The sequence below is a fragment of the Rhizobium cauense genome (genome assembly GCF_019511525.1).
Lineage (GTDB): Bacteria > Pseudomonadota > Alphaproteobacteria > Rhizobiales > Rhizobiaceae > Rhizobium > Rhizobium cauense.
The window spans coordinates 112,476-223,427 of sequence record NZ_JAEUAT010000001.1 but is presented as its reverse complement, the minus strand read 5'-3'; the positions used below and the strand labels follow the sequence as shown (position 1 = coordinate 223,427).

Annotated in this window: 110 protein-coding genes, 3 tRNA genes and 1 riboswitch (2 of these 114 running past the window's edge); of the genes, 53 read left to right on the top strand and 60 right to left on the bottom strand. The window is 60.8% G+C overall.

Going from position 1 to position 110,952, the window contains the following annotated elements:
• Together JNB88_RS01125 and JNB88_RS01120 are read left to right on the top strand one after the other, a co-directional pair.
• A protein-coding gene (locus JNB88_RS01125; RefSeq protein ID WP_220354248.1) for a bifunctional transcriptional activator/DNA repair enzyme AdaA crosses the window boundary here: on the top strand, nt 1-745 show its 3' portion. Its footprint begins 335 nt before the window's first position; only the last 745 of its 1,080 coding nucleotides appear in the window; the start codon falls outside the window, past its left edge; it ends in the stop codon at nt 743-745.
• Nucleotides 742-1,515, top strand: a complete 774-nt coding sequence (locus JNB88_RS01120; protein WP_220353952.1) for an isocitrate lyase/PEP mutase family protein — start codon at nt 742-744, stop codon at nt 1,513-1,515. Before JNB88_RS01125 ends, JNB88_RS01120 begins: the two co-directional genes overlap by 4 nt.
• A gap of 296 nt (nt 1,516-1,811) precedes the next feature.
• Here JNB88_RS01120 and argB read toward each other — a convergent pair whose 3' ends face one another.
• Complete coding sequence (gene argB / locus JNB88_RS01115) at nt 1,812-2,699, bottom strand: acetylglutamate kinase (protein WP_220353951.1); 888 nt, start codon at nt 2,697-2,699, stop codon at nt 1,812-1,814.
• A 132-nt stretch (nt 2,700-2,831) separates the two neighbouring features.
• On the opposite strand from argB, the gene JNB88_RS01110 reads away from it, so the two are divergent.
• The 3 genes from JNB88_RS01110 (at nt 2,832) to JNB88_RS01100 (ending at nt 4,772) form a co-directional block, all read left to right on the top strand.
• A complete protein-coding gene (locus tag JNB88_RS01110) occupies nt 2,832-3,371 on the top strand; it encodes a sigma-70 family RNA polymerase sigma factor (protein ID WP_220353950.1) in 540 nt (179 codons plus the stop codon).
• Complete coding sequence (locus JNB88_RS01105) at nt 3,368-4,090, top strand: anti-sigma factor (RefSeq protein WP_220353949.1); 723 nt, start codon at nt 3,368-3,370, stop codon at nt 4,088-4,090. The genes JNB88_RS01110 and JNB88_RS01105 overlap by 4 nt, the downstream gene beginning before the upstream one ends.
• A gap of 124 nt (nt 4,091-4,214) precedes the next feature.
• Nucleotides 4,215-4,772 (top strand): fasciclin domain-containing protein, encoded by a 558-nt coding sequence (locus tag JNB88_RS01100; protein ID WP_220353948.1) that lies wholly within the window; start codon nt 4,215-4,217, stop codon nt 4,770-4,772.
• A gap of 49 nt (nt 4,773-4,821) precedes the next feature.
• Here the strand turns inward: JNB88_RS01100 and yihA are convergent, their stop codons facing one another.
• From yihA to rpmH, 4 genes are all read right to left on the bottom strand, one after another.
• Nucleotides 4,822-5,481 (bottom strand): ribosome biogenesis GTP-binding protein YihA/YsxC, encoded by a 660-nt coding sequence (yihA, locus tag JNB88_RS01095; RefSeq protein ID WP_220353946.1) that lies wholly within the window; start codon nt 5,479-5,481, stop codon nt 4,822-4,824.
• 139 nt (nt 5,482-5,620) lie between these two features.
• On the bottom strand, nt 5,621-7,414 hold the full coding sequence (yidC, locus tag JNB88_RS01090) for a membrane protein insertase YidC (RefSeq protein WP_220353945.1): 1,794 nt from the start codon (nt 7,412-7,414) through the stop codon (nt 5,621-5,623).
• Nucleotides 7,414-7,815, bottom strand: a complete 402-nt coding sequence (gene rnpA, locus JNB88_RS01085; RefSeq protein WP_037130368.1) for a ribonuclease P protein component — start codon at nt 7,813-7,815, stop codon at nt 7,414-7,416. The genes yidC and rnpA overlap by 1 nt, the downstream gene beginning before the upstream one ends.
• A 21-nt stretch (nt 7,816-7,836) precedes the next feature.
• Complete coding sequence (gene rpmH, locus JNB88_RS01080; protein WP_016552555.1) at nt 7,837-7,971, bottom strand: 50S ribosomal protein L34; 135 nt, start codon at nt 7,969-7,971, stop codon at nt 7,837-7,839.
• A 445-nt stretch (nt 7,972-8,416) separates the two neighbouring features.
• On the opposite strand from rpmH, the gene JNB88_RS01075 reads away from it, so the two are divergent.
• The 3 genes from JNB88_RS01075 (at nt 8,417) to JNB88_RS01065 (ending at nt 12,377) form a co-directional block, all read left to right on the top strand.
• Entirely contained in the window at nt 8,417-10,417 is a 2,001-nt protein-coding gene (locus JNB88_RS01075; protein WP_220353943.1) for a methyl-accepting chemotaxis protein, read from the top strand.
• A 237-nt stretch (nt 10,418-10,654) separates the two neighbouring features.
• Nucleotides 10,655-12,178 (top strand): ATP-binding protein, encoded by a 1,524-nt coding sequence (locus JNB88_RS01070; protein ID WP_220353941.1) that lies wholly within the window; start codon nt 10,655-10,657, stop codon nt 12,176-12,178.
• A 122-nt stretch (nt 12,179-12,300) separates the two neighbouring features.
• A tRNA-Arg gene (locus JNB88_RS01065) sits at nt 12,301-12,377 on the top strand.
• Between the two features lie 96 nt (nt 12,378-12,473).
• Here the strand turns inward: JNB88_RS01065 and JNB88_RS01060 are convergent.
• A complete protein-coding gene (locus tag JNB88_RS01060; protein WP_037130362.1) occupies nt 12,474-12,944 on the bottom strand; it encodes an aminoacyl-tRNA deacylase in 471 nt (156 codons plus the stop codon).
• A gap of 135 nt (nt 12,945-13,079) precedes the next feature.
• Nucleotides 13,080-13,652 carry a cysteine hydrolase family protein gene (locus JNB88_RS01055; RefSeq protein WP_220353940.1) on the bottom strand — a complete coding sequence of 191 codons (573 nt, stop codon included), beginning with the start codon at nt 13,650-13,652 and terminating at the stop codon, nt 13,080-13,082.
• A gap of 115 nt (nt 13,653-13,767) precedes the next feature.
• On the opposite strand from JNB88_RS01055, the gene JNB88_RS01050 reads away from it, so the two are divergent.
• Nucleotides 13,768-14,754 carry a GlxA family transcriptional regulator gene (locus tag JNB88_RS01050; protein WP_220353939.1) on the top strand — a complete coding sequence of 329 codons (987 nt, stop codon included), beginning with the start codon at nt 13,768-13,770 and terminating at the stop codon, nt 14,752-14,754.
• Between the two features lie 119 nt (nt 14,755-14,873).
• On the top strand, nt 14,874-15,215 hold the full coding sequence (locus tag JNB88_RS01045; RefSeq protein WP_220353937.1) for a hypothetical protein: 342 nt from the start codon (nt 14,874-14,876) through the stop codon (nt 15,213-15,215).
• 2 nt (nt 15,216-15,217) lie between these two features.
• On the opposite strand, the gene JNB88_RS01040 is transcribed toward JNB88_RS01045, so the two are convergent.
• Nucleotides 15,218-16,078 (bottom strand): FkbM family methyltransferase, encoded by an 861-nt coding sequence (locus JNB88_RS01040; protein WP_220353936.1) that lies wholly within the window; start codon nt 16,076-16,078, stop codon nt 15,218-15,220.
• A 376-nt stretch (nt 16,079-16,454) separates the two neighbouring features.
• Here JNB88_RS01040 and JNB88_RS01035 point away from each other — a divergent pair, with 376 nt between their 5' ends.
• A complete protein-coding gene (locus JNB88_RS01035; protein ID WP_220353934.1) occupies nt 16,455-16,823 on the top strand; it encodes a surface protein in 369 nt (122 codons plus the stop codon).
• 632 nt (nt 16,824-17,455) lie between these two features.
• Nucleotides 17,456-18,493, top strand: coding sequence for a 4-hydroxyproline epimerase (locus tag JNB88_RS01030; RefSeq protein WP_220353933.1), 1,038 nt, complete (start codon nt 17,456-17,458; stop codon nt 18,491-18,493).
• A gap of 3 nt (nt 18,494-18,496) precedes the next feature.
• Here the strand turns inward: JNB88_RS01030 and JNB88_RS01025 are convergent, their stop codons facing one another.
• On the bottom strand, nt 18,497-18,979 hold the full coding sequence (locus JNB88_RS01025; protein ID WP_037137981.1) for an RbsD/FucU family protein: 483 nt from the start codon (nt 18,977-18,979) through the stop codon (nt 18,497-18,499).
• The gene (locus JNB88_RS01020) at nt 18,963-20,210 is read right to left on the bottom strand and encodes an ROK family transcriptional regulator (protein ID WP_037137984.1); all 1,248 of its coding nucleotides are present in this window, start codon (nt 20,208-20,210) and stop codon (nt 18,963-18,965) included. The genes JNB88_RS01025 and JNB88_RS01020 overlap by 17 nt, the downstream gene beginning before the upstream one ends.
• Before the next feature lie 233 nt (nt 20,211-20,443).
• On the opposite strand from JNB88_RS01020, the gene JNB88_RS01015 reads away from it, so the two are divergent.
• From JNB88_RS01015 to JNB88_RS00980, 8 genes are all read left to right on the top strand, one after another.
• Entirely contained in the window at nt 20,444-21,469 is a 1,026-nt protein-coding gene (locus JNB88_RS01015) for a sugar ABC transporter substrate-binding protein (protein ID WP_220353932.1), read from the top strand.
• A gap of 152 nt (nt 21,470-21,621) precedes the next feature.
• The gene (locus tag JNB88_RS01010) at nt 21,622-22,686 is read left to right on the top strand and encodes an ABC transporter permease (protein WP_037137988.1); all 1,065 of its coding nucleotides are present in this window, start codon (nt 21,622-21,624) and stop codon (nt 22,684-22,686) included.
• Nucleotide 22,687: 1 nt separating this feature from the next.
• Entirely contained in the window at nt 22,688-23,470 is a 783-nt protein-coding gene (locus JNB88_RS01005; protein WP_220353931.1) for an ATP-binding cassette domain-containing protein, read from the top strand.
• A complete protein-coding gene (locus JNB88_RS01000; protein ID WP_037137992.1) occupies nt 23,467-24,093 on the top strand; it encodes a nucleoside triphosphate hydrolase in 627 nt (208 codons plus the stop codon). Before JNB88_RS01005 ends, JNB88_RS01000 begins: the two co-directional genes overlap by 4 nt.
• 117 nt (nt 24,094-24,210) lie before the next feature.
• The gene (locus JNB88_RS00995; RefSeq protein WP_037137994.1) at nt 24,211-24,558 is read left to right on the top strand and encodes a DUF805 domain-containing protein; all 348 of its coding nucleotides are present in this window, start codon (nt 24,211-24,213) and stop codon (nt 24,556-24,558) included.
• Between the two features lie 86 nt (nt 24,559-24,644).
• Nucleotides 24,645-25,685, top strand: a complete 1,041-nt coding sequence (pyrC, locus tag JNB88_RS00990) for a dihydroorotase (RefSeq protein WP_220353930.1) — start codon at nt 24,645-24,647, stop codon at nt 25,683-25,685.
• 185 nt (nt 25,686-25,870) lie between these two features.
• Nucleotides 25,871-27,049, top strand: a complete 1,179-nt coding sequence (locus JNB88_RS00985; RefSeq protein WP_220353929.1) for a GGDEF domain-containing protein — start codon at nt 25,871-25,873, stop codon at nt 27,047-27,049.
• A 189-nt stretch (nt 27,050-27,238) separates the two neighbouring features.
• Nucleotides 27,239-27,775 carry a glyoxalase superfamily protein gene (locus tag JNB88_RS00980; protein WP_220353928.1) on the top strand — a complete coding sequence of 179 codons (537 nt, stop codon included), beginning with the start codon at nt 27,239-27,241 and terminating at the stop codon, nt 27,773-27,775.
• Nucleotides 27,776-27,810: 35 nt separating this feature from the next.
• Here the strand turns inward: JNB88_RS00980 and JNB88_RS00975 are convergent, their stop codons facing one another.
• Nucleotides 27,811-28,299, bottom strand: coding sequence for an anthrone oxygenase family protein (locus tag JNB88_RS00975; protein WP_420832157.1), 489 nt, complete (start codon nt 28,297-28,299; stop codon nt 27,811-27,813).
• Nucleotides 28,296-29,120, bottom strand: coding sequence for an NmrA family NAD(P)-binding protein (locus JNB88_RS00970; protein WP_220353925.1), 825 nt, complete (start codon nt 29,118-29,120; stop codon nt 28,296-28,298). Before JNB88_RS00970 ends, JNB88_RS00975 begins: the two co-directional genes overlap by 4 nt.
• A 97-nt stretch (nt 29,121-29,217) precedes the next feature.
• On the opposite strand from JNB88_RS00970, the gene JNB88_RS00965 reads away from it, so the two are divergent.
• Nucleotides 29,218-29,868, top strand: a complete 651-nt coding sequence (locus tag JNB88_RS00965) for a TetR/AcrR family transcriptional regulator (protein ID WP_220353923.1) — start codon at nt 29,218-29,220, stop codon at nt 29,866-29,868.
• A 3-nt stretch (nt 29,869-29,871) separates the two neighbouring features.
• On the opposite strand, the gene JNB88_RS00960 is transcribed toward JNB88_RS00965, so the two are convergent.
• Both JNB88_RS00960 and JNB88_RS00955 read right to left on the bottom strand, forming a co-directional pair.
• Nucleotides 29,872-30,774 carry a GGDEF domain-containing protein gene (locus JNB88_RS00960; protein ID WP_220353922.1) on the bottom strand — a complete coding sequence of 301 codons (903 nt, stop codon included), beginning with the start codon at nt 30,772-30,774 and terminating at the stop codon, nt 29,872-29,874.
• 273 nt (nt 30,775-31,047) lie between these two features.
• The gene (locus JNB88_RS00955; RefSeq protein ID WP_220354247.1) at nt 31,048-32,319 is read right to left on the bottom strand and encodes an MgtC/SapB family protein; all 1,272 of its coding nucleotides are present in this window, start codon (nt 32,317-32,319) and stop codon (nt 31,048-31,050) included.
• 208 nt (nt 32,320-32,527) lie between these two features.
• Here JNB88_RS00955 and JNB88_RS00950 point away from each other — a divergent pair, with 208 nt between their 5' ends.
• Entirely contained in the window at nt 32,528-33,217 is a 690-nt protein-coding gene (locus JNB88_RS00950; RefSeq protein ID WP_220353921.1) for an orotate phosphoribosyltransferase, read from the top strand.
• Between the two features lie 90 nt (nt 33,218-33,307).
• Nucleotides 33,308-34,234, top strand: coding sequence for a carbohydrate kinase family protein (locus tag JNB88_RS00945; protein WP_220353920.1), 927 nt, complete (start codon nt 33,308-33,310; stop codon nt 34,232-34,234).
• Between the two features lies 1 nt (nt 34,235).
• On the opposite strand, the gene JNB88_RS00940 is transcribed toward JNB88_RS00945, so the two are convergent.
• The 3 genes from JNB88_RS00940 to JNB88_RS00930 form a co-directional block, all read right to left on the bottom strand.
• On the bottom strand, nt 34,236-35,036 hold the full coding sequence (locus tag JNB88_RS00940) for an alpha/beta fold hydrolase (RefSeq protein ID WP_220353919.1): 801 nt from the start codon (nt 35,034-35,036) through the stop codon (nt 34,236-34,238).
• A gap of 123 nt (nt 35,037-35,159) precedes the next feature.
• A complete protein-coding gene (gene pgi / locus JNB88_RS00935) occupies nt 35,160-36,785 on the bottom strand; it encodes a glucose-6-phosphate isomerase (RefSeq protein ID WP_220353918.1) in 1,626 nt (541 codons plus the stop codon).
• Nucleotides 36,786-36,923: 138 nt separating this feature from the next.
• Nucleotides 36,924-38,624 (bottom strand): long-chain fatty acid--CoA ligase, encoded by a 1,701-nt coding sequence (locus JNB88_RS00930; protein ID WP_037138007.1) that lies wholly within the window; start codon nt 38,622-38,624, stop codon nt 36,924-36,926.
• Nucleotides 38,625-38,874: 250 nt separating this feature from the next.
• Between JNB88_RS00930 and JNB88_RS00925 the strand changes: the two genes are divergently transcribed.
• Nucleotides 38,875-39,267: a PRC-barrel domain-containing protein gene (locus JNB88_RS00925; RefSeq protein WP_113571558.1), complete on the top strand. Its 393-nt coding sequence runs from the start codon at nt 38,875-38,877 to the stop codon at nt 39,265-39,267.
• A 119-nt stretch (nt 39,268-39,386) separates the two neighbouring features.
• On the opposite strand, the gene JNB88_RS00920 is transcribed toward JNB88_RS00925, so the two are convergent.
• The 6 genes from JNB88_RS00920 to osmF form a co-directional block, all read right to left on the bottom strand.
• Entirely contained in the window at nt 39,387-41,837 is a 2,451-nt protein-coding gene (locus tag JNB88_RS00920; RefSeq protein ID WP_220353917.1) for a glycoside hydrolase family 2 protein, read from the bottom strand.
• A 9-nt stretch (nt 41,838-41,846) separates the two neighbouring features.
• Nucleotides 41,847-42,242 carry a VOC family protein gene (locus JNB88_RS00915; RefSeq protein WP_220353916.1) on the bottom strand — a complete coding sequence of 132 codons (396 nt, stop codon included), beginning with the start codon at nt 42,240-42,242 and terminating at the stop codon, nt 41,847-41,849.
• Nucleotides 42,243-42,289: 47 nt separating this feature from the next.
• Nucleotides 42,290-43,039, bottom strand: a complete 750-nt coding sequence (locus JNB88_RS00910) for an ABC transporter permease (RefSeq protein WP_220353914.1) — start codon at nt 43,037-43,039, stop codon at nt 42,290-42,292.
• Nucleotides 43,036-43,980: an ABC transporter ATP-binding protein gene (locus tag JNB88_RS00905; protein ID WP_220353913.1), complete on the bottom strand. Its 945-nt coding sequence runs from the start codon at nt 43,978-43,980 to the stop codon at nt 43,036-43,038. The genes JNB88_RS00910 and JNB88_RS00905 overlap by 4 nt, the downstream gene beginning before the upstream one ends.
• The gene (locus JNB88_RS00900) at nt 43,977-45,143 is read right to left on the bottom strand and encodes an ABC transporter permease (protein ID WP_220353912.1); all 1,167 of its coding nucleotides are present in this window, start codon (nt 45,141-45,143) and stop codon (nt 43,977-43,979) included. The genes JNB88_RS00905 and JNB88_RS00900 overlap by 4 nt, the downstream gene beginning before the upstream one ends.
• Before the next feature lie 65 nt (nt 45,144-45,208).
• Nucleotides 45,209-46,117: a glycine betaine ABC transporter substrate-binding protein OsmF gene (osmF, locus tag JNB88_RS00895; RefSeq protein ID WP_220353911.1), complete on the bottom strand. Its 909-nt coding sequence runs from the start codon at nt 46,115-46,117 to the stop codon at nt 45,209-45,211.
• 418 nt (nt 46,118-46,535) lie between these two features.
• Here osmF and JNB88_RS00890 point away from each other — a divergent pair, with 418 nt between their 5' ends.
• Together JNB88_RS00890 and JNB88_RS00885 are read left to right on the top strand one after the other, a co-directional pair.
• Nucleotides 46,536-47,762, top strand: coding sequence for a LysR family transcriptional regulator (locus JNB88_RS00890; RefSeq protein WP_220353910.1), 1,227 nt, complete (start codon nt 46,536-46,538; stop codon nt 47,760-47,762).
• The gene (locus tag JNB88_RS00885; RefSeq protein ID WP_220353909.1) at nt 47,759-48,481 is read left to right on the top strand and encodes a copper homeostasis protein CutC; all 723 of its coding nucleotides are present in this window, start codon (nt 47,759-47,761) and stop codon (nt 48,479-48,481) included. The genes JNB88_RS00890 and JNB88_RS00885 overlap by 4 nt, the downstream gene beginning before the upstream one ends.
• On the opposite strand, the gene JNB88_RS00880 is transcribed toward JNB88_RS00885, so the two are convergent.
• The 7 genes from JNB88_RS00880 to JNB88_RS00850 form a co-directional block, all read right to left on the bottom strand.
• Entirely contained in the window at nt 48,478-49,497 is a 1,020-nt protein-coding gene (locus JNB88_RS00880; RefSeq protein WP_220353908.1) for a zinc-binding alcohol dehydrogenase family protein, read from the bottom strand. The genes JNB88_RS00885 and JNB88_RS00880 overlap by 4 nt on opposite strands.
• A gap of 63 nt (nt 49,498-49,560) precedes the next feature.
• Nucleotides 49,561-50,535, bottom strand: coding sequence for an ABC transporter permease (locus tag JNB88_RS00875; RefSeq protein WP_037138017.1), 975 nt, complete (start codon nt 50,533-50,535; stop codon nt 49,561-49,563).
• 24 nt (nt 50,536-50,559) lie between these two features.
• Complete coding sequence (locus JNB88_RS00870) at nt 50,560-52,110, bottom strand: sugar ABC transporter ATP-binding protein (RefSeq protein WP_037138043.1); 1,551 nt, start codon at nt 52,108-52,110, stop codon at nt 50,560-50,562.
• A 120-nt stretch (nt 52,111-52,230) separates the two neighbouring features.
• Nucleotides 52,231-53,217: an ABC transporter substrate-binding protein gene (locus JNB88_RS00865; RefSeq protein ID WP_220353906.1), complete on the bottom strand. Its 987-nt coding sequence runs from the start codon at nt 53,215-53,217 to the stop codon at nt 52,231-52,233.
• A 243-nt stretch (nt 53,218-53,460) separates the two neighbouring features.
• Nucleotides 53,461-53,907, bottom strand: a complete 447-nt coding sequence (locus JNB88_RS00860) for an RbsD/FucU family protein (RefSeq protein WP_037138019.1) — start codon at nt 53,905-53,907, stop codon at nt 53,461-53,463.
• Between the two features lie 9 nt (nt 53,908-53,916).
• Nucleotides 53,917-54,936, bottom strand: coding sequence for an aldo/keto reductase (locus tag JNB88_RS00855; protein ID WP_220353905.1), 1,020 nt, complete (start codon nt 54,934-54,936; stop codon nt 53,917-53,919).
• Nucleotides 54,937-54,970: 34 nt separating this feature from the next.
• Nucleotides 54,971-56,473, bottom strand: a complete 1,503-nt coding sequence (locus JNB88_RS00850; RefSeq protein WP_220353903.1) for a UxaA family hydrolase — start codon at nt 56,471-56,473, stop codon at nt 54,971-54,973.
• A gap of 236 nt (nt 56,474-56,709) precedes the next feature.
• Between JNB88_RS00850 and JNB88_RS00845 the strand changes: the two genes are divergently transcribed.
• The gene (locus tag JNB88_RS00845; RefSeq protein WP_220353902.1) at nt 56,710-57,621 is read left to right on the top strand and encodes a GntR family transcriptional regulator; all 912 of its coding nucleotides are present in this window, start codon (nt 56,710-56,712) and stop codon (nt 57,619-57,621) included.
• Between the two features lie 121 nt (nt 57,622-57,742).
• Here the strand turns inward: JNB88_RS00845 and JNB88_RS00840 are convergent, their stop codons facing one another.
• The 5 genes from JNB88_RS00840 to JNB88_RS00820 form a co-directional block, all read right to left on the bottom strand.
• Nucleotides 57,743-58,036, bottom strand: coding sequence for a hypothetical protein (locus JNB88_RS00840; RefSeq protein WP_220353901.1), 294 nt, complete (start codon nt 58,034-58,036; stop codon nt 57,743-57,745).
• 127 nt (nt 58,037-58,163) lie between these two features.
• Nucleotides 58,164-59,651 carry an MDR family MFS transporter gene (locus tag JNB88_RS00835; protein WP_220353899.1) on the bottom strand — a complete coding sequence of 496 codons (1,488 nt, stop codon included), beginning with the start codon at nt 59,649-59,651 and terminating at the stop codon, nt 58,164-58,166.
• Nucleotides 59,652-59,766: 115 nt separating this feature from the next.
• Nucleotides 59,767-61,386: a hypothetical protein gene (locus JNB88_RS00830; protein ID WP_220353898.1), complete on the bottom strand. Its 1,620-nt coding sequence runs from the start codon at nt 61,384-61,386 to the stop codon at nt 59,767-59,769.
• Between the two features lie 829 nt (nt 61,387-62,215).
• A tRNA-Thr gene (locus JNB88_RS00825) sits at nt 62,216-62,291 on the bottom strand.
• 128 nt (nt 62,292-62,419) lie between these two features.
• The gene (locus JNB88_RS00820) at nt 62,420-63,379 is read right to left on the bottom strand and encodes an NAD(P)H-dependent flavin oxidoreductase (protein WP_220353897.1); all 960 of its coding nucleotides are present in this window, start codon (nt 63,377-63,379) and stop codon (nt 62,420-62,422) included.
• Between the two features lie 254 nt (nt 63,380-63,633).
• Here JNB88_RS00820 and JNB88_RS00815 point away from each other — a divergent pair, with 254 nt between their 5' ends.
• Entirely contained in the window at nt 63,634-64,815 is a 1,182-nt protein-coding gene (locus JNB88_RS00815) for a hypothetical protein (RefSeq protein ID WP_220353896.1), read from the top strand.
• 1 nt (nt 64,816) lies between these two features.
• On the opposite strand, the gene ppk2 is transcribed toward JNB88_RS00815, so the two are convergent.
• A complete protein-coding gene (gene ppk2, locus JNB88_RS00810; protein WP_037138053.1) occupies nt 64,817-65,698 on the bottom strand; it encodes a polyphosphate kinase 2 in 882 nt (293 codons plus the stop codon).
• A 238-nt stretch (nt 65,699-65,936) separates the two neighbouring features.
• Here ppk2 and phoR point away from each other — a divergent pair, with 238 nt between their 5' ends.
• The 7 genes from phoR (at nt 65,937) to phoB (ending at nt 73,653) form a co-directional block, all read left to right on the top strand.
• Entirely contained in the window at nt 65,937-67,160 is a 1,224-nt protein-coding gene (phoR, locus tag JNB88_RS00805) for a phosphate regulon sensor histidine kinase PhoR (RefSeq protein WP_220354246.1), read from the top strand.
• A 199-nt stretch (nt 67,161-67,359) separates the two neighbouring features.
• Nucleotides 67,360-68,394: a substrate-binding domain-containing protein gene (locus JNB88_RS00800; protein WP_220353895.1), complete on the top strand. Its 1,035-nt coding sequence runs from the start codon at nt 67,360-67,362 to the stop codon at nt 68,392-68,394.
• A 151-nt stretch (nt 68,395-68,545) separates the two neighbouring features.
• Nucleotides 68,546-70,027 carry a phosphate ABC transporter permease subunit PstC gene (gene pstC / locus JNB88_RS00795; protein WP_220353893.1) on the top strand — a complete coding sequence of 494 codons (1,482 nt, stop codon included), beginning with the start codon at nt 68,546-68,548 and terminating at the stop codon, nt 70,025-70,027.
• Nucleotides 70,024-71,346 (top strand): phosphate ABC transporter permease PstA, encoded by a 1,323-nt coding sequence (gene pstA / locus JNB88_RS00790; RefSeq protein WP_220353892.1) that lies wholly within the window; start codon nt 70,024-70,026, stop codon nt 71,344-71,346. The genes pstC and pstA overlap by 4 nt, the downstream gene beginning before the upstream one ends.
• A gap of 14 nt (nt 71,347-71,360) precedes the next feature.
• Nucleotides 71,361-72,176 carry a phosphate ABC transporter ATP-binding protein PstB gene (pstB, locus tag JNB88_RS00785; protein ID WP_037138062.1) on the top strand — a complete coding sequence of 272 codons (816 nt, stop codon included), beginning with the start codon at nt 71,361-71,363 and terminating at the stop codon, nt 72,174-72,176.
• Between the two features lie 43 nt (nt 72,177-72,219).
• Nucleotides 72,220-72,933 (top strand): phosphate signaling complex protein PhoU, encoded by a 714-nt coding sequence (gene phoU, locus JNB88_RS00780; RefSeq protein WP_037138064.1) that lies wholly within the window; start codon nt 72,220-72,222, stop codon nt 72,931-72,933.
• Nucleotides 72,934-72,969: 36 nt separating this feature from the next.
• Nucleotides 72,970-73,653: a phosphate regulon transcriptional regulator PhoB gene (gene phoB, locus JNB88_RS00775; protein WP_007529789.1), complete on the top strand. Its 684-nt coding sequence runs from the start codon at nt 72,970-72,972 to the stop codon at nt 73,651-73,653.
• Nucleotides 73,654-73,736: 83 nt separating this feature from the next.
• Here the strand turns inward: phoB and JNB88_RS00770 are convergent, their stop codons facing one another.
• The gene (locus tag JNB88_RS00770; RefSeq protein WP_037138066.1) at nt 73,737-74,270 is read right to left on the bottom strand and encodes a GcrA family cell cycle regulator; all 534 of its coding nucleotides are present in this window, start codon (nt 74,268-74,270) and stop codon (nt 73,737-73,739) included.
• Between the two features lie 428 nt (nt 74,271-74,698).
• Here JNB88_RS00770 and JNB88_RS00765 point away from each other — a divergent pair, with 428 nt between their 5' ends.
• The 3 genes from JNB88_RS00765 (at nt 74,699) to JNB88_RS00755 (ending at nt 77,943) form a co-directional block, all read left to right on the top strand.
• Nucleotides 74,699-75,895: an aspartate aminotransferase family protein gene (locus tag JNB88_RS00765; protein ID WP_220353891.1), complete on the top strand. Its 1,197-nt coding sequence runs from the start codon at nt 74,699-74,701 to the stop codon at nt 75,893-75,895.
• Nucleotides 75,896-75,937: 42 nt separating this feature from the next.
• Nucleotides 75,938-76,855, top strand: coding sequence for an ornithine carbamoyltransferase (gene argF / locus JNB88_RS00760; protein WP_037138070.1), 918 nt, complete (start codon nt 75,938-75,940; stop codon nt 76,853-76,855).
• 92 nt (nt 76,856-76,947) lie between these two features.
• Nucleotides 76,948-77,943, top strand: coding sequence for an Hsp33 family molecular chaperone (locus JNB88_RS00755; protein WP_220353889.1), 996 nt, complete (start codon nt 76,948-76,950; stop codon nt 77,941-77,943).
• Here the strand turns inward: JNB88_RS00755 and apaG are convergent, their stop codons facing one another.
• Together apaG and JNB88_RS00745 are read right to left on the bottom strand one after the other, a co-directional pair.
• Complete coding sequence (apaG, locus tag JNB88_RS00750) at nt 77,944-78,336, bottom strand: Co2+/Mg2+ efflux protein ApaG (protein ID WP_037138074.1); 393 nt, start codon at nt 78,334-78,336, stop codon at nt 77,944-77,946. It abuts the gene before it with no gap.
• Nucleotides 78,337-78,535: 199 nt separating this feature from the next.
• Entirely contained in the window at nt 78,536-79,720 is a 1,185-nt protein-coding gene (locus tag JNB88_RS00745; RefSeq protein WP_220353888.1) for an O-succinylhomoserine sulfhydrylase, read from the bottom strand.
• A gap of 45 nt (nt 79,721-79,765) precedes the next feature.
• Nucleotides 79,766-79,844, bottom strand: a riboswitch (SAM riboswitch).
• Between the two features lie 72 nt (nt 79,845-79,916).
• Between JNB88_RS00745 and JNB88_RS00740 the strand changes: the two genes are divergently transcribed.
• From JNB88_RS00740 to JNB88_RS00730, 3 genes are all read left to right on the top strand, one after another.
• Nucleotides 79,917-81,011 carry a 2'-deoxycytidine 5'-triphosphate deaminase gene (locus JNB88_RS00740; RefSeq protein ID WP_037138078.1) on the top strand — a complete coding sequence of 365 codons (1,095 nt, stop codon included), beginning with the start codon at nt 79,917-79,919 and terminating at the stop codon, nt 81,009-81,011.
• 139 nt (nt 81,012-81,150) lie between these two features.
• A tRNA-Gly gene (locus tag JNB88_RS00735) sits at nt 81,151-81,224 on the top strand.
• A gap of 139 nt (nt 81,225-81,363) precedes the next feature.
• On the top strand, nt 81,364-81,570 hold the full coding sequence (locus tag JNB88_RS00730; RefSeq protein ID WP_037138080.1) for a CsbD family protein: 207 nt from the start codon (nt 81,364-81,366) through the stop codon (nt 81,568-81,570).
• Nucleotides 81,571-81,618: 48 nt separating this feature from the next.
• Here the strand turns inward: JNB88_RS00730 and JNB88_RS00725 are convergent, their stop codons facing one another.
• On the bottom strand, nt 81,619-82,638 hold the full coding sequence (locus JNB88_RS00725; protein WP_220353887.1) for a glycosyltransferase family 2 protein: 1,020 nt from the start codon (nt 82,636-82,638) through the stop codon (nt 81,619-81,621).
• An 18-nt stretch (nt 82,639-82,656) separates the two neighbouring features.
• Nucleotides 82,657-83,499, bottom strand: coding sequence for a glycosyltransferase family 2 protein (locus JNB88_RS00720; RefSeq protein ID WP_220353886.1), 843 nt, complete (start codon nt 83,497-83,499; stop codon nt 82,657-82,659).
• Nucleotides 83,500-83,790: 291 nt separating this feature from the next.
• On the opposite strand from JNB88_RS00720, the gene JNB88_RS00715 reads away from it, so the two are divergent.
• Entirely contained in the window at nt 83,791-83,976 is a 186-nt protein-coding gene (locus JNB88_RS00715) for a hypothetical protein (RefSeq protein ID WP_037138082.1), read from the top strand.
• A gap of 121 nt (nt 83,977-84,097) precedes the next feature.
• On the opposite strand, the gene JNB88_RS00710 is transcribed toward JNB88_RS00715, so the two are convergent.
• Both JNB88_RS00710 and JNB88_RS00705 read right to left on the bottom strand, forming a co-directional pair.
• Nucleotides 84,098-86,116, bottom strand: coding sequence for a methyl-accepting chemotaxis protein (locus tag JNB88_RS00710; protein WP_220353885.1), 2,019 nt, complete (start codon nt 86,114-86,116; stop codon nt 84,098-84,100).
• Nucleotides 86,117-86,331: 215 nt separating this feature from the next.
• Nucleotides 86,332-88,251, bottom strand: coding sequence for a glycosyltransferase family 2 protein (locus JNB88_RS00705; RefSeq protein WP_220353884.1), 1,920 nt, complete (start codon nt 88,249-88,251; stop codon nt 86,332-86,334).
• 57 nt (nt 88,252-88,308) lie between these two features.
• Here JNB88_RS00705 and JNB88_RS00700 point away from each other — a divergent pair, with 57 nt between their 5' ends.
• A complete protein-coding gene (locus JNB88_RS00700) occupies nt 88,309-89,184 on the top strand; it encodes a transporter substrate-binding domain-containing protein (protein ID WP_220353883.1) in 876 nt (291 codons plus the stop codon).
• Here JNB88_RS00700 and JNB88_RS00695 read toward each other — a convergent pair.
• The 5 genes from JNB88_RS00695 to JNB88_RS00675 all read right to left on the bottom strand — a co-directional run bounded on the left by JNB88_RS00695 (nt 89,181) and on the right by JNB88_RS00675 (nt 92,290).
• Entirely contained in the window at nt 89,181-89,594 is a 414-nt protein-coding gene (locus tag JNB88_RS00695; RefSeq protein WP_037138090.1) for a tellurite resistance TerB family protein, read from the bottom strand. The two genes, JNB88_RS00700 and JNB88_RS00695, sit on opposite strands and share 4 nt — an antisense overlap.
• A gap of 53 nt (nt 89,595-89,647) precedes the next feature.
• Nucleotides 89,648-90,373, bottom strand: a complete 726-nt coding sequence (locus JNB88_RS00690) for a thermonuclease family protein (RefSeq protein WP_220353882.1) — start codon at nt 90,371-90,373, stop codon at nt 89,648-89,650.
• 11 nt (nt 90,374-90,384) lie between these two features.
• Complete coding sequence (locus tag JNB88_RS00685; RefSeq protein ID WP_016552636.1) at nt 90,385-91,050, bottom strand: S24 family peptidase; 666 nt, start codon at nt 91,048-91,050, stop codon at nt 90,385-90,387.
• A gap of 104 nt (nt 91,051-91,154) precedes the next feature.
• Nucleotides 91,155-91,802, bottom strand: coding sequence for a response regulator (locus JNB88_RS00680; RefSeq protein ID WP_037138096.1), 648 nt, complete (start codon nt 91,800-91,802; stop codon nt 91,155-91,157).
• Between the two features lie 89 nt (nt 91,803-91,891).
• Nucleotides 91,892-92,290 carry a hypothetical protein gene (locus tag JNB88_RS00675; RefSeq protein WP_220353881.1) on the bottom strand — a complete coding sequence of 133 codons (399 nt, stop codon included), beginning with the start codon at nt 92,288-92,290 and terminating at the stop codon, nt 91,892-91,894.
• 108 nt (nt 92,291-92,398) lie between these two features.
• Between JNB88_RS00675 and JNB88_RS00670 the strand changes: the two genes are divergently transcribed.
• Complete coding sequence (locus tag JNB88_RS00670; RefSeq protein ID WP_220353880.1) at nt 92,399-92,752, top strand: DUF952 domain-containing protein; 354 nt, start codon at nt 92,399-92,401, stop codon at nt 92,750-92,752.
• Entirely contained in the window at nt 92,749-93,837 is a 1,089-nt protein-coding gene (locus JNB88_RS00665; RefSeq protein WP_220353879.1) for a quinone-dependent dihydroorotate dehydrogenase, read from the top strand. Before JNB88_RS00670 ends, JNB88_RS00665 begins: the two co-directional genes overlap by 4 nt.
• On the opposite strand, the gene JNB88_RS00660 is transcribed toward JNB88_RS00665, so the two are convergent.
• Genes JNB88_RS00660 through JNB88_RS00650 form a run of 3 tightly spaced genes read right to left on the bottom strand, consistent with a single transcriptional unit; the run spans nt 93,813 to nt 95,956 of the window.
• Nucleotides 93,813-95,159, bottom strand: coding sequence for an MATE family efflux transporter (locus JNB88_RS00660; RefSeq protein WP_220353878.1), 1,347 nt, complete (start codon nt 95,157-95,159; stop codon nt 93,813-93,815). The two genes, JNB88_RS00665 and JNB88_RS00660, sit on opposite strands and share 25 nt — an antisense overlap.
• Before the next feature lie 31 nt (nt 95,160-95,190).
• Nucleotides 95,191-95,688 carry a CAP domain-containing protein gene (locus JNB88_RS00655; RefSeq protein WP_037138104.1) on the bottom strand — a complete coding sequence of 166 codons (498 nt, stop codon included), beginning with the start codon at nt 95,686-95,688 and terminating at the stop codon, nt 95,191-95,193.
• A gap of 1 nt (nt 95,689) precedes the next feature.
• Nucleotides 95,690-95,956: a DUF6460 domain-containing protein gene (locus tag JNB88_RS00650; protein ID WP_037138106.1), complete on the bottom strand. Its 267-nt coding sequence runs from the start codon at nt 95,954-95,956 to the stop codon at nt 95,690-95,692.
• A gap of 146 nt (nt 95,957-96,102) precedes the next feature.
• Between JNB88_RS00650 and JNB88_RS00645 the strand changes: the two genes are divergently transcribed.
• Complete coding sequence (locus JNB88_RS00645; RefSeq protein WP_220353876.1) at nt 96,103-97,035, top strand: class I SAM-dependent methyltransferase; 933 nt, start codon at nt 96,103-96,105, stop codon at nt 97,033-97,035.
• A 202-nt stretch (nt 97,036-97,237) separates the two neighbouring features.
• Complete coding sequence (locus JNB88_RS00640; RefSeq protein ID WP_220353875.1) at nt 97,238-97,873, top strand: YitT family protein; 636 nt, start codon at nt 97,238-97,240, stop codon at nt 97,871-97,873.
• Between the two features lie 33 nt (nt 97,874-97,906).
• On the opposite strand, the gene JNB88_RS00635 is transcribed toward JNB88_RS00640, so the two are convergent.
• The 3 genes from JNB88_RS00635 to JNB88_RS00625 all read right to left on the bottom strand — a co-directional run bounded on the left by JNB88_RS00635 (nt 97,907) and on the right by JNB88_RS00625 (nt 99,384).
• Nucleotides 97,907-98,317 (bottom strand): endonuclease domain-containing protein, encoded by a 411-nt coding sequence (locus JNB88_RS00635; RefSeq protein WP_220353874.1) that lies wholly within the window; start codon nt 98,315-98,317, stop codon nt 97,907-97,909.
• A 74-nt stretch (nt 98,318-98,391) separates the two neighbouring features.
• On the bottom strand, nt 98,392-98,853 hold the full coding sequence (locus JNB88_RS00630) for a carboxymuconolactone decarboxylase family protein (protein WP_220353873.1): 462 nt from the start codon (nt 98,851-98,853) through the stop codon (nt 98,392-98,394).
• 30 nt (nt 98,854-98,883) lie between these two features.
• A complete protein-coding gene (locus JNB88_RS00625; protein WP_220353872.1) occupies nt 98,884-99,384 on the bottom strand; it encodes an RrF2 family transcriptional regulator in 501 nt (166 codons plus the stop codon).
• Nucleotides 99,385-99,560: 176 nt separating this feature from the next.
• Between JNB88_RS00625 and JNB88_RS00620 the strand changes: the two genes are divergently transcribed.
• The 4 genes from JNB88_RS00620 (at nt 99,561) to pdeM (ending at nt 105,023) form a co-directional block, all read left to right on the top strand.
• Nucleotides 99,561-100,316 carry an ABC transporter substrate-binding protein gene (locus JNB88_RS00620; protein WP_037138115.1) on the top strand — a complete coding sequence of 252 codons (756 nt, stop codon included), beginning with the start codon at nt 99,561-99,563 and terminating at the stop codon, nt 100,314-100,316.
• A gap of 63 nt (nt 100,317-100,379) precedes the next feature.
• Nucleotides 100,380-101,633, top strand: a complete 1,254-nt coding sequence (locus tag JNB88_RS00615; protein ID WP_220353871.1) for an NAD(P)/FAD-dependent oxidoreductase — start codon at nt 100,380-100,382, stop codon at nt 101,631-101,633.
• A 51-nt stretch (nt 101,634-101,684) separates the two neighbouring features.
• Nucleotides 101,685-104,195, top strand: a complete 2,511-nt coding sequence (locus tag JNB88_RS00610) for a ligase-associated DNA damage response DEXH box helicase (RefSeq protein ID WP_220353870.1) — start codon at nt 101,685-101,687, stop codon at nt 104,193-104,195.
• 102 nt (nt 104,196-104,297) lie between these two features.
• A complete protein-coding gene (gene pdeM / locus JNB88_RS00605; protein ID WP_220354245.1) occupies nt 104,298-105,023 on the top strand; it encodes a ligase-associated DNA damage response endonuclease PdeM in 726 nt (241 codons plus the stop codon).
• A 25-nt stretch (nt 105,024-105,048) separates the two neighbouring features.
• On the opposite strand, the gene JNB88_RS00600 is transcribed toward pdeM, so the two are convergent.
• The 5 genes from JNB88_RS00600 to JNB88_RS00580 all read right to left on the bottom strand — a co-directional run bounded on the left by JNB88_RS00600 (nt 105,049) and on the right by JNB88_RS00580 (nt 108,505).
• Nucleotides 105,049-105,282, bottom strand: coding sequence for a hypothetical protein (locus JNB88_RS00600; protein WP_220353869.1), 234 nt, complete (start codon nt 105,280-105,282; stop codon nt 105,049-105,051).
• 150 nt (nt 105,283-105,432) lie between these two features.
• Nucleotides 105,433-106,014, bottom strand: a complete 582-nt coding sequence (locus tag JNB88_RS00595; RefSeq protein WP_220353868.1) for a transglycosylase SLT domain-containing protein — start codon at nt 106,012-106,014, stop codon at nt 105,433-105,435.
• A gap of 106 nt (nt 106,015-106,120) precedes the next feature.
• Nucleotides 106,121-106,687, bottom strand: coding sequence for a dihydrofolate reductase family protein (locus JNB88_RS00590; protein WP_037138128.1), 567 nt, complete (start codon nt 106,685-106,687; stop codon nt 106,121-106,123).
• Nucleotides 106,688-106,775: 88 nt separating this feature from the next.
• On the bottom strand, nt 106,776-107,585 hold the full coding sequence (locus JNB88_RS00585) for a TIGR02186 family protein (protein WP_220353867.1): 810 nt from the start codon (nt 107,583-107,585) through the stop codon (nt 106,776-106,778).
• Nucleotides 107,585-108,505: a sulfite exporter TauE/SafE family protein gene (locus JNB88_RS00580; RefSeq protein WP_220353866.1), complete on the bottom strand. Its 921-nt coding sequence runs from the start codon at nt 108,503-108,505 to the stop codon at nt 107,585-107,587. The genes JNB88_RS00585 and JNB88_RS00580 overlap by 1 nt, the downstream gene beginning before the upstream one ends.
• Before the next feature lie 278 nt (nt 108,506-108,783).
• On the opposite strand from JNB88_RS00580, the gene JNB88_RS00575 reads away from it, so the two are divergent.
• On the top strand, nt 108,784-109,377 hold the full coding sequence (locus tag JNB88_RS00575) for a DUF922 domain-containing Zn-dependent protease (RefSeq protein WP_338110949.1): 594 nt from the start codon (nt 108,784-108,786) through the stop codon (nt 109,375-109,377).
• Between the two features lie 23 nt (nt 109,378-109,400).
• Here the strand turns inward: JNB88_RS00575 and JNB88_RS00570 are convergent, their stop codons facing one another.
• Entirely contained in the window at nt 109,401-110,033 is a 633-nt protein-coding gene (locus JNB88_RS00570; RefSeq protein ID WP_037138150.1) for a TerC family protein, read from the bottom strand.
• A 280-nt stretch (nt 110,034-110,313) separates the two neighbouring features.
• On the opposite strand from JNB88_RS00570, the gene JNB88_RS00565 reads away from it, so the two are divergent.
• Nucleotides 110,314-110,952 carry the 5' portion of an ABC-F family ATP-binding cassette domain-containing protein gene (locus tag JNB88_RS00565; protein WP_037138134.1) on the top strand. The gene runs 984 nt beyond the window's last position, so 639 of the gene's 1,623 nt are visible here — the first part of the coding sequence; the start codon lies at nt 110,314-110,316; its stop codon lies off the right edge, out of view.

The window sequence follows — 110,952 nt, the reverse complement described above, 5'->3', positions numbered from 1 at the left end:
CGTGCGCAGGGCATTCAAGCGATCAACAGGCATGACCTTTCTCGATATCGCGCGATATCGCAGGCTCGGCGAGGCGGCAAAGCAGCTGGCGAACGGCGCTCGCGTCATCGACGCTCAGATCGAGGCAGGCTATGAATCCGGCAGTGGCTTCCGCGCCGCATTTCAGCGGCTGATCGGCAAGGCGCCTGCGATGTCTCAGAAACGCGAACTCCTGTTTGCGGACTGGTTCGAAACGCCGCTCGGCCCCATGGTTGCGGTGGCCGACCAGACGCATCTGCATCTCCTCGAGTTCCACGACCGCAAAGCGCTGCCTGCCGAATTGGAGAAGCTGCAGCGCAAGACGCGCTCCTCGGTTGCGGCCGGCCGCACGCCGGCGATCGACCAGATCGGTTCCGAACTGAAGGACTATTTCAGTGGCCGGTCTGCCGGCTTCAGGACTCCGCTCGCGCTGGGTTCCGGTACCGCTTTCGAACGCCAGGTGTGGTCGCAGCTGATGAAGATACCGGTTGGCGAAACACGCGCCTACGGCGATATTGCGCGTGACATGCAGAACCCACAGGTGGTGCGCGCAGTCGGTCGCGCCAACGGAGCGAACCAGATTGCGATTGTCGTCCCCTGTCACCGGCTGATCGGCGCAGACGGGTCCCTGACCGGTTATGGCGGCGGGCTCTGGCGCAAGCAATGGCTTTTGCGGCACGAAGATATAATGAAAACCAAGGGATTGTTTACGGAGGAAATTCAATGAATCAGGCTGAAAAGGCAAAGGCTTTCGGGGCGCTGCATCAGAAGGGCAACCCTATCGTGCTGTATAATATATGGGATGCCGGAACGGCGAAGGCCGTGACCGAAGCCGGCGCCAAGGCTCTGGCGACGGGAAGCTGGTCGGTTGCCGCGGCCCAGGGCTATGGGGATGGTGAAAAGATTCCGCTGGAGGCGTTGGTCGCAACGACTCGCCAGATCACGGCGGTCAACGATCTGCCGCTCTCCGTCGATTTCGAAGGGGCGTATTCGACCGAGCCGGCCGGGGCAGCCGCCAACGTCGAGAAACTGATCGACGTTGGCGCCATCGGCATCAATTTCGAAGATCAGGTCGTCGGCGGCGAAGGCTTGCACCCGGTCGAAAAGCAGGCCGCTCGCATCCGCGCCATTCGCGAGATGGCGGATCGCCATGGCATTGCCTTCTTCATCAACGCGCGTACCGATCTGTTCCTGCGCGAGGGTGATCTGTCGAAACACGCAGGCCTGGTCGAGGAAGCAATCGAGCGAGGCAAGGCTTATGCGGCCGCCGGCGCCAACGGCTTCTTCGTGCCGTGGCTGATCGATCCAGCGCTGGTCCAGAAAATCTGCGACGCGGCGCCGCTGCCTGTCAACATCATGATGAGGCCGGGCGCACCTGACGTGAGCACGCTCGCAAGCCTCGGTGTCAGCCGCGTCAGCTACGGGCCGGGACCCTATCGGATCATGATGGAAAAGCTGAAGGAGGCAGCCGCGGCGATCTATGCCGCCGCGGGTTAAAGCAATTCCGGGAAAGTCTAAAAGCGGGCCATGGCCCGCCACGGACTGCTGACAAACTCTTGTTGTTTGACACCCTTGCTTCTCCGTCATTCCGGCCTTGAGCCGGAATCCAGCCTGCCGCGCGTCTGCGCGGCTAAAGAGTCTCTCGCGATCAAGGACTTGATCGCGCTGGATACCGGCACGAGGCCGGTATGACGGCGATGCGTGTCTCGCCCCCCTCCAGAAAATCAATCGAGTCGACGGCTTTGTCAGCGGTCCGAAGCGGCTTTCACCCGCGATCGCGCAAGGGCGAGGGCTTAGGGAACGATCAACGTTCCCGCGCCATGCTCGGTGAATATCTCGAGCAGTACGGAATGGGCGGTCTTGCCGTTCAGGATGACGACACCCTGGACGCCTGCCTTGATCGCATCGATGCAGGTCTCGACCTTCGGGATCATGCCGCCGGAAATCGTCCCGTCGGCGATCAGCGCGTGCGCCTGCGCGACCGACAATTCCTTGATCAGGCTGCCCTGCTTGTCGAGAACGCCGGGAACATCAGTCAGGAAAAGCAGCCGGGTGGCGTTCAGCGCACCGGCTATCGCACCGGCAAAGGTGTCGGCGTTGATGTTGTAGGTCGCGCCGTCACGGCCGGGGGCAACCGGAGCGATGACAGGGATCATCTCGGAGCGGGCGAGCAGGTCGAGCAGGGTACGGTCGACTTCGACGACCTCGCCGACGAAACCGAGGTCGAGCACGCGCTCGATGTTGGAATCCGGATCCTTGACCTTCTTCTGCGCCTTTTCGGCAAAGACCATGTTGCCGTCCTTGCCGCACAGGCCGATCGCCCATTCGCCCGTCTGGTTGATGAGCGCGACGATCTCCTTGTTGATCGAGCCGGCGAGAACCATTTCGACGATCTCGACGGTCTTGGCGTCGGTGACGCGAAGGCCGCCCTCGAATTTCGATTCGATGCCCATCTTGGTCAGCATCGCGCCGATCTGCGGGCCGCCGCCATGGACGACGATCGGGTTGACGCCGGACTGTTTCAAGAGCGCGATGTCACTGGCGAACGCCTTGCCGAGCTCGGGATTGCCCATGGCATGGCCGCCGTACTTCACGACGATCGTCTTGTTTTCGTAACGCTGCATGAAGGGCAGGGCCTGCGCAAGCAGGCGCGCCTGGGTTTCGCTTTCGGACTGGTTCATGGGATACCCCGTGGAATTGATCGCGGCCTTTTATCTCAAGTTTTTGACAGATGGAATAATCCAGAGACCATTAGTTTACCGTATCAGCTGGCAGTGAGTCCGGGGAACCGGGCTAGTTGCAAGGGGCATGGCATGACAAGCGACGAAATCGCGCATCTGATCAGCCTCGTGGCGATCGGCGATCGCAAGGCCTTTGCGGCGCTCTATCGCGAGACCAGCCCGAAACTCTTTTCCATCTGCCTGCGTATCTTGAGGGACAGAACCGAGGCCGAGGAATCGCTTCAGGAGGTCTACGTGAAGATTTGGCAGCGCGCCGGGGTCTTCGCTGCCGGCTCCGGGGCGCCGTCGTCCTGGCTCGCGGCAATTGCGCGCAACCAGGCAATCGACATCATGCGGGCGCGCAAGCCGATTGCCGACGAATTGGACAGTGCCTACGACCTCGCGGATGACGAGCCCTCCCCCGAGATACAGACTGTGATCAAGGATGAAGGAAGGCGCATTGACACCTGCATGGAAGAGTTGGAAGCTGATCGGGCAATGGCAGTGAAGAAAGCTTACGTCGAAGGGCAGAGCTATCAGGAACTGGCCGATCAGTTTGGCGTCCCTTTGAACACGATGCGCACATGGCTGCGTCGCAGCCTCTTGAAACTGAGAGAGTGCATGGAACGATGACATCGCCGGATCAGAGCAAGGGAGGCCGCTCCCGCGACGAGGTACTCGCCGGCGAGTATGTTCTTGGTGTTCTTTCCTTCAAGGATCGGCGGGTCGTGGAAGAGCGGATGCGCAGCGACAGGCAGTTCGCCGCCATCGTCAGTCGCTGGGAAGCCAACCTCTCCGCATTCAACGACGATTACGACGACGCCAGCCCCAACCAGGAGGCGTTCAAGCAGATCGAGGAGCGGCTCTTCGGCCCGCCCGAAGCCGCGCCTGCTCCGGCGTCCGGTGTATGGGGGTCGCTTGTCTTCTGGCGCTGTCTCGCGTTTGTCTCCCTGCTGATTACGGTTGGTGCGCTGACGATCGCAACTGTTGCGGTCTCTCCGCCCCAGACATCGGACCCACTGGTGGCCGACCTGACCGCGGCCTCCAATGGCCAGATCAACCTGCTGGCATCCTACGACAGGCAGAGCGGCAAAATGAGGATCGTGCCGGTTGCAGCCGGCAAGCCTCAGGAAAAGTCGCTAGAGCTTTGGCTTGTGCCCGCAAGCGGCGCGGCAAAGTCGCTCGGCGTGTTTCCTCCGGGCCAAACGGGCGAGCTTGCAATACCCGCGGATATGCGGGGCAGCATAGGCGAGGGGACGACTTTTGCCGTCAGTCTGGAGCCCTTCGGCGGCTCGCCGACCGGGCAGGCCACCGGGCCGATCGTTGCGAGCGGCACGGCACATCGCCGCTGACGTTTTTCTTGTCGAAGTGAAATCGTGCTGAAACTCTTCCCGCAAGCTCTCCGTAGATCCTGATGTCCGCAACGGGATGCCGGTATTCGACCTGTCTCCGTTCGGACGCTAGAGGAGAACAATCATGATGAAGTCTGCACTGCGCCTGAGTGCGCTTGTTGCTGCCGTGTCCGCATTTGCCTTCGTCGCTGAGGCCAAGAACCCGATGGTGGGCGGCGCGGCCATGTATCCGACGAAAAACATCGTCGAAAACGCCGTGAACTCCAAGGACCACACCACCCTCGTTGCGGCCGTCAAGGCAGCTGGCCTGGTCTCGACCCTTGAGGGCAAGGGGCCTTTCACGGTCTTTGCGCCGACAAACGAAGCCTTCGCAGCCCTGCCTGCCGGCACGGTCGACACGCTCTTGAAACCGGAGAACAAGGCGAAGCTGACGAAGATCCTGACCTGCCACGTCGTGGCTGCTGACGCGATGTCGAAAGCTGTCGTCAAGATGATCAAGGATGACGGCGGCGAGCACGACATCAAGACTGTCGGGGGTTGCGTGCTCAAGGCCAGGGAAAGCATGGGCAAGATCACGCTGACCGACGAGAACGGTGACGTCGCTGACGTTACGATTGCCGACGTCAAACAGTCGAACGGCGTGATTCACGTCGTCGACAAGGTCCTGCTGCCGAAGATGTAATTGAGTGAGGCAGTTTGGGGGCGCGCCTGCGTACCGGGCGCGCCCCTTGTCATTTCCAGTTGGCGATGCCGACCGTCTCCGCGATTGCCTGGCGCAGGTCGTCCAGGCCTTCGCTTTTTTCCGAGGACGTAGCGATGATGGCGGGATAGGCGGCCGGACGCTTCTTGATTTTCTCGGCGGTCTCGGCAAGCAGCTTCGTGACCGCTGGCGGCTTGATCTTGTCCGTCTTGGTGAGAACGATCTGGTAGGAGACAGCAGCCTTGTCGAGCAGGTCGAGAACTTCGTCGTCGTTCTTCTTGACCCCGTGACGGCTGTCGATCAGCACATAGACGCGCTTCAGCGTCGCCCGCCCACGCAGATAATCGAAGACGAGCTTCGTCCAGGCATCGACCTGATCCTTCGGGGCCTGCGCGTAGCCGTAGCCTGGCATGTCGACGAGCGCCATCGGCGGCAGATCGCCGCCTTCACCCGAATAGCCTTCGGGCACAAAATAATTGAGCTCCTGCGTGCGGCCGGGTGTGTTGGAGGTGCGCGCCAGCCCCTTGTGGCTGACGAGCGCATTGATCAGCGACGACTTGCCGACATTCGAGCGGCCGGCGAAAGCCACTTCCAACGGCCCTTCCGGCGGCAGGAATTTCAGGGACGGCACGCCGCGGATGAAGGTCCAGGGGCGTCCGAAGAGCGGCTTGTCGTTCTTGTTGTCGGTCATTCGGCCTTTTCCAGTCCAATCCAGTGTGCCTATGGCATTCAGGTTTCGGGCGATTTTGTCAACCGGCAGGCTGACAGTCCCCCTCGATACGGTTGTAACGTCGGCAGAAATGAAAAGCCCCGCCGAAGCGGGGCTTTCGTCATTTCTCGTTGGGGGCCGGCTTTCGTTTGAAGAACCCCTTCAGGTTGTCGAAGAGCTCGATCTTCACGCCGTGGCGCTTCATGATGACAGACTGCTGCAGCACCGAGAGCGTATTGTTCCACGCCCAGTAGATGACCAGACCCGCCGGGAAGCTCGCCAGCATGAAGGTGAAGACCAGCGGCATCCAGTTGAAAATCATCGCCTGCGTCGGATCCGGCGGCGTCGGGTTCATGCGCATTTGCACGAACATCGTGACACCCATGATCAGCGGCCATACGCCGAGATGCAGGAAGGTCGGCGCGGTAAACGGCAGGAGGCCGAAGAGGTTGATGAACGAGGTCGGATCGGGTGCTGACAGATCCTGGATCCAGCCGAAGAACGGCGCGTGGCGCATTTCGATGGTGATGTAGATCACCTTGTAGAGCGCGAAGAACACGGGAATCTGCAGCAGGATCGGCCAGCAACCGGCAATCGGGTTGATCTTTTCGTCCTTGTAGAGCTGCATCGTCGCCTGCTGCAGGCCCATGCGGTCGTCGCCGAACTTGGCCTTGAGCTCTTCCATCTTCGGCTGCATGCGCTTCATGTTTGCCATCGAAGCGTACTGCTTGCTGGCGAGCGGGAAGAACAATGCCTTGACGACGATCGTGGTGAGCAGGATCGCCACGCCGAAGTTGCCGAAGTAGCGGAAGAAGAAGTCCATCAGCTTGAACATCGGCTTGGTGATGAAATAGAACCAGCCCCAATCGATCAGGCGATCGAAGCGCGGGATCTGGTAGGTAGCTTCATAGCCGTCGATGACGGGAACTTCCTTGGCACCGGCGAAGACAAGGTTCTTCAGCTCGATCGACTGGCCGGGCGCGACGGTGACCGCCTCCTGCTTGTAGTCTGCCTGGAAGCGCGGCTGGCCATCGGTGAAGTGACTGAAGCGTGAATCATAAGGCGTCTGCTGCGGCGGAATGATCGTCGCTGCCCAGTATTTATCAGTGATGCCGAGCCAGCCGCCCTTTGCAGCGGTGTGCGTGACGGGTTCTTCTTCGACTGCCGTGTACTTGCTTTCGACCAGGCTGTCGCCGATGACGCCGATAAAGCCTTCATGCAGCACATAGGTGGAGGCGACCGCCGGCTTGTTGTAGCGCGTCACGCGTCCGTAGGATGACAGGGCGGCTGCGGCATCGCCGGCATTGGTGACCTTGTCGGTAACGGTGAACATATAGTGTTCGTCGACCGAGATGGTGCGCTCGAAGGTTAGGCCCTTCTCGTTCTTGTAGGTGAGCGTGACCGGTGTCTTCTCGGTCAGCTTTGCACCTTCCGGCGCTGTCCAGAGCGTCGTCGGACCGGGAACCGTGCCGGTAGCGTCATTGCCGACGTAGCCGATTTCGCTGAAGTAGCCGTCCTTGGTTTCGGAGGGGCTGAAGAGGGTAATGATCGGGCTCGAGTCGTCGACGGTCTCATGGTAGCCCTTGAGCCGGAGGTCGTCGAGACGAGCGCCTGCGAGGTTGATCGAACCTGCGAGCGAGACTGTGTCGATCGCGACGCGTGGGTTCTTGGCAAGCGCATCGGCCAGCGACGTGGTCGCCGGAGCCTGGCCGGAGGGCGCAGCACCACTTGGTTGCGCCGTCGTCGTGCCCCCAGCTGCGGGCGTCTGCACCTGTTCCGTCTGCTGCGCGGCTTTCCGGGCGAGTTCCGCCTTGCGCTGCGCCTCGATGCGCGGATTCATGTAGAGGAATTGCCACCCGAGAACGATCAGCACGGAGAGAGCGATCGCAATGAAGTAGTTGCGGTTGTTTTGCATCATACGTTCCTGGGGCGGCCGTCTCCGGACCGCTTGTGTTTCTGCTTGGTCTCGACGCGAGTTTTGAGCTCTGCGGCTAATTTCTCGAAGGGTGCATTCAGCACGTCTCTTCGCGCGACAACCACATAGTCGTGTCCGGGCTGCATTGCAAACCCTGCATGAAGTCGCACCGCCTCTTTCAGGCGCCGCCTCATGCGGTTTCTTTCGACCGAGTTGCCATGTTTCTTGGTGACGGTGAAGCCGACGCGGGCTTCTGTATCGGGTTCTTTCCTGTCGAGCACTTCAAGCAGGAAGAAGCCGCCCTTGCGTTTTTCGCCATTGCGGACAGCAAGAAACTGCGGGCGGCTTTTCAGCCGCCCGGCAGTCATTTTTTTATTATTGGTCGTCAATTCGCCCGCCATCTCTTATCGGGCAATTCGGCCTTAGGCCGAAAGACGCTTGCGACCGCGTGCGCGGCGAGCAACGATAACCTTACGGCCGCCCTTGGTGGCCATACGTGCACGGAAACCGTGGCGGCGCTTGCGAACAAGCTTGGATGGTTGGTACGTACGCTTCATTTATTTAAACACCGCGGAGTGCGGCCCTTCTTGAATTTGCATATTGCAAGGAGCGTTGTTTTTCGAACGGGCGAGGCTACAAGAGCCTTATATGACCGGACGTGCGGCGGCTTATACGGATGAAGGCCGCCAAAGTCAATTATCGCCCGGAATTTCCGGGTTTCGTACCGGCGATACAAAATTTAGCGAAGCAAATTAATGTTTGTGACAGCGTGCAGACGCTGGGCGTGCGTAATATTTTTCCTCGATCGCAACCGATGCGCGCATTCTCGCGGCAGTCTAGCGTTTCTTGGCGCAAAAAAAGAAACGGTGACGACTAAGTACAGGTAATTTTTTGTAGTGATCCGGCCAAGCATACGAAATCTAACGTTAATTTATTTGAGCCAAATTTAGCTATCGGCCGGAAAGCTTTCCCGGCTTGTCATCAGTCTTTGGGGGGCTTCCTTTGAAAATTCGAGGTAAGATCAATCTGCTTGTTTCCGCGATGTGCGGCGTTGCATTGCTGATCGGGGCGACGGCACTTTGGGCCGTGCATCAATACGATGGAAACTTGTCGGCATATGAGGACGCGTCTGATCGCGCCTACGCCGGCGAGCGCCTTAACCGCTTTGTGACGGCAACGGTCATGGAAGCACGCGGCATTTATGGCGCGCCCTCGACAAAGGAGGCAGGCGCCTTCGCCAAGGGACTGCTTGCGAACCTCGACCAGATCGACAAGGTGATCGCCACCTGGGCTCCGCTTGTTCCGGAAAGCCAGAAAGATACCTTTGTGAAAATGACTGAACGCGCAAAGGAATTCCGGGCATTCCGTTCCGAAACAGCGCGTCTCGGCACTGAAGTGAGCCCGCAGGCCGCGAACGAGCAGGGCAACAACGATGCCAACCGCGCGAACCGGAAAGCCTTCCAGGCCGAGATCGATGCGATCGTCGCTACCGACAAGGCGACGCTGGATGCGGTCAATGCGCAGGTCGAAAGCTCGCGGGCCTCTGTTCTGTGGCTCGTGATCGCTATCACCGGTGTCGGCATCATGGCTGGCGTCGTAATGGGCTTCTACATCGGCACCATTCAGCTTAGCCGCCCGATCAAGAAGGTGACGGATGCGATCAAGGAAGTTGCCGATGGTAACTTTGATGCGGAAGTGCCGTTTGCTGGTCGCCAGGACGAGATCGGTGAAATGGCAGCTGCCGTTGCGGTCTTCAAGGAAAATGGTCTCGCCGTCCGCCGCATGAATGCGCAGGAAGCCGCGATGCGCGCCAAGAGCGATGACCTGCAGTCGAGCATGTCCGTTGTCGTCGCTGCTGCAGCGGCTGGCGATTTTGGCCGCCGTATCGACAAGGACTATGGCGACGAAAGCCTCAATCAGTTCGCCAGCAACATCAACCACCTGCTTTCGAGCGTCGATGCCGGTGTCGGCGAAACCCGCCGCGTGATCGCAAGCCTGGCCGAAGGCGACCTGACGCAGACGATGAGCGGCACTTTCCAGGGCGCCTTCGCCGAACTGCAGAAGAACGTCAACAGCACCTTCGCCACGCTCCAGACGACCATGCGCGAAGTGCGCGAGACCGCAGAAGGCTTCCACGGCAATACCAACGAACTGCGCGCCGCGAGCGACGACCTCTCCAAGCGTACGGAACAGCAGGCGGCTGCTCTCGAGGAAACCTCGGCAGCGCTCGACGAGATCACAGCGGTCGTCAACAATTCGACCGAGCGCGCCCAGGAGGCCAGCGTCATGGTTTCCGAAGCCAAGGACGATGCCGGCAAATCGGGCGTGGTGGTCCGCAATGCCGTCGACGCCATGGGCCGGATCGAGCAGGCCTCGCGCGAGATCAGCCAGATCATCAACGTCATTGACGAGATCGCCTTCCAGACGAACCTGCTGGCCCTCAATGCCGGCGTCGAGGCTGCGCGTGCCGGTGAAGCAGGCAAGGGCTTCGCCGTAGTCGCCCAGGAAGTCCGCGAACTGGCACAGCGCTCGGCAACGGCTGCAAAGGACATCAAGGGCCTGATCACCAAGTCGGGCGACGAAGTTCAGGTCGGCGTGAAGCTGGTGCAGGCAACCGGCGAGGCGCTGTCCCAGATCGAACGCCGCGTCAATGCGATCAACGACCATATTCACTCGATCGCAACGGCCGCGAAGGAGCAGTCGACTGGTCTCAAGGAGGTCAATACTGCCGTCAACCAGATGGATCAGGTGACGCAGCAGAACGCCGCCATGGTCGAGGAAACCTCGGCTGCAACGCACAAGCTCTCCGGCGAAGCGGACGGCCTCGTTCGCCTCATATCCCGCTTCAAGGTCTCGAATGCCCCGTCCGCGGCCCCGGTCGCCGTTGCCCGCTATCAGGAGCATCGTCCGGTGGCATCCCCGGCGCGCCGCGCAATGGGTACCGTCGCACGTGCCTTCAGCGGCAATGCCGCGGTCGCCGAGCAGAATTGGGAAGAGTTCTGATTTTCTCCCTTTGCTGGATCAATGCGAAACGCCGCCTTCGGGCGGCGTTTCCTTTTGTCGCAAATGGCTTTGCTCTCAAAGATTTGTAAGCAGGCTGCCATGGTCTATTATAGAACGCTCAAAAGGCGACTGTCGCCTGAGCATGTCACCACGGAAACGGAACCCGGCGTCGGAGCGATGACATGCTTGAAAGCAAGGAATTGAGCGCGATACGGCGCTTTGGTGGAACGAGAGACGATGCAAGTCCACGATCAAGGTGACGGTCTTTCCCCAGGTGGGGTTGCCTCTGCTGAGGCCGACAAGCCGGCGTATCGCCCATCGGGCAAGTTCGCCGGTCTGTCGGGCAAGCTGCTGTGGCTGACGGTCGTCTGCATCATGCTCGCTGAGGTGCTGATCTTCTTTCCCTCGGTCGCCAGCATGCGCCTGCGCTGGCTGGGCGACAGGCTGAACGCTGCCGCAGCCGCGGCCATCGTCATCGATGGCCTGCAACCGGTGGAGCTGCCGCGCGCTCTCCAGAAGGAAACGCTCGAGGCAACCGGGACCAAGGCAATCGTGCTGCGCAAGGACGGGACCTCGCGCCTGCTTGCGACGACGGACATGCCTGCCTCCGTTGACGAGCAGTATGACCTGACCGACGTGCCGCCGCTGACGGCGATCAGCGATGCGCTCGATACGCTGATCTTCGGCGGCGACCGGATGATCCGCGTCTACGGCCCGGTGCAGGACACCACGACCGGCGTCGAGGTGGTGATGAAGGACAAGCACCTCCGAAATGCCATGCTCGTCTACTCCCGCAACGTCTTCCTGCTATCCATTCTGATTTCGCTGTTTACCGCGACGCTGGTGTTCTTCGCGATCAACCGCATCCTGATACACCCGATTCGCAAGCTGACTGGCAGCATGCAGCAATTCTCGTCCGATCCGGAAAATCCGCGCAACGTGTTTGTCGGCGACGGCGGGCGCGATGAGCTCGCCGTAGCAGGTCGGCACCTGACATCCATGCAGATGGAGCTGCAAAAGACGCTGAAGCAGCAGAAGAACCTGGCCGCACTCGGTCTCGCCGTCTCGAAGATCAATCACGATATGCGCAATATCCTCGCATCGGCGCAGCTGATGTCGGATCGACTCGTGGATGTCGATGACCCGATGGTGAAGGCCTTCGCGCCGAAGCTGTTGCGTACGATCGATCGCGCCGTGGGCTATACGACCGAGGTGCTGTCCTATGGACAGGCGACCGAGGCCGCGCCGCGCAGACGCCGCATCCGGCTTTATGACCTCACCCAGGACGTGAAGGACATGCTGGCGATCGATGCTCAGAGCGGCATCGAATTCATCGACCAGATGGAGGTGGAACTCGAGGTCGATGCGGACAGCGAGCAGATGTTCCGCGTGATTCACAATCTCTGCCGCAACGCCGTGCAGGCGCTGAGCATGCCCGGCGGCGGCCGGGGGACGGACGGCGCCAAGCGCATCACGGTTTCGGCCCTGCGCGTCGGCAGCGTCGTCAGCATCATTATCGACGACACCGGTCCCGGCATGCCGCAGAAGGCCAGACAGAATCTCTTCGCTGCGTTTCGCGGCTCGGCCCGCTCCGGCGGTACCGGGCTCGGCCTCGTGATTGCCCGCGAACTGGTGCTGGCGCATGGCGGCACGATCGCGCTTGTGGAAAAACCCTCGGCCGGAACGCAGTTTCGCATCGAGATTCCGGATCGCCCGGTCTCGCTGGAAGATTACCGCACCCGTACGCTGCGCGAAAAGTGATGCAATTTCCGCATTTCAGCTCTGCACGATCAAAGTCGCGATTTTTTCAGAAAGGCTATTGCAATCCCTCAAAGGACCCTTTAGAGAACCGCCCACGCAAGCGGTTTGACCGCTTCCGGCACGCACCCGTAGCTCAGCTGGATAGAGCACCAGACTACGAATCTGGGGGTCAGGAGTTCGAATCTCTTCGGGTGCGCCATTTCTCTTCAGGCCTCATCAAGAACCGCAGAAAAAGCGCTACGTTCGGTGTAGCGTTCTGACATTCAGTCTCCGCTGCGACCGTGGAATCAAGCTGTCATGGCCGGTGGCTGAAGCGGGCGATTTGCGCGTCCTTCATCAGGCTGCGGAAGTTGGCTCCGCTGACATGCACCAATGTTCGGTGGTCGCCGCCTTCAAAATAGACGTCGCTGGCGTTACCGAGGCTTTCGTCGAGAATCACAGGCATGTCGTAGGCTGGGCCTATCGGCGGGACCGCGCCGATGTCGCAATCGGCGAAAAGCAACGAGACCTCATCCTCTGACGCGAGGCCAAGGCGCTTGTTCATCACCTCTTGCAACGTCGAGAGTTCGATCCGGTGCGTGCTTGGCACAACGGCCAGCACATAGCCCATTTCATGGTGCACGACCACGGATTTGGCCAGTCTGCCGCCCGGAACATGAGCCGCCTGCGCGGCCTGACTTGTTGTTGCGGTTCGATGATGGTCGAGGGTCTCGTAGGCGATACCCTCTCCATCGATATAGGTCTGAAGTTTCCTTGCGATCGTCATCTTGGCGCCCCTCAAGTTGCGTGGTGAGCCATGGAGGGCATTCTCCTCTCATCACCTGCGAAGTCAACGGCGAATGGAGGGAGGCGCAGGCTCCCCCGTGCTCGACGGCGATTGATGACGCGCGGTTCGGTTGGTCTAGGCGGATGCTTCGAGAGCGCCGCGCATGGCCAGGGCCTCGTTCGTCGAGACGACAGACGCGTAGGCGAAGGCGAGGGCAGCCATGAACGCTGCATGCACCTGCGCGGCCGGGACAGTAGTTCCGCGGAAATCGAGGTCGCGTGTTGCGCAGGCATCGTGGATGACCGTCACTTTGTAGCCGAAGTCGCTGGCGGCCCGCGTAACCGCGTCGACGCACATGTGGCTCATGCTGCCGACGACGGTGACATCCTCGATTCCGCTGCCGTCCAGTGCCGCTTTCAGATCTGTTTCACGGAACGCGTTGACATGGTTCTTGACGATGACGGTCTCGCCGGGGCGGCTTCGCACTTTGGCGTGAATCTGCGCCCCTTCTGATCCGGCCACGAAGAAGGCGGCATCCTCCCCAAGCGACTCATGCCTGATATGGACGATGAGGTCGCCTGCTTCCCGGGCCGCGGCGATGACGCGTGCTGCGTTGTCGGCAGCCGTTTCCACACCGCTCAGTGGCCACTTCCCGTTCGGAAAATAGTCGTTCTGAATGTCGACGACGATCAGGGCTCGCTTGGTCATGTCCTTTTATCCTTTTGCTCATTGCGGCTGGCACCGGCCACCGATGGACAAGCTACCTCCGAACCGGCATCGTGTGGACTGGCGAAATTGACATTATCAGGGTCAGAATTGACAAATGAGCGAGACCATCGCGTCCACCGAGATCGGCATCCTGCTTTATCCGAATGTGCAGATGTCGGCGGTCCTCGGGCTCACCGATCTCTTCAACCTGGCGAGCCGTTTTTCCCTCGCGCGGCAGCTACCGGGCGCGACTGGCCTGCGCGTCAGCCATTGGCGATGGGCAGACGCCTCCGCAACGGTGGAGCGTGTCGACGACACGGCGCCGGAGGCGCCCGGATCGCCGACGGCGCTGATCCTGCCGCCAAGCTTCGGCGACCCGATGACATCGGAGGAGGCCGGTCCGCTGGCGCGCTGGCTTCGCGAGCGCCACTTCGAGGGCGCGACGCTGACTTCCGTCTGTGCCGGCGCGTTCCTCCTCGCCGAAACGGGGGTCCTGTCGCACCGGATGGCGACGACCCACTGGGTCTATTCCGGACTGCTGGCGGAGCGGTTTCCGGACGTGCGTGTCGATACCGACAAACTGATCATCGACGATGGCGATGTAATCACCGCTGGCGGATTGATGGCCTGGACCGACCTCGGCCTCAGGCTGGTCGACAGATTGCTGGGATCGGCCATCATGTTTGAGACGGCGCGCTTCCTCCTTGTCGATCCGCCGGGGAGGGAGCAGCGCTACTACACCAGCTTCTCGCCGCGACTGAACCACGGCGACGCGCAGATTCTCAAGGTGCAGCACTGGTTGCAGGCAACCGGCGCCCGCGACGTAACGCTGGCGGCCATGGCAGAGCGCGCCCGCCTGGAAGAACGGACGTTTCTGCGCCGGTTCCGGAAGGCAACGGGCCTTCGACCGACCGAATATTGTCAGCATTTGCGGGTCGGCAAGGCGCGCGAAATGCTCGAGGTCTCGAACAACACCATCGCCCAGATAGCCGTCGCGGCCGGATATGAAGACATCGGCGCGTTCCGCAAGGTGTTTCAGAAGGTCACCGGCCTGTCGCCGGGCGATTATCGAAACCGTTTCGGTCTAGCCGGGCGCGCATGATCCTTGATCTGTTCAAGGTTCGCGGCTCGGTTCGCTAGCCTGGCGCAATATTGCATGGTGAAGGTGGGAATCGGCGCCGTACCCAGAACGGCGATTCATGAGCTATGCCCGGAGGGAACATGCCTGGTACTATGGTGCGAGCGTTTGCGTTGTGCGGAGCCGTTGCGGCGCTTGCCGGCTGCGTCGCCGATGCGCCGATGCTCGTACCCGTCGCAGCCCCGCTCGACCCGCCGCTCAACCCGCCAGCTGTCGCGCACCATATCTGCGTTACGGATGGAAACTTCATGTACCGCGAGGCGAAGCGGCAGTATGAACTGCGTGCCAGAATCGGTCGCTATGCGATCGATCCGGCCCAGCAGGAGGCGAATGCCGGAGCCGCCGCACGCAGGCAGTATGTCACCTGCCTGTCGAGCCAGGGGTACCGAATGATCGATGACCGACAGATTGTGGTTTGGCGATAGGCTCAATGGGCGTTTGCCATCCCGGGTAGGTCAAGCCCTACGGACTTTGCCTCGCGCGGTCCAAGGAGCGCATGGGAGAATGCAAGCGTATTTTCGCCTTCCTGGAAGTAGTCTCGCGGCTCGCGCGTCAGTACGGAAAGGACGGCATGTGCGGTGCCATGCCAGTTTGCCATGAGGTCATGCGACTCGAAGACGATGAGGGGCGTTTCGTTGGCCCAAGCGGTATTGCTTCGGAAGAGGTTCACTTCGCTCCCTTCGATGTCGATCTTCACTATAAGCAGTTTTCCGCGCGGAATGGCGGACAGGAGATCGGGTATGGTTACCGTCTCCACCTCTCCCGTCGCATTTTCGACGGTCTGCCAAGACCAATGGCCGTGGCCGGGGTTATGAAGGGTGATGCGGCCCTTCTGATCGGATATCCCCGCCTGTAGCGGGCGAATGTTTAGCCTATTGCCTGCGTTCCGACACAGTACCGAATAGTTCTCCGGCTCAGGCTCCACGGCGACAACAATGGCTTCCGGAAAGACGTGCGAATACCAGATGGACGCAAGGCCGGAATTCGCCCCACAGTCGATGATGACCGGTGTGTCGCCAGCATCAATGGTCGCTTGGTAATGGCGGAACAATGCCTCCGCATGGGCGGGGCTTCTTATGGCGTATTCTTGTTCGACAAATACCTGATTGAGAACGCCCCAGTCCGTGGATCGGGGCCGCAGGAAAACATCGCCCTCGACTTCCGGGAGCCGGATTCTTTTGACCTCATTGCTGTTCCGCGTACTCTGTCGATGCAGGTAAACAGACAGCGCTGTCCGCAACCCCCAGCGTGACTGGAGTGAGTTGATCGTTTGCAGATGCCACAACATCACACCATGCCGTCCTGCCGTGAGAAATCAGCTGGAGTATTGCGTCAAACAAGCAGTGCGAGAAGATAGCTTATAGCGGTAAAGTCCTAACCCGAATGCAACCGTGCCCGGACGTTCCATCAAACAGGGCGCCCGGATCCCGACTCTGCTGCAGCGATCGCGCAAACCTCAAGGCCGCTGAAGCATCGGCGGTGAGGAAAAAGGACCAGAAAATGCGGAAATTCCACGGCGAAAGGAACCGTTGCAGGTAGGTCCATGCACGCTCTCATCACGCTCAGTCGCAGGCTATCACGAGTGCAGGAAGTCGCGTGTGATTGCGGAACTTTGCTACGTAAGAACGCATTTTTCCGGGGTAAATCCGAAAGGAGGGTTTATCATGAGAACGTCTAGGTTCGCTTCTTCCCTGTCGGCAAGCGCTCTTCTGGTGCTTGCATCCGTCACTTTCGCCGACGCGGCGCCGGTGCCGCGGGAACCTCCTCTCCCGAGTGCCTCGAGTGTCGAGACAGTGCAATACAGGCAGCAGGCCGGTTATCTGAACGGCTATCGGGGTTCACGCACCGAGCGCGCCGGCACCCGCCGTGCCTCGGATGGCTACTGGTATCCGTTGGCGGCGTTTCGTGTCGATCCCGGTACGACCGGTTCGATCGGTGCGCAGCCGCGACCGATGCAGCGGCATCCGTATTGCCAAAACACGTTCGGCGGCACCAATGGCGATGGCAGCATGCCATGCGACAATGGCTATTGATTAATGAGCCGCAGGAAGGCGGGACGGTCACCGTCCTACCTTCCGCTTTCCCGAATCGTGGTTCGAGCTCGGTCGTCGATATACGGCTGATGCGCGAGAGCGCGAACAGCCTCTTCGGAGAGCCGCCACCTGCCCGATCGGCCTGTAATTGCTGAAAAAATTGACCGATCGATTAAAAATGCCGCAAAAAGAGGCTGGGCTAGTGGCGAAGCTATGCGCTCACCGCATTGCTGCGTTGCGGTAATCTCCCTATTCCTGATCGAAACAATAGGCTATCTATTATCTCGAAGGAAGCGCACTCCTCCTCCCAGCGCTCCCTTCATCGGACTGGCAACACTCCTCCTCCCAGTTGTCGGTCAGGATCAAGAGCCCGGTGCACCTCCTCCCGCACCGGGCTCTTTTCTGTTTTAGCCTCCTATTCCAGAACAATCGTCGCTGTCCAAGCTATTGCTGGCCACGATAGAGTGCGTCCAGCGAACGCTGCAGCTCGGCGTCGGAACGCTTCGGCCGTGTGAAATTTGCCGTAGGCAATTCCCGATGATCTGATATATCACGTCGATAGAGGCAGCATTCTTGCTGCCGGGTGGCATTATATCTGCGTGGTTGCGTCACGCGACACAGGGAGTTGACAGATGAGATGGAAGCGCACGATCCAGCTTCTGGATGTTCACGCTGAAGGGGAGATCGGCAAGGTTGCGATCGGCGGTGTGCCGAAGATCCCTGGCAACACGGTGGCTGAACAGCTCAACTGGCTGAACACCGATCCCAAGGGCCAGGAACTCCGCCGCTTCCTCTGCCTGGAGCCACGCGGTGCGCCGATCGGATCCGTCAACCTGCTGCTGCCGCCGAAGCACCCGGACGCCGATGCGGCCTTCATCATCCTGCAGCCCGATCAGGCGCATGCAAGCTCCGGTTCGAACTCGATCTGCGTCACGACGGCTTTGCTGGAATCCGGCATCGTCGAGATGAAGGAGCCAGAAACCATCGTCACGCTGGAAACGGCGGCCGGCCTCGTCAAGGCGACCGCGACCTGCCGCGACGGGCGTTGCGAGGAGGTCAAGCTCACCATGGTGCCTTCCTTCGTGCATGAACTGGACGTGGAGATCGACACGCCAAACTGGGGCAAGATCACGGTCGATCTTTGCTATGGCGGCATCTTCTATGCGCTGGTCGATGTCGGACAGATCAACCTGACGATCGAAAAGGCCAATGCTGCTGCGCTCGTGCAGGCCGGTATGGTGCTGAAGGAACTGATCAACCGCAGCATCGAGGTTGTTCATCCGGAAATTCCGGCGATCTCGGGCGTTGCCTATGTCATGTTCCGCGACCTCGAGGCGGATGGCACGGTTCGCACCTGCACCACCATGTGGCCGGGCCGCGCCGATCGCTCGCCCTGCGGCACAGGCAATTCCGCCAACCTCGCGGCGCGGCACGCGCGCGGCCAGGCGAAGGTCGGCGATGTCTTCAAGTCGCGTTCGATCATCGGTTCGGAATTCGAAGTGGGATTGCTGGCGGAAACCGAAGTTGCCGGCCGCGCCGCCATCATCCCGACCATTGCCGGGCGTGGTTTCACCTTCGGCCTTTCGCAGGTCGCGCTCGACCCCTTCGATCCGCATCCGGGCGGCTTTGCATTGACGGATGTCTGGGGGCCTTTGGCGGGCGAGATCTGACGCTCAGTAAGTGAAGGGGTCGACCTCTGCCTTTTCAACGGCGTGGTCGCCCACCCGCTCGGGGTAGATGACGCCCTTGCGCAGGATGATGTTGGCGTAAAGCCGCGGTTCGCTGGTCTGGATCACGGCATGGGCCGCCCGCACGCGATTGTAGAAATCGGCACCGACGAGTGGCACCACTTGTCGGTGCGGCTCGTGGCGGGCGCAGCAGTCGACCATCTCCTCATGCACAGGGTCAAGTTTGTCGCGTTCGGCCTTGACGGTCGAGCGGAAGATCGCGTCCGGCACGAAATCGTCGATCGGCAGGACGCTCAAGACGGCGTCGAGAACGGGCACGATGCCATGGCCATCGAGGCGGATCAGCCGCCGCGCGTGCTCGACACCGGGATAGTTGCCGTCGACGATCGCGATCTCATCACCATGCCCCATGGCACGCAGCGTCGAAAGCAACTCGGGGCTCAGAAGTGGGTTAAGTCCCTTCAGCATATTCGACCTCCTTGAATAGAACATTCTGGTCCGTGAGGTAACGTGCGAAGATCGGCAGGCTGGCGCCGCCGATGGCGCGCGCATGGGCGCCAACCGCGCCCTCGATGATATCGGGCATGACAACGCCCTGAAGGTCGAGCAGGTCCGCCTCGCGGATCGTCGCCTGCACAATGCGTTCGCGAACCCATCCGGGAAAGCCGCCGTCGATGACAGCCGCACTGAAGTCGATGATCGAGGCGGCGGCGACGATTGCCTGTGCGAGCGCTTTGGCGGTGTCCTCGATCCATGTCTCGAGAGGCTCGCCGAAGTCGATCCAGTCGTCTGCCGAATACCAGAGCGGCTGCGGGTCGATGCCGCGTTCGCGCAGCATGTTCTCAAGAACGAAGATCGAGGCAACTTCCAGCAGCTGCAGTGTTTCGCCGTTCTTGCCGCGGACGGGAAGCGGGCCGATGGCTCCGGCCGTGCCTGTGCGGCCGGAAAAGATCGCCGAATTGAGAACGATGCCGCCGCCGATGAAGGAGCCGATGAAGAAATAGACGAAATCAGGGTAGGACGGTCCGATGCCGAACACGAGTTCGGCGCCGCAGGCGCTTGTGGCGTCATTCTGCAGGTAGACAGGGTAGGGAACGCGGGCGGCAATCTCCGCATGGAGATCGAAATCGCGCCAGACATCCATGGCGCCCTTCGGCGAACCGACTTCTTCTTCCCAGTTCCAGAGTTCGAATGGGGCAGCGATGCCGATGCCGGCAATGCGGCTGCGCTGCTTCTCGTCCAGTCGACTTTCAAGCTCGCGGATGCCCGAAGTGATGAAATCCAGGAAAACCTGCGGTAGCGGATAGGCGTAGGTCTGGTGAAGCTGCAGGCGGATATTGCCCAGGAAATCCATCAGCACCAGGTCAGCACTGCGCCGGCCCATCTTCACGCCAAACGAGTAAACGGCATCGGGGTTGAGCCGCATCGGAATGGACGGCTGGCCGACGCGGCCGCGCACAGGCTCGCCGCGAGAAAGCAGCCCTTCCTTCTCCAGCGCCCGCATGATGACGGAAACCGTCTGCGCCGAAAGACCGGTTCGGCGTGCGATATCAGCCTTCGACTGGGAGCCGTAGAGGCGCACCAGCGACAGCACGAGCCGCTCGTTGTAGGCGCGCACCCTGATCTGGTTCGCGCCTCCGGCCGGACTCAAAATAGGCGGTTGGGCCGGCGTTTGCACCGGACCGTCCAAAGACGACATAGCCACTCCTCCCGTCTCTTGGCCTATGCCCTATTTTTACCAAGCATGCCATATCGAATTAATAATTCAATTGGATTTATTTATTGACAAGGCGATTTCTTTCGCTCTTAATTGCCCTCGTCAAACGGCACGGAACGGCTTGGAGGAGGCCGCCGGCGAGACTGCAGCGGTTCTCGTGCCTGTCAATTCCGATACCGCCATGGGGCGGGTCGGCCAATCTCTGGGAGGAGTAAATGAAGAAATCAGTGCTTTCCGCCGCGCTCGGCGCGCTTGCTCTCGGTGTCGCCTTCTCGGCGCCGGCAATGGCTGCGGATGTTTCCGCGTGCCTCATCACCAAGACCGACACCAACCCATTCTTCGTCAAGATGAAGGAAGGCGCGACCGCCAAGGCCAAGGAACTGGGTGTGACGCTCAAGTCCTACGCAGGCAAGATCGATGGTGACAGCGAAAGCCAGGTTGCCGCGATCGAAAGCTGCATCGCCGACGGCGCGAAGGGCATCCTGATCACGGCATCCGATACGAAGGGCATCGTCCCGTCGGTCAAGAAGGCCCGCGATGCTGGCTTGCTGGTCATTGCGCTCGACACCCCGCTCGATCCGGCTGACGCTGCCGACGCAACCTTCGCAACCGACAACCTGCTCGCCGGCAAGCTTATTGGCCAGTGGGCCAAGGAAACGCTCGGCGACAAGGCAAAGGATGCCAAGGTTGGCTTCCTCGACTTGACGCCATCGCAGCCGACCGTCGACGTTCTGCGTGACCAGGGCTTCATGATGGGCTTCGGCATCGACACCAAGGACCCGAACAAGATCGGCGATGAGGACGATCCGCGCATCGTCGGTCACGACGTGACGAACGGTAACGAGGAAGGCGGCCGCAAGGCCATGGAAAACCTTCTGCAGAAGGATCCGAGCATCAACGTCATTCACACGATCAACGAGCCGGCTGCTGTCGGCGCCTACCAGGCCCTCAAGGCTGTCGGCATGGAAAAGAACGTTCTAATCGTCTCGGTTGACGGCGGTTGCCCGGGCGTTCAGTCCGTGAAGGACGGCGTTATCGGCGCCACCTCCCAGCAGTATCCGCTGCTGATGGCGTCGCTCGGCATCGAGGCAATTAAGAAGTTCGCCGACAGCGGTGAGAAGCCGAAGCCGACCGAAGGCAAGTCCTTCTTCGACACCGGCGTTTCGCTGGTGACCGACAAGCCGGTTTCGGGCCTCGAGTCGATCGACACGAAGGTCGGCACCGACAAGTGCTGGGGCTAATTTCCACGACATAACTTACCGCCGGCCGGGGCTTGATCCTCGGCCGGTTTCGACCGACCATAGCTGCTGTCTCGGAAGCCGGCGAACAAAGACCGGAGTGATATGGGGCAGGGCTTCCGTGCGCGGTTTGGCGCGAAAACGGAGGAGAAACAATGACCGGAGCACAGGAATTCGAACGGGTGCTTGACGGCAGCGACAAGAATGTCGCGTCGTTCGAGCATCAAGCCGTCCCATTTGTGAAGCGTGCGCAGCACTTCCTGCACTCGACACCGGCCGCAGTGCCGCTGATCGTGCTGGTGCTGTCGATCATCATCTTCGGTATAGCGATTGGTGGGCGGTTCTTCTCGTCCTACACGCTGACGCTTATCCTCCAGCAGATCGCCATCGTCGGTATTCTCGGCGCTGCGCAGACACTGGTTATCCTGACGGCGGGCATCGATCTCTCGATCGGCGTGATCATGGTCATTTCGGCCGTCATCATGGGCAACGTTGCCGTCACCTATGGCATTCCCACGCCAATCGCCGTGCTTGCCGGCATGCTCGCTGGCGGCCTTTGTGGTTTGCTGAACGGCTTCCTCGTTGCCTTCATGAAGTTGCCACCGTTCATCGTGACGCTCGGTACCTGGAATATCGTCATGGCGACGAACTTCATCTATTCCGCCAACGAAACGATCCGCGACACCGATGTCGACGCACAGGCACCGCTGCTGCATTTCTTCGCAATCAGCTTCAGGCTTGGCAACGCCGTTCTGACCCTCGGGGTCATTGCCATGGTGCTGCTTGTCCTTGCGCTCTGGTATATCCTCAATCACACGGCCTGGGGCCGTCACGTCTATGCCGTCGGCGATGATCCGGAAGCGGCAAAGCTTTCAGGTATCCAGACCAAGAGCGTCCTGCTCACGGTTTACACTGTTTCGGGCGTCATTGCCGCCTTCGCAGCCTGGGTCTCGATCGGCCGCAACGGCTCGATCTCCCCCTCGTCCGCGGTGACGGACTATAACCTGCAGGCGATCACGGCAACCGTGATCGGCGGGATCTCGCTCTTCGGCGGCCGCGGCTCAATCCTTGGCACCCTGTTCGGCGCGATGATCGTCGGCGTGGTCTCGATGGGCCTCAACATGCTCGGCGCCGATCCGCAATGGAAGGTGTTGCTCACCGGCGTGCTCATCATTGCCGCAGTCGCGATCGACCAGTGGATCAGAAAGGTGTCGGTGTAATATGGCGAACGAACCTCTTCTCTCGGCACGCGGCCTGGTCAAGCGCTACGGACGCGTCACCGCACTCGATCACGCCGATTTCGATCTTTATCCCGGCGAAATCCTCGCCGTGATCGGCGACAACGGCGCCGGCAAATCGTCGCTCATCAAGGCGATCTCAGGCGCGATCAGTCCCGATGAGGGCGAGATCACGCTGGAGGGCAAACCGGTCCACTTCAAGTCGCCGATGGAGGCGCGCGAAGCGGGCATCGAGACGGTGTATCAGAACCTCGCGCTTTCGCCGGCGCTATCGATCGCCGACAACATGTTCCTCGGTCGCGAGATCCGGCGGCCGGGTATTCTCGGCAGCTGGTTCCGCATGCTCGATCGCCCGGAAATGGAAAATCGCGCACGAACCAAGCTGACCGAGCTTGGCCTGATGACCATCCAGAACATCAATCAGGCCGTCGAAACCCTTTCGGGTGGCCAACGCCAGGGCGTGGCGGTGGCGCGGGCGGCTGCCTTCGGATCGAAGGTCGTCATCATGGACGAGCCGACGGCGGCCCTCGGCGTCAAGGAAAGCCGCAAGGTGTTGGAGCTGATCCTCGACGTACGCTCGCGCGGCTTGCCGATCGTTCTGATCTCGCACAATATGCCGCACGTCTTCGAGGTTGCCGACCGCATCCACATTCACAGGCTCGGTCGTCGCCTCACGGTTATCAATCCGAAGGAATACACGATGTCCGATGCCGTCGCCTTCATGACCGGCGCCAAGGCCGCCCCGACGGAGCCGGTCGCTGCATGAGCGCAACGATTGACGAGATCGCCGGCGATGTCATCGGCCGCGCCGGCGATGTGAGACGCTTCCTGATTGCCATCGCCGGCCCGCCCGGCGCTGGCAAGTCCACAATGGCGGACAACCTCGCCGATGCCCTCAAGGCGAGGGGAGAGACGGCCGAGGTCCTGCCGATGGACGGTTTCCATATGGACAATGCCATCCTCATCGAACGTGGCCTGCTTGCCCGCAAGGGCATTCCCGAGACTTTCGATGTCCGTGGCTTCCTCGATATCATCAGGGCCGTTCGTCCGGCGGATCAGGAAGTGCTTATTCCGGTCTTCGATCGTTCCCGCGAGCTAGCCATCGCTTCGGCGCGCGTTGTATCGCCGGAGCATCGCTTCATCATCGTCGAGGGCAACTATCTGCTCTTCAGCCTGGGAAAATGGGCCGAACTCGAGGGCATCTTCGACTACTCGGTCATGCTGGCGCCGCCGATCGAGGTGCTGGAAGAGCGGCTGTGGGAGCGCTGGCGTGGCTACAAGCTCAGTGAAGAGGAAGCCAGCGCGAAGGTCTATGGCAACGATCTGCCCAATGGCCGCTTGATCCTCGGCAATCGCCGCAGGGCGGATGTCACCCTCGAAATAGCCTGAGGCTGTCTCCGCTCGAGGCTGAAGCGCAAGCCTTGCGGCGTCAGAAGAATCGTTGCAGGTTCGTCCTTATGCAACTTCTGCTTTGTTGCGGAACGTTTGGGCATGGAGGGAGAGCGCATGAGCTTCACTGAAGCAGTCTCGTCAGTCTTCTCTAAGTATGCCGTTTTCAGCGGCCGCGCCGGGCGGCCGGAATTCTGGTGGTTTGCACTCTTTAATGTCATTGCTTCGTTGATCCTTGCCTTTCTCGACAAAGCCCTCTTCGGCTACGAGATACTTGGCGCCATCTACGGTCTTGTTGTGCTGCTTCCCGGCCTGGGCGTGGCGGTCCGCCGCCTGCACGATATCGATCGCTCAGGCTGGTGGCTACTTGTCGGCCTTATCCCGCTTGTCGGCTGGATCGTGCTTCTCGTCTGGTATCTCACGCGCGGCACCGCAGGTCCAAACCAGTACGGCATACCGTCCTGAAGCAGGCAAAGTGTTTGCCATGCCCCGCGTTCGGGTGATAATGCGCAGGGCTGAACCTTATAGGCCAGCCCGCGGAGTTTCAGCGCATGCAATCGATCACCATCCGTCGTCCCGATGATTGGCACCTGCACCTGCGTGACGGCGCCATGCTGGAAGGTGTGATCGGCGATACCAGCCGCGACTTCGCCCGCGCGATCATCATGCCGAACCTCGTGCCGCCGGTGGTCACCACAGCCGATGCCGAAGCCTATCGCGGCCGCATCATGGCGGCATTGCCCAAGGGCGATACGTTCCAGCCGCTGATGACGCTCTACCTGACGGAGCACACCAATCCTGACGATGTCGAGGCCGGCAGAAAGAGCGGGCTGATCACGGCGGTGAAGCTTTACCCGGCCGGCGCCACCACCAACTCGCATGGCGGCGTGCGCGATATCGAAAAGGCAATGCCGGTGCTGGAGCGGATGGCGAAGATCGGCCTGCCGCTCTGCGTCCACGGCGAGGTCACAACGCCTGACGTCGACATATTCGATCGCGAGGCAGTGTTTATCGAAACCGTGCTCGACCCGTTGCGCAAGCGTCTGCCCGAGCTGAAGGTGACGATGGAACACGTCACCACCAAGGACGGCATCGATTATATCAAGTCGGCGAAGAGCAACCTCGCAGGCTCGATTACGACGCATCACCTGATCATCAACCGCAACGCCATCCTCGTCGGCGGCATTCGGCCGCATTATTATTGCCTGCCGGTCGCCAAGCGGGAGAACCATCGCCTTGCATTGCGCGCCGCTGCAACGAGCGGCGATCCGCGCTTCTTCCTGGGCACGGATTCCGCACCGCATGTGGATCCCTTGAAGGAATGTGCCTGTGGCTGCGCCGGGATCTACACCTCGATCAACACGATGAGCTGCCTTGCGCACGTCTTTGAACAGGACGAAGCGCTCGACAAGCTTGAAGCTTTCGCGTCGTTGAATGGACCCGCCTGGTATGGTCTTCCTGTCAATGAGGAAAGAATAACGCTCGTCAGACGCAATGAGCCGGTGAGCTTTCCCGCCAAGATCGAAACCGGTGCCGGCCCCGTTACGGTTTTCGATCCAATGTTCCCGCTCCATTGGGATGTCCAGCGGTAAGGATATTCTGGCATCACGCAATTTTTACTGCTGCTTTTCTTAAGGCGCGGCATCGATATGCTATGCCCGCCTCATTGTTGATTTGAATGCATGACTTTTTAACGAAATAGGTAAGACATTCGTCATCGCTGGGCCGTAGGCTTCGCACGAATGAGGGGCGTGGCAGTTGTCGCGATTTTTAGAGCATGACGCTTGATTACAATTCCCTATTGATGGCGCTTGCCGTCTCGGCGACGTGTCTTGCCGTGACGCTGCTGGGCAGCTGGTTTGCACGACGCACCGAGACGTTCCTTCTGACCGGCACGCTCGGGCTTGTTCTCATCGTCAGCGGCATCCTCGCCTACAGCCTCTATGTTGATCATCCGGTGACGGCGTTCGCCGTCGTCTCCTTCGTGCTTTTCCACTCCGGCTTTGCTGCACTCTGGGGAGGCGGCAGCCAGTTTCTTACCGGCAGGCTGCCGCGTCGCGCCACCGTCGCCTGCGCCGCCACGGCAATGATCGTTTCCATACCGCCGTTGCTGATCGGTTATGATGGCCTTGCGTTCATTGCCCAGAACACGGCAATCGCCGCGATGCTCTTCGGCACCGCCTATCAATATTGGCGGGCGCGGGCCGAGGCGCCGGTGCCCTTGACCGGAATTACCGCGCTCTACTGCCTGACAGCGATATCGTTCGTGCTGTGTGCCGGTGTCCTGATCGCGGACGGCAAGATGGTGCTGGGCGTCGCGCCAAGCAACTGGGCGGAGGACCTCAGCATCGCGGTCTGCATCGCCAGCATGACAGGTATCGGCGCACTGTCGCTGGCGCTCCACCAGTGGCGGCTTGCCGCGCGCCACCGGTTGGATGCCATCACGGATCCGCTGACCGGTCTCCTCAATCGACGCGCGCTGTTTGATCGCTACGGGAAGGGCACGATGGGGCCGGGGACCGCAGTGCTGGTCTTCGATCTCGATCATTTTAAATCCATAAACGACACTTTCGGCCACGCTAGCGGCGATCGCGTGCTCAAGGTCTTCGCAGCCGAACTGTCCGCCAACTGCCGGGCCGGAGACACCGCCGCACGCCTTGGTGGCGAAGAGTTTGCTCTTGTGTTGAAGGAGACCGTGCCAGGCCGTGCCGAAAAGGTGGCCGAGCGTATCCGCAAGGCCTTCGCCGGCCGCGAGATCTATCTCGAGGGCGAGAGCCGCAGATGTACTGTCAGCGTCGGCGTTGCGCCGGGACGCTCGACGCCGATGGAACTCGACACCATGCTGAGTTCTGCCGACAAGGCGCTCTATACCGCCAAGCGCGCAGGCCGTAACCGCATCGAGCTCGCAGGCCATCTCCACGCCGTTCCCGTGGGCGCAGCGCGCACGGGCTCTTGATCGAGCCACTCGCTTCTTCTATTGTCACCCTCGGCCGGATGCGGCCAGCCGCCCCGCGGCGCGAAAGCGCGATGGTGAATGCATCCAGATACATCCTTCACATCCCTTGCCGTTTGGCGATTGATGGCGAACGGGTCAGCAGACGCGGGCACTGATCATCCTGTTTGCCGCCAACGGAAGGAATGAACCATGCGCGATTTTCGTGACGCAAAACTCATGGCGAAAGCCCTGCGGCAAGCCTTGGCTGCCCGCGACGTAGACCTCACACACAGCGAAACCCTCGAGATCGTGGCCCGGCAGTTCGGGTTCGATCAGTGGAACATTCTCTCGGCGAAGCTCGATGAGCAGCAGGCGGACGCCCCGGCGATTGCCATTCAGCCGCCGATCCCGATCTTCCGCATCTTCGATGTCGACAAGACGAAAGAATTCTATTGCGGCTTTCTTGGCTTCGCGCTCGACTGGGAGCATCGTTTTGGCGACCATTTTCCGCTCTATTGCCAGGTATCGAGAAGCGGCATGATCCTGCATCTCAGCGAGCATTCCGGTGATGCCAGCCCCGGCGCTCGCGCCTTCATCCCGGTCACCGGCGTGCGTGCCTTCCAGGCGGAGCTTGCGGGTAAGCAGTATCGCTACATGAAGCCCGGCCTGCACGAAGCACCCTGGGGCCTCGAAATGGAGGTCATCGATCCCTTCAACAACCGGCTGACCTTCTGCGAACGGACGTAAGGCTGCGGGCGGGAGGATCACCCTCCCGCCTTTTTTCAGATCAGCATCAGGGCGCGCACGAAGGCTATCGAGGCGAGCAGGGAAGCGATCGTCCTGACATGGTTCCACCACGTCCAGTCCCTGAGATAGCTCGTCCAGAGCGCGGTCGCCTCCGCGCCGTTGCCGCTGACCTTCGCCAGCGCGTCGTTCATAGGCACGTTGAAGACGATGGTGGAAAGGAAGGACGCAAAGAGATAAAGCGCCGCTCCCGCCAGCATCCAGGCGCTAGTGCCACCACGCCAGTAGAAGAACGCGCAGGCAGCGATCACGAGACACAGGACTGCGGTTGGCACGAAAAGCAGCATGAAGGGTGAGCGCACGATCGTGACGTTGACGGAGTTCATCGCCGCTATGCCCTGTTCGGCGGGGATACGGGCGAAGGACGTCATGATAAATGTCGAGAAGGCAAAGAAGATGCCCGCGACAAGGCCGCTGCCGATCGCGGCGGCGGTGAGGGCGACAATGAGAACAAGCGTCACGATCATATCCTCCATGTCCCGTTGATTGCGACATCGCGGGCATACGCGCCGAAGTCCCTGGCGGGGCGACCAAGAATGTCCGCAACACCATTCGTCACTAGTGAATTCCGACCGTCGAGGACTTGTGTGAACAGCTCCCCGAGCAGCTCGATCACGCCTTCGGGCAGGTCGGCGTCGCCGAGCGTCTCCTTGAACTCCGCCATGGAGATCTGCCCATAGGCGATGTCTCTGCCACATGCGGCAGAGATCTCGGCGACCGCTTCACGGAATGTCAGCGCACGGGGGCCGGTCAGTTCGTAGGTCTTTCCCATATGGCGGGGATCGGTCAAAGCGGCAACCGCTGCATCGGCGATATCGGCCGCGTCGATGAATGGTTCCCTCACATCGCCTGCCGGAAGTGCCAGTTCGCCGGCTGCGATTTGCTCGGCAAAGGCGCCCTCGCTGAAGTTCTGGCAGAACCACGATGCCCGCAGGATGGTGAAACCGATACCGGAGGCCTTGAGCGCTTCCTCCGCGCGTTGAGCGCCTTCCTCACCACGGCCCGACAACAACACGATATGCGAAAGGCCGCAGCCGATGGCCGTTCTGGCGAGCGCGTCGATAGCGTCGGCGGCCCACGAGACGGAAAGGTCTGGCTGAAAGCTGACATAGGCGCTGTTTGCACCGGCCAGTGCGGCGGGCCAGTCGTTGCGCTTTTCCCAATCGAAGGGGTGAGCGCTGGAACGTGAAGCAAAGCGGAAGTCTAGGCCTTTCCTCGTCAGGCGGTCTGCGATGCGACTGCCTGTCTTGCCTGCGCCGCCGATGAGAACGATTGCGGAATTCTGCATGTGAACACTCCTCCAATCAAAATAAGAGAAAGTCTCTTATTTGCCAAATGAGATAAACTCTCTTATTTTGTTCGTCAATCGGAAAATGGAGAACGCAATGGCCGAAGAGGTTGCCGTCAGGCGCAGGAGGCAGCAGGAGCCGACCGGACAGCCACGGCGGATTCCTCAGCAGAAGCGGGGCCGGGAGCGCTTCGAGAAGATCCTTTCGGTCGCCCTGGAATTGATCGAGAAGAACGGCAGCGATGCTCTGAAGATGAGCGAAATCGTTGAAAAGGCCGAGTTATCGTTTGGGGCGCTCTACCAATACTTCCCGGACAAGAGCTCGATCATCCGCACACTTGCCGAGCGCTTCAATGAGCAGGGCAGGGCTTGTGTGGCCGCCGAACTTGCAATGGTGACGGATGCCACGACGCTGCGGCAGGCGCTCTGCAACATCGCCGATCAGTATTACGGCTACTTCCGTCAAGAGCCCGTCATGCGGGACATATGGGTTGCAACGCAGGCGGATCGACTGCTGCAGGAGGTCGACGCGGAGGACATGGAGTTTCATGCCCAGGCGCTGTTCGGCCGGCTGGAAAAGCTGGAACCGGAACGGAACAAGGAAGAGCTTCTCGCCATCGCCAGGCTGACAATGCAGATATTGGCTGCTGCCGTCCGCTACGCGATTTCGCTCGATGATGAAAAGGGGCGGACGGCGATCGGGCTCTATCAGCGGATGCTGCCCGGCGATATCGCCCGCCTCGCCTGAGCGCTAGGCCTTGATGCGCCTGTCCCGGATTGAGGGCGCGACGTCGGAGTGGACCCGGTTGCGCCCCGCATTCTTGGCGGTGTAGAGCTTGCGGTCGGCTTCTGTCAGCATCGTCTTCAGCGTTTCGCTGGCTGGATCACCGCGATACACGCCGAAACTTGCCGTGACGCGGCCCTTCGGTAGCGGGCTAACCGTCTTCCCCTCGAGTTGGCCGCGCAGGCGGTCGGCAATTGTGATCGCCGCGTCGAGATCGGTCCGTGGCAGCACGAGGCAGAACTCTTCGCCGCCAATCCGCGCTGCGATGTCGTATGGACGCAGGCAATGCTGGATTGTGGCGCCAGCCATCATCAGCACTTGGTCGCCGACGTCATGGCCGAACTGGTCGTTGATTTGTTTGAAGTGATCGAGATCGAAAACGACGACGGAGATCGGCGTACGCTCGCGCTGCGCCCGGTTGACTTCCAGCGAGGCGATCTCCTTCAGCCAGCGGCGGTTGCCAAGGCCGGTCAGAACATCCGTCGTCGCTTGCCGGCGCAGTTGTGACAGAGTGGCATCGAGTTCGCCGATCAGAACGGAGATGCCGTTGGTGACGATCCCGACTTCATCCCTGCGAGAGCTGTGCACCAGTTTCACGGTCCCGGTGGAACGATAGGCCTCCACGACGTTTGCCACCTGATGAAGCGGCCTGATTAGTTGCCATAGGCAGGCAAGGCAGAAGATTGTGCCGACGAGTGTCGCGGCAAGGACGAGCAACAGGATGGGCAAGGCCTCGCTGCGAAAGCCGGTGACAAGATAGGCGACGAGTGCGAGCAGCGGCACATGTGTGGACAAGAAGCAGATCGAAAAGATCTTGACGGTCAATGACGAGCTGAATTTCTCGCGGACGTCGGACAGGCTCAGGTTCATTCCGGATTTCCTCTGATGTCTCTTGGGCACGGAAAATGGCTTCGGAGGCCCAACCGGATTCTTAAGGAAATCGTTAGGATTTGACCGTTTCTGATCGTCTCCATGCCTGTCGCGGCGGTAAGTACCAGAAACGAAAGAGGAATTGCCAAGTATCTGAAACTCAACGCGTATTGAAGTTCAACTCATAGTAATATTCGTACAAAATCGCAAAAGTTTTGATAGTCGAACCGTACTCGCCTCTGACGCGATTTAGCTGTTCGGCAATCGCTGAATTCAGGCCGGCAAGAAGCTGCGCACCACAAAATATCCGATTGCCCCAAACGCGACCGCCACCGCCGATGCGATGCCAAGCGCCACGCCATATTCTCGCCGGCCCGCGGTAAACGCGAGCGCCACCTTCGTGATCATATTGACCGCGACGGCGATCAGAATGACATCCGCTGCGGTCCTGACGCTGACTGCCGACCCGACGAGACGTGCGGTGGAGAGCGTGATTGCATCGACATCGACGAAGCCTGAAATTGCTCCCACGACGAACAGCGCGGATGGGCCGACATACTCGATCGCGATTTTCGACACCAGGCTGATGAGACCGAGCAGCAACGCGAAAGAGATTACGGTCTGTAGGTCGAACGGGTTCTTCAGCCTGATCTCCGGCGCCTGCGTCGCAGTCTCGGAGCGCCATACCGAAAACAGGGCTGTGGCCAGGAAGCCAATGATCGCCGGGACGAGCGCGGACGCAAGCGGCACAAACATGCTGAAGGAAAGAGCGCTGGCAATGACCAGCACACGCGCGAAGGAGAGGGCGCCGGCAATGGCCGCGCCGGCTGCCAGATGCCGCGCGCCCTGGGGTGCCTCCGTCGAATAGCGAGCGAATGAGAGCGTCAACGCTGTGGACGAGACGAGCCCACCGGCGGCACCCGCAAGCAGCACGCCACGGTTTGTGCCCATCAAACGGATCGCCACATAGCCGGCGAAGGAGAGGGCAGCGATGGTGATGGTCAGAAGCCAGAGCGAATAGGGGTTGAGCGCTCCCCACGGATCGAGCGTCCTGTCGGGCAGCAGCGGCAACGCGATCACAGTCATGGCCAGCAGCATCAGTGCGGAGCGGAGCTCCACCCAGGTGAGCCCCTCCAGAAAGCCGTGCAGGCTCGTTCGTGCAGCAAGCACGACGGTCATCGCAACGGCGCCGGCACTGGCGGTGATGAGATCGCCGACGGCAGCCAGCACGCCCAGCGCGAACACCGCGAGTGCTGCAACGATCGAGGTGATACCGTAGTCCTTGTCCTCGATTGCCTCCTGCCATTTGCCGGCGATATAGACGAAGCCGAGCAGGGCGGCGATCGTTGCCGGCAGGAACGGACCGGTCAGCGGCTGCAAGGTGCCGACGACGCCACCGAGAAAGCCGGTGAGGCCGAAGGTGCGAATGCCGGCGGTCCGCCCACCGGCGCGCACCTCGCGTTCCGTCCAGCCGCGCTCGACGCCGACGAGCAGACCGATGGCAAGCGCAACGCCGAGACGGCGGAAGACTTCGATATGTTCCATATCAGCCACGATATCGATGCCGTGATGCCAAGCAAGCGCAAACATCTGAAACCATTGGCGCATTCCGGCCATGGCAACCGGACGGTCAGCTTTTCCAGGGCCGAGCGGCGTGGGCCCTTGATCTTTCTGCGAATGGAAACGCTGGCTGTTCTGGAAAACTGCCGCGCTTGCTGCTATTGGCCCGTAGATTTGACCAAAGGAGAGAGCGATGATCCAGACGACATTCACCGACCGTGCCGTGATGGCGGAACTCGTGGCGAAGATGCTCTGGGAGATCAAGGCGGTGCACTTCAATGCCGCACAGCCCTACAAGTTCGCCTCCGGCATGGCGAGCCCGGTCTATATCGACTGCCGCAAGCTGCTTTCCTTTCCGCGCGTCCGCTCGACGGTAATGGATTTTGCCGCGAGCGTCGTGCTGCGCGAAGCCGGTTTCGAGCAGTTCGATTGCATCGCCGGCGGTGAGACCGCGGGCATCCCCTTTGCCGCGCTGCTCGCCGATCGCCTCAGCCTGCCGATGATCTATGTCCGCAAGCAGCCGAAGGGTCATGGCCGCAACGCACAGATCGAAGGCAACATGCCTGAAGGTTCGCGCGTCCTCGTCATCGAGGACCTGACGACAGCCGGCGGCAGCATGTTCAAGTTCATCGATGCCGTCCGGGCCGCCGGTGGCTGGGTCGATCACGGTATCGCCCTGTTCTACTACGGCATTTTCGATGAAGGTGCGCTGCGTTTTGCCGATGGCAAGGTGAAGCTGCACTACATTGCCACCTGGCGCGATGTGCTGGCCGTCGCCAAGGCTCAGAAGCTGTTCGACGAGAAGACCCTGAGCGAAGTCGAAGCCTTCCTCGATGCGCCGCTCGCCTGGTCCGGACGCAACGGCGGCATTTCATCACTTTGAATGAAGAATTGCGTCGCGGCGCTTTGCTTTTGCCACGAAATTATCTAATCGATTTGAACATCGATGGATCGTAATGCTTGGGAGGCCGGAATGATTTTGTGCTGTGGCGAAGCGCTGATTGACATGCTGCCGCGGGAGACGACTCTCGGCGAAAAGGGCTTTGCCCCTTACGCCGGCGGTGCGATCTTCAACACGGCGATTGCGCTCGGACGCCTCGGCATCCCGACGGCATTCTTCACCGGCCTTGCCGACGACATGATGGGCGAAATCCTGCGCGATACGCTGAAGGCGAGCAACGTCGACTTCAGCCTCTGCGCCATCACCCCGCGCCCGTCTACGGTGGCCTTCGTCAAGCTGGTCAACGGCCAGGCAACCTATGCTTTCTACGATGAAGGCACCGCCGGCCGCATGATCACCACGTCAGATCTGCCCGCCCTTGGCGACGATTGCGAGGCGCTGCATTTCGGCGCGATCAGCCTGATCCCCAGCCCCTGCGGCGAGACCTATGAAGCGCTGCTCGACCGCGAGTGCGCCAAGCGGGTCATTTCGCTGGATCCGAACATCCGCCCCGGCTTCATCAAGAACAAGGACTTACACATGGCGCGGATCAAGCGCATGGCGTCCAAGTCCGATATCCTGAAGTTCTCGGACGAGGACCTGGAGTGGTTCGGCCTCGAGGGCGGCCATGACGACCTGGCCGCCTACTGGTTGAAGCAGGGCGCCAAGCTCGTCGTCATCACCAAGGGTGCCGAAGGCGCGTCGGGTTATACCAACGAGCGCAAGGTTACCGTCCCGAGCGAGCGCGTCACCGTCGTCGATACCGTCGGCGCGGGCGACACCTTCGATGCCGGCGTTCTTGCCTCGCTGAAGATCGACAACCTGCTGACCAAGGAAAAAGTGGCCTCGCTCAGCGAGAAGGCGCTGCAGAATGCGCTTTCGCTCGGCGCCAAGGCAGCCGCCGTGACGGTCTCGCGCGCAGGCGCCAACCCGCCTTGGGCAAAAGAAATCGGTCTCTGATCTATAGCCGATCGAGAAAGGCGAGCACTTCGCGGTTGAAGTCCGCGGGCCGTTGCAGCGGCGCGAAATGGCTGACCTCAGGCAACAGGATCAGTTCGGCATCGGGGATACTGCGCGCCAGATAATCGACGTGCTCGCGCTTGATGAACTCGTCATTTTCTCCAAGCACGACGGCAACCGGCACCTTGATGCCGGCGAGGTCGGCGGCCGTATAGTTCGGTTCGCTTGCCATCATCTTCGATACGTCGGCCACGAAGTTGTCGAAGGCGTCGGGCGTGGCGGATAGCGTCTGGTAGTCCTTCCGATGCCGGCTGAAGCAACGGTCAATCACGGGCGTCGGCTTGAATTCAAGCGTGCCGCTCGGATCCATGTTGCAGGCAAAGAAGAAGACACCGGAAACGCGCTCGGGGTGCTGGTCGGCAAGGATCAATGCCGTGCAAGCGCCGTCGCTCCAGCCGACGAAGGCGGCCTTGTCGAGTGCCAGCTGATCCATGACTGCAAGCGCATCGTCTGCCATCTGGGTATAGTGATACGGGCGTGTATCACGCGTGCTGCGACCATGGCCGCGGCTGTCGATGACAACCGCTTGCCGGCCGGCGGCGACCAGCGCCGGCACCTGATAGCCCCAGTTTCCGGCATTGCCGAGCCCGCCATGCAGCAGAATGACGGCCGGGCCGGACCCGTAGGTCGCATACCAGATGCTGGCGCCATCGTTCTCCACGAAGCCTTCGCGCCCTGCCTCGGGCAGCGGTGCAGCACCCTTCGCCTCGAATGTCACCAGGTCGTCGTCCGTCTCGTTCATGCCTCTCTCCCTTGGAACTCTGCAATAGAGACGAAGAGATGTAGCCGATTTCGACAGCTTCAAACAAAAAAGCTCGCCCACATGACATGGGCGAGCGTCTGAGCGGCTTTGTTGTGCGTCAGCTTACTTGGCGAGCTTCGCCAGCGCGGCGACCAGGCCCTGCGTCGAGGAATCGTGACCGTCAGCGCTTTCCTTGCCTTCCACGACAGGAAGGAGGCCTGTTGCCAGTTCCTTGCCGAGCTCGACGCCCCACTGGTCGAAGGAGTTGATGCGGAACAGCACGCCCTCGACGAAGACGCGGTGCTCATAGAGCGCGATCAGGCGGCCGAGCGCATAGGGGGTCAGCTTGTCGTAGACGAAGGTGATCGACGGGCGATTGCCGGTGAAGACGCGGTGCGGCGCGATGAAGTCGGCCTTTTTGTCGTCCATGCCCTTGTCGGTCAGCTGCTTCTTCGCCTCTTCGAAGGTGCGGCCCTTCATCAGCGCTTCGGACTGTGCGAGCACGTTCGATACCAGCAGCTCGTGCTGATGGCGCAGTTCCGGCTCGAAGGCGTTGGCGGCGATCATGAACTCCGCCGGGATGACGCTCGTGCCCTGGTGGATCAGCTGGTAGAAGGCGTGCTGGCCGTTGGTGCCGGGCTCGCCCCAGACGACAGGGCCGGAATTGCCTTCGACGGGCGTGCCGTCGATCGTGACACCCTTTCCGTTCGATTCCATGTCGAGCTGCTGCAGGTAGGCCGGGAAGCGCGACAGTCGCTGGTCGTAGGGCAGGACGGCGCGGGTCGGGTAGCCGAGCACATTGCGGTGGTAGAAGCCGATCAGGCCGAGCAGAACAGGCAGGTTCTTGGTAACGGGCGCCGTGCGGAAGTGGTTGTCGACGGCATGGGCGCCTTCGAGGAACTTGATGAAATTGTCAGGCCCGATCGCGATCATGATCGGCAGGCCGATCGCCGACCACAGCGAATAGCGACCGCCCACCCAGTCCCAGAAGCCGAAGACACGTTCGCTCTCGATGCCGAAGGCCGCGACCTTGTCGAGCGCGGTCGAAACGGCAGCGAAATGATGCTGAACGGCTGCCTCGCCGAGCGCATCGGCGATGAACTTGCGTGCGGTCTGCGCATTCGTCATCGTCTCAACGGTCGTGAAGGTTTTCGAGGCGACGATGAACAGCGTCGTCTCGGGCTTAACGAGCTTCAGCGTGTCGGCAATATGGGCGCCGTCGATGTTCGATACGAAATGCGCGCGCGGGCCGTCATGGAAGGGCGCAAGCGCCAGCGTCGCCATGACAGGGCCGAGGTCGGAGCCGCCGATGCCGATGTTGATGACGTCGGTGATCGCCTTGCCGGTCGCGCCCTTGAGGTTGCCGGAGCGGATGCCGTCGGCGAACTTGCCCATGGCTGATAGCACGGCGTTGACATCGGGCATGACGTCCTTGCCGTCGACGATTACCGGTGTGTTGGAACGGTTGCGCAGCGCCGTGTGCAGGACGGCGCGGTTTTCGGTGAAGTTGATCGCCTTGCCTGAAAACATCTCGTCGCGCTTGGCTTCGACGCCGCCCGTTTCCGCGAGCTTGACCAGCAGAGCCAGGATCTCGTCGTTCACGGCAGTCTTGGAATAGTCCATCAGGAGGTCGTCGAGCGACACGCTGAAGCGCGAGAAACGCTGCGGGTCGGCGGCAAAGGCGGCGCGCAGATCGGTCGCCTTGGTGGCGGCCGCAGTGCTCTTCAATTGTTCGACGATGGCATTCATGGGAGGCTCCTTTGCAGGGCGAGAGGGTCGCGGAAACTATTCGCTTTGTGGGGCGCAAATCAAGTTCGGCGACCTGTCGAAACGCAAAAAAGCCATCCGAACAAACGGATGGCTTTGAATTTCACGCAATCGTCAAACTTAACCGCGCAGATCCTTGCGCAGGATTTTTCCGACCGGCGTCTTCGGCAATTCTGTACGGAATTCCACGAAGCGGGGGCGCTTGTAGTTGGTGAGGTTTGCGGCGCAGTGCGCCTTCACATCGGCCTCCGTCAGCGCCGGGTCCTTGCGCACCACGAAGAGCTTCACGGCCTCGCCGGAATGCCCGTCGGGGATGCCGACAGCCGCCGCCTCGAGAATGCCCGGATGCATTGCCGCCACTTCCTCGATTTCGTTCGGATAGACGTTGAAACCGGAGACGAGGATCATGTCCTTCTTGCGGTCGACGATCTTGGTGTAGCCACGCGCATCCATGAAGCCCATATCGCCGGTGCGGAAATAACCGTCCGCCGTCATCACGCGGGCCGTCTCGTCAGGCTTGTTCCAGTAACCGGCCATTACCTGCGGGCCGCGGATGCAGATCTCGCCGATCTCGCCGAGGGGCAGAGAATTGCCGTCTTCATCCCTAATGTCGAGCTCGGTCGAGGGGATCGGCAGCCCGATCGATCCGGTGAACTCCGCCGAATCGAAGCGGTTTGCGGTGGCCACCGGCGAGGTCTCGGAGAGGCCATAGCCTTCGGTGATGTGGGAGCCGGTGATCTTCATCCAGCGCTCGGCGACCGGGCGCTGCACCGCCATACCGCCGCCAAGCGACATCACCATGGACGAGAAGTCGACCTTGGCGAAATCGGCATTGTTCATCAGCGCGTTGAAGAGCGTGTTGAGCCCCGGGAAGATGTGAACCTTCACCTTGCCGAATTCCTTGACGAGCGCCGGAATATCACGCGGGTTGGCGACGAGGATGTTGTGCGCGCCGAGCGACATGCCCATCAGCGAATTCACGGTCAGCGCGAAGATATGGTAGAGCGGCAGGGCGCAGAGGAAGTTCAGAACCTCCGGGCGCGGCTTCTTGTCGAAGGCCGATTGCAGCCAGAGCTCGAGCTGCAGCTTGTTGGACAGCAAATTCCTGTGCGTCAGAACTGCACCCTTGGCGATGCCAGTCGTGCCGCCGGTGTATTGCAGGAAGGCAATGTCATCACCCTTGAGGTGTGCCGGTTTCAGCGTCTTGCCGGCGCCTTCGCCGAGCACCTGCTTGAAAGTCTTGTGCTGCGGTATGGACCACGAGGGAACGAGCTTCTTCACCTTGCGCACGAGCAGATTGACGATCAGCCCCTTGGCGCCCAGCATTTCGCCGAGCGAAGTCACGACCACATGCCGCACGTCGGTTTTCACAAGAACCTGCTCCACGGTGCGTGCGAAATTTTCGAGAACGAAGATGGCCTTGGCGCCGGAGTCCCGCAACTGGTGCTCAAGCTCGCGCGGCGTATAGAGCGGATTGACGTTCACGGCGACCAAACCGGCGCGCAGGATGCCGTAAACGGCGACGGGGTTCTGCAGCACGTTCGGCATCATGACGGCGACGCGGTCGCCCTTCGCGAGGCCGAGACCCTGAAGCCAGGCGGCAATCTTGCGCGTCTGGCTTTCAAGTTCGCCATAGGTCAGCGCCTTCCCCATGCTGGAGAATGCGGTACGATTGGCATAGCGCGCGCAGGACTTTTCGAGCAGTTCCGCCAGCGATTCATATTCCAAAGGCGGAAGCTCGGCCGGCACGCTGTCTGGATAGGTCGCAAGCCAGGGCTTTTGGGGATTCGCACCGCCTGGATGGACGGAAATGCTGTTCATCGTGTCTCTCTCCCTGTCGCTGCCGGCCGGTCCCACCGGCAAAACCGATTGGACGATCCTCCATCTTCCAACACGGCAGCTTATGTCATCGCCTGAACGGTTCAAGCTGAGAATAGAGTTATACTAACCTTGACGTAAACGTCAATAATGCCCACACGGACTGTTGCTGGAACTAAATTGGGAACATCGAGTTCGAGGCAGCGTTTTTAACCCGTGGACCAACCACGAGGAAACAAAAAGGAGGTGCACCATGCTGCATCAGGACGCTGACAAGAACCGCCGTGACCCGAACGTAAAGGATACGCCGACGCTGATTGCCAGCGACCGCGTGGAAGGCACCCGAGTATATGGCGCCGATGGCAAGCACATCGGTTCGATTGAACGACTGATCCTCGGCAAGCAGGATGGTCGCGTTGCCTACGCCGTACTGAGCTTCGGCGGTTTCATGGGTATTGGCCACGACCACTATCCACTGCCGTGGGACAAGCTCACTTACGATACCCAGCTGGACGGCTACCGCATCGACCTGACGAAGGAGCAGATCGAAGGCGCGCCGAGCTATGCGGATGATGACGACACCTGGTACAACGATAATGGCCGCCGCGTTTATGACTACTACGGCGTGCCGCCCTATTGGATGTAACGTCGTCCGCACGCGCGCGGTCCATTGATCGATCGCGCGTATACGCGCTGCGCGGGAGCGCGTCAGGTGCCTCGCGTGGTAAAACGACCTGGATGGGCCCCGTCGCAGACGGGGCCTTTTCAGTTGGTGGCGACGAGGTCGTTGGCCGACCGCAGGACCGTGCCGATCGAAATATCGCTTGCCGAGAGCGCCTTTGCAGTTCGCAGCGCAAATACGTGACTCTCGCCCGGAAGCAGCGTTACCAACATGGAATCGACAACGGCTGCGGGATCGAGCCGGTCGGCCATCAGGCAAAGGTCTTTCAGGAAAGTCTCGGCGGTGACCTTCACCGTATATCCGTCCGTCGTGGTGTTAAGCTCGATTGCTGCTCTCGGCGCCGGAAGCTTCAGGTCGACATCCTCCACGAAGTAATGGAAGGCGCGACGGTCGAGCATCTGCACGACGATGAGCTCATCGTTTGCATTATCTGGCGTGGCGATATCAGCCGGCAGCGGAAACTCTTTCGCCTCGAAACGATCGCAGAGCAGGCGCCAGAACTCGAACTCGGCAAGCACGGTGCCGTCGAGTGCCAAGCGTTTGCCCGATATCTTCGCCCGCCAGAACAGGGTGCGTTCGTTGACGGCAACGGCCGCGAGCCCGCCGTTGCGCGGCTGGATCGTCAGTAACCTCGGATCGAAAGCCTGCTGCATCGCATACCAGAGCGGCTTGCGCCGTCCCGCTGAATCGAGTGCCGCCCAGGACGTCACCGGCCAGCAGTCGTTGAATTGCCAGACGACGGCGCCTTTGCAGATGGCGCGGTGCGAACGCATGTGCTCGATCGCGAAGCGGATGGCGCGCGCCTGGTTGAGCTGCGTGGCGAAATGCCAATCCTCCATCGTCTGCGGTACCGGCAGATGTCCGGCAAGGCCGCGGATCAGCTTGTCGTTGCCCTGCGTTGCCTTCTGATGGTGGAACACCCCGTTTGAAACGGGCGTCAGCGGGGCGTCATGGACGCTTTCCTCGATGGTCGCCCAGTTCGGCGGCGCCTGCCAGCCGAATTCCGAGCAGAAGCGCGGAATGTAGTTGCGATAGACCTCGTAGCCGACGTCGTTCCAGACGTCCCAGATATGCTTGCAGCCATGCTCATCGGCGTTGGGCTCGATCTCCATCGTCCCGGAGTAGGGGCTGCCCGGATAATAGGGCCGCTCGGGGTCAAGCTCGGCGCAGAGTTTTGGCAGGATATCGAGATAGTAGCCGAGCCCCCAGCTCACACCTTCCTTGATGATCGGCCGCCAGCCCCACTCGTCGAAGCCCCAGATGTTTTCGTTGTTGCCGTTCCAGACGATCAGCGATGCGTGCGGCATCAGGCGCACGACGTTGTCGCGCACCTCCGCTTCGACCTCGCCACGCAAAGGCTCTTCCTCGGGATAGGAGGCGCAGGCAAACAGGAAGTCCTGCCAGACGAGCATGCCGGCGCGGTCACAAGCTTCGTAGAACTCGTCATACTCGAAGATGCCGCCGCCCCAGACGCGCAGCAGGTTGATGTTCGCTGCCTTGGCCTCGTCGATCCGCGAAGCGTAGCGCTCTGCCGTCACTCGCGGAGGAAAGCAGTCGTCCGGAATCCAGTTCGCTCCGCAGAGGAAGAGCGGCACGTCGTTGATGACGAAGGTAAAGGCGGACCCGTGTTCGTCAGGGGTGGTATCCAGTCTGACAGAGCGGAAGCCGATCTCTTTGGCATAACTGTCAAGTAAGTCACCGCTTACGCGATCCCGCAATTCGATCTGCAGCGGATAGAGCGGTTGTGCGCCAAGATGATGCGGCCACCAGATCTGCGGCGTCGGAACAGTTAGTTGGAACTCGACCTCGTCGGTCCCTTCCGTAAACTCGGCGACATGGGTGACGCCGGCAATGGTCGCGGCGATCTTCGTGCCCGCACCGTCGCGGTGCTCGACGCGTGCGCGAACGGTTACGCGCCCATCGCCGCCCGCAAGCGTTGCCGAAACCCGCGTTTGCGCAAGCCGAGCCCGGTCCCAGCTTTCCAGCCGCACTGGCTTCCAGATTCCCGCGGATACCAGCGTCGGTCCCCAGTCCCAACCGAAGTTGCAGGCCATCTTGCGCATCAGGTTGCCGGGGCCGGGATAGTTGTTCGGCCGATAGCCGTAATGTGCCTCCATCTCGGCACCGTATGCATATGCCGAGCGGAAAGTGACAACGAGCTCGTTCGGGCCCTGCTTCAGTCGCTCCGAGACATCGAAGCGATAGGTGCGATGCATGTTGAAGGTTCTACCCAGCTCCTCGCCATTCAGCACGATCGTCGCGACGGTATCGAGGCCGTCGAAGACCAGCTCGTGGACTTTTCCGCCATCCGGTGACGCGTCGAAAGCGCAGCGATAGGTCCAGTCTTCCTTGCCGATCCAGTCGTTGGTGATCTCGTTGATGTCGAGGTAGGGATCGGGGATGAGACGGCTGGCGAGGAGATCCAGATGCACGCAGCCGGGCACCTGTGCTGGAATTTCGGCTGGCAGGTCGCGTGGACCTGTAACGTTGCAGGAGAGCGTCCAGCCCCGGTTCAGTTCAGTCTTTTCAATCATGTCAAACTCTTAGAGATAACGGCCGTGGCGCTGCAGGACTTCGATCTTGTAGCCGTCGGGATCGGTAATGAAGAAGAACAGCGCCAGCAGTTTGCCGTCGCGATTGAGTTCGACGATCTTGCCGGGGCTCAGGCCCGCATCGGCCAGACGCTTGTGCTCGACTTCAACCTCCTGGACGGAGAGGGCAAGATGCCCGTAGCCGTTGCCGAGGTCGTAGGGCTCGGTGCGCCCCTTGTTGACCGTCAGCTCCAGTTCGAAGCCGGTCTCGTCATTGCTCATATAGATCAGGGTGAAGGTGTCGAAGTCGATACGATCGGCGACCTTGAGGCCGAATACCTTGCTGTAGAACTCGACCGAGCGCGCCTCTTCGAGAACGCGGATCATGGAGTGAATCATCTTGGCCAAGGCTGCCTCCCATTGCCGATATCACGGCTGCCTTGGTAGCCGCCGCCTCATGCCGGGCGCAAGCCAATTCTTTCTGTGATGGCGTTTTCGATCAACCCCATCGCGTCGTAGATCAGCACCGCCATCAGGCCGACGATCAGGCCGCCCTGGAGGATGAAGGCGGTGTTGTCGGAGATCAGCCCGGCGATGATGACTTCCCCAAGTCCCTTGGCAGCCACTGTCGAGCCGATTGTTGCCGTGCCAATGTTGATGACGGTCGCAACCTTCAGGCCTTCGAGGATCAGCGGCAGCGCAAGGGGGAGCTCCACCTGAAAGAGCCGCTGCGTGCCGTTCATGCCCATGCCGTCGGCGGCATCGAGCACCGAGGGAGAGACCTGCCTAAGGCCGGAGACGGTATTCTCGAAAATCGGCAGCAGGCCATAGAGAAAGAGCGCGATCAGCGTCGGTCCCGCACCGAAGCCGGTCGCGGGAACAGCCAGGGCGAGCACCGCGACCGGCGGGAAAGTCTGGCCGGCATTGGCGATCGCTCGCGACAACGGAAGAAAGTCTTCGCCACTCTTGCGGGTGACGAAAATGCCGCCGAGGATCGCAAGCACCGCGCTGCCCGCGATCGAGATCGAGACAAGGAAGAGATGCGAGGCGGCAAGCTGCGGCAGGCTGTTCTGCGTGTAGACCGCTGGCGCATTGTTGCTCGTCAGCGGCACGAGCAGGAAGGACAGCCACTCCGTCCTGAACAACAGGATCAAGAGCAGTACCAGCGCTGCGACACGGAAAAGGTTCGCGAAGACCAGCTTCATGCCTTGCGACCCAATTCGAGCAGTCTGGTCATCGAGATCGAGCCGACCGCCGCCTTGTCAGCATCTTGGACGGCGGCTTCGCCTACCCCTTGCCAGATCATCTCGGCCAGCGCATCGCGAAGGCTGAGCGATTGCGGCAATGCGTAAGCCAGACCTGACTTTGCCGGTTCCATGCTCTCCTTGAGCGGCGATAAGGACATCAACTTGAGCGCCCGGTCGGATGTACCCGTCAGTTGCTGCACGAAGGGGTCGGCAGGCTCGGTCAGAATCTTCTCCGGCGTTGAACACTGCAGCATCTTGCCGGCGCTCATCACGGCGATCTGGTTGCCGAGATGGAAGGCTTCGTCCATGTCGTGCGTGACGAGGATCACAGTCGTGCCGAACTGCTTCTGGATCGCCAGAAGGTCATCCTGCGCCTTGCCACGGATGACAGGATCGAGCGCCCCGAACGGTTCGTCCATAAGCAGCAGTTCCGGTTCTGCTGCCAGAGCCCGCGCCACGCCGACACGCTGCTGCTGGCCGCCGGAAAGCTGATGCGGATATTTCTCTGCAAAGGTCGCAGGATCGAGGTTGAACAGGCCAAGCAGTTCTTCGACGCGGTTGTTGATCCTTGCCGTGTCCCAGCCGAGCAGCTGCGGCACCGTCGCGATGTTCTGTGCGACTGTCCGATGTGGAAAGAGGCCGTGGCCCTGGATGGCGTAGCCGATTTTGCGGCGGAGTTCGGTAACCGGCACGTCCATGATGTTCTGGCCACCGACGAAAATCTCGCCCTCGGTAATCGGCACGAGGCGATTGATCATCCGCATCAGCGTTGACTTCCCGGAGCCGGATGTGCCGACGATGACGGTGATCGAGCCCTTTTCGACCTCCATTGAGACATTGTCCACGACGGTTGCTGCGCCGTAGCGCTTGGTAACGTTCCTGATCTCGATCATGCTCATGCGGCGGATCCCCGGATGCTGTCGATGACCGCATCGAGGATGACGGCCGAAGAAAAGGCGAAGAAGACGGTCGGCACGGCGCCGAGCAGAACGAGGTCCATGGCCGTCTGGCCAAGCCCTTGGAAGATGAAGATGCCGAAGCCACCGCCGCCGATCAGTGCCGCCACGGTCACAAGGCCAATCGCCTGCACGAGGACAATGCGTATGCCGGTGAGGATAACGGGAAAGGCAAGTGGCAGGTCAATGCCGGTGAGTATCTGTCGGCGCGTCAATCCCATGCCCGCTGCGGCATCGCGCACAGAAGGATCAACACCTTGCAGGCCGACGACTGTGTTGGCCACGATCGGCAGCAGCGAGTAGAGAACGAGGGCGATCAGGGCGGGGGCCGCCCCGATGCCGCGAATGCCGATGGCTGCGGCGGCGGGAACGTGGGTGGCGAGATATCCGAGCGGCAGCATCAGGATACCGAAGAGCGCGAGACTCGGGATCGTCTGTATCAGGCTGAGCCCTTGAAGCACCGCAGCACGCAGCTTGGGCACCCAGAAGCATAGTATTCCAAGCGGCAGCCCAATGACGATGGCGATCGCCAGCGAGCCCAGCGCCAACAGCAAATGGGCTATCGCCTCGGTCCAGAATTGCGCGGATCGGGTCGCAAATTCCTTCATGATGGAGAGATTGTCGAGCTGGCCGGAGACAAGGAAAATGCCGAGCAGGCCGGTGTAGGCGGCAAGGGCTGCAATCCGCATCCAGGGTGTCAGCTGGATCTTCACAAGCGCGTCGGAGATAATGAGGCCGATCACGGCAAACAGCACCCAGAAGCCGCCGCCCGGCGTCATGCGTGCGGCATTGCTGTTCGGCGGTGTGAAAGCCGTTGCAGCAAGTCCGATCGTTGCAAGAAGAGCCACGAGACAAAGGCTCGAGATCGCCAGCCGCAGTAGAGGATTCTGCAAAAACAGAACGGCAATGGCGGTGGCGGCAAGAAGGATGGTGAGGACGACGGCAGAAGGCTGGTTCAGGAGCTGCACGAGCAGCATGGGTTTGCCGGCGGCGATGCGATTTGCTTTCACATAGATGAAAGGCAGGAGCGCGGTTGCGACAATGCCGGCCGTCACCAGCACCACGCCGAGCCGGTCCAGTTTGCGGACCGCTAAGGTTTCTTCCATCGATCCATCCCTGTCCGGAAAGTAGGATGCTCCGCCTTTGGGCAGGCGGAGCATCGGCGACGAGATTACTTCAGGAAGCCCTTTTCCTTCAGGTAGCCTTCGGCAACCGCCTTCGCGGGTTCACCGTCGACCTGGATCTTGCCGTTCAGCTTGCGCAGTTCGTCGGCGGTCAGGCCCTTGAAGATTGGCGCGAGAATCTCTTCGATCTTCGGGTTCGCCTTCAGCACTTCCTCGCGGATGATCGGCGCCGGTGCATAGACCTGCTGCACGCTCTTGTCGTCCTCGAGAACCGTGAGCTCGGCAGCCTCGATCGCGCCGTCGGTACCATAAACCATGGCGGTGTTGACGCCGTTCGTCTGATCGGCGGCAGCCTTGATCGTCGCGGCCGTGTCACCGCCGGAAAGAACCACCATCTGGTCCGGCTTCAGCTGGAAGCCGTAGGTGGTCTGGAAAGCAGGAAGCGCACCTGCGGAATTGACGAACTCCGCAGAGGCGGCAAGCTTGGCCGTCCCGCCGCCAGCGACCCATTTACCGAAGTCTGACATGGACTTGAGGTTGTTGGGGCCCGCCACATCGCTGCGAACGGCCAGCGCCCAGGTGTTGTTGGCAGGCGAAGGAGTGAGCCAGACAATCTTGTTGGCATCGTAGTCGAGCTTCTTTGCAAGCTCATATCCCTGGTCGATGTTCTTCCAGGCGGCGTCATCGGCCTTGTTAAAGAAGAAGCCGGCGTTACCCGTATATTCCGGATAGATATCGATCTCACCCGCTGTGATGGCCTTGCGCACCACAGGCGTGGCGCCGAGCGCGACGCGATCCTGCGTCTTGATGCCGTTTGCGTTGAGTGCCAGCACGATGACGTTGCCGAGCAGCGTGCCCTCGGTATCGATCTTTGACGAAACGACAACATCTGCAGCATGTGCCGCGCCTGCCGCGAAAGCGGAGAGCGAGACGGCAAGAGCGAATTTCTTCAACATGTATTGTCCCCTTGATTTACACCGTTTGACTGCGCGGAAAGCCCTGGCGGAAGGCTCCCACGTATGAAATCGCCGGCGAAAGCAGCTTTGCTTGCGAGTGCCGGAAATACGTGCGTGATGGAAATAGCGTTCGCGTTCGAAAAATCGATGCAGGCCTCTCCAGTTTTGCGGTCGCGGAGTGATTATGGTGGGGAATGCAACCGCTTGCGCGGAAACGCATTTCCTTTTCCATCGCCGCCGCGATTTGTTTTTGTTCCCTTGTGTGTTTTCGCGGATATCCGGTGCTCTTGAGTGGTTCTGATGCCACGCCGGTTTTGTTCTTGCCGGGAACGATAACCTTCCCGTTTCACGGCAGGGATATCTTTTTTCTCGAACACACCATATCGTTCGGTTTTTCATATTGTTACGGAGAAATCGCTTGCAGCTGGGCACGTTGTTTGTTGCCAGTCATGTCCTCTCGTCCGGGTCGGTGAGGGAAACGGCGCGCCGTCTGTCGCTTGCGGCGTCGACCGTCTCGACAGCGGTTCGCAGCCTTGAGACCGAGCTTGCGCTCAAGCTGACCGAGCGCAGCTCGGGCGAGCTTGCGACACTTCTTGCCAGCGACGACGTTCGAGAGAAGCTCCTGCCGATCGTGCGGTCGGCCGAGGAACTGGCGGATTGGATGGGAGCCCCCGAACCATCACGCCTGTCCATCAAGATCGCCACCATGGAACGTTTTCTTGAAGTTGCCGACCAGGGCAGCATCAATCGCGCCGCGCGGCGACTGAAACTCGGTCAGCCGCAGCTTTCACTCCAGATCGCGACTTTGGAGAATGCGCTGGGTCATCGCCTGTTCGAGCGTCAGTCTCAGGGTTCGATAATGACCGAGCAGGGCAGGCATGCTTACGCCATTTTTCAGGCGATCCATCAGGCATGGAACGATCTCAAGTCGTCCGCCGACGAACGCTATCAGCGCACGGCTCGGGCATTGCGCATCGGATCGATAATTCCAACGGGATCGGAAAGTTGGGTTGCACGATGCCTCGGTGCGCTCGTCGCCGAATGGAATGCCGGCCGCAACAAGAATGCAATCTCGCTGATGCTGATGACAGCGGATGATTTGCGCGAAGCTCTCAAATCCGGACGGATCGACGTTGCAATCCTCGACTCGGTTTTCGGTCTGGAGCGATTTCAGCACCGCGAGCTGCTGCAGACAAACATGGTGCTTATCGCCCCGCCGCAGAGCCGCGCGCGGACCGTGGCGGAACTTCTGGAAAATCACGCCCTTTGCACGCCGAGTTCGCGAACCGGGCTGGGGCACGCTGCCATGGCGTTGAGCTATGAGCGCGCCGCCAATCGCCGATACCGAAGCCAGGATATCACTGCGGCAGATTCCTTGCCTGTCATCGTCGATCTCGTCGCCAATCACGACTACATCTCGTTTCTCGGCCGTGTCAGTGCCATGCCGATTGCCGGCAAGGTCCGGATCGTCGAACTCGATGAACATATCCCGATGTCCTATCACATTGCCTTCAACCATCGGAAAGCGTCGGCGGATGCGAGCGCCATGATTATCGATGCCGTTGCCAAAATTGTTGCGAGCCCGTCGCGCAGGCGAGTGCGTTGGCTTAAAGAGAGGGCGGCGGAGAAGGAGATTCGAACGTGACCGTTTTACTGGAAGTATGCGTAGACAGCCCGCAGGGCCTTGCAGCTGCAATTGCCGGGGGAGCCAACCGCATCGAGCTCTGCTCCGCCTTGGAGCTCGGCGGATTGACACCGGTCGCGGGCCTCATGAAGGCGGCCGCTGCCGCACCCATCCCCGTCTATGCGATGATCCGCCCGCATGCCGGCCCGTTCGTATTCGATGCGGCTGACGAAGAGGCGATGATGGCCGATATCGATGCCGTGCGCGCTTTTGGTCTTGCCGGGGTCGTGATCGGCGCCAACCGGCCGGATGGTACGCTGGATATGCCGCTGATCGGCCGCCTGAAGGCCCGCGCCGCGGGACTTGGGTCGACCCTCCATCGTGCTTTTGACCTCGTCCCGGACGCCGACGCAGCATTGGACCAGGCGATCGAGCTCGGCTGCGAGCGCATCCTGACATCTGGTTGCGTGCCGAAGGCGATGGATGGTCTCGAGACCTTGCATCGGCTTTCCCGAAAGGCGGCGGGCCGTATCTCCATCATGCCTGGCAGCGGCGTGAGGCCGGGCAACGTTGCCGAGATATTGCGAGTGACGGGTGCCAGCGAGGTTCACGGCTCTTGCAGCTCGCAGGTCGAAAGCATCGATCCGCGTGCCGTTCTCTTCGGCTTCGAAGCAGCGACGACGAGCCGGACGGATGCCGATATCGTCCGCCAGATGCGGTCGGCGATCGACGCGACCTAGTCGCCGACCTTGATTACCGCCTTGATCAGCCCGCTCTTCTCGTGCGCCCACCGCGCCAGGTCGCGTGGCGCGTCTGCCAACGTCGTTCGGTGAGTAATCAACTGCTGGATGGGGACGAGGCCTTTGGCGATCGAATCCGCGACGTGTTCGAAATCCACGCGCGTCGCGTTGCGGCTGCCGATCACCATCATTTCGCGCTTGTGAAACTCCGGATCGGAGAAACGAATGTCGTCCTTCACGACACTGACCAGTACCAGCGCGCCGCCATGGGCGACGAAGCTGAAAGCCTTCTCCATCGAGGGACCGTAGCCGGTCGCGTCGAAAACGACGTCGAAGCCATCGCCGTCCGTCAACGCTTTGACGGCATCCGCCGCGCCCTCGCCCGCAACGATGCCCGAGGAAAAGCCAAACCGATCAGCAGCCATCTGCAGCCGTTCCCGGCTGGTGTCGAGCAAGGCAACCTCATGCCCGGCAATCCGTGAAAAGATCGCCGCACCGAGCCCGATAGGACCGGCACCGATGACGAGCGAGCGTGATCCGGCCGGTGCCATGGACCGGCGAACGGCGTGCGCGCCGATAGCCAGAAACTCCGTCGTTGCGGCTGCCTCGAGGCTCACGCCCTTTGCCGCATAGAGATTGCCGGCCGGAACGCTGATCTCATCGCAGAACGCGCCATCGGTGTGAACTCCCAGCACTTTTATATTGGTGCAGCAATTCGGCTTGCCCTGGCGGCAGGCAACGCAAGTCCGACACGAGAGATACGGGTTGACGATGACGGGCGTGCCGACCGCCATGGCAACACCGTCGCCTGTTTCCAGCACAGTCGCCGAAATCTCGTGCCCCATCACGCGCGGATATTCCAGGAACGGATGCTTGCCCTCGAAGATATGGTAGTCCGTGCCGCAGATGCCGACATGGCTGACGGCCAGGCGCACCCAGCCTGGCGCCGGCGCGCCGGGGGAAGGGCGTTCCACGAGTTGGAGGACACCGGGTTCTTTGCAGAGCACTGCTTTCATGATGGTCTCGCATTCCTGGAATGAAAGAAGCCGGCCCCGGGCCGGCTCCATATAAAAGCCGACTTACGGGTTGCGGCGTCGGCGCAGCTGATCGAAGTAGACGATCACGATAATCAGCAGGCCGGTGATGATGCGCTGCCAGAACGAGTTGACGTTGAGCAGGTTTGCGCCGTTGTTGATGGTCGCCAGAATGAAGGCGCCGATCAGCGGCCCGTGAACCGAGCCGACCGCGCCGAACAGGCTGGTGCCGCCGATGACCGACGAGGCGATTGCCTGCAGTTCCCATCCGTCCGCCTGCGTGGCGTTGCCGATCGCGATGCGGGAGGCAAGCAGAACGCCGACGAAGGCAGCGAAAGTCGCCGAGAGAATGTAGGCCATGTAGATGATGGCGTTCACCCGGACACCGGACAGTCGGGCGGCTTCACGGTTCGAGCCGACGGCAAAAAGGTAGCGACCCCAACGGCTGAGATGCAGGAAGATGTAGGATGGGACCGCGACCAGAATAACCATCCAGAACAAGCTAGGCACGCCGAGGAAGTCGGCACGGGCAAAGTTCGTGAAGGGCTCGTTGACGATGTTGATCGTTGACCCGTTGGTTATCAGAAGCCCGATGCCACGTAACGACGTCAGTGTTGCCAGAGTGATGATGAAGGGCGGCAACCCCATGCTGACAATGCCGAAGCCATGGAACACGCCGATGCCGACGCCGATCAGCAGCGTAATCAGGATCGACGCCCAGACGGGTACGCCCGCCTGCAGCAGCCAGGCAAGGATGACGCTCGTAAAGCCGACGATCGCGCCGACCGAGAGGTCGATGCCCGCTGTGATGATGACGAAGGTTTGCCCAAGGGCCAGGATCGCCGTCATCGCGCCTTGGCGCAGGAGGTTCGAGATATTCAGCGGCGTCCAGAAACTGGCAGTCACGAAGCCTAGGACGATCCAAAGGAAGGCCAGCAGCCCAATTAGAGTAAGGCCGAAGAGGATATTCACTTTCCGGCGCGGCGGCGGTGCGGCGATCTCGGTGGGGGTTACGGTCATTGGTTCTCTCTCCCTCTTGTTCTTTTAGACGCCGATCGCTTCGCTCAGCACTTCTTCATGTGTTGCTGCGTGGAAGTCGTGGCTCGCGACCAGCTGACCGCGGCGGAAGACATGCAGCCTGTCCGCAAGTTCATAAACTTCAGGCAGGTAGGATGAGATCAGAATGATCCCCGCACCTTGCTTCAAAAGCTTGGCGAACAGGCGGTAGATCTCCGCCTTTGTGCCGACATCGACGCCGACGGTCGGTTCGTCGAAAATGAAAAGCCGGGCGCCATGGCTCAACCACTTGCCGATCACGACCTTCTGCTGATTGCCCCCCGACATCGCCGATACCAGGACACGTCGGCTCGGTGTCTTGATCGCCAGGTCGCGGATCTGCTGGTCGGCGTTCTGCGATTCCTCGCTGTGGCTGATGACCGGCCCCTTGCTCAGCCGTTTGAAGACCGGGAGATTGATGTTCAGCCCGATCGGCAAGTTCAGGCAAAGGCCCTGGTCACGACGGCTCTCCGGTGCAAGCGCGATTCCGAGTTCCATCGCGGTGCGCTCGTCCTTGATCTCGACCTTCTTGCCCATCCAATGGATTTCGCCGGTCGTCGTCTTCTCCCGGCCATAGAGGCCGAGTGCGAACTCACTACGTCCTGCGCCGATCAAGCCATAGAGGCCGACAATCTGTCCGGCTTTCACCGAGAGCGATACATTTTCGAAGCCCGGTCCGGACAGTCCGCGCACGTCGAGGATCGTCTCTCCGATCGGAATCTCTTCCTTGTGATAGATCTGCTCGATCGACCGGTTGATCATCAGGGCGATCAGTTCGGCTTCGTTCGTCTCGCCGATCGCTCGCGTGCCGACATGCGTGCCGTCGCGCAACACCGAAACGCGGTCGGCGAGCTCGAACACTTCTTCCATGCGGTGGCTGATGTAGACAATGGTGACGCCTTCGCCTTGCAGACGGCGGATCAGCTTGAAGAGCTGTGCCGATTCCTGACGCGTGAGATAGGCAGTCGGTTCATCGAAGATCAGAAACTGGGTGCCGCGCATGGCAGCGCGGGCCGTTGCGACAAGCTGCTGCTGGCCGATTGTCAGGTCGCTCAGCAAGACATGGGCCGGCAGCCCGAAGCCGAGATCGTCGAGGACGGCCTGTGCCATCTTCTCCATCTCCTTCTTGCGCATCAGGCCGAACTGGTTGACCTCATCGCCCAGGAAGAGGTTGGCTGCCACCGTGAGGTGTGGGCAGAGAACGACTTCCTGATGGACGGCGTTGATGCCGCGCGCGATCGCTTCATTGGGCGTTGCCAGCGCGACCGGGTGTCCGCACCAGAGGATCTCGCCCGCCGTTCTGGTAATAACCCCCGTCAGCAGCTTGATCAGCGTCGACTTGCCGGCACCGTTCTCGCCGACGATCGCATGAATTTCACCAGCCAGGAACGTCACTGTCGCTGGCTTCAGCGCCTGAACGTAGCCGTAGTTCTTTTGAAGTCCCTTGAGTTCGAGGATCGGGGCGCCCGCCGGAATGCGGTCTGCCTCCTTCAGCTTGGCGCTGTCATCATGGCGATGACTGACCTCTTCCAGGCTCATGGCCGTCTCCTCCTCGCGAATTGCCGTCTCTCCACCGGCCATCCGCGTTCCCATACGGACGATAGCACAGGCGAAGGAAATGCCGCGCGGGATTTCTCCCGCGCGGCTGTCGTCAGATCCTTACTTGATCTTCGGGTTCAGCAGAGCGTCGATCTTCGGATCGCTCATGTTTGCCTTGGTCACGAGGTTTGCGCCGGTATCGACGTTCTCTTCGACCTTTTCGCCCTTCGAGACGGCGAGCGCGGTCTTCACGCCGTCATAGCCCATGCGGTAGGGATCCTGCACGACCAGACCTGCAAGCGAGCCGTCCTTGAGGAAGCCAACAGTCTTGTCGTCGCTGTCGAAGGCGATGACCTTGATCTTGTCGCCAAGCTTGTTCTCAGCAATCGCCTGACCGACACCCTGTCCCAGGATGAGGTTCGAAGCGAAGACGCCGACGAGGTTCGGATTGGCGGTGATCAGATCGGTCATCATGTTGAGGCCGGTCGTGGCCTGGCCGTCGCCGTACTTGTCGGCAATGACCTTAAGGCCAGGGTACTTCGTCTTAACCTGATCCAGGAAGCCTTCGCGGCGCTGCTCAAGCGAGCCGACGCCCGGAAGGTTCGTGAGGATGACAACTTCGCCTTCTTCCTTGCCGGTCATTTCCTTGATGGCGGCAGCAAGGCCGTCAGCCGCGATACGGCCGCCCTGGACGTTGTCCGTGGTCAGGAACGACTTGAAGGCTTTGGAGTCAGCTGCAGAGTCGATGCCGACGATCGGAACGGACTTGGCGGCTTCATCGATCGGCTTGCCGAGCGCCTTGAACTCCGTCGGCGAGATGACGATTGCGGCCGGCTTGCCGGCGACTGCGTTCTCAAGAATGCTGATCTGGCCGTTGATGTCGGATTCGGCCTGTGCGCCGAGTTCAGGGACGTTGACGCCGAGATCCTTGCCAGCAGCGCGAGCGCCGGCCAGAACGATCTGCCAGTAGAAGGACGTCGTGTCCTTGACGATGATCGGGATCGTCACGTCAGCCGCAAACGTCGTTATTGGCATTGCGGTGGCGATAACGGCGGCACCCGCGAGAGCCGTAAAGGCTCGGCGCGACAGAATGGATTTCATGCGCATGTGGTTCTCCTCCTAGGTGCGTTCTCCTCCAAGAAACCGTGCCGCTGAACGCAGGCGGACGATTTTTATCGATAAAAAACATTTTGACGCTAGCCGAGCGTAACGCGAATTGCAAGTCTGTCTCGCGCCGTCTGGCTCGTACTGCTGACCGATTGCCTCCCCGCAATCGCTCCTGCCCCATAATCGAAGTGAAACATTAGTTCCACTGATCTGTCAACTCAGAATATATATTCCATTTTGGAGTCAGCCCGTGAAGGCTTCACCGGGATGGACGACCCCCTTTTTCAGGATCAGATTGCCGTAAAGCCGGAATTCAGTCGTCGCGACGATGTAGGCGGCGGTACGAGCACGCTCGTAGAAAGCGAAGCGCTCGAGCGAAGCAATCGTGAAATCGCCGGCGCGCCTCGACACGATCTCCTGAAATTCCGCGCAAACTTCAGGCACGGCGGTCGGATCGCCCACCACCTCCATGCGCCATACGGTCTCGGGCACGAAGGTATCGAGCGGAAAGTGGGTCAGGATCGCCTCCGCCATGTCGGTGGCGCTAACGCCGTCGGCGCGGATGACTTCCGGTCCCATTGTGCTCGAAGGGAAGTTGGCGTCGGCAATAACGATGTCGTCTCCGTGCCCCATCCGGGCAATGGCGCGTAGGAGGTCCGGGTTTAGGATAGGGTGAATACCTTTAAGCATGGTCGGTCCTTAAACACGCACTGCGTCTTCGCCGAGCGGCGGCGCGACGAGCGTCAGAGAGTCGAATTCAGGGAAGATTGAGTCCGGCAAGGCAGGCTCCAGCAGTTCCATGTTGCGCGTGAGACTCGATACCTTGGCGGTGCCGATCAGCACGGAGGACACAAGCGGATCGCGAAGCGGAAACTGCAGTGCCGGAGCAGCCAGAGGTACGCCATGCTTGGCGGCAACCTTCTCCATGCCGGTGACCTTGGCGAGCACATCATCTGTCGCCGGCATGTAGTCGAAGTGAGAGCCGGGCACCGGTCCGGTCGCAAGGATACCGGAATTGAAGACACCGCCGACGACGAGGGATGTGCCCTTTTTCCGGCAGAGCGGCAGAAGCTCCGCAGCGGCCGATCGGTCGAGCAGGGTGTAGCGTCCGGCCATCAGGATGCAGTCTATGTTGGCATTGCGCATGACGTCGAGGCAGACGGGTATCTCGTTGACGCCAAGCCCGAAGGCCTTGATTGCTCCGGAGGATTTCAGTTCCTCGAGCGCCTTGATACCCGTATCCAGGAATTGCTTCTGCAGGACGGCGTTCTTCGCTGCGCCATGCGTGTATCCGCCGAGGTCGTGGACGTAGAGGATGTCGATCCGGTTCAGGCCGAGACGAGCGTAGCTGAATTCGACGGAGCGCATTATGCCGTCATAGGAATAGTCGTAGTCGGCATCGAAGGAGAGCGGATCGGCATAGCTGTAGTCGGGAACCGTCCCGGTCGGTACCGGCCGCAGCAGCCGGCCGACCTTGGTCGACAGTACCCATTCGGTCTCGGGCTTCTCCCGCAGGAAGTCGCCGAAACGACGCTCGGCAAGGCCCAGGCCATACCATGGCGCAACATCGAAGTAGCGAATGCCGCTGTCCCATGCGGCCGCCAGCGTCTCCATGGCCTGCTCGCGCGGGCAGGCCCGATACAGGCCACCAAGAGCCGCGCCACCGAAGCTTACTTCGGTGACCTCAAGCTCCGTCCTGCCTATCCTCCTCGTCTTCATCATTCCTCCTCTGAAGACCTTATGTGCGTGTGATTTAGAGCGTTGCTCCCAGATGCCATGGCACGAACTCATTATCGCCATAGCCGAATTCTTCGCTCTTCGTCTTTTTGCCGGATGCCGTGTCGATGATCAGATCGAAGATCTCCCGGCCCTTGGCGCTGATCGTCGCGTCGCCAGTCGCGATCGTGCCGCAGTCGATATCCATGTCCTCTTCCATCGCGATATAGAGAGCCGAATTGCTGGAAAGCTTGATCGACGGCGCCGGCCGACAGCCGAAGCAACTGCCGCGGCCGGTGGTGAAGGCGATCATGTTCGCGCCGCCTGCAACTTGGCCGGTCGCCGAGACAGGATCGTAGCCGGGGGTGTCCATGAACACGAGACCCGGCGCGGTGACACGTTCGGCGTAGCCGTAGACGGCAGTCAGAGGCGAGCGGCCACCCTTGGCGACGGCACCCAGCGACTTTTCCAGAATGGTGGTCAGGCCGCCGCGTTTGTTGCCCGGAGAGGGGTTGTTGTCGAGCGATGCGCCATGCAGTTCGACATATTTCTCCCACCAGGCGATCTTGTCGTCGAGCTTCCGCGCAACCTCGTCGCTGACAGCGCGGCTTCGCAGCAGGTGCTCGGCACCATAAATTTCGGAGGTCTCGGAAAGGATTGCCGTGCCGCCGGCCGCCGCCAGCAGATCGGCAGCCACTCCAAGCGCCGGATTGGCGGTGATGCCAGAAAATCCGTCCGAGCCGCCACATTGCAGGCCAATGATGATATCGCCGATCGGCAGCGGCACGCGCTTTTCCTTGCCAACATCATGCGCAATCTCGCGCAGCATTCCCATGGCGCGCTCAACCGCGCGTCGCGAGCCGCCGGCATCCTGGATGTTGAAATGGCGCTTGGCATTGCCGGCGCCGCTCTGGCCGTAGAGCGTGAGCTGGTTCACCTCGCAGCCGAGGCCGATCATCAGCACGCCGCCGAAATTGACATGCCTTGTGTAGCCGGCGAGCGTCCGGTGCAGAACCGCCATGCCGTCGCCGGTGGAACTCATGCCGCAGCCCTGATCGTGCACGATCGGCACGAAACCGTCGATGCCGTCGAAATGCGGGAGGATGGTCCGGTTGGCCTCGTCGGCAATCGCGCGACAGACCGTGGTGGAACAGTTCACGCTGGCAATGATGCCGATGTAGTTGCGTGTCGCCGAGCGGCCGTCGGCACGGCGATAGCCCATGAACGTACGCGCTCGATCCGCCGCGCTTGCTTCCTCCGGCGCCGAGTTGGCGGTTGCGGCAAGGCGATCGTTCTCGAAGTGCAGATTGTGGCTGTGAATATGGTCGCCAGCCTTGACGTCAGCCGTCGTGCGTCCGATCGCCTGGCCGTATTTGACGACCGGTTGGCCGAGCGGAATATCGGCCAATGCGATCTTGTGGCCGGGATCGATCTTCTCGCGTGTCTCTATGCCGGCGACTGTCGTGCCGGCGGGGATCGCTGCCGTCGCGACCGCAACGTTGTCACCGGCAGACAGGATGATCCAAGGGTCTTTGGTCAAAATCATCTCCCTATGGAACACTCGCTGCGTCGGCGAATGTTCATTGATTTTGTTTTTTATCTACAATAAACATTTTCAAGTCAACGGGATTATTGATCCTGTGGACGAGGGAGGCAAACAGCCGCATGCAATCCAAAATAAGATAAGGATTGCTGAGAGATAAGCGTCTGCCACGCTGCGCGCCGCACCTGCGGCGAACCGGTACGTGTTGTAGATGCAAGAGGGCGGGGTGGCGTATGGCCAGGCAGAATACAGTCTTCAAGGAAGCGTACAATCGTTATGCCGCCGCCCTGCGCACAGACGCGGCATTGCCGTCGGAGCCGGAAATTGCGGCGCAGCTGGGGATCAGCCGCAGTACCGCGCGGGCAATCCTGACAAGGCTCAGCGACGCAGGGATCATCCGCTGGAACAAGCGTCAGAAGATCGTTTTGCGGCTGCCGACGGAGGCGGATTTCTTTCCCCCGGAAGAAACGAACTCGCTTCACGACATCATCGAGCGCAGCTTCATGCAGCGCATTCTGTCGGATGATGCGGCACCCGGCATGCAGATCAACGAGTTGGAACTCGCACGCGAAATCGGCACCGGCACCACCAGCGTTCGCGAGTTTCTCATCCGTTTCTCGCGGTTCGGCCTGATCGAAAAACGCCCGAACAGTCACTGGATACTCAAGGGGTTCACACGTGACTTTGCGCTTGAACTCGCTGACGTGCGGGAGATGTTCGAGCTGCATTCGGCGGCAGAGTTCGGCAAGCTCCCGCCTGAGAGCGAGGCGTGGAGCGCGCTGTCCGACATCAAAGCCGAACACCAGTCGATGCTCCGCGATCTCGATAGGCGCTACAAGGAGTTTTCCGCCCTCGACGAGCGCTTCCACCTGCTTATCCACGGGGCCGCGAGGAACCGCTTCATCGCCGACTTCTACGATGCGATCGCGATCATCTTCCACTATCACTACCAGTGGAACAAGGCCTTTGCTCGCGAACGCAACGAACGTGCCATTCACGAGCATCTCGATTACATCGCCGCGCTGGAGTCCCGAGATCAGGCGGCAATCGACTTTTCCTGTCGACTTCATCTGCGCTCGGCTCGCCAGACTTTGTTGCAATCGCTCCCTCAGATGCCTCTGGATGGCATTCGTGGCGAGGAGTAACCACAAAGGAAACCCGACCGCGGTCGGGTTTGGTTCATCTGCATTTCCTGCTGTGTGTCCGACGAGGTCACTACCGCATTCAGGCACATCGGTAGGCAGATTGGAGGGCCGCTGAACGCGGTTACCTGCAACGGCGTACGGTTTTGGTAACCTCGTCGCCATCGTCAGTCACAGTCCGGATAGTCTTTGTGTAGCAGTCATCGCGATAATACCGGTCGCGGTCGCGGTCGCGGTCGCGGTCGCGTACTGCGCCGAGCCTGATGCCATGCTCGTTGATCGTGATTGCGGGACGCGCCCGGTCGTAGTCGTCGTAGCCTCGTTCACGCGTGACGAACACGCTTTCGGCCATGGCGGGAGCGACGAACGTACAGAGCGCCATCGCTGCAACAGTGCAGTTCACAAGTGTCTTTCGCATGTCAATTCTCCTTCATTGATGTGAGACCAACGAAGGAGAACCGAAGTGGTTCCTTGAAAAATGACACTTCAGTCCGCCGGATTATTCGTTTCCGAACAACAAACGAGGCTGGGTAGAGGTTCTAATGCTACGCCTCGCTGGCGGCTGCCGCCGCCAATGTCCGGCCGTGCTCGCGTCCCACCGGAATGAGCCAGGCCGATAGGAACGTCAGTACGGCGACCACCGCGACACCCCAGAACGTCCAGTGAAGCGAGGCATCGAAGACCGCCCGGATGGCTGGGTCGCTGGCCAGTTCGGAAAGTCCGCTCGGCTGGTTCAGGACATCGTGCAGCGAGTTCGCGGCGTCGCCGGCGGCATAATGGCTGATGCCGGCGTTGAGGATGGCGCCAAGCACGGTTGCTCCGAGCGTATTGCCAAGGCTTCGGGCGAAGATGATGGATGCCGTGGCGCTGCCTCGCATCGACCATTCGACGCTGTCCTGTACGAGCGCAATACTGGTAAGGCTGATCAGCCCCATGCCGAAGCCCATGAAGAAAGAGCCCGCGCCCGCAAGGGCTGGATGGCTGTCCGGCGTCAGGAAAAGCAGGAAAGATGCACCGAACGGAAACATCAGGCTGCCGACCCGCAGCGTGCGTCGGATCCCGAATGCCTTGAAGAAACGGCTGGAAAGCATCACCGCCAGCGGCCAGCCGACAACCAGCATGGTGAGCGTGAAGCCGGCAACGATCGACGATCGTCCGAGGACGCCCTGGACGTACATCGGCAACACGGTCGAAAGGCCGATCAAGGCCATCCCGGCGAGCAGCGTGGCCGCGTTGCTGGTAGCGACCAGCCTGCGGCTCCAGAGAGCAATGGAAATGATCGGCTCCGCCGCGCGCTTCTCCTGGCGCAGGAAAAGGCCCGCAGTAACGAAGAAGACCACGGCAAGCAGCACCAGCACCCACGCCTCGGCGTCCGCTGCCTCTGTCAGGATGACAAGCAATGAGATGACGGCGATCGAGAACAGGCTAGCGCCGAGATAGTCGATCTCTGCCTGCTTGTGTGCGACCGACTCCTTGAGGAAGACGGCGAACGCGACGATCGAGACGATGCCGATCGGCAGGTTGATCCAGAAGATCCACGCCCAGGAAACGCTATCGACGATCACGCCGCCGGCGAGCGGTCCGACAACCGCCGATGTAGCCCACACCGTTGCCATGAACCCTTGCACCCGACCACGCTCCTCGAGCGTAAATAGGTCGCCGATGATCGTCATTGTCACTGGCTGGATCGCCCCGGCGCCCAATCCCTGCAGCAACCGGAACACGATCAAAGACGTCATTGACCAGGCGAAGCCGCAGAGCAGCGAGCCAAAAAGAAAGATCAGAATGCCTGAGATCAAAACCGGCTTGCGCCCGAAGATGTCCGAAAGCTTGCCGTAGATCACGGTTGTCGTCGACTGTGCCAGGAGAAACGCCGAGAACACCCAGCTGTAATAGGCAAAACCGCCCAGCTGCCCGACGATCTTGGGCATCGCAGTTGCCACGATCGTGGCCTCGATGGCGACCATGAACGTGGCCAGCATGATGATGGCGACGACGAGCGCACGGTTCGAGCGCTGAGCAGTATCAGACATGACATCTTCTCCGGATACTCCGCGAAACGTGCCGGAAATGCTCGGCAGGTCGGCTAGGTAGGGTCGTACGCCGGCGCGAAGTGTTGCATCGTTCTATGCCGCCCGGGAAAGGCCGTCAATTATTATCCGTTTGGTTACGAGCCGGGACCGGATTGGTATCCGATGCAGCAGCAACGTTCGAAACGTAATAAAGAATGGTTTTGCCGTCCTGCCATACGGGTGTGAAGCGCCGGTCCGTGGGCCGGAGATTGGCAGGCACATCGGCCAGCCAGAGATAGTCCAGCCCAGAGTGAGGCAATGCCGCAAGCGAAGCACTGAGGGTCGGTAGTTCCCATCGATCGCACTCGTGTTCGAACACACCGGGGATAGGTAAGGCTCTTCCGCCAAACGGATTTCCCGACGGACGGATGGCGAGTAGCTGGCTTTCGACCTCGGCGAACTGATCGTTTACGAGTGCGTCACGTCGCGTTGTCGCGTAGCTGGCAAGGTGGCGAAGGCGCGGCGGTGCCCATTCCCGTTCGCAGCGAAGCAATCGGAACGCAGCCACTGTGCTGCCTGGCTTCACATGGTCCAGAGCGAGGAGTTCGTGTTTGATTTGCGCGTCCGCCGCTGCAGCTGAGGCGATGGTGAGCCCGAGCCGCAGCGCGATGAAACACAGGGCGATAGGTGCGATCCAGGCGGCCGGCTCCTGGCGTGGGCGGACGGCAAGAATGGTGATCGCAAGCGCGAAGGGAATGAGACGCACGGACGCAAACTCGGAGCCCATCATTCGCGTGGGCAGCCCGAGCGCAGCGCACCAGAGCAGTAAAGCAGGGACGCCGAGTGCTGGGGCGATCGTGAAAGATCGCCTGCGCCATACGGGCAGTGTAGCCACGCCATACAACACGAGTACGCTCGCGACATCGATCCACTGCACGCGATCACGCAGTATCATTATCAGCCACATTGCCTTGAGTTGCCAGTTCATCCAGCCGGTCGTCGTCGCCCCTGAACTGGTCTGCCATAGCAGCAACAGGACGAGTGGCCAGGCGATCGGAAGACAGGCGACAACAGCTTCACGGGCAGCGCGCGCGTTCGAAACGCCTTCGGCCCTGCGCTGTCCAAGTATCGAGCCAAATGCCAACAGTCCGAAGGTGCCGTAGCCGATGATGTGCGCGGTGAGAATGGCGGGGGCAATGATCGCGAAGGCGAGGGCCCGAAGGCGATAGCGTCCCTGCCGGGAAAGTCGAAGCCACCAGCCGAAGGCGACCAAGGCGAGGGCCGTCGCCAGACATGAGTTCACGAAGCCGAAGACCAGCGGATAGGAAAGGGCCAGGGGCAACGCGAAGAGTGCGGTCGGTGGCGGCGTGTCGTGCGCCTCGCGGGCAATCCACATCAGGCCGAACACGGTGGCCACGGGGATCAATGCGACGAGCAGGGCAACGCCCGCCTGCAATCCGACGAGCGCCGCAAGTGGAATGATCAGAATATCGAGGCCGAGGTTGGGTATGAACCGCCACGCGAAGGAGAAGTAGTGCTGCAGCGCCGCGCTTGAATCGATGTTGAGTTCAACATGATAACGGGCGACATGCGTCGGCAGGTCGATAAGCGGCGGAGTCATGGAGAGAGAAAGCGGCACCGCGAAGGCCAGGCTGATGGCAAGTGCGGCCGGCAAGGTTTGCCACCATCGAGCCGACGGCTTGGCAACCGGCATGCCGATACCCGCTACTAGTTCTCGACGCGCGTAGCCCGACATTTCGCATACCTCCGAACCGCATATGAGCATGGATATGCAGTGAATTTCGATGCGGCTGCAGGATACCGACGCTTTCGCCAAAGTATATGTCGGGCGAATTATCAATAAGGCTAATATATGCAGCAGCATTAGGTCTGTGCCCCTGGGGCTTATGGACGGAGCTTGTACGCGCAGGGCACCGGGACCATCAGCGTTCGCTGGTTCCTCATCCGCTTCTCGAGGTTCTGCCTGGTCTGGTTGCTGGAATGAGAGGGCGCGCCCAGCGGTAAGCGATTGGCGATCCATTGTCGGCGTTGTCTCCCAAGGAGCGACAGGTATTGGAATGCCTGGGGCGTGGCATGGGAAATCGAGCGACCGCCGACGCGACGGGCACACTACCCTGTGCAACGTGAAGTCCGCGTGTCCAGTCTGCTCCGAAAGTCCAGCGCAAGGAACCGTATGGAATTGGCTCTCATTGCACAAAGAATGGCAGACATTTCGAATGGCGACTAGCGAGCCTTGGCGCCAAGCGTTTGTCTGCTCGAACCTTCGCCCTCCAAACGGCAAAACAGCCACGAAGAAACGAGGGCGGGGAAGCGCAGTAGCGCATCGCCATAGGCGTGCGCCGTCCAAAGCTTGCCTAAGGAAATAGGGAAATTCACTAGCCGGGCCCACGGAATACGGGTGTGCTTGGCCGCGAAGCGACCGGCACAGGTTTTTGCAACTAAATCGATAGTGATATTTGCCAGTGAATTGGGCAGGAGCACAGGAAGGGCACGGCCGCGACTTCAAACGTCCCAGGCCATTTGCAATCAATCTTGAAGAGGGCAATGAATTTGAGAGAGGAGAATGGTGCCGCTTACGTGACTCGAACACGTGACCCCATCATTACGAATGATGTGCTCTACCGACTGAGCTAAAGCGGCAATCCCGAGGGCCGAACGATGCGGCCCGCGATTTGCATGGGGCTGATACAGCCATTGTTTGAAGATTTCAAGCGCCCTGTCATCTCTTCGGCAAAAAAGAACAGCGCTGTGGAAATCTGTCTTCTCCCCTAGCGCAGTAGTCGTGCCCGCGCAGCTTTATACTCGGCGTCTAGCCGATCCACGAGCCTGCCGACGGGTTCGACGGCCTTGATGGCGCTGATGCCTTGTCCGCTGCCCCAGATGTCCTTCCATGCCTTGGCGCCGCCGACGGCCTGTTCGAAATCCATTTTCGATGGATCCGCCACCGGCAGGTTTTCAGGGTCGAGGCCGACGGCCTTGATCGAGGGCTTGAGGTAGTTGCCATGCACGCCGGTGAAGTAGTTGGAATAGACGATGTCACCAGCCATGCCGTCGACGATCGCCTGCTTGTAGGCTTCCGAGGCGCGCGCCTCTTCCGTCGCGATGAACGGCGAGCCGATATAGGCCATGTCGGCGCCCATTGCTTGCGCCGCAAGGATCGCGCCGCCATTGGCAATCGCGCCTGCAAGCAGCAGCGGACCGTCAAACCATTCGCGGATCTCCTGGACGAGGGCAAAAGGAGAAAGCGTGCCCGCGTGTCCACCAGCGCCGGCCGCAACGGCAATCAGCCCGTCCGCTCCCTTGCGGATGGCAGAGTTCGCATGGCGATTGTTGATGACGTCGTGGAGCACGATGCCCCCGTAGGAATGTACTGCCGCATTCACTTCGGGCACGGCCCCGAGCGACGAGATGACCACGGGCACCTTGTACTTCACGCAAAGCCTGAGATCGTGCTCCAGCCGCTTGTTCGACATATGGACGATCTGGTTGACGGCAAACGGGGCGGCCGGCTTGTCGGGATTTGCCGCGTTGTAAGCGGCGAGATCCTCGGTAATCATGGCAAGCCATTCGTCGAGCTGGCTCTCCGGCCGTGCGTTCAGAGCGGGAAAGGAGCCAACGATCCCCGCCTTGCATTGCGCAAGGGTCAGTGCCGGATGCGAGATGATGAAGAGCGGCGAGGCAACGACCGGCAGTCTGAGGTTCTGGGTCAGGATCGGGGGAAGGGCCATGAAACACCGTGAATTGACGTTTACGAAAACGTCAATGTGATAGCAGAGACTTTGGCACTGGAAAAGGTCGCTCTACCGATTCCGCAAATATCGGCTATTCTTTCAAATGACGCGGGATGGCGGGCGGCAACCCTGCGTTATCCCCCGCCGATGCACACCGGATGCGGGGTGAGGCTTGCGATTTGCCGTGGCAACAGATACCGCATTAATGACTTGTTAAGTACGATGCCCAGTCTCAGAGTAAAGGACCGGACGTGAGCGGATTAGAAACGGCCATCAGAACGGCGCTCAGCAATGCCGATCGCGACAATCCCGAAGTCCGTGCAAAGATTTATCAATCCGCGCGCCAGGCACTTGAAGCCGGTCTCCGCAAGCAGGACATCACCGACAGCGAAGCGGTTGCCTATCACCGCCACAAGCTTGAAACGACGATCCACATGATCGAGGCGGAGGAGCGCGAGCGGCTCCATCCCCGCCAGGGGCCTCCGGAGGTTCCCGTTCCACCAGTGGTGGAGATGCGCAAGCCGACCGGCCATGTCGTTGAGGATGATGCGTCGAACGTCTCGCTCGGCGGTGAAACGCGCGAGCACTCGGTAAGAGACCCGCGTTTCGACGACGAGGCGAGCCTCGCTGGAGTGCATGCAGGCAGCGGCGATCATCTCGCTGCGGCGCCTCCGGTCGCAGAGGCGGTCGCTGCGGAAAGCAAGCCGGCTCAGATGGATTTTCGGCCGGAGCGAGCAGCCGTTCGGCGCAAGCCGCGCAAGTTCTTCTCCCGGTTGCTCGTCGCCTGCGTATTGCTTGCATTTATCGGCATGGGTGCGTGGTGGGCCTACACCTCGGGTCTTCTGATGACTGCCGCGGAACGCGATACAAGCGTTGCCAACCCGCCGGCAACCACGCAGCCGGAGGATTTCGATGGCGCCGATGAGAGTGCTGCTGCCGGCGACAACGCAGCACCCGTCTCGATCGACCCGCAGAACTCCTTTTCTGCCGACTGGATAGAGGTATTCAAGCCGTCCGATGCGGCCAAGATCAAACCCGGCGCGCAAGCCCAAATCCAGAATGTCGCCGAAAACGAGGGTCCTGCGGTTCGCCTGATCTCGCAGAGCAATGGCAGCGAAGGCAATGTAGCCATCACAGTCCCGGCTGAGGTCCTGCAGCAATTGGCTGGCAAGTCGTCGACGATAGCTCTGACGCTGCAATCGACATCCGATGAGCCGACGCAGATCACCGTTGAGTGCGACTTCCAGTCGCTCGGTGACTGTGCCCGCCATCGCTTCTCCGTTACACGGCAGAAGTCGGACGTGCTTCTTCAGGTTCGGTTCGATCGCTCACTGGCGCCGAACTCTGCCGGAAGTCTGATGATCAACAGTGATGTCGACGGCAAGGCGCGCGGCATAAATCTCTACGCCGTGCGGATCCTGCCCGGCCAATAGGCTACTTCAGGAAGCCGGGGCCCGAGCCGATGATCTTGTCGTCGAGCTTGCCGATCGCATCCTTGTCCTTGCCGTCGTAGTCCATCGACTTCAGCATGTGACGAATGAGGTTCAGCCGGGCTCGTCGCTTGTCGTTGGCATGGATGACGGTCCAGGGCGCGAATTCCGTATGCGTTTCCTTCAGCATCCGGTCGCGTTTTTCGCTGTAGTCGCCCCATTTCGTCAGCGCTGCGATATCCATCGAAGACAGCTTCCAGACCTTGAGCGGATCGTGCCGCCGGTCATGGAACCGCTTCAGCTGCATCTCGCGACCAATGTCGAGATAGAACTTGAAGAAGAAGATGCCTTCGTGCGCGATGACTTTCTCGAGTTGCGGCGTCTGGTTCAGAAAGTCTTCATATTGCTTGGGCGTGCAGAAGCCCATGACAGGCTCGACGCCCGCGCGGTTGTACCAGGATCTGTCGAAGAGAACGAATTCTCCCGCGGTCGGAAACTGTGCGATGTAGCGCTGGAAATACCACTGGCCGGCTTCGCGCTCCGTGGGCTTGGTCAAGGCCACCACGCGGGCAAGGCGTGGGTTCATATGCGCCGACGAGGCGGAAATCGCACCACCCTTGCCGGCTGCGTCGCGCCCCTCGAAGAGAGCCATCACGCGCTTGCCGGTGGCCTGCAGCCAGAACTGTACCTTCACCAGTTCGATCTGCAGCTTCTCCAGGTCCTCGAGATATTCCTCTTCGTGGAGCTTCTTGTTGTAGGGGTAGCCGCCGGATTGCAGTGCCTCCTCGTCCACCCAGTCCGGCAGGACGGGATCGTCCACGTCGAAGACACGCTTCTTTCCCCGGATATCCAGTTCGACGGCTCTGCTTTCGACATCATCGGCCATGGCTTCTCCCCCGCTCTGGGCGTCGTCGACCATAGGCGATCATATTTTCTTTTGAAAATCAAACATCTTTCAGATCGGAGAAATTTCTGTTCGTTGCCGTCGCAAGCTTTTTGTCTCTTGGCTGCGCCCGAAAATTTCTGTCATGATTCGCGGCTATCAGGCAGAGTTTGAAGACAAAAGCACGAGTCGGGATTGCGAGGGACAGTTGGAAGACGAGACGCCATGGACACGTAGCGTGATTGCGCGCATTCGGCAGGAGCGCGCGGTCCTGCTGGTGGCATTGCTGACCGCGTTGATCGCTCTTGCCGCAGGCGCCAACAAATGGGCGGTGCTGGGTCTTTTGACGGTCATGGTTGCCACGGCGCTGTGGCATGCTCCACCGGTGGTTCGGGAAGAGCGGCAGGAGCCCGTGCCCGAGGTCGTTGATATCTCGCGCAGCCGCCTCGGAGAGGTGTCGGCGACCCTGGCGGCGCTCGATATTCCCGTCATGGTGCTTTCCGGCGATGCCTCCTTGCTTTATCAGAACCGCGCAGCAGAAAAGGCCTTCGGGGAGGCCGCCATCGGCGCGCATATTTCTGCGCGCCTGCGCTCACCGGGCATCCTCGACATGATCGGTGAAACGATCGCGACCAATGCTCCCAACCAGATCGAGCACTCCGAACGGTTGCCGTCCGAGCGCGTTTACATCGTCCGCAGCGCGCCAGTGGAACTTGACGGGCAGCAGCCTACGGACGAGCGCTTCTTCCTGCTTTCCTTCAGGGACATTTCCGAAGTGCGCCGTATCGATCGGATGCGCTCTGACTTCGTTGCTAACGCAAGCCACGAATTGCGCACGCCTTTGGCGTCGCTCCGCGGCTTCATCGAGACCATCCAGGGGCCTGCCAGGAATGATGCGAAGGCGCAGGAGCGCTTCCTCGGCATCATGCTGGATCAGACGACGCGCATGAGCCGTCTGGTTGATGACCTCTTGTCGCTATCGCGGCTGGAACTGAAGTCGCATATAGCCCCCGACGAGAAAGTCGATCTTGTTCCGCTGCTCGGGCACGTCAGGGACTCGCTGGTGCCGCTTGCAAATGACGTTGGTGTTGAGATTGCGCTCCATCTTCCCGAGGGCAAGGCGGAGGTGCTCGGGGATCGCGACGAACTGGTTCAGGTCTTTGAAAACCTCATGGAAAACGCCTGCAAGTATGGGCAGGAGGGTAAGACGGTTGATGTCTTCCTGAAGAATGTTTCAGGTGAACCTGTGGAGGTTACGGTCGTCGACAAGGGGCCGGGCATTCCGGCTGAGCATGTGCCGCGCCTCACGGAGCGGTTCTACCGTGTCAGCATCGAGGACAGCCGTTCCAAGAAGGGCACTGGTCTCGGCCTTGCCATCGTCAAGCACATCCTGACGCGCCATCGCGCCCGCCTGATCGTGAAGTCCGAAGTTGGCAAGGGAACGAGCTTTACCGTGCGGTTTTGACATAAAACTGTAGGCATCTAGCGGTCGTATGTAATTTTTGTAAAATAATTCAGATACATAAGCTGTCACAAATGTTTCGTCAAAATGACATAAAAGCTCTGGTCATCAGGGGCTAAAGAGAGTGGGCCGCTGATGAAGACGGCACCGTCAAGGGCCGCTCAAGGCCGCACTCAGACCGCTATATGCCCGGGAGATTGTTATGAACGCTTTTAAACTCACGGTCGCCGCACTTGCCGCTTCCGCCGCTTTCGCTGGCGCGGCCGCTGCTCGCGACCAGGTTCAGGTTGCTGGCTCGTCCACCGTCCTGCCTTACGCCAAGATCGTTGCCGAAACCTTCGGTGAAACCTTCACAGACTTCAAGACGCCGGTCGTCGAATCGGGCGGCACGGGCGCTGGCCTCAAGGAATTCTGCAAGGGCGTCGGCCCTGACACCATCGACGTTGCCAACGCTTCGCGCCCGATCAACGCCAAGGAACTGGAAGCCTGCAAGGCCGCTGGCGTAACCGACATCCAGGAAGTCAAGATCGGCTACGACGGCATCGTCTTCGCAACCGACTCGTCGAACCCTGACGTCGCCTACGTTCCGGCCGACATCTACAAGGCTCTGGCTGCTCAGGTCGTTGTTGACGGCAAGCTCGTCGCCAACCCCTACAAGAAGTGGTCGGAAGTCAACCCGGCTCTCCCGGCTGTTGATATCGCTGCCTACATCCCGGGCGAAAAGCACGGCACCCGCGAAGTCTTCGAACAGAACGTTCTTCAGGCTGGCTGCAAGGCATCAGGCGCTCTCGACGTGATCGCCAAGGAAATCACCGACAAGGCCGCTCAGACCAAGGCTTGCGTCGCGGTCCGCAAGGACGGCGCTGCCGTCGACATCGACGGTGACTATCCGGAAACGCTGGCACGCATCGCTGCCAACAAGACCGGCGTTGGCGTCTTCGGCCTTTCCTTCTATGAAAACAACGCCGACAAGCTGAAGGTTGCGACCGTCAACGGTATCGTTCCGTCGACGGAAACCATCTCCAACGGCACGTACCCGGTTTCCCGCCCGCTGTTCTTCTACGTCAAGAAGGCACATCTCGGCGTCATCCCGGGTCTGAAGGAATACGTCAACTTCTTCGTTTCCGAGCAGATGATCGGTCCTGATAGCCCGCTCGTTGAATACGGCCTCGTTGCCGCTCCGGACGCAGAGCGCGATGCGATCCGCAAGTCTGTCGAAGACGGCAAGACCATGTAATTGACTTTGCCGGCGCGATCGCCAGATCGCGCCGGCATTGCCTTGTCCAGGCGTCTGTCGGGACAGGGCTTGAACTTCTCCAAGTTTGAAAGCCGGACGGTCCGCCTGCCGTTTCCGCTTTTGGAATCAAAGGGCCTGGGGACCTCAACGAATGAGTACATCCATCATACTCTTGTGTCTTGTGGTGCTGGGCACCGTTGCCTACCTGGCAGCGCGCAGCCGCGCCACGGCGCTTGCCGGGGGCAAATCCTCCGCACTGCATTCGCGGCCGGGCTATTATGGCGCCTATGCGGCGATCTGGACGGTCCTGCCGGCGCTGATCGTGCTGTGCGCCTGGTTGGCGATCAGCCCCTCGATCATCGAGTCCTCAATCCGCGGATCATTTCCGGACGACATCAAGGCGCAGCCCGCCGCCCAGCAGAACTTGAACTACGGCATGGTCAGCGCGATCGCGCGCGGCTTGCCGCTGTTGACGTCGGACGAGATCAGCGGCGCTGCCGGCGATCCGGCTGGTCTCCAGGCCAAGCTCGCGGCCAAGGGCGTTCCGCTCGCAGGCCAGCCGCAACCCTATATGATCGAAGCGGCCCAGAAGCTGAACGCCGAAACCGGCTCCAGCCGCCTGGTCATGACGGCGATCGTCTTTGTCCTCGCCGTTGCCGGTGCTTTCTATGCACTTCGCGAGATCGCTCCGCGCTTCCGCGCACGAAACCGCGTCGAGCGCGTTATGCTCTGGGGCCTGCTCCTGGCATCCTCGATCGCCATCCTGACGACCATCGGCATCGTCCTGTCGATGTTGACGGAGGCCGCCCATTTCTTCGCGGCTGTTCCCGCTGCGGATTTCTTCTTCGGAACGGTGTGGGATCCCCGCTTTGCCGGCGCCGGCAGCTCGTCGTTCGGCCAGTTCGGCTTGATACCGCTCCTGCTCGGCACGCTCTACATCGGTTTCGTTGCCATGCTGGTGGCGGCGCCCGTTGGTCTCTTCGCTGCGATCTATATGGCTGAGTACGCAGCACCGAAGGTCCGCTCGATTGCCAAGCCGCTGCTCGAAGTTCTCGCCGGTATTCCGACGATCGTTTACGGCTTCTTCGCCCTCGTCACGGTCGGTCCGTTCCTGCGTGATCTGTCCGCGCAGGTCAGTGGTCTCCTGACTGGCAATTATGCGAATTTCATTCAGGCGCAGAGCGTTCTGACCGCAGGTATCGTCATGGGCATCATGCTGATCCCGTATGTTTCGTCCCTGTCGGACGACATCATCACGGCCGTCCCGCGCGCCCTGCGTGACGGTTCGCTCGGTCTCGGCGCAACGCGCTCGGAAACGATCAAGAGGGTCGTGCTTCCAGCAGCGCTTCCCGGCATCGTCGGTGCTCTCTTGATGACCGCCTCACGCGCCATCGGTGAAACGATGATCGTCGTGCTCGCCGCCGGTGTTGCCGCCCGCATCCAGATCAATCCGTTCGAGCCGATGACGACGGTGACGGTCAAGATCGTTAACCAGCTGACCGGCGACCTTGAGTTCACGTCGCCGCAGACGCTCGTTGCATTTGCTTTGGGCATCACGCTGTTCTTCATCACGCTTTGCCTCAACATCTATGCGCTCTACATCGTGCGCAAATACCGGGAGCAGTACGAATGACGGATATTGTTTCTCCGGTTCAGGGTGTCGTTGTCTCCAAGGCACCTGAACGCCGCGATATCGGCCTCAAGCGCCGTTACGCAGCCGAACGCCGCTTCCGTGCCTATGGCATTGCGGCAATCTCCTTCGGCCTGATCTTCCTGGCGATCCTGCTCACGAGCGTCATCAGCAAGGGGTACACGGCCTTCCAGCAGACGGCGATCACGCTGCCGATCGAGTTCAGCGAGAAGACGCTCGACCCGAACAACAAGCGCGCGACCGATCCGTCGGTGCTCGTTGCCGCCAACTATCCGGTGCTCATCCGCGATGCGATGGTCAAAGCGCTTGGTATCAATGCGTCGAGCCGCCCTGAGGTCCGTGACGCGGCCGCGATGATCTCCAAGGGAGCTCCCATCCAGTTGCGCGACATGGTCGTCGCCGACCCGTCCCTCATCGGCAAGACCGTCAATGTGACGCTGCTGGCCGACGCCAACATCGACTCCGCCAACAAGGGGCAGATCGATCTTAAGGTCGACGAGAAGAACCGCAAGGTGAACGACAGGCAGGTTGGCTGGATGAACCAGCTGGCCGAAAGCGGCGCGCTGCACAAGCAGTTCAACACTGGGCTTTTCGTAAACGGCAATTCCAGCCGTCCCGAGGCGGCCGGTCTCGGCGTCGCGCTGATCGGCTCGCTCTACCTGATGCTGATCGTCCTGGTCCTTTCGCTGCCGATCGGCGTTGCCGCTTCGATCTACCTCGAAGAGTTTGCGCCGAAGAACAAGCTGACGGACCTGATCGAAGTCAACATCAACAACCTCGCGGCCGTTCCCTCGATCGTCTACGGTCTGCTTGGCCTTGCAGTCTTCATCAACTTCGCTGGTCTGCCGCGTTCCGCATCGCTGGTTGGCGGTCTGGTGCTGACGCTGATGACGCTGCCGACGATCATCATCGCGACCCGTGCTGCTCTGCGCGCCGTCCCGCCGTCGATCCGCGCTGCGGCTCTGGGTCTTGGCGCTTCGAAGATGCAGATGGTCTTCCATCATGTGCTGCCGCTTGCGATGCCCGGCATCCTGACCGGCACCATCATCGGCCTGGCGCACGCGCTCGGCGAGACCGCGCCGCTCCTCTTGATCGGCATGGTCGCTTTCGTGGCCAATGCCCCGGCAACCCCCATGGATCCGTCGACGGCTCTTCCGGTGCAGGTCTACATGTGGGCCAACGAAGCCGAGCGCGCTTTCGTCGAGCGTACCTCTGGCGCCATCATCGTCCTGCTCCTGTTCCTGATCGTCATGAACCTCGGAGCCATCCTCTTGCGTCGTCGCTTTGAGCGCCGCTGGTAAACGGAGTAGACATTATGAACATGTTGACGGAAGCAGCAGTTGAGAAAGCGGTTGATCAGAAGATGAATACCATTCCCTACAAGATGATCGGCCAGGACGTCTCGGTTTACTACGGCGAGAAGCGTGCGCTCTTCGACGTGAAGCTGAACATCCGCGAGAATACCGTGACAGCGCTCATCGGGCCGTCGGGTTGTGGTAAGTCCACCTTCCTGCGCAGCCTGAACCGCATGAACGACACCATCGAAAACTGCCGCGTCACCGGCAAGATCACGCTCGATGGCGACGATATCTACGATCCTGATATTGACGTCGTGGAGCTCCGCGCACGTGTTGGCATGGTGTTTCAGAAGCCGAACCCGTTCCCCAAGACGATCTACGAGAACGTCGCCTATGGTCCGCGCATCCATGGCCTCGCCAAGTCGAAGGCCGACATGGACCAGATCGTCGAACACAGCCTGCAGCGCGCCGGTCTGTGGAACGAGGTGAAGGATCGCGTTCATGAAGCAGGCACCGGTCTTTCCGGCGGCCAGCAGCAGCGCCTTTGCATCGCCCGCGCAGTGGCGGTCAGCCCTGAAGTGATCCTGATGGACGAGCCGTGCTCGGCCCTCGATCCGATCGCGACGGCGAAGGTCGAGGAGTTGATCCACGAGCTGCGCGAGAACTACACCATCGTCATCGTGACGCACTCGATGCAGCAGGCCGCCCGCGTTTCGCAGCGCACGGCCATGTTCCACCTCGGCAACCTCGTCGAGGAGAACGATACCGACAAGATGTTCACCAACCCGGATGACCCGCGCACCCAGGATTACATCATGGGCCGCTTCGGTTGATCGCCGGCGTCGGTAACCCTCACCATATTCAAGGATGAGCCCTATGGCATCGACACATATCTTTTCTGCCTACGATGACGATCTGAAGTTCCTGTCCCGCCGTATCTCGGAAATGGGCGGTTTGGCCGAGCAGATGGTCTCGGATGCGGTTCGCGCCCTCGTCAACGGCGACACGGCTCTGGCCCAGAAGGTCATCTCCGACGACGTGATCCTCGATCACGCCGAACGCGAGGTTGGTGACAAGGCGATCGTTACCATCGCCCGTCGCCAGCCGATGGCCGCCGATCTTCGCGAAATCATGGGCTCGATCCGCATTGCGGCTGACCTCGAGCGCGTCGGCGATCTTGGCAAGAACACCGCCAAGCGCGTCATTGCCGTCCAGAGCGCCGGCGTGCCGCGCAAGCTCGCTCGCGGCCTCGAGCATCTCTCCGAACTGGCACTCGTCCAGCTGAAGGAAGTGCTCGACGTCTACACGAGCCGGGCCGCCGACAAGGCAAAGTCGATCCGCGAACGCGACGAGGAAATCGACGCGATGTATACCTCGCTGTTTCGCGAGATGCTCACCTACATGATGGAAGATCCGCGCAACATCACCAGCTGCACGCATCTTCTGTTCTGCGCCAAGAACATCGAGCGTATCGGCGACCACGCGACCAACATTGCCGAAACCATCTATTACATGGCCACCGGTGCCCAGCCGGAAGGCGAACGTCCGAAGGACGATACCGCCAACACCGTCGGCGCCGTCACGGAATAATCGTTCCGCGACCGTGCCCCCAGGAGACCGAAACGAATGATACCCAAAGTAGCTGTCGTTGAAGATGAAGAAGCGCTGAGCGTGCTTCTTCGCTATAACCTTGAAGCTGAAGGCTTCGAGGTCGATACCATCCTGCGCGGCGACGAGGCCGAGATCCGGCTGCAGGAACGCACGCCGGACCTGCTGATCCTCGATTGGATGCTCCCGGGCGTGTCGGGCATCGAACTCTGCCGCCGCCTGCGCATGCGGCCGGAAACCGAGCGCCTGCCGATCATCATGCTGACAGCGCGCGGCGAGGAAAGCGAACGCGTTCGCGGCCTCTCCACCGGCGCCGATGACTACGTCGTCAAACCGTTCTCGACGCCGGAGCTTGTCGCCCGCGTCAAGGCCATGCTGCGTCGTGCCAAGCCCGAGGTACTCTCGACGCTCTTGAAGTGCGGCGACATCGAGCTCGACCGCGAGACGCACCGCGTTCATCGCAAGAGCCGCGAAGTTCGCCTCGGCCCGACCGAGTTCCGTCTCCTCGAGTTCCTGATGGCGTCACCGGGGCGCGTTTTCTCGCGTTCGCAGTTGCTCGACGGCGTTTGGGGTCACGACATCTATGTCGATGAGCGTACTGTCGACGTGCACGTTGGCCGCCTGCGCAAGGCGCTGAACTTCTCCAACATGCAGGACGTCATCCGCACCGTGCGTGGTGCCGGATACTCCATGGAAGCCTGAGGCTTCCCTCGACCTCCATACTGCTTCAACGAAAAACGGGCCCGCGAGGGCCCGTTTTCTTGTGTCCTTATCCGGCTTCCGGGTCAGGCGACCCGGTTGGCTGCCTTGCGGCGCTCGTTGACCGGCTGGTACGCCATACGCTGGTGGTACGTGCAATACGGGGAATTATCCGGAGATTCGCAGCCGCAGAAGTGGAAGTCGTCCTTCAGCGGATCACCGACCGGCCACTTGCAGGTGCGTTCGGTCAGTTCCGTCAGGCCGAGGCGGCGGGAAATCGGAACGACCACGTTTGCGGCCGGGCGGAAGCTGACTTGCTCGATAGCATCGATTTCGATCTCTTCCTTGAGCATCGTCGCACCCTGCTGGCGGGTGACGGTGCGCGTGGTGACGCGAGATGCATAGTTCGGAGCGCGCGGCGCGGATGTGGTGCGCTTGGGCGTTCTGACAGTCGTCGTCGAGCCTCCGGCCTTGGCTCGGCCGGGCAAACTCAAACGGTGGACTTTGCCGATGACGGCATTGCGACTTACACCGCCAAGTTGTGCTGCGATCTGGCTGGCGCTAAGGCCCTCGGACCAAAGCTTCTTCAGTTTTTCAACGCGCTCGTCTGTCCAGTTCATGCCCCTGTCTCCGCCTTATTAGCGTTGGTGTAGGCAGAATCCTTCACCGTTGCCCCGGACGTATCCGAGGCAAGAAACGCTTGCTCGATTTTGGTGACTAGTTCCGCCGCATGCAGTCTAGTAATTGAGTTTTAACCTAGTGTGAGGCTGACTCTGTGACAAGAGTCGGTTGAATCCCGGCGAATCGAATTTCAAGTTTTCCCCAACTTGCTGGACGGGAGAGTCATTTCTGCAACATTAGTTGTTGATAGGTCCTGCGGCCTCAGATGGCCGCTTGACGCATGTTGCAAAGCCTCAGTTTTGTTGACATCGCAGTGCGAAAAGTAAATAGTGCTGCTCGCCGCCGAAAGGCGGCATTTTTAATTTTCCGGACCTGCTTTCCTTAGCCGGAGTCCGGCCACTGGTAATCAATGACAGGAGATCGCGCCATGGCTGAAGCCGCGCTTTACGATACCTACTCTCGTGCCCCGCTGCGGTTCGAGCGAGGCGAGGGCGTGTGGCTGATCACCGAAACGGGCGAGCGATATCTTGATTTCGGCGCGGGCGTTGCTGTCACCTCTGTCGGCCACGGCCATCCGCACGTGGTGGGTGCGTTGAAGGAGCAGGCCGACAAGGTCTGGCACCTGTCCAATATCTATGAGATCCCCGGTCAGGAAACGCTCGCGAAGCGGCTGACCGAGGCGACATTCGCCGACAAGGTGTTCTTCACGAACTCCGGCGCGGAAGCTTTGGAATGTGCGATCAAGACCGCACGCCGCTATCAGTTTTCGAAGGGCCATCCCGAGCGGTTCCATATCATTACCTTTGAAGGCGCCTTCCATGGCCGCACGCTGGCGACAATCGCTGCCGGCGGCCAGGAGAAGTATCTCGAAGGCTTCGGCCCCAAGGCACCCGGCTTCGACCAGGTTCCTTTCGGCGATCTCGATGCCGTTCGCGCTGCCATTACAAGCGAGACGGCCGCTATCCTGATCGAGCCTATTCAGGGAGAAGGCGGCGTTCGCCCGGCGACCAACGAGTTTCTGAAGGCGCTCCGCGCAATGTGCGACGAGCACGGTCTGCTGCTGATCTTCGACGAAGTGCAAACGGGCGTGGGCCGCACCGGCAAGTTTTTTGCCCATGAGTGGTCTGGTGCCGCCCCCGACATCATGGCAGTTGCCAAGGGCATCGGCGGAGGTTTCCCGCTTGGCGCCTGCCTTGCGACGGCAGAGGCCGCTTCCGGCATGAAAGCCGGTACCCACGGTTCCACCTATGGCGGCAATCCGCTGGCCATGGCTGTCGGCAGTGCCGTGCTCGACGTGGTCCTTGCGGATGGCTTCCTGCAGCAGGTGCGCGACGTCTCGCTGGTCTTCCGTCAGGGGCTGGCCTCGCTCAAGGATCGCTATCCTGATATCATCGAGGATATCAGGGGCGAGGGACTGCTGCTCGGCGTCAAGGCAGCCGTGCCGTCCTCCGAACTGCTGCAGGCGATCCGTGATGCCCATTTGCTCGGCGTGCCCGCTGGCGACAACGTCATTCGCCTTCTGCCGCCTCTGGTCGTTACGCCTGACGAAGCCCGCGACGGCCTGGCCCGCCTCGAACGCGCAGCCGAAAGCCTGCGTGCTTCGAAGGTCAAGAAGACGGCTTAATGGACAATGCCTGCCAGAAGGCGGGCGTGATAGGTAAAGACAATGGCTTCCCCCAAACACTTCCTGGATCTTTCCGCCGTCGCGGCATCCGACCTGCGGCTCATCATGAACGACGCCATCTCTCGCAAGCAGGCCTTCAAGGCCGGGCAGGGCGACAAGCCGCTATCAGGCAAGATGCTGGCGATGATCTTCGAGAAGCCCTCGACGCGTACTCGCGTGTCCTTCGACGTTGGCATGCGCCAACTCGGCGGCGAGACGCTGTTCCTGTCGGGCACCGAGATGCAGCTCGGCCGCGCCGAGACGATCGGTGACACGGCGAAAGTGCTGTCGCGTTATGTCGATGCGATCATGATCCGCACGACCGATCACGCCCGCATGCTGGAGCTGGCGGAGCACGCAACTGTTCCGGTCATCAACGCGCTGACCGACGATACGCACCCCTGCCAGATCATGGCCGACATCATGACGTTCGAGGAGCACCGCGGACCCATCAAGGGCAAGACCGTTGCCTGGACGGGCGACGGCAACAATGTGCTGCATTCGTTGATCGAAGGCGCTGCCCGCTTCGGCTATCGCATGAACATGGCAGTACCCCTTGGTTCGGAGCCGAAGGATCACTATCTGAACTGGGCCCGCAATGAGGGCGCCGAAATCATGCTTGGTCACGATGCTGACCGCGCGGTTGCCGGCGCCGATTGCGTGGTGACCGATACCTGGGTCTCCATGAATCAGGAACATCGGGCCCGGGGTCACAACGTCTTCCAGCCTTATCAGGTCAACGCGGCTTTGATGGCACAGGCCGGCAAGGATGCATTGTTCATGCATTGCCTGCCCGCCCATCGTGGTGAGGAAGTCACGGACGAGGTGATCGATGGCCCGCAATCCGTGGTCTTCGATGAAGCGGAAAACCGTCTTCATGCGCAGAAGTCGATTCTTGCTTGGTGCCTGGGCGCGATCTGAACCATACTGGATGCCACATCAGGGCGGAATGGCCCGTGGCCGCGCGAGCGGATGGATACACTTGTCCGCCGCTCTCAGACTAGGAGAAGAACATGGCAGAACCTGCAGCCACCCTCGGCGAGTTCAATTTCGCCGGTGATGATCATGTCGTTCCTTTTCAGGTTGAGGGCCTGGATGTGCGCGGTCGCGCCGTCCAGCTCGGGCCGATGCTGGACGCGATCCTCGAGCGCCATCGCTATCCCGCGCCCGTCGCGCGGCTTCTTGCCGAAGTCGTCGTGCTGACGGTGCTGCTTGGCACGTCGCTGAAATTCGAAGGCAAGTTTACGGTCCAGACCAAGGGTGATGGCCCTGTGGACCTGCTTGTTTGCGATTTCTCGACGCCCGAGAACGTGCGCGCCTACGCGCGCTTCAATCAGGGCCTCCTCGACAAGGCGGTTGCTGCCGGCCAGGTCGAACCCGAACAGCTGCTCGGCAAGGGCATGCTGGCGTTCACAATCGATCAGGGCAAGTTCAGCCAACCTTATCAGGGCATCGTTGCACTTGACGGGGCGACGCTTGAGGAAATTGCCGGCACATATTTCCGCCAGTCCGAGCAGATCCCAACGCGGGTGCGCCTTGCCGCCGCTGAACTCTTCGACCGCGACGAGGCCGGCAAGCCGCGCCATCGCTGGCGGGCAGGGGGGCTGGTCGCCCAGTTCCTGCCGGAAGCGCCGGAGCGCATGCGTCAGCCGGATCTTCACGGCGGTGACGGCGACACGGCAGGCGTTGCTCACAAGGAAGACGACGCCTGGATGGAAGCCCGTTCGCTCGTCGACACGATCGACGCCGACGAGTTGACCGATCCGCAGGTCGGCACTGAGCGGCTGCTCTATAGGCTGTTCCATGAGCGCGGCGTTCGCGTTTACGACGCGCGCGAGGTCTTCGATCGGTGCAGCTGTTCGCGTGAGAAGATCAAGGGCGTGCTGAAGGGCTTCTCGGCGGAAGAAATCGATGCCAGCCAGGAAGACGGCGCGATCTCGGTCACTTGCGAGTTTTGCTCGACGACCTATCGCTTCGAGGTGGAAGAGGTAGCCCAGGCGGCTGAATGATCAGTTCAGGACTCTGAGCAGTCCTGGCGAGTCCAGAGAGAAGGCGGGAATTTCGACATCGAAAAGCTCGCCTTCGTCCGTTTCCATCTGGTAGTGGCCAAACATCAGCCCTGATGGCGTATCGAGCGGGCAACCCGAGGAATACTCATAGGTATCGCCCGGAGCGAGCGTAGGCTGTTCGCCAACAACACCAGCACCCGTGACCTCATCGACGATCCCGTTCTGGTCGGTGATGTTCCAGTAACGGTTCACCAACCGCACGCTCTTGTCGGAATTGTTGCTGATGACGATCTTGTAGCCCCAGACATAGCGATCGTCTTCCGGATCGGATTGCTCCTCCAGATAAAAAGGTTCGACGACGACTTCAATGTCTCGTGTAAGGGCGCGGTACATGCCTACACCATAATCAACATACGTTACCGGTATCTTATACGATGGCCGATCCGTCAATAAACCGATAGTCGATCACGTCCGAAATGCCTGTAATAGCAAGAAGTTTTGGCTGTTAAACCTGATTTTTGGCCGCCTTGCTTGCACCAAAGGACGTATGGTTGTCGGCCGGATCTGAGTATATCCGGCCGATCTCCACTGATCAGGCGTTCACTTTGGCGAGGGCCTGGGCGAAATCCTCGATCAGATCGTCGGTGTCCTCGATACCTGCGGAGAGGCGAACGGTGCCGCCGGAAATGCCGAGTTCCGCCCGTGCTTCGTCGGTCAGGTTCTTGTGCGTCGTCGTCGCCGGGTGCGTGATCAGGCTCTTGGCGTCGCCCAGATTGTTGGAGATCTTGACAATCTGCAGGGCGTTTTGAAGCGCGAAGGCTGCGTCCTTGCCACCCTTCAGTTCGATGGCGACCAACGTCGAGCCGCCCTTCATCTGCTTGGCGACGATGTCTGCCTGCGGATGGTCCTTGCGGCCGGGATAGATGACCTTGGCGACCTCCGGCTGATCGGCAAGGAAATCGGCGATCTTCGATGCGTTCTCAGTCTGCTGCTTGACGCGCAGTGGCAGCGTTTCAAGGCCCTTGAGCAACGTCCATGCGGTGAATGGCGACATGGCAGGGCCCGTATGGCGGTAGTAGTCCTGCAGGTTCTCGTTGACCCATTCCCGGTCCGAGAGGATGACGCCGCCGAGGCTGCGGCCCTGGCCGTCGATATGCTTGGTGGCCGAATAGACAACGACGTGGGCGCCAAGCTCGAGGGGCTTCTGGAAGATCGGCGTGGCAAAGACGTTGTCGACGACGACCCTGGCGCCGATCTGGTTGGCAAGCTTGGCAACGCCGGCGATATCGATCACTTCGAGCGTCGGGTTGGTCGGGCTCTCTAGGAAGAACACCTTGGTGGTCGGGCGGATCGCCTTTTCCCAGTTCTCCAGATAGCGACCGTCGACCAGCGTGCATTCGATGCCGTACTTCGGTGCGAGCGTCTCGACGACCCAGCGGCAGGAGCCGAAAAGGGCGCGGGCGGCGACGATGTGATCGCCTGCCTTCACCTGGCAGAGGATCGCGGCCGTGACGGCTGCCATGCCCGAGGCAGTGGCGCGGGCTTCCTCGGCGCCTTCGAGCGCGCACATGCGCTTTTCGAACATGTCGTTCGTGGGGCTGCCGTAGCGGGCGTAGATATAGCCTTCAGTCTCGCCCTTGAAGCGCGCTTCCGCTGCTTCGGCGCTCTCGTAGACGAAGCCCTGCGTGAGGTAGATTGCCTCCGATGTCTCGCCATATTGCGAACGCAGAGAACCACCGTGAACGAGTTCGGTTGCCGGGCGCCAGGTCTTGCTCATGAATCACCACTTTCAAACAACAAAAAAACCGGTCGCGAAAGCAGACCGGTTTTGCACCCGGTCCTTTTAGCCACTTGTTTAACGTGGCTGCAAGCCGACCGGCCAAATCACCACGGGATAAAGCTGCAATACTGCCGTTCTATGCTTGCGTCAATTCCTTGAGTTTGGTTTTGTCTGCGACAAATATGGATGGGGCATGATGGCTCGCGAAACAGGAATTTTGGCGGATCGCGCGATAGTCGCGCTTTTCGAGGCGGGGCGCCTAAGCTCGGAGCGCGATCTCGATCACGATCAGATTCAGCCGGCCAGCCTTGATCTCAGGCTGGGCGCTAAGGCTTTTCGCGTTCGCGCGAGCTTCATGCCTGGTCCATCGCATCTCGTTTCCGACAAGCTCGATCGGCTCAGCCTCCACGTTGTCGACCTCTCCGAAGGTGCGGTGCTGGAGACCGGTTGCGTCTACATCGTTCCCTTGATGGAGCGCCTAGACCTGCCGGCAGATATGTCGGCCTCGGCCAACCCGAAGAGCTCGACCGGGCGTCTGGATATCTTCACGCGTGTCATCACCGACTATGCGCAGGAGTTCGACAAGATCCCGGTTGGCTATTCCGGACCGCTTTACCTCGAAATCAGCCCTCGCACTTTTCCAATCGTCGTTCGCCGCGGTTCGCGCCTGTCGCAGATCCGCTTCCGCGTTGGTCACTCACTGCTCGGCGAGCCGGAATTGCTGGCGCTGCACGATGCCGAAACGCTGGTCGCCAGCAAGCAGCCGAATGTGTCTGGCGGCGGTATTGCCCTGTCGATCGACCTGGCAGGCGACAAGGATGGGCTGATCGGCTATCGCGGCAAGCACCACACCGCCGTCGTCGATGTCGACAAGAAGGCGCAGCACGATATCTTCGATTTCTGGGAGCCGCTCTATAGCCGCGGCCGCAATGAACTGATCCTCGATCCGGACGAGTTCTACATCCTCGTTTCGCGCGAGGCTGTTCACGTGCCGCCTCACTACGCGGCCGAGATGACACCTTTCGATCCGCTCGTCGGCGAGTTCCGCGTTCACTACGCAGGCTTCTTCGATCCCGGCTTCGGTCATGCCCCGGCCGGCGGCCGTGGCAGCCGCGCCGTGCTGGAGGTTCGCAGCCACGAGGTTCCCTTCATCCTCGAAGACGGTCAGATCGTCGGCCGCCTGGTTTACGAACACATGCTGGAACAGCCCTCCAGCCTCTACGGCTCGGGCCTCGGCTCGAACTATCAGGCCCAGGGCCTGAAGCTCTCGAAACATTTCCGGATCTGAACGGCTGGGTTGGACGATCAGCGATTTTGCCTGTTGTGTGCCGCACTTGCCCGAAGGCAAAATTCCCTAGGCATTATCCCTTATGCCTGCGTCTGGCTGCTTGACAGAAACAACCATCTGTTGGAAGTCTGCGTTGAGCGCGGGTGTAGCTCAATGGTAGAGCAGCAGCTTCCCAAGCTGAATACGAGGGTTCGATTCCCTTCACCCGCTCCATGTCGCCGTTTCCTAGCTGAACAATAAATGGGCTGCGCGCACTCATCTTACGCGAACGGGCCAGCAACGGGCGACGTCCGGAACACTCTGACGCTATGGTCGTTTACCTTCTATTGCAGAAACGCAAGGAGAAAGCGCTATGGATTGGAACCGCGTCGAAGGAAACTGGAAGCAGATGAAGGGCAAGATCAAGGAACAGTGGGGGAAACTCACCGACGACGACCTTGATCAGATTGCCGGCAAGCGCGACCAGTTGGAAGGCAAGATCCAGGAACGCTACGGCCTGGAACGAGATCGCGCGCGTCGCGATATCGACGACTGGTACGACCATCAGACTTGGCATTGATGACAGTGGGCCCGGAGCTACCAGTTCCGGGCCACCTTTACCCTGGCCTTACCGTTGGCGGTCGATTCTGGTCATAAAGCCGCGTTCTATCAGTTGCTGAGGCCCGTCATAGCGGATCGATTGGTCATAGCTGAAATCGATCTCCCCGTCGCGATGAAGAACATCCATCATCTTGTGATAGTACTCAGAGGAGTTGTAGTGCTGTTTGCCTTCCACCGCCTCTGTGATCTTCGCCTTGTAATTGGTGAAGAACTTGAAGTGCAAAAGGGCACCCCAGACCGACGGAAAATTGCGCCCATAGGGAAGCGGCTGATGCGGGCTGCTTCCAAAGTGGCATTCCCTATCCCAGTAGAGGACGGGGTATTTTATAAGTTCGTTGCCTTCCGAAAACTTTCTGCCCCTGGGGCCGCCTTTGATGCTGATGCCGCGCTTGGTGAGCATTGCTTCATAGCTGTCTGCGTCAAGATAACGCGAGAACTCCCAGGGTCTGCCACCAACGGCGGGACTGTCGGCGATATCGCCCACCTTGGGATACATGTCCAACATCGGTGCCGCCATGCGCTTGAGGTTTCCGGCTTCGAGGGCGCGGATTAGCTCTGGCAAAGGCTTGCTGAAGCAGTCCTCGTAAACGAGGAATTCATCGGAATCGACGTTTACGTACCATCGGTCGATGCCGTATGTGGCGAATAGACGCTCCCGCCAGCTTCTCCCCCGCCGCGCATGGCCGTATCTCACCGGAGATGTCCAGAGATCAACGTCTGGCTCTCTCAGCAATGCCTCTCTTGTCCCGTCAGTCGAAACGTCGTCGACGCAGATGAATCGCGTCACACCCAGTTGGCGATAATGCTGAATGAACGCGTTGAGGAGAGCAGAGTCGTTGTGCGTAACAAAAACAAGCGGCACATCTGCCGGTGTCAGGGGGCGGATCTCGTTGGCTGGCGAAATGATCACATCCGTTCGATTGCGCCTTTCGCGACGAGTGACCCGAAACGTGTCGTATTCCGTTCGGAGACGATCGAGTAGGGAGCGCGCAAGGTCGGGCGCACCGGAGGGAAACGGGTACTTCATGAAAGATACACGGTGCTCCTAGAAGATCCAAAGCAGCTTATAGCGTGTTTTCCGGCGCGCATCGTTCCAGCACATCCTGAAAAACTTCGCCTTCGCTAGGAGGCCCGCCGGCGGCAGTTTGTCGACCAGGCGGTAGCAACCAAGGGTGTAGGTCAGTCGTTGCGATAACCTATCACGAAACCTCTTCGCGCCAAACTTTTGCTGCGAACCTGATCCTTCCCGAAAGTCGAAAGTCGGGCCGGGGACATAGGCGACCAGATCACGAATGACAAACTCCGACAGGACGTAGGAGGCGAAGCACCACGGATTGCCCAGTTCGTACCAGCGCGCCATCAGTATATCGAGCGATCGGGATCTGAACACGCCGTAGATCCACTCCGACGGAAACGTCAGGTTCCGTGGCACGCGTCCCTTTGCATAGTTCGCTCGGAAATCGAAGATATCCGGTGCCGGATGCTTGAGCTTGAAGCCTTTCGCATTGAAGCTTTTTGTCGAACAGGCCGCGAGCAGCTTCGTCTTGTCGGCGTCAAGCGCTTCGACCAGCTTCCGCAGGAAGTCCGGGGACGAAAGATCGTCGGCCGCTCGCAGGCAGAAGTATTCGCCCGTGCCCGCACCAATCTTCACCGCCTTGGCGAAGTTGTCCTCGGCGCCGAGGTGGATTTCGTTGTCGACGACGGAAAAGCGACGGTCTTCCTCGCAGAAGCGCTGTGCCACCTGCGGTGTCGCATCTGTCGAGCAGTTGTTGAGGATAATGGCGCGGAAGTCCTCGAAGTCCTGGTCCGCAATTGACTGGAGGCTCTCTCGCAGCGTTGCTGCTCCGTTATAGACCGGAAACACGACGACAACTCTAGCATTCATCACAGAACCACGAGCGAAGGATTGGTCAAGGGCCGATATCCACGATCGGTACCAGCGTCCTATTTACGATCCGCTCATTTACCCTCTTGCCACGGAAATGCAACGGCGGCGCAATCTCGAAAGCAATAGGTGTCAAATCGCGAGGTAGGGAATGCCCATAAGAGGTAGCGTCGAGAAAGATGTCGGTAGTTGACAATCTTCTAATAAACATAGTTAATTTTTAACTATTCTCCGCTATCACGGGAACCCGGCGACCCGTTGGTCGTTGTCGGCATGATCAGGAGGAGTGGCAGAATGCTTTTGAAGATTTTCACGGCAAAGCGCGAAATCCGGGACAATGGCGATACCGGCACCTATGCGGATGGCTATCACGCGCCGGAAGTGGCTCTTGCTTCGGCTCGCGAGGATGATCGCGCATCATACGAACGCGATTATGGCCGTGGCCGCAAGGTCGAGCAGATCCCGCTGGGGTTTGCCTGAGTTGATTTTTTGAACGGTTTTCCGGTGCGGCCCGCGTCGTCGCGGCCGCCGTGGCCTTTTGGTTGAAAATCTGGACGATATTAGAAGGGCGGCGTTGAGCCGCCCTTTCGCTTTGCCTGCGTTAGAACTCGGTCCAGTCCGCGTCGTCGCGGGTCGCGGCCGGCGCAGTGGCGCCAAATGCGCTTGCGAGCTTCTGCCCGAGTGCCCTTGCCGGGGAGCTGGAGGGTCGCGAGACACCCGGCGTGGCGATGCGAACCGGCGCCTTCTTGGCGACGACCGGCGCGGAGGCGGGCCGCGGTGCGGAATGGATCGGAGCGCTTTGCAGCGGCGCGGCGGCAACGGTTGCAGAATAGCCGCCGGTGCCGGTCAGCTTGAACTGGTCGAGAAGATTGTTCAGCGTCGCTGCTTCTGTTGCGAGCTTGTGGCTCGCCGCCGTGCTTTCCTCGACCATGGCAGCATTTTTCTGCGTTCCCTGGTCCATGGTGTTGACGGCGGTGTTTATCTCCTGCAGGCCGGTCGACTGTTCGCGAGCGGCTTCGGCGATCGCGTCCACATGCTGGTTGATCTCCTGGACCTCGTGAACGATGACATCGAGTGCCTTGCCGGTTTCCCCGACGAGCGATACGCCCGTCTGGACGTGGTCGCCCGACTTGGTGATCAGCGACTTGATCTCCCTGGCGGCGTTGGCCGAACGCTGTGCCAGCTCGCGCACTTCCTGGGCAACGACGGCAAAGCCCTTGCCGGCCTCACCGGCGCGGGCGGCTTCCACGCCCGCGTTGAGAGCGAGCAGGTTCGTCTGGAAGGCGATATCGTCGATGACGCCGATGATGTTGCCGATCTCGGCGGAGGATTGCTCGATCTGCTGCATGGCGTTCACCGCCTTGCGGACGACCGCGCCGGATGCTTCCGCGCCGGTACGGGTGCGTGACACCAGGCCTCGGGCCTCCTCGGCGCGTCTGGCGGCATCCTTCACCGTGGTCGTGATCTCCTCGAGCGCGGCAGCGGTTTCCTCGACGGAAGCTGCCTGTTGCTCGGTGCGCTTCGAAAGTTCGTCCGCGGAGGCGCGGATCTCGCTTGCTCCTGAAGTGATCGCGCGGGCGTTGGTGCCGACGGTCTGCATCGTGTCGTTCAAGCGCTGGATCGAGTTGTTGAAATCCTGCCGCAGTGTGTCGAGATCGCCGACAAAGGCCGTATCGATCCGCGACGCAAGGTCACCGGCAGCCAGCCGACGCAAGCCGTCGCCAAGCGCGCCGACGGCACGCGAGAGGTCGGCGGCCTCGGTTGCCCGCTGGGCTTCGCGCTCCCGGCGCTCGCTGTCGCTGAGATTGCGGTTCTGTTCGGCTTCCCCTTCCAGCCGCACGCGTTCGATTGCGTTGTCGCGGAAGACGGCGACGGCACCGGCCATCTGCCCGATCTCGTCACGCCGATCGAGGCCATCGATGCCGCTTCGCGTGTCGCCTTCGGCAAGGCGCGCCATCCGGTCACGCAGGCGCACCATCGGTCCGGCGATCCCCGCCTGCGCGATCCAAACGCTGAGCCCCAGCGCGCCGAGCACGGCAAGACCGATCAGAGCGAAACAGAGCGTGATGCGTTGGTTGACTGTCGCGGAGAGCGCGTCACCGCCATCGTTCAAGAGTGTCATCAGCGCATCGTTGTTGGCGATCATTTTCGGGGTGACCACGTTCAGCTTTGCATTCAGCATGCTGGCTGTGAGCTGCGCGCCCGCACCATCCCCAGCCTTGGCCAGGTCGACGATCTTGCTGGAAAGCGCCTCCATTTCGTCGATCCCGACGAGAATATCGTCAATCGCCTGCTTGCGGCTGGGAACCAGCGCCGCCGCCTGTTCCATGCGTTCTCGCGCTTGTGGCATTTTGCTCGGTGCCGAAATCGCCGTGTCGAAGGCGGGCGTGTCCGGCTTGAGCCCGGCGATCAGCGTGAACTGAAGCACGGCGGCAGTTGCCGAAGCGCTGGCGCGAGACGACTGCATGGCGGCCAGCGCTTCGTTGTCGATGAAAGCGCTGTATGCGGCGTCAGCGCGGCGGAATTCCGTGATGACATAGACGAGTCCCCCGAGGGCGATCGCTCCGAGAAGCGCGACGACGGATATGATCTTCGTCCGGATCTTAAGGTTCTTCAGCATGGCTATGTCCAGTTGCTTGAACCGGCCAGGTGCGGGCCGGGTGAGGCGGGGCTGCGAAATGGTGGGATGCCTATAGGCTCGACATGCGCATCATGCAGCGGCCCACGGGCCGGCGTCGTCCCGGCGAATAGAATGGGACATTGCTTAATTCCGCCCTAACGTTGGCGACTTGTCCAAGGAAAAGTTGAGCGCCGCCTACCACCGGCTGAACGGTGCTAGACTCGGCGCAGCCTGTCGCTGGCGGCGGCGGGGACATGAGGCGTCTTGTCCCAGAAGAACGGCTTTCTCGGTAGTTCGAGGAGGGCACGCCAGGCCGCAAGGGAAATCATCAGCCAATAGAGCGGGACGTAGATCCAACGCCAGCCGACGCTGCGCTTCTCCTCACGCAGCATCACGGCCCGGCCGAGCAATAGAAAGAGCCCATAGCTCGCCGCCATGTTGGCAAGATCAAGTAGGAAGAGCAGGCCTTCGCCGCTCCCGGCCGGCGGAAAACCGAGCGCCAGGTAGCCGGCGGCGGAAACCAGCAGCATGATCAGCCAGGGATGGGTGAGAGAGGAAAGCAGCATGCCGCCGATCAGCAGCTGGAACATCAGGAAACCGCCGACGCTCATTTCACCCAGCAGGCGCCCCGGCTCGCGCATCATCACCAGCCAGGTCTGCAGCCAGCCTTTGAACCAGCGGGTGCGCTGGTTCAGCCATACCCTGACCGTGGCCGGAGCATCCTCATAGGTAGGACAGTCGATGACGCCGCAGACGTAACCCAGCCTGTAGAGCCGCATGCCGAGATCGGCATCTTCGGTCACGTTGTAGGGATCCCAGCCGCCGCAGGCCCTCAATTCGGCAACCCGCAAATGGTTCGAGGTTCCGCCGAGTGGAACTGGCATGCGCCGCCGGGCCAACATCGGCAGCAGCATGCGAAACAGAGCGGCATACTCCAGCGCAAATGCGGCGGTGATCCAGGACGCCGCGCCGTTGGAAATCACGAGCGGTGCCTGAAGGCATACGACATCGCGCGGGCTCGCGGCAAACTGCGCATAGGCGGCACGCAACTGGTCGGGATGCGGGCGATCCTCCGCGTCGTAGATCACGACGAATTCGCCACGTGCGCCGGCCAGCGCATAGTTCAACGCCTTGGGTTTCGTGCGCGGATGGGCGGGTGGCACCTCGACGATTTCGAACTGCGGTCCAAGCTGTTCGGATTTCAGCGCCTCGATCGTTGCGTGATCGTCCGCCTCGCATATCAGCTTGATATCCAGCCTCGAAACCGGCCAGTTCAGTCGGCCGAGCGCCTTGACAAGTTGGTTCACCACGTTCGCCTCCCGATAGAGGGGGACGAGAACGGTATAGACGGGAAGGCATTCCGACATGGGCAGGTTCGGCTGTTCGCGCCTGCGCTCGACAAGGGCGGCGGCCCGGACAAGGATCGCGGCGAGGTAGAGCAGCGAGATGGTTGCGTGCAGGACGGTCAGCGTCAAAGTGCCTGTGGCGAGTGCGAATGCGAATGCGCATATGCCTGCCCCTGCGAGAAATCCCTGCTTGCCGGACAGGACGATCCGCGCGCTGAAGCGTGACCTGTCCTCGAAAAGGGTGGTGACGCTTTCTCGCAGCCGTCGGCTGGTGCCGGCTTTCCAGACCGCGGCTCGCAATGCGGCGGGTGTCGTTATGACGATCCTGTCTGCAAGCCCCGGTTTCTTCTCGAATATCTGAGAGAGTGCTGCGAGGTTTCGGGCTTCAGGAACGATCGCGAGCATGCCTTTGCTGATGTAGTTCAGCCGGATGCAGCGTGCGTCAAGAAGCTGGCTATCGAGCGCCTTGTCGTCGCTGACGAGCGAGCTGTCGATGGCCGGGATAAACGGAAGCCGAAGTCCGCGTGCCAGCGACGCGTAATAGCTGTCGGCATCGATTGAACCGCTTGCAAGGAGCTCCTGCTCGATGCTCGTTCCGTTGCGGCGGGCGACCTGCATCGCGCGCGCAATTGTCGGCTTGCCGATACCGAGTTGCAGCAGCACCTCGGCTTCTTGCTGGTAGGCATCAGTGCCCGAACGCGCCGGCGGCGGCGCGCTATGGTGTGTCGAACGATCATCCAGGAGCGGGCGATCTTCGATCGCGCCCGGCGCATATTCCCCGATACGCATGACTCTGATACACCGTTTTCAGAATGGCAGTGCGTGCTTGTCCCGAGGCGGATCATAATGATGCAATTTAAACTGGCATCCCTGAATCTTAAGGGGCTATGCAGCTTTTGGCTGTCTCTAGTTGCGTTTTTTTGCCCGTTGACGTTGTCTGCGCAGGAGGCGACCCCGAGTTTGCCCCTACTCTTCGATTCGAGGGAGCGCCTTGCAAAACCGGATCTTTCGTCGCTTGTGCGCCTGCGATTCCTGACGACGATCGATTTCCCACCATTCAACTTTACCGATCAGAATGGCAAGCTTGCCGGCTTCAATGTCGATCTTGCGCGGGAGATCTGTAACGAACTGGAGATTGCAGCAAAATGCCAGATCCAGGCGCTGCCGTTTGTTGACCTGAATGGTGCTCTCGCAGCTTCGCAAGGCGATGCTGTGATTGCCGGCATTGCCGTTAGCGAAGAGTTGCGGCGTCAGTTCGCCTTTTCTCGCCCTTATCTGATGTTGCCTGCTCGCTTCGTTCGAAACCTGAAGGCTCCCATCAAGGGCGAGGATGCCGGCGCCTTGGCCGACCGTTCTGTCGGCGTCGTCAAGGCAACAGCGCATGAAGCTATGCTGGCCGCGTATTTCCCGAAGGTGAAAGCGGTGCCGTTCGATAGCAAGGACGCCCTTTTGGCGGCGCTGAAGGACGGCAAGGTGGAGGCTGCCTTCGCAGATTCCCTCCAGCTTTCTTTCTGGGTTTCGTCACAGGCCTCGTCGAAGTGCTGCGCTCTCTTCGACGGGCCCTACCTCTCGGAGCAGTTTCTTGGCGAGGGTATGACGATCATGCTGCGCCAGAAGGACAATGTTCTGACGGCCGCCCTCGACCACGCCCTCGCTGCGCTGTCGCGCAGCGGTCGCCTGCAGGAAATATACCTGCGCTATTTCCCTTACGGTCTGTATTAACCCTTGCGAAAACGGGCGATCGCGCTGCGCTCGATGGCGGCGCAGGTGAGCTTGTCGAGGCCCAGGCGGTCGCGCAGCAGGCTGAGGAGACGCAATTCCTCGGCCTTGACCGACAGATCGGCAGACGCGACTTCGACCGCCAGGGCATAGGCCGTGTCGTAAAGGCGCGAAGGCAGCGTATCCTTGACAGTTTCCAGCACGATATCGAGACCCTCTGGCCCGGAAAGCAGTGCCGCGCAGTCGCGTGCGACCGAAATCAGCTTTTCATCGTCAAAATCACGAAAGACCGGAAGGAAGCCGATCAGCTGGCCGATACGCTCCATCTCGCGATCGTTCATCGTGCTGTCGACGGCGGATGCCATCACCATCACGTAGATCAGTGCGTCATGGGTGGAAATCGGCTTGCTCATGTCTTGATGGTCCCTCTGAAACGAGCCCAGAGTCTAGGAACTGACCAGCGACATTACAAGCCGTCGGGGGGCAGATCGTCGGGAATGCCGGTTTCCACGATGCTGCGGGGATCGTCGCCGTAGAGACCCTTGCCTGCCTGCTTTGCCTTTTCGCCGAGCTCTGCAAGCGCGGATCCGGTCGTCGCCTCCGCCCAGCCGTTTTCGACCAGCCACCGTGAAACATCCTGTGTGCCAACCCTGCAGGCGGCGGTCACCATACCGGTCCATTCGGCGCTGTCGAGGTCACACGATACGGTCCTGAGGCGCAGAAACAGCCGGACATTGGTTTTTGCCAGCATACCACACGGCCACGTGCGGTCCTTGCTGTCGGTGCATACCTTGTTCTGAGGCGTAGGATTGATGTCGGCAAGCAGCAGGCGCCGATTACCGAAGGAAAGCACGCCCGCGCTTTCGGCAATCGGCCTTGCAAGATTTACGCCCTTGTCTTCAGTGCGCTCTAGCGGCTTCTCCGGCTCGACCGCTGCGATGCGCTCCAGCGGCTTGCCGTCGATGACGGCGGGATAAAATTGGCTGGCATCGTCGACGCGCCGGGCATGCATGCTGGCGTTGGGATTTATCGTCGGCTGAACCGCGGGAGCGGATGGTTGTTCACCGGGCTCCGTCGAGGCCACTGTCTCCTCCGGATCAATGGCCGCACCGAGCCTTTGCCCGCCGGCTGCAATAAGGCCGGCGACAATTCCTATCCCTGCAACAGCTGTCAGAATTGCCGCAGGACGCATGGAATATCTTCCTACTGACTGGCCCAGATGATGCGGGCGATCCAATCCACGTCGGAAAGCTCGATCGTCCGGTTCGGATGCTCGGGATTGAGCGACATCAATTCGATCGATCGCGGGCTCTGGCGCAACAGCACCTTGGCCATCACTTCGCCTTCGCGCGTCTTGACGACGACGCGGTCGTTGCGGCGCACCTGTGCGCCCGGCTCGACGATCAGCACGTCGCCGTCGCGATAGAGCGGCATCATGCTCTCGCCCTGCACCTCGAGCGCGTAGACGCCGGCTTTTTGCGAGGGGGCTGCCGGAAACTCCACGACGTCCCAGCCTTGGCCTGCCGGAAAACCGCCGTCGTCAAAGAAGCCACCGGCTCCGGCCTGCGCGAAGCCGAGAAGGGGGATCGAGCTGCCCTGCGGTGGGAAAGCGCCGTCTGGAAGGCTGGAAAAGCTGCCCGTCGGGCGCATGAAGGTCAGGAATTGCTCCATGCTGGCGCCCGTCGCATCCAGCACCTTGGCGATCGACTCCGTCGACGGCCAGCGCAGCCGACCATCGGCGGACAGTCGCTTCGACTTGTTGAATGAGGTCGGATCGAGCCCTGCGCGCCGGGCGAGACCGGATGGCGTCAGGTCATGCCGTTCGGCAAGCCTGTCGATCGCTCCCCAGATCTGCTCGTGTGACAGCATATCGCCTGATTCCTGCGCGCGTGCGCGATCCTTCAATCAGGGAAATATTAACCGCAAGCCAGGCGGGAGTAAAGAGAGAAGAGGAATAAAATCCTGTCTCGGCCTCAAGCCACCATGGCCATGTTGATCTTGCCGAGCTGGATGACGGCCTGCGTGCGGCTGTCGACATTGAGCTTGAGCAGGATGGCCGAGACATGCGCCTTGATCGTCGCCTCGGAGACGCCGAGCTCATAGGCGATCTGCTTGTTGAGAAGGCCTTCGGCCAGCATGGTCAGCACTCGGCTCTGCTGTGGCGTGAGCGTATGCAATCGGTGGATCAGGTCGGCGACATCGGGGTCCTGTTCCTGCCCGTCCCGGTAGCTATCCGGCGTGGCGATGTCACCCGCGAGCACGGTCTGGATGCCGCGGCGGATATCGTCAATTCCTGAGGATTTCGAAATGAAACCGGAGGCTCCGAGCTCGAGAGCCCGATGGATCGTTGTCGCATCGTCGGTCGCCGAGACGATGACGATCGGCAGCCCGGCGAATTCGGAGCGCAGCGCCATCAGTCCGGAAAAGCCGCTGACGCCAGGCATCGAAAGATCGAGCAACATCAGGTCGGCTTCAGGATTTTCCGCGGCGGCGGTTCGCGCGGCACCGAAATCACCGGCTTCCACGATTTCAGGATGGCCTTCCATGCCGATCACCGCCTGGCGAAGTGCATCCCGGAAAAGCGGGTGATCGTCAGCGATGATGATTGTTTGTTCCTGCATCGACGGCTCCCTCCCAAGAGCTCGATTGCCTCGTCATGCTTCGCGCTCCCACGCGAAACATGTCGCCATTCTGATATGACTATACCAAATCATGTCTTTTGCGGAAGGGCGTTGCGCTGCTCTTCGCTTTGGAATTCCTTGACTATCCCCATGAAGCTGCGCATCCAGCGCTCCATGATGCTGATCGAGCGGTCGATTTCCGCGTCGGAGGGAAGTGCTTTGTTGACGATGCTTTTGTTCTCCAGCGCCGTGACGCGGGCCGAAAGCCGGTCGAGTTCCTGCTCGTAGGCGGCGCGCTCATCGGCGGCCATCCGACAGACGAGCGTGCCGTCCTTCTCCTCGCAGAGCGACATGGCACCGGTTTGTTTGTCGAGACGCACGAAGTGGTCGCCGCTCCGCTCCAGCTGGAAGCGCGACGCCTCCGCTTCAGCCGCCTGAGCGCCGAGCGGCAGGAGAAGCGCGAAAAGGCCGATTGCGATATTTCTCATGGTTTCCTCCGGAAATCTCGGTAGCCGCCGCCTTTTTCGCGGCAAGGCGTGGACATCGCCGTCGCTTTGCGGCAAAGCCCGGGAAAGACCAGCCACATCGAGGCCATCATGACCCTGACACCCACGCTTTACAAGATCGTGACGGAAACGCTCTGGCAGGAGGCGAGGGTGGCCGGCATCTTCCGGGGCGCTCCGATCGACCTCCAGGACGGCTATATCCATTTCTCGACAGCCGCTCAGGTCAAGCAGACTGCGGCGCTCTATTTCGCCCGCCAGACGGGGCTTCTGCTTGTTGCCGTCGATGGCGGCAAGTTCGGCGACAAGCTCGTTTTCGAACCGTCGCGCGGCGGCGACCTCTTCCCGCATCTCTATGCGGAACTGCCCTTCTCGGCCGTGTTGTGGGAGGCGCCACTGCCGCTCGATGCCGCCGGCCAGCACATATTTCCGGACCTTCAGCCATGATCGATCTTTTCAAGCACGCCGCCCGAAAGGGTCTCTTCCTCTTCGATCCCGAAACGGCGCACGGCATGTCGATTGCCGCCTTGAAGGCGGGTGCTGTGCCAGCCTGCCGGATCGCGCCCGATCCGCGCCTGCGACAGAGCGTTGCCGGGCTCGACTTCATCAATCCGATCGGCATGGCAGCCGGTTACGACAAGAATGCCGAGGTTCCAGAAGCGTTGCTGAAGATCGGCTTCGGCTTCACCGAGATCGGCACCGTCACGCCGAAGCCGCAGCCCGGCAATCCGCGCCCACGTATTTTCCGGCTGGTCGAGGATCAAGGCGTCATCAATCGCCTCGGCTTCAACAACGAAGGTCATGACGCTGCCTTCGCGCGCCTGTCGGCCATTCGCGGCAACGGCATGATCGGCGTCAATATCGGCGCCAACAAGGACAGCGAGGACCGCATCGGTGACTATGTCCTCGGCATCCGTCGGTTCTATTCCGTGGCGCGTTATTTTACCGCCAACATCTCGTCCCCGAACACACCGGGCCTGCGCGATCTGCAGGCACGCGAAAGCCTTGCAGCCTTGTTGTCGGCGGTGCTTGCGGCTCGCGATGCGGAAGCCGAAAAGGCAGGTAGGAAGATCCCGGTTTTCCTGAAGATCGCGCCTGATCTTACGGAAGAGGGGCTGGATGATATCGCCGCCGTGGCGCTGTCGCATGCTCTCGATGGTCTGATCGTTTCAAACACGACGCTTTCCCGCGATGGCCTCAAGGACCAGCATCAGGCCAAGGAAGCCGGCGGGCTTTCCGGAAAGCCGCTATTCGACAAATCGACCGCCGTTCTCGCAAAGATGCGCAAGCGTGTCGGCTCGAGCTTACCGATCATCGGCGTCGGCGGTGTCTCGTCGGCGGAAACGGCGCTGGAAAAGATCAAGGCCGGTGCCGATCTCGTGCAGCTCTATTCGTGCATGGTCTATGAAGGTCCGGGGCTACCCGGGACGATCGTCCGGGGGCTGTCGAAGCTGCTCGATCGCGAACGGGTAAAATCGATCCGCGATCTCAGAGATACCAGGACGGATTACTGGGCGGCGCGGAACGTTTGATCCGCCCGCGGCTTGACGAGCATCGCCAGGAACACGCCGCGAAACAGCAGGAAGCCGTTCATCGCCAGCCATAGCCCGTGGTTGCGGAACAGCGGCACGAAGACAGCCAGCGCCAGGAGATAGCCGGCAAACGACATCAGCATCCGGTTGCGCATGTCGGTCGACCAGGTGGCCCCGATGAACACCCCGTCCATCAGGAAGGCGAGCGCGCCGGTCAGACCGGTGACGGCAGCCCATGGCAGGTAGGTCTCGGCCGCCTGCTGCACGTCAGGCGAGGTAGTCAGCACGGAAATCAGCCAGGGACCGGCCAGCAGGAAGAACAAGGAAATAATGCCGGCAAGCCCGAACGACCAGAGCGCCGTCAACTTCAGCCCGCGGTCAAACGCGGGACGATAGCGCGCGCCGATCGCTCGCCCGGTGATCTGTTCGGCCGCGTTGGCGAGGCCATCGAGATAATATCCGGAAAGCAGGAAGAAGTTCATGAGCACGGCGTTGGCGGCGAGTGTGACCGCCCCGAAGCTCGTGCCGATCCTTGTCATGATAGTGAAAGCGGCCAGCAGCACGAAAGTGCGGATCAGGATGTCGCGGTTCAACGCGAAAAGTTCTGCCAGCCGGTGCCGCGAGAAGATCTCCGCGCGTGTCGGACGGTCCGCTCGGTCGAAGCCGCTGAGAACGATCAACAGTCCGACGACAGCCCCCGCCGTTTCGCCGACCATCGTGCCCCAGGCGACACCGGCCACGCCCCAGTCGAGCCAGAGGCCAAGCGCGATCGCCAGCACGATGTTGGTGCCGTTGATGATTGTCTGGAGCAACAAGCCGATGCTGCCCTGGCCGCGACCGAGCACGAAGCCGAGGATCGCATAGTTGGCGAGCGCGGCTGGACCGGCAAGGATGCGGATGGAGAAGTAGGTGCTCGTAGCGGCTGCAACGGTGCTCTCCGGCCCCATCAGCTTCAGCCCCGCTGCCAATAGCAGCGGCGAAAGACAGAGAAGTCCCGCGCCGCAGCCGAGCGCCGAGATCAGCGCTCGCCAGAAAACGCCTTGCTGCGCATGTCGGTCGTGCCGACCGAAGGCCTGTGCCGTCAGTCCGGTGGTGGAGGCGCGCAGGAAGTTGAAGCTGCCGAGGATCAGGTCGAACAGCATGGCGCCGATCGCAAGGCCGGCCAGAGCATCCGGCTGGCCCATGTGCCCGACGACGCCGGTGCCGACAAGGCCGAGCAGCGGCGTGGTGATGAAGCCGAGCGTCATCGGGATCGCGATCGACAGCACCAGCCGGTGCGTCACGTCGAATGCCAGCCTGTTCTCGTGACCGTGAGTATCCATGTCTGCCTCTGAAAGGCGAGGCAGAATCGCCTCAGCCGGAAAGCACCATGGCCCAGTAGGGGACGTTTTTGGAAGCAGAATTGCGGGCCACCGCAACACCGAGACCATTGTAGCGGCCGAGCATATTTTCCAGATGGTGCGGAGAGTTGATCCAGGCGGTTACAACTGCCGGCACGGATTGCTGGCCAGCCGCAATGTTTTCGGCGGCTGGCATCTGTACGCCGCTTGCCTTGACACGCGGGGCAAAGCCGTCGCCGATGCCCATGACATGCTTCATCTTGCCGGCCGATGCCATCCGCTTTGCCTGGAACATCGCCGCGTCCTTGGCCGCGGGATCCGCCGAAAGCGGCGGCAATCCGTTCTTGGCACGCAACTGGTTGACGAGCGGCAATGCATCCGCTGTCTCGTCCTGTCCGTCCGATGGGTTGGAGGATAGCTTCGGTGCCGTGGTGCAGCTTGCAACGCCAGCGACCAATGCAAGACCGGAGATGTGCAGCAGGCCGCGCCGTGAAAGGATGAGTGAGGTCATGTTACCGCCGATAGCTGAAGAGACGGATGATGAGGAAGATGGGAATGACAACCGTCGCGCCGAGCAGCAGATAGTCGCCGACGCGGCCGAGCGCAGCAAAGCCGCGATGCCAGACGTTCAGAACGAAATCGCGGAAGCCGTACACAAAGTCCAGCGGCGCCCAGCCGAACACGGCCATGATGAAGCCGACGATCAGCGATACGACCAAAAGCTTGACCAACGTGCGGCCGAGGGAATCGCCGAGAAACTTGTTCACCTGATCGGACATGCGCCATCTCCTGTTTATCCCTGAAATACGGGCGCGAATCGTCGCTCGCAAGCCTTTTTCAGATCTGGCACCTCCGCCTCTGAAATAGGACTTGAGTTTTTTTGTGGCCGCAGCCAAATGCGGGCCGATCCCAACAGGTCTTCACCATGCAGCCCAACCAGCTCACTTCAGGCGATGTGATCGCCGACCGCCGCGCCGACTATGCCAAGATGCTCGACGAAGGCGGCGAGCCGCACGCGGCCGCCGAATTGATGGAACAGGCGCTGGAGCTTGCTCCTCAATGGGCAGCCGGTTGGTATCGGCTCGCCGGTTACCGCGAGAAGGCAGGCGACAGGGCCGGCGCGGTCGAGGCCTACCGGCAGACCTTGCTAGTCAGCCCGGACGATATTTTCGGCGCCGAACTGAAACTCGCTTTGCTCGGCGATGTCGAGACGCCGGACCGCCCGCCGAGCAGCTACGTCGAGCGCCTCTTTGACGACTACGCGGATCGTTTCGAGACCTCGCTCGTCGAAAAACTGGATTACAGCGTCCCCACCAAGCTGGCCGCACTCGTCGCCACGACCGGCCGACAGTACATGCTCGCTGTCGATCTCGGCTGCGGTACTGGCTTGCTGGGACCGGAGATCCGCGATCGGGTAGCGCGTCTCGAAGGCTTCGATCTGTCGCAGAACATGCTTGCCAAGGCGGCCGAGAAGCATGTCTACGACCATTTGGCACAAGCCGACCTGTCGCTGGCGCCGGAGGCGACCGGCCTCTTTGCAGAACGCGCGATGCATCGTGCCGACCTCGTCACCGCCGCTGACGTCTTGATGTATCTCGGCAATCTAGAAAGCGTGTTCGAGGCTGTTTCAGCACTTGTCTTGCCTGGCGCCGATTTCGCTTTTTCCGTCGAGGATGCGGGTGAGGGGGATGGCTTCCATCTCGCGCCATCGCTGCGCTACGCCCATTCCGAAACCTACGTCCGCGCGCTCTGCGCCCGCCATGGTCTCGATATCATTGCGGTCAGCAAGACGCCTATTCGCAAAGATGGCGCAAACATCATTTCAGGCATTCTGTTCCTTACGCACAAGGCGGCTTAGCGGAACGATTCTTGCGAAGTGATAATAGGTCAGCATTGCTTACGTATTTTGCTTGATTGCACTGCAAAAACGCCTGACAATGTTGGCTAATTCAGCAGGATGCCAGAAGGCATCCGAATTTCAGTCATCACCGCACGTTTCGTCGCGCTCGGGTCTTGCTCGGGCGCATTTGAACATGTCTGCCGTTTGGGGATCAACGACAATGGCGCAGCTCTTCAATGCCCTCGGTTTCTGGAACACCAGTGCAACCCGCCATACCCCTGTCGAAGACGTTCAAGGCATCTTCTCCGGCAGCCTCGTTGCGGCGCTCGGGCTCTATATGCTGGCCAGCGCCGGCCTTCTGACAGGCAGCACTGCAGGCATTGCCTTCCTGCTCCACTATGCCTTCGGGGTGAACTTCGGTCTCGCCTTCTTCCTGCTCAACCTGCCGTTCTTCTATCTCTCCTGGACGCGGCTCGGCGTGGCCTTCACCGTAAAGACCTTCATTGCCATCGGCCTGACATCGGTCATGACCAGCCTGCAGCCGAAGGTCATGGACATTTCCGCAATCCACCCGGCCTGGGCAGCCCTTCTCGGTGGCCTTCTGCTGGGCTTTGGCCTTCTGGCGCTCTATCGCCACCGCGCCAGCCTTGGTGGCGTCGGCATTCTCGGCATCTACATGCAGGAGCGTTTCGGCATCCGTGCCGGCCTCGTGCAGATGGCAATCGACCTCTGCGTATTGGCCGCTGCCTTCTTCGTCACCACGCCGCCGGTGGTCTTCTATTCGGTTCTCGGCGCGGTGGTGCTGAACCTGTTCGTGGCCATCAACCACCGCGCCGATCGCTATATCGCGCTGTAACAATGTCCCCTCTCCCCGCAGGCGGGGAGAGGGCTAGGGTGAGGGGCGCTTTCCAGCGGGAAAGAACCGCAAATCTCTCTCTTCCACGCGCTCATTCAAGCGCCCTTCGCAAATCGCTAGGATCGTATCCAACACAGACGGCATCTCTGTTAGCACCTCGACATTCCAGAAGCGGACGATCGACCAACCGTTGACGATCATGAAATCATCACGACGTTTGTCCCACTCGTTTCCGGCGTGCTGGCTGCCGTCAACTTCTACGACAAGCCGCTGCTGTCGGCAGGCGAAGTCGGCAAAGTAAGGTCCGATCGGCAGCTGTCGAACGAACTTATGGCCGCTCAGGCGGCGGCCGCGAAGCTCATACCAGAGCCGGGCTTCGGATTCGTTGTCGGATTGACGAAGGGCTCTCGCGCGGTTGGTGGTATCAAGCTTTGGACCTCTCATCAGGCGTTTCCAGTGGCAATGCCCCTCACCCTAGCCCTCTCCCCGTCGAACGGGGAGAGGGGACGTCATAGTTATCAGGCAGCCTGTGCCGGCTTGTCGATCGGGTGCTGCGAGCGGAAGCCGACGGCCAGCCGGTTCCAGACATTGATCGCGCCGATCGCCACCGTGATCTTGGTGATTTCTTCTTCCGTGAAGTGGGCCTTCAGCGCCTCGAAGTCGGCGTCCGGCGCGCCGGTTGCGGCGATTTGGGTGACGGCATCGACCCAGCCGAGCAAGGCGCGTTCCTTGGCGTCATAGACCGGCGACTCCCGCCAGACGCACATCAGGTTGATCCACTGTTCGCTGAGCCCGTCATGGCGGGATTCCTTGACATGCATGTCGACACAGTAGGCGCAGCCGTTGATCTGCGAGGCGCGAAGCTTGATCAGGTGGATGAAGCGGCGCTCGAGGCCCGATTCCTGAACATACTGCTCCAGTGCGGCGACCGCCTTGTAGGCGTCCGGTGCGGCTTTTGCGAAGTTGAAACGTGCTTGCATGGTTCATTCTCCTTTTGGGGTTGGGGCGGCTCAGCGAGCCGCTCTGCGTTCATTCATTTCAAGGAAGGCGCAGCCGCGGGCGGCGATGCCGCCGTCGTCATCAGCAGCGAGCTGCACCAGGATGTCGGCGATGCTGGTCTTGGCGAGTTCGGCGCGATAGACGCGCTCCGCCCTCAGCATTGCCGCGCTGATCTGGCACGGTTTGGTGAAGTAGCGTCCCGGCAGCTGGTTCGGTCCGCGCTGGCGGATCTCGCTGCAACGGAATGCCGGCTCCGGCCCCTCGACCGCGAGCACGATATCGAGGAGGCTGATGTCTTCCGTTGGCTTCGCCAGCCGATACCCGCCTTTCGGCCCCGAAACCGTGCTGACGATGCCGGCGCCGGAGAGCGCCTGCAGGTGCTTCAGAAGGTAGCTCGTCGAGACGCCGTGGAACTCCGCCAGCGCGGCGGCCGAAAGCACGCCGCTGTCTGACAGGCCGGCCAGCATCGCGACGCTATGGATAGCCTGTTCGACGCCATCACTCAGTTTCATCGGACTGCCTCCTCAAATCGTGGATAAAAAATATCCATGATTATCCGATTTGTCAAGCGTGGTACGGGCGGGAGGTCGAATAGACGGCGCTTCCTGCTCGTCCGGGGTTGTGAAGCGACGAGGATTCGCTAAAGTCGGCCCTGTTGGGCAAAAACAATTCCAATAAGGGAACAGCAATGAGAAAGACGATTTTCCTGGCGGCCGCTGCCTTGCTTGCGGCGACGCATCTCGCCTCCGCCGAGGACACGATCCGCATCGCAACCGAGGGTGCCTATCCTCCCTTCAACTACGTCGAATCCGACGGCAGCCTGAAGGGGCTCGACGTCGACATGGCCAATGCGCTCTGCGAGGAGATGAAGGCCAAGTGCACGATCGTAGCGCAGGATTGGGACGGCATCATCCCCGGCCTCCTGGCCAAGAAGTATGACGCCATCATCGCGTCGATGAGCATCACCGACGAGCGCAAGAAGCAGATCGACTTCACGAACAAGTACTACACGACACCGCTTGCCGTCGCCGTGCCGAAGGACAGCCCGCTCAAGGGCGTCAGCGTCGACGACATGAAGGGCAAGGCTGTCGGTGCCCAGGCATCGACCACTCAGGCGGACTACACCAGTGACGTCTATGCCAAGGGCGGCGCCGAGGCGAAGCTTTACCCGACGCAGGACGAGGCCGTCGCCGACCTGCAGAACGGCCGCTTGGACGCGCTGGTCTCCGACAAGTTCGTGGTGGTCGACTGGCTGAACAAGGCTGGCAAGGATTGCTGCAAGCTGCTCGGCGACGTTCCGGGCACGGAAACGCAGGCCGGCATTGGCATCCGCCAGGGCGAGACCGACCTGAAGGAGCGCTTCAACAAGGCGATCGATGCGCTGGTCGCCAGCGGGAAGTATCAGGAAATCACCAAGAAGTATTTCCCCTTCGACATCTACTGATCGTTTGCCGATCCAATCGCGCGGAGGTGACAAGCCTCCGCGCCCCTTGACCAAGTCCATCCGATGAAAACAGATATCCTCGTCCTCGGTGCCGGCATTGTCGGCGTCAGTGCGGCCATTCATTTGCAGGATCGCGGCCGCTCCGTCGTGCTGGCCGATCGCGGCGAGCCGGGCGGCGGTACCAGCTACGGCAATGCCGGGCTGATCGAGCGCTCCTCCGTCATTCCCTACGCCTTTCCGCGGCAGCTCGGCGCCATCGCCAAGTATGCGCTGAACACCTCGTCGGATGTTCGTTACGACCCGGCCTACCTGCCGCGTATTGCAGCATGGCTGGCGCGCTACTGGTGGCATTCGTCGCCGACCAATCTGGAAAAAGCGACGCAGGCGCTCCTGCCTTTGATCGAGGCCAGCGTTACCGAACACGACAAGCTGATTGGCCGCGCCGGTGCCTTCGACCTCATCCGTGAACGCGGCTGGGTGTCGTTCTACAAGAATCCGCGCCGTTTCGATGCCGCCCGAGCAGAGGCCGAAAGCCTGTCTGCCCACGGCCTGGCGATCCGCATCCTCGATAAGGCCGAGTTTCTGGCGCTGGAGCCTGCCTTTGCCGCGAACGGCAGTCGCATCGCCGGCGGCGTGCACTGGCTCGACCCAAAGACGGTGACCGACCCGCAGGCGCTGACGGCAGCCTATGCGAACCTCTTCACCGCAGCAGGCGGCAAGATGGTCCGCGCCGACGCTTCTGCCTTGCGCGAGGAAAAGAACGGCTGGTCGATCACGACGGATGAAGGCGAGATCATCGAAGCCGGCGAAGTCGTCGTCGCGCTTGGCCCGCAATCCGGGCTGATCTTCCGCAAGCTGGGCTATCCCCTGCCGCTGGCGGTCAAGCGCGGCTACCACCGGCACTATGCGCAGCGCGAAGGCCAGCCACTTGGCCACTCCGTCGTCGACGAGGAAGCCGGCTACGTGCTGGCGCCGATGGCGCGTGGTATCCGGCTGACGACAGGCATCGAATTTGCCGCGCCCGACGCGCCTGCCAACACCATCCAGCTCCGCCGCGACGAGAAACATGCCCGTGCACTCTTCCCGCTCGGCGAGCCGGTGGAAGCGACGCCCTGGCTTGGCCTGCGTCCGTGCCTGCCGGACATGCGCCCGGTGATCGGCCCGGCGCCGCGCCATCGCGGTCTGTGGTTCAATTTCGGCCACGCGCATCACGGCCTGACGCTCGGCCCGGCCAGTGGTCGGCTGCTGGCCGAACAGATGGCCGGCAACGAGACCTTCGCCGATCCCGAGCCCTTCCATCCGCATCGTTTCCTCTAGCGCGCGGGTCCGCCATTCTATTTCGGCAGTCGGTGCACTACCTTTAGCGCCGTGGACCAGATCGATTCCGAAGCCCGCATTGGCCTGCCTCCGCCTTTCACCCGCTGGTTCGCGGACAAGGGCTGGCGCCCGCGTGCCCATCAGCTGGAATTGCTGGCCCGCGCCGAGGCTGGCGATAGCACGCTGCTGATCGCGCCAACCGGCGCCGGCAAGACGCTCGCCGGCTTCCTGCCGTCGCTGACCGACCTGACGCGCCGCGGCAAGATCCCGCCCGGCTCGGCGTTTACCGGCATCCACACGCTCTACATCTCGCCGCTGAAGGCGCTCGCCGTCGACATCGAGCGCAACCTGATGAAGCCGGTCGAGGAGATGGGGCTGCCTGTCACGGTCGAGAACCGCACCGGCGACACGCCCGTGGCCAAACGCCAGCGACAGAAGCTGAACCCACCCGACATTCTGCTGACGACGCCGGAGCAGGTGGCCTTGCTGCTCGCCAACAACGAGGCCGAGCGCTTCTTCAAAGACCTGAAGTACATCGTCTTCGACGAATTGCATTCGCTCGTTACCTCGAAGCGCGGTCACATGCTCTCGCTCGGCCTTGCCCGCCTGCGAAGGCTGGCGCCCGCCCTGCAGACAATCGGCCTTTCGGCTACCGTCTCCGACCCTATGGACTTGCAGAAATGGCTGGTCGCGCAGCGGGAAGGCGAGGACCACCATGCCGGACTGGTCATCGTCGAAGGCGGCGCCAAGCCGGATATTTCGATCCTCTCGACCGAGGAGCGCATCCCCTGGTCCGGCCATTCGGCGAAGTATGCGATCCCCGACGTCTACAAGCAGCTCCTCGAACACCAGACGACACTGCTCTTCGTCAACACCCGGTCGCAGGCCGAGATGCTGTTCCAGGAACTCTGGACGGTGAATGACGAAAACCTGCCGATCGCATTGCATCACGGCTCCCTCGATGTCGGCCAGCGACGCAAGGTTGAGGCCGCGATGGCGGCAAACCGGCTGCGGGCGGTGGTTGCCACCTCGACGCTCGACCTCGGTATCGACTGGGGCGATGTCGATCTCGTCGTCCATGTCGGCGCGCCGAAGGGCGCCTCGCGGCTTGCCCAGCGCATCGGCCGCGCCAACCACCGTATGGATGAACCGTCGAAGGCGATCCTCGTGCCCGCCAACCGCTTCGAGGTGATGGAATGCCAGGCGGCACTCGACGCGAACTACATCGGCGCGCAGGACACGCCGCCTGTCGGCAAGGGTGCGCTCGATGCACTGGCGCAGCATGTGCTCGGAATGGCCTGCGCCGAGCCGTTCGACATGCTGGAGCTCTACGACGAGGTCACCAGCGCCTCGCCATACGCCGATCTGTCGTGGGAGACCTTCGAGCGCGTCGTCGATTTCGTTGCGACGGGCGGCTATGCGCTGCGTACCTATGAGCGCTACGCCCGCATTCGTAAGACCAAGGAGGGACGCTGGCGGGTCTCCAACCCGCAGGTAGCCCAGCAATACCGGCTGAATCTCGGCACGATCGTTGAAAGCCCGATGCTCAACCTTCGCATGGTCAAGCGCGGCGAAGGCGGCCGGATCGGTCGCGGCGGTGCGACGCTCGGCAAGATGGAGGAATATTTCTTCGAGCAGCTGTCACCTGGCGACACTTTCATCTTCGCCGGCAAGGTACTGCGTTTCGAGGGCATTCGCGAGAACGAGGCGCTGGCCTCTCAAGCCTTCTCGATGGACCCGAAGATCCCATCCTACGCCGGCGGCAAGTTTCCGCTCTCCACCTATCTGGCCGATCAGGTCCGCTCGATGATATCAGATCCAGATCGCTGGCATCATCTGCCGGATCAGGTGCGCGACTGGCTGGCGATCCAGCAGGAAAAGTCGATGCTGCCGAAGCGCGACGAGCTGCTGATCGAGACCTTCCCGCGCGGCAGCCGCTGCTACATGGTCACCTATCCCTTCGAAGGGCGGCTGGCGCACCAGACGCTTGGCATGCTGCTGACGCGGCGGCTCGAGCGGGCCGGAGCCAAGCCTCTCGGCTTCGTCGCGACGGATTATTCGCTCGGCATCTGGGGCTTCGAGGACATGGGGATGATGATCCGCAACGGCCGCCTCAGCCTCGCTGATCTCTTCGATGAGGACATGCTGGGCGACGACCTCGAAAGCTGGCTCGACGAATCCTTCCTTTTGAAGCGAACCTTCCGCAATTGCGCCGTGATTGCCGGTTTGATCGAGCGCCGTCACCCGGGCAAGGAAAAGACCGGGCGACAGGTCACGGTATCGGCCGATCTGATCTACGATGTGCTGAGAACCCACGAACCGGATCACATCCTGCTGCAGGCGACACGGCAGGATGCGGCGACCGGGCTTTTGGATATTTCACGGCTTGGCGATATGCTGAGGCGAATCAAGGGCCACATCACGCATCGTGCGCTCGACCATATCTCGCCGCTGGCGGTGCCAGTCATGCTGGAGATCGGCAAGGAGCCAGTGCACGGCGAAGCCCACGACGCGGTGCTGGCGGAAGCGGCGGACGATCTGATCGCCGAGGCGCTGGCCTAGAAGAGTGCCGGATCGGTTCGTATCAACTTACCATCCGGCCCAAGACAAAGATATGGTGCGATCCGAAAGGGGCGCTCCTGAAACCAGGGACTGACAGGATTGATGAACCGCCTGGCGCTCGCGCGTGAAATGAACGGACTGGCTCCATTGGCAGGCGCCGAGACCTCCGTGCATGGTGTCGCCGCCGTCTGCGATCCGCTTGGCGCGCTCTATATGCCCGATGCCGGCATTCTTGTCGTCTCGGACCTGCATCTCGAAAAGGGCGCGGCCTTCGCCCGTCGCGGCATGATGCTGCCACCCTATGACACGCTGGCGACCCTGACGGTGCTGTCTGCCGTGATTACCCGCTACGATCCGAAGCTCGTGGTGTCGCTCGGCGACAATTTCCACGACCGCGTCGGCTCGGCGCATCTGCCCGAGGCATTCCGCAGCCTGATTTCGGAAATGGCGCGCGGCCGCGAATGGATCTGGATCAACGGCAACCACGACCCGGATGGAACCGTGGACCTGCCGGGGACCTCCGTCGATGAAATGCACTATGGCGGGCTGACCTTCCGGCATGAACCGAAGGGCGGGCTGCAGAATGGAGAGATCGCCGGGCATCTGCACCCGGCTGCTACAGTGCGCCGCCGCGAAAAATCGGTCCGCCGCCCGTGCTTCGCCACAGACGGCGCCCGCCTGCTGATGCCGGCGTTTGGCGTCATGACCGGTGGCCTCGACCTTCGCCACAAGGCGATGAAAGGCCTGTTCGACCACAATTCGCTGATCGCCCATCTTTTGGGGCGCGACAGGATCTATTCCGTCAGGTTTGGAAATCTGGTCGGGTGAGCTGCGGGTATCTCGCGGTCTTCGTTCAATCACCGAAATAGTAGAGGGGCTGGCGCGTCAGCTCACCGCGGCCGACGTGACCATACACGTCGTTTCCCAGGATCCAGAACGAGATTTCCTGGGTTTTCATGCAGAAGATATAGTCGCCGGAGATCCAGTGCTCTGCCTTGCTGCTGGAGAGTGGAAAGAGATAGTCGCCAGCCTCATACATGACGGCTCTGTCGGAGCTGTAATCGTATAAGTATCGTTCTGCGGCCATCCATCCCCCTGATTCTATTCAGGGAGAATCCCATGACTGCAAATGTATTGTCAAACAATACTGCCAGTGGGCGCTGATCCACCCAATTTTGTTTCGTTTTTCAAAATTGTATAGAGTATTTACTATGTTCTTCGCGTCTTCCTGCGCGTATCAATTGCACTCTTGCAATTGCCGCTGATAGGTAACCGCCATGTTGGAGAAGCGCTGCGCCGTCTTCTGCAATTGCGCATTCGAGCGCCAGTCGCCACGCTTGTAGCCTTTCGGTCCGGAATAATAGGCGAGGTACAGGCTATAGGCGTCGTTGATCGGGATGCCGGTCAACTTGCTGTTTTGCGAGTGATACCAGCCTATAAAGTCGATCGCGTCCGCGAAGTTTGTGCGGCGGGCGCCCCAGCTGCCGGTAGCGGATTGATAATGATCCCAAGTGCCGTCGAGCGCCTGCGAGTAGCCGTAGGCGGTGGATGGGCGTGTCCATGGAATGAAGCCGAACAGCTTGGTGCGCGGTGGCCGTGCATAGGGCTGGAAGCCGGACTCGGTATACATCGTCGCCATCAGGATCGGAACCGGCACTCCATATTTGCGCTCCGTCTTTTCCGCCGCGCGCTGCCAGCTCGTGAACATTCCGTCGCGCTGCTCGAAAACGGCGCAGATGTTCCGGGTTTGTTGGGGAGCCGTCGCGCAGCCGGCAACAAGTGCAAGCAGCACGAGGGCGGGGAGGGCACGGATACGCATTACAAGAAACCTCTCGCTACGGAGAGATTACTAACTCGTAAACATTAACGATGCGTTTTTAGTCGAATGCGAATTGCGTGTGCTCTGCCATCTAGGGCAGCAGCCATCACGCCGCCCTGATCGGCTCATAGCGCAGGATCACCGCACCGTTCTTGAGCGTCGTGCTGTCGAGAAGCTTCAGTGGACGCTGTTGGCTTGCCGGTTTGAAATGCGGATTGCCGCCGCCGAGGATGACCGGCACGAGGCAGATGCGGATTTCATCGACAAGTCCCTCTTTCAACAGGGACCCAGCGAGTTCGGCGCTGCCGAAAATGAAGATCGACTTTCCCGCTTCGGCCTTCAATTTCTTCAGTTCCGAAACAGGCTCGGCTACGACGCGCGTATTGTTCCAGTCGGCTGTCTTCATCGAGCGCGATACGGCAATCTTGGCAATGCCGTTCATGTACGTCTTGATCTTGTCTCCGTCCTCGTCGGAGGCTGTCGGCCAATAGGCGGCCATGCCCTCATATGTCTTGCGACCGAAGACAAGCAGATCGCCTTCCTCACCAAGATGCTCGGCGTAGTGTTGCAGTTCGGGACCCCAGGCAAGATTGTGAAAATCGATGTCCCAAGGTTTCTCGCCTTCGAAATAGCCGTCAAGCGTCATCAGATTCCAAACGATAAGCTTCCTCATCTCTTCGTCCTCCCTCGAAACTGCTTGCAAGTGTCCGCTGGTGGAGGCGCATCTCGACCTCCTGACGCGGAAGGCGCGATCTGCCTGATCAGTCCTTGCGGAACACGACGCTGGCGCCCCAGCCGGTAATCACCGCGAGCAGGACGGCGAACAAGCCGTAGGCGATCGGCTGTTCGTGCGCCGCGTCGGTAATCGTTTGTTCTATCCCCGTCTTGATGACACGCAGCGGAACCGACTTCTCGGTTACAAAGCTGCCACTCTTGAAGAGATAGGCGCGCACGGTATGCACGCCATTCGGAATGTTCGCCGGCAACCGCAGGCTCGCCTTGAAAAGGTTGGAGCTGACGAAGCGCACGCCGCTGGGGTCACGATCATAGAGGCCGCCCTTCTCCTGCAAACGGCGGAACGCCTGCCGGAATTCACCGAGATTGCTGGCATTGCCGACGAAACCGACCGGTGTCAGCGGGATATGATCGATGCCTATTCCCCTGTCGGTAAGGTCAAGCGGTGTAGTGATGTCATCGAGCATGCGGGAGCTCGACATCGAGTAGGAGTGCGGCACGGCCTCGAAGGTCATCGAGCGGGTGTTGATCCAGATACCGAACACTCGCTCCTTCCGGCGCACGGTCGCGTCCTCGCGCGGTCCTTCGAGGACGACGACGACATCATACTGGCCGATCGCCAGGAGCAGGCTGTCGGTATTGGTCACCGCACCGAAGATCGTCAGATCCGCGCCGCGGAAATCAGAGGTGATGGCGATCTCGCTGGTGGACGTACCGATCTCAAGCACTTCGGCAGTCGTTTGCGCTGCCTGGCCGGGCAGCAACATCTGTGCGGTCGCTGCCGCCGGCAGCAGCATCGCAACGGAAAGCAGCAGGGCGGTGAGGGCGCCGCGCATCAATTCGCCCCCAGGACCACGGAGTAGACATCGGCGGGGGTCACCACAAGCGCAACAGCGAGGCGCAGGCCGACGGCAAGCACGAGAAGCCCGAGCAGCGCACGCAGCTGCTCGCCGCGCAGCTTCTGCCCGACGCGCACGCCATATTGCGCGCCGATGACGCCGGCGACCATCAGGATGAACGCAAGCACGATATCGACCGAGAAGTTCGTCGCGGCCTGGACGACCGTCGTATAGGCGGTCACGAAAATGATCTGGAACAGCGACGTGCCGACAACCACGTTGGTCGGGATCCGCAGGAGATAGATCATGGCCGGAACCATGATGAAGCCGCCACCGACGCCCATGATCGAGGTCAGTATGCCGATACCGAAGCCGAGCGCGATGACGGGGATCACGCTCAGGAAGATCTTCGATTTCTTGAACCGCATCTTGAGCGGCAGTTTGTGCACCCAATGGTGATGGCCGGGTCTTCGCGGTGTCGGCGGGATGTTCTTTGCCGCGCGCCGCATGGCGTTGACGCTTTCGAGCAGCATCAGTCCGCCGACGGTGCCGAGAAAGATGACGTAGAGCAGCGAGATGATCAGGTCGAGCTGGCCGATCTGTCGCAGCACGGAGAAGATCCAGATACCGACCGTGGCGCCGGTGAGGCCGCCGACAAGTAGCACCGTCCCAAGCTTCACATCCAGCGTCCCACGCCGAAAATGCGTGATGGCGCCCGATATGGAGGAAGCAACGACCTGGTTGGCGCCGGTGGCGACTGCAACGACCGGGGGAATGTTGTAGAAGATCAGCAGCGGTGTAATCAGGAAGCCGCCGCCGACACCGAACATTCCGGAGAGGAAGCCGACGGCTGCCCCCATGCCGAGAATGATGAAGATGTTCACCGACAATTCTGCGATAGGCAGATAGATTGTCACAGCAGACCCCAATCTATGAACTGCCCCCACAGGCAGGCGTCTTACATCCCGTTCGAATGGCGCATCATACGGTGAAATCGTTGCCAGAGGATTTCGATAAGCGACATGCAATCCGCCCGATAGCGTGATGCTCTCGAATAATCAGGCTTTTTTTGGGTTTTATGACGGGCCGTTAGCAGCAGGTTTCGACAAAACTTCGTATTGCTGCACCCGGATCGCAGGTTGAATGCGAAGCGCCCGCCGACTAGGGTCTGAGCCTCATTGTCCAGGGGATTCGCGTGAAGGCAGGATGGGTTGGTTGGTTGCTCGTGGCCTGCGCTTTGCAGCCGGTTACGGCACGAGCGGAATGGCAGCCGGTCGAACAGATACAGACCTATGCGGTGACCGGCAGCTCCGGCGCGGCGCTGTACAATTCCATCGGTGAGCGCGGCCCCCAGCTGGGCGTCAGCCGCGCGGTGGCGCATACGACGTTCAAGCTGACCTGGACCAGAAAATACGAGCATCGCGGGAACGCCTGCGTACTGGCCGTTGCCCGGCCGAAGCTCATCATCACCTATACGCTGCCGAAACCCGCCGCGAAGCTTCCTGCGCCCGTTCAGGCAAGCTGGGCGACGTTCATTACAGGCATCGAAACGCATGAGCGGGTGCACGGGGACTACATCACGCAGATGGTCCGGGATATCGAGGCGATGAGCGTTGGCTTTTCCGCCGACAATGACCCGGACTGCCGCAAGATCCGGGTCGAACTGACGAAGCGGCTCGGCGAACTCTCGGCGCGACAGCGACAACAGGGCCGCGACTTCGACAAGCTGGAGATGAGCGAGGGCGGCAACATCCGCCGCCTCGTCCTGCAGTTGGTGAACGGCCCCTGAGGGGCCATTCGAACGTTGTCGGATCAGCCCAGGGCGGCAGCGGCGACCGGCGCCAGGTGCGGCCAGACTTCCAGCGAGCCGCGATAGATCATGCTCAACGCCACGTAGGTAATGATGGCGAGACCAAGGTAAGCGATCCAATGGTAGCGGTTGAGCAGGCGCGCGATGAAGTTCGCCGCGATACCCATCATCGCGATCGAGAGGATCAGGCCGATGATGAGGACCGTCGGATGTTCGCGGGCAGCCCCCGCGACCGCAAGCACGTTGTCGAGCGACATCGAGACGTCGGCAATGACGATCTGGCTGGCGGCCTGGAAGAAGGTTTTCCTCGGCGCCGCCACGCCGCCTTCGGTCCCCTCGGCTGCGCCGCTCCCGTTGCGCAGATCGCGCCACATCTTCCAGCAGACCCAGAGAAGCAGGATGCCGCCGGCCAGCAACAGGCCGATGATTTCGAGTAGCTGCACCGTGACGCTGGCAAGAGCGATACGCAGCACCGTGGCGGCAAGAATACCAACGAGGATCGCCTTCTTGCGCTGGTCGGCCGGCAGTCCTGCAGCGGCAAGGCCGATGACGACGGCGTTGTCGCCGGCAAGCACGAGGTCGATGAGAATGACCTGCAGAAGTGCCAGCAACCCGGCAGAGGTGAAAATTTCCATGATGTGACAATCCCCGAAATATGCGAAACGCCTGCCGGCGCGCTGATAACGCATAATTGATCGCTGATCGACTGATCAAGTGGCGAAGGCGTATTGTGGAAAAGTTCTGCCGACCGTTGCAGTTCCGCCCAGCCTTCAAACGAGCTTCATTTTCCGGATTTAGGCTTCTCTGTACGGCCTGGGATTGGCCATGACGCGGTGAACGTGCTAGCGAGAGCCGCAAAACGCCCCGGCCAGCGCCATCGAGGGGCATAGCAACGCTTTCGGATTCCACGCAGACATGATTCGTATCGAGAATATCAGCAAGCAGAACAGCCACCGCATCCTTTTCATCGAAGCCTCCGCAGCCCTCAACAGAGGCGAGAAGATCGGTCTCGTCGGCCCGAACGGCGCCGGCAAGACGACGCTCTTTCGCATGATCACGGGACAGGAGCAGCCCGATGAAGGTCAGGTCGCCGCCGAAAAGGGCGTGACGATCGGCTACTTCAATCAGGATGTGGGCGAGATGGAAGGCCGTAGCGCTGTGGCCGAGGTCATGGAAGGCGCCGGCCCCGTCAGCGTCGTGGCAGCTGAACTGCGCGAACTCGAAGCGGAAATGATCGATCCGGACAAACTCGACGAAATGGACCGGATTATCGAGCGCTACGGCGAAGTCCAGGCGCGCTACGAAGAGCTGGACGGCTACGCGCTCGAGGGGCGTGCGCGCGAGGTGCTGGCGGGCTTGAGCTTCACCCAGGAAATGATGGATGGCGATGTCGGCGGGCTGTCGGGCGGCTGGAAGATGCGCGTGGCGCTCGCCCGCATTCTCCTGATGCGCCCTGATGTCATGCTGCTCGACGAACCGAGCAACCACCTGGACCTGGAAAGCCTGATCTGGCTGGAAGATTTCCTGAAGACCTACGACGGCGCACTTCTGATG

Excerpts from the sequence above, each read along its gene's own strand:
- JNB88_RS00660 (WP_220353878.1), bottom strand. The coding sequence starts at position 95,159 with ATGGATACTCACGGTCACGAGAACAGGCTGGCATTCGACGTGACGCAC.
- JNB88_RS00630 (WP_220353873.1), bottom strand. The coding sequence starts at position 98,853 with ATGCAAGCACGTTTCAACTTCGCAAAAGCCGCACCGGACGCCTACAAG.
- JNB88_RS00875 (WP_037138017.1), bottom strand. The coding sequence starts at position 50,535 with ATGACCGTAACCCCCACCGAGATCGCCGCACCGCCGCCGCGCCGGAAA.
- JNB88_RS00650 (WP_037138106.1), bottom strand. The coding sequence starts at position 95,956 with ATGTCCGATCAGGTGAACAAGTTTCTCGGCGATTCCCTCGGCCGCACG.
- JNB88_RS00860 (WP_037138019.1), bottom strand. The coding sequence starts at position 53,907 with ATGCTTAAAGGTATTCACCCTATCCTAAACCCGGACCTCCTACGCGCC.
- JNB88_RS01010 (WP_037137988.1), top strand. The coding sequence starts at position 21,622 with ATGACCGGAGCACAGGAATTCGAACGGGTGCTTGACGGCAGCGACAAG.
- JNB88_RS01030 (WP_220353933.1), top strand. The coding sequence starts at position 17,456 with ATGAGATGGAAGCGCACGATCCAGCTTCTGGATGTTCACGCTGAAGGG.
- JNB88_RS00590 (WP_037138128.1), bottom strand. The coding sequence starts at position 106,687 with ATGAGGAAGCTTATCGTTTGGAATCTGATGACGCTTGACGGCTATTTC.
- JNB88_RS00640 (WP_220353875.1), top strand. The coding sequence starts at position 97,238 with ATGGCGCAGCTCTTCAATGCCCTCGGTTTCTGGAACACCAGTGCAACC.
- JNB88_RS00655 (WP_037138104.1), bottom strand. The coding sequence starts at position 95,688 with ATGACCTCACTCATCCTTTCACGGCGCGGCCTGCTGCACATCTCCGGT.
- argB (WP_220353951.1), bottom strand. The coding sequence starts at position 2,699 with ATGAACCAGTCCGAAAGCGAAACCCAGGCGCGCCTGCTTGCGCAGGCC.
- yihA (WP_220353946.1), bottom strand. The coding sequence starts at position 5,481 with ATGACCGACAACAAGAACGACAAGCCGCTCTTCGGACGCCCCTGGACC.
- JNB88_RS01035 (WP_220353934.1), top strand. The coding sequence starts at position 16,455 with ATGAGAACGTCTAGGTTCGCTTCTTCCCTGTCGGCAAGCGCTCTTCTG.
- JNB88_RS01025 (WP_037137981.1), bottom strand. The coding sequence starts at position 18,979 with ATGCTGAAGGGACTTAACCCACTTCTGAGCCCCGAGTTGCTTTCGACG.
- JNB88_RS00730 (WP_037138080.1), top strand. The coding sequence starts at position 81,364 with ATGGATTGGAACCGCGTCGAAGGAAACTGGAAGCAGATGAAGGGCAAG.
- JNB88_RS00930 (WP_037138007.1), bottom strand. The coding sequence starts at position 38,624 with ATGAACAGCATTTCCGTCCATCCAGGCGGTGCGAATCCCCAAAAGCCC.
- JNB88_RS00995 (WP_037137994.1), top strand. The coding sequence starts at position 24,211 with ATGAGCTTCACTGAAGCAGTCTCGTCAGTCTTCTCTAAGTATGCCGTT.
- JNB88_RS00625 (WP_220353872.1), bottom strand. The coding sequence starts at position 99,384 with ATGAAACTGAGTGATGGCGTCGAACAGGCTATCCATAGCGTCGCGATG.
- JNB88_RS00755 (WP_220353889.1), top strand. The coding sequence starts at position 76,948 with ATGGCAGAACCTGCAGCCACCCTCGGCGAGTTCAATTTCGCCGGTGAT.
- JNB88_RS00940 (WP_220353919.1), bottom strand. The coding sequence starts at position 35,036 with ATGAACGAGACGGACGACGACCTGGTGACATTCGAGGCGAAGGGTGCT.
- ppk2 (WP_037138053.1), bottom strand. The coding sequence starts at position 65,698 with ATGGCCGATGATGTCGAAAGCAGAGCCGTCGAACTGGATATCCGGGGA.
- JNB88_RS01050 (WP_220353939.1), top strand. The coding sequence starts at position 13,768 with ATGAGCGAGACCATCGCGTCCACCGAGATCGGCATCCTGCTTTATCCG.
- JNB88_RS01060 (WP_037130362.1), bottom strand. The coding sequence starts at position 12,944 with ATGACGATCGCAAGGAAACTTCAGACCTATATCGATGGAGAGGGTATC.
- rnpA (WP_037130368.1), bottom strand. The coding sequence starts at position 7,815 with ATGGCGGGCGAATTGACGACCAATAATAAAAAAATGACTGCCGGGCGG.
- JNB88_RS00900 (WP_220353912.1), bottom strand. The coding sequence starts at position 45,143 with ATGGAAGAAACCTTAGCGGTCCGCAAACTGGACCGGCTCGGCGTGGTG.
- JNB88_RS00960 (WP_220353922.1), bottom strand. The coding sequence starts at position 30,774 with ATGAACCTGAGCCTGTCCGACGTCCGCGAGAAATTCAGCTCGTCATTG.
- JNB88_RS00570 (WP_037138150.1), bottom strand. The coding sequence starts at position 110,033 with ATGGAAATTTTCACCTCTGCCGGGTTGCTGGCACTTCTGCAGGTCATT.
- JNB88_RS00695 (WP_037138090.1), bottom strand. The coding sequence starts at position 89,594 with ATGAGCAAGCCGATTTCCACCCATGACGCACTGATCTACGTGATGGTG.
- JNB88_RS00615 (WP_220353871.1), top strand. The coding sequence starts at position 100,380 with ATGAAAACAGATATCCTCGTCCTCGGTGCCGGCATTGTCGGCGTCAGT.
- JNB88_RS00690 (WP_220353882.1), bottom strand. The coding sequence starts at position 90,373 with ATGCGTCCTGCGGCAATTCTGACAGCTGTTGCAGGGATAGGAATTGTC.
- JNB88_RS00635 (WP_220353874.1), bottom strand. The coding sequence starts at position 98,317 with ATGAGAGGTCCAAAGCTTGATACCACCAACCGCGCGAGAGCCCTTCGT.
- JNB88_RS01000 (WP_037137992.1), top strand. The coding sequence starts at position 23,467 with ATGAGCGCAACGATTGACGAGATCGCCGGCGATGTCATCGGCCGCGCC.
- JNB88_RS00830 (WP_220353898.1), bottom strand. The coding sequence starts at position 61,386 with ATGTCGGGCTACGCGCGTCGAGAACTAGTAGCGGGTATCGGCATGCCG.
- JNB88_RS01045 (WP_220353937.1), top strand. The coding sequence starts at position 14,874 with ATGCCTGGTACTATGGTGCGAGCGTTTGCGTTGTGCGGAGCCGTTGCG.
- JNB88_RS00925 (WP_113571558.1), top strand. The coding sequence starts at position 38,875 with ATGCTGCATCAGGACGCTGACAAGAACCGCCGTGACCCGAACGTAAAG.
- JNB88_RS00840 (WP_220353901.1), bottom strand. The coding sequence starts at position 58,036 with ATGCGAAAGACACTTGTGAACTGCACTGTTGCAGCGATGGCGCTCTGT.
- pstB (WP_037138062.1), top strand. The coding sequence starts at position 71,361 with ATGAACATGTTGACGGAAGCAGCAGTTGAGAAAGCGGTTGATCAGAAG.
- JNB88_RS00985 (WP_220353929.1), top strand. The coding sequence starts at position 25,871 with ATGACGCTTGATTACAATTCCCTATTGATGGCGCTTGCCGTCTCGGCG.
- JNB88_RS00910 (WP_220353914.1), bottom strand. The coding sequence starts at position 43,039 with ATGAAGCTGGTCTTCGCGAACCTTTTCCGTGTCGCAGCGCTGGTACTG.
- pstC (WP_220353893.1), top strand. The coding sequence starts at position 68,546 with ATGAGTACATCCATCATACTCTTGTGTCTTGTGGTGCTGGGCACCGTT.
- JNB88_RS00920 (WP_220353917.1), bottom strand. The coding sequence starts at position 41,837 with ATGATTGAAAAGACTGAACTGAACCGGGGCTGGACGCTCTCCTGCAAC.
- JNB88_RS01055 (WP_220353940.1), bottom strand. The coding sequence starts at position 13,652 with ATGACCAAGCGAGCCCTGATCGTCGTCGACATTCAGAACGACTATTTT.
- yidC (WP_220353945.1), bottom strand. The coding sequence starts at position 7,414 with ATGCAAAACAACCGCAACTACTTCATTGCGATCGCTCTCTCCGTGCTG.
- JNB88_RS00715 (WP_037138082.1), top strand. The coding sequence starts at position 83,791 with ATGCTTTTGAAGATTTTCACGGCAAAGCGCGAAATCCGGGACAATGGC.
- pdeM (WP_220354245.1), top strand. The coding sequence starts at position 104,298 with ATGAACCGCCTGGCGCTCGCGCGTGAAATGAACGGACTGGCTCCATTG.
- JNB88_RS00770 (WP_037138066.1), bottom strand. The coding sequence starts at position 74,270 with ATGAACTGGACAGACGAGCGCGTTGAAAAACTGAAGAAGCTTTGGTCC.
- JNB88_RS01100 (WP_220353948.1), top strand. The coding sequence starts at position 4,215 with ATGATGAAGTCTGCACTGCGCCTGAGTGCGCTTGTTGCTGCCGTGTCC.
- osmF (WP_220353911.1), bottom strand. The coding sequence starts at position 46,117 with ATGTTGAAGAAATTCGCTCTTGCCGTCTCGCTCTCCGCTTTCGCGGCA.
- JNB88_RS00800 (WP_220353895.1), top strand. The coding sequence starts at position 67,360 with ATGAACGCTTTTAAACTCACGGTCGCCGCACTTGCCGCTTCCGCCGCT.
- JNB88_RS00765 (WP_220353891.1), top strand. The coding sequence starts at position 74,699 with ATGGCTGAAGCCGCGCTTTACGATACCTACTCTCGTGCCCCGCTGCGG.
- JNB88_RS00880 (WP_220353908.1), bottom strand. The coding sequence starts at position 49,497 with ATGAAAGCAGTGCTCTGCAAAGAACCCGGTGTCCTCCAACTCGTGGAA.
- JNB88_RS00685 (WP_016552636.1), bottom strand. The coding sequence starts at position 91,050 with ATGCTGTCACACGAGCAGATCTGGGGAGCGATCGACAGGCTTGCCGAA.
- JNB88_RS00965 (WP_220353923.1), top strand. The coding sequence starts at position 29,218 with ATGGCCGAAGAGGTTGCCGTCAGGCGCAGGAGGCAGCAGGAGCCGACC.
- JNB88_RS00620 (WP_037138115.1), top strand. The coding sequence starts at position 99,561 with ATGAGAAAGACGATTTTCCTGGCGGCCGCTGCCTTGCTTGCGGCGACG.
- JNB88_RS01070 (WP_220353941.1), top strand. The coding sequence starts at position 10,655 with ATGCAAGTCCACGATCAAGGTGACGGTCTTTCCCCAGGTGGGGTTGCC.
- JNB88_RS00725 (WP_220353887.1), bottom strand. The coding sequence starts at position 82,638 with ATGAAGTACCCGTTTCCCTCCGGTGCGCCCGACCTTGCGCGCTCCCTA.
- JNB88_RS01120 (WP_220353952.1), top strand. The coding sequence starts at position 742 with ATGAATCAGGCTGAAAAGGCAAAGGCTTTCGGGGCGCTGCATCAGAAG.
- JNB88_RS00680 (WP_037138096.1), bottom strand. The coding sequence starts at position 91,802 with ATGCAGGAACAAACAATCATCATCGCTGACGATCACCCGCTTTTCCGG.
- JNB88_RS00970 (WP_220353925.1), bottom strand. The coding sequence starts at position 29,120 with ATGCAGAATTCCGCAATCGTTCTCATCGGCGGCGCAGGCAAGACAGGC.
- JNB88_RS00710 (WP_220353885.1), bottom strand. The coding sequence starts at position 86,116 with ATGCTGAAGAACCTTAAGATCCGGACGAAGATCATATCCGTCGTCGCG.
- phoU (WP_037138064.1), top strand. The coding sequence starts at position 72,220 with ATGGCATCGACACATATCTTTTCTGCCTACGATGACGATCTGAAGTTC.
- JNB88_RS00835 (WP_220353899.1), bottom strand. The coding sequence starts at position 59,651 with ATGTCTGATACTGCTCAGCGCTCGAACCGTGCGCTCGTCGTCGCCATC.
- argF (WP_037138070.1), top strand. The coding sequence starts at position 75,938 with ATGGCTTCCCCCAAACACTTCCTGGATCTTTCCGCCGTCGCGGCATCC.
- JNB88_RS00975 (WP_420832157.1), bottom strand. The coding sequence starts at position 28,299 with ATGATCGTGACGCTTGTTCTCATTGTCGCCCTCACCGCCGCCGCGATC.
- JNB88_RS00945 (WP_220353920.1), top strand. The coding sequence starts at position 33,308 with ATGATTTTGTGCTGTGGCGAAGCGCTGATTGACATGCTGCCGCGGGAG.
- JNB88_RS00665 (WP_220353879.1), top strand. The coding sequence starts at position 92,749 with ATGATCGATCTTTTCAAGCACGCCGCCCGAAAGGGTCTCTTCCTCTTC.
- JNB88_RS01015 (WP_220353932.1), top strand. The coding sequence starts at position 20,444 with ATGAAGAAATCAGTGCTTTCCGCCGCGCTCGGCGCGCTTGCTCTCGGT.
- JNB88_RS00595 (WP_220353868.1), bottom strand. The coding sequence starts at position 106,014 with ATGCGTATCCGTGCCCTCCCCGCCCTCGTGCTGCTTGCACTTGTTGCC.
- JNB88_RS00670 (WP_220353880.1), top strand. The coding sequence starts at position 92,399 with ATGACCCTGACACCCACGCTTTACAAGATCGTGACGGAAACGCTCTGG.
- JNB88_RS01020 (WP_037137984.1), bottom strand. The coding sequence starts at position 20,210 with ATGTCGTCTTTGGACGGTCCGGTGCAAACGCCGGCCCAACCGCCTATT.
- JNB88_RS00865 (WP_220353906.1), bottom strand. The coding sequence starts at position 53,217 with ATGCGCATGAAATCCATTCTGTCGCGCCGAGCCTTTACGGCTCTCGCG.
- JNB88_RS00645 (WP_220353876.1), top strand. The coding sequence starts at position 96,103 with ATGCAGCCCAACCAGCTCACTTCAGGCGATGTGATCGCCGACCGCCGC.
- apaG (WP_037138074.1), bottom strand. The coding sequence starts at position 78,336 with ATGTACCGCGCCCTTACACGAGACATTGAAGTCGTCGTCGAACCTTTT.
- JNB88_RS00700 (WP_220353883.1), top strand. The coding sequence starts at position 88,309 with ATGATGCAATTTAAACTGGCATCCCTGAATCTTAAGGGGCTATGCAGC.
- rpmH (WP_016552555.1), bottom strand. The coding sequence starts at position 7,971 with ATGAAGCGTACGTACCAACCATCCAAGCTTGTTCGCAAGCGCCGCCAC.
- JNB88_RS00870 (WP_037138043.1), bottom strand. The coding sequence starts at position 52,110 with ATGAGCCTGGAAGAGGTCAGTCATCGCCATGATGACAGCGCCAAGCTG.
- JNB88_RS00980 (WP_220353928.1), top strand. The coding sequence starts at position 27,239 with ATGCGCGATTTTCGTGACGCAAAACTCATGGCGAAAGCCCTGCGGCAA.
- JNB88_RS00745 (WP_220353888.1), bottom strand. The coding sequence starts at position 79,720 with ATGAGCAAGACCTGGCGCCCGGCAACCGAACTCGTTCACGGTGGTTCT.
- JNB88_RS00600 (WP_220353869.1), bottom strand. The coding sequence starts at position 105,282 with ATGGCCGCAGAACGATACTTATACGATTACAGCTCCGACAGAGCCGTC.
- pgi (WP_220353918.1), bottom strand. The coding sequence starts at position 36,785 with ATGAATGCCATCGTCGAACAATTGAAGAGCACTGCGGCCGCCACCAAG.
- JNB88_RS01005 (WP_220353931.1), top strand. The coding sequence starts at position 22,688 with ATGGCGAACGAACCTCTTCTCTCGGCACGCGGCCTGGTCAAGCGCTAC.
- JNB88_RS00855 (WP_220353905.1), bottom strand. The coding sequence starts at position 54,936 with ATGAAGACGAGGAGGATAGGCAGGACGGAGCTTGAGGTCACCGAAGTA.
- JNB88_RS00740 (WP_037138078.1), top strand. The coding sequence starts at position 79,917 with ATGATGGCTCGCGAAACAGGAATTTTGGCGGATCGCGCGATAGTCGCG.
- phoB (WP_007529789.1), top strand. The coding sequence starts at position 72,970 with ATGATACCCAAAGTAGCTGTCGTTGAAGATGAAGAAGCGCTGAGCGTG.
- JNB88_RS00950 (WP_220353921.1), top strand. The coding sequence starts at position 32,528 with ATGATCCAGACGACATTCACCGACCGTGCCGTGATGGCGGAACTCGTG.
- JNB88_RS00955 (WP_220354247.1), bottom strand. The coding sequence starts at position 32,319 with ATGGAACATATCGAAGTCTTCCGCCGTCTCGGCGTTGCGCTTGCCATC.
- JNB88_RS00845 (WP_220353902.1), top strand. The coding sequence starts at position 56,710 with ATGGCCAGGCAGAATACAGTCTTCAAGGAAGCGTACAATCGTTATGCC.
- JNB88_RS00675 (WP_220353881.1), bottom strand. The coding sequence starts at position 92,290 with ATGAGAAATATCGCAATCGGCCTTTTCGCGCTTCTCCTGCCGCTCGGC.
- JNB88_RS00585 (WP_220353867.1), bottom strand. The coding sequence starts at position 107,585 with ATGCGCGGCGCCCTCACCGCCCTGCTGCTTTCCGTTGCGATGCTGCTG.
- JNB88_RS00820 (WP_220353897.1), bottom strand. The coding sequence starts at position 63,379 with ATGGCCCTTCCCCCGATCCTGACCCAGAACCTCAGACTGCCGGTCGTT.
- JNB88_RS00705 (WP_220353884.1), bottom strand. The coding sequence starts at position 88,251 with ATGCGTATCGGGGAATATGCGCCGGGCGCGATCGAAGATCGCCCGCTC.
- JNB88_RS00905 (WP_220353913.1), bottom strand. The coding sequence starts at position 43,980 with ATGAGCATGATCGAGATCAGGAACGTTACCAAGCGCTACGGCGCAGCA.
- pyrC (WP_220353930.1), top strand. The coding sequence starts at position 24,645 with ATGCAATCGATCACCATCCGTCGTCCCGATGATTGGCACCTGCACCTG.
- JNB88_RS01110 (WP_220353950.1), top strand. The coding sequence starts at position 2,832 with ATGACAAGCGACGAAATCGCGCATCTGATCAGCCTCGTGGCGATCGGC.
- JNB88_RS01040 (WP_220353936.1), bottom strand. The coding sequence starts at position 16,078 with ATGTTGTGGCATCTGCAAACGATCAACTCACTCCAGTCACGCTGGGGG.
- JNB88_RS01105 (WP_220353949.1), top strand. The coding sequence starts at position 3,368 with ATGACATCGCCGGATCAGAGCAAGGGAGGCCGCTCCCGCGACGAGGTA.
- pstA (WP_220353892.1), top strand. The coding sequence starts at position 70,024 with ATGACGGATATTGTTTCTCCGGTTCAGGGTGTCGTTGTCTCCAAGGCA.